We start from the raw sequence: 115,343 nt of genomic DNA, 5'->3' as shown, positions 1-115,343 counted from the left end.
AGCTTTTCGCGCACTTTCTAAAGTTGAAGGAATAATCCCAGCTTTGGAAAGCTCACATGCAATAGCACAAGCTATGAAGATGGTTCCAAAGATGAGTAAAGATGACATTGTTTTAGTAACAGTTTCCGGCCGTGGAGATAAGGATGTGAATCAAGTAGCACGCTATCTTGGAATCGAATTATAAATAATTAATTTAGCAACAAATAAAACACAGCAAATAAAACAAGGCGAATAATTCTCAAAATAAAGTGAGAATAAAAAGTAAGAGAAGAAGAACATGGCACTTCTGTAGCTAACTTAGCATACAGAAGTGCCTATTTTTAAGCAGAATATCCCACTTATTTTTTATGCAAATCAAAGCATGCTGAACTAATTATTTTGCACAATCCTTCCATAATCGTGTCAACCGAAGAAGCCAATCTCCAATTCAAATACAACGATCTATAAGGTTTAGGATTCTTAAACTCACGCAAGATCAAACCAGCTGGCTGCACAATTGGAGATACGGTTACAAAACGTGACATATCTGCCTTAATACGTTTAGCGTAATGAACCACTTCTCTCCCAGCAGGAGTTAAGATCTGTTTTGCGGATTGCGAATAATGTAGTCAAATGCGGACAATGCAGCATTTGCGCCAGATCCGTACGCTGTAACAATCTGCTTATACGGCTCATCCGAGCAATCTCCTGCAGCAAAAATACCTGTAGCTTCTGTGCATCCTGCTCTATCCGTAATAATTTCTCCTCTATTATTTAGAGGAATCTGATTTGCAAGCCAGCTAGTGTTTGGAGCTAAACCAATTTGCACAAATACGCCGTCCGCTTCAATAACATGCTCTTTAGATTCGGAATTATTCGCGCTGTTTCGATCTAAGTAATGCACTGCCGTAACTTTATTGCCATTGCCTTCAACGCTACTTACAGCAGCACTAGTAATAACTTCAGTATTTGGCAAATTATGCAAAGTATCTAGTAATACTTGATCCGCTTTAAGGGTATCCATAAATTCTACTACAGTAACGTGCTTTGCAATACCAGCTAAATCAATCGCTGCTTCAACACCAGAATTTCCGCCACCAACAACGACAACATTCTTATCTTTGAAAAGTGGACCGTCGCAATGAGGGCAGAACGATACGCCTCTATTCCTATACTCATCTTCTCCAGGAACGCCTAATGTACGCCAAGTTGCGCCAGTTGCAATAATCACTGCACGCGCTTTCAAAGCACCGCCTGAACGCGCATGAATTGTATGCAAACCGTATGCTTCTTTAGCTAAATCAAGCGAATCTGCCCAATCAGGAGTAAATACGTCAATATTGTATTGCGAAATATGTTTAGTTAGATCTGCTGCTAGTTGAGCGCCAGTAGTATGCGTTTGCGAAATATGATTTTCAATACTCTCAGTTTCTACAACTTGCCCGCCGCGATGATCCATAATCATAGCCGTACGCAAGCCTTTGCGAGCAGTGTAAATTGCAGCAGCAGAAGCAGCAGGACCGCCGCCCACAAGAACAATATCGTACGGGTCTTGCGCATTCATTTTTTCTGCGAGCGCAGCGTTTTCCGCAGAAATGCTATTATCATTATCGCCATTCTCATTCTGATCAACAGATTTTTCGTTAGACGCAAGTATTGCAACCAGTTCGTCAATTCCCGCTCGTCCGGAAGAAATAAGCTTGCCATTTTCAAATACTGCTGGCACGCTCATTACGCCAAGTTTGTCCACTTCTTCGCGGAAAGCGCTACCTTCTACTGAAGTATGCTGAATTTTAGGGTTGATAATAGAAATGGTATTAAGTGATTGCACAACTTCTGGGCAATTTAAGCAAGTTACCGACATGTAAGTTGTTACATTGTGTGCACCGAGTTTAAGTATTGCTTCGCGCTGCTCATCACTAATTTTTGGTGCATAGCCGCTTACTTGTAGAAGCGCTAATATTAAAGAACTAAATTCATGTCCTAAAGGCAATCCTGCAAAACTAACCGATACAGTAGATTCTCCATTTACTGGATTATCTAATTTTCTGCGCAATTCAAAGCTTGGCTTACGCTTTGAATTGTCTATTTCATTATTATTTACTTCAACAATGCTTATTTTGTTACTTTGTTGAGATACTTCTTCTAACAATGCTCTAACTTTTTGAGATGTTTCAGAATTGTCAACGTAAGAAACGATTTCTATTTTAGATACCATCTTTTTTAGTAATTCTGAAAGCTGAGCAGTTAATGACGCATTCAACAAAGACATAATCTACTTCCTTCGGTAATTTTAGACACAATCAAAAAATAAGCTAAATGCGTAGGAAGCTAAGAACGTAGCCCCCTACGCATTGCGAAAATTCTTTAAAAAGATTATTTAATTATTTAATTGCAAAAATCAGATTTTGCCGACTAAATCGATGGAAGGCTCCAAGGTTTCTTCACCCTGCTCCCATTTTGCTGGGCAAACTTCGCCTGGATGCGCTGCAATATACTGTGCTGCTTTAACTTTACGAAGCAGCTCGTCAGCATTGCGGCCAATTCCATCAGCAGTCATTTCAAAGAACTGAATTATTCCTTGAGGATCCACAAGGAACGTAGCGCGGTGAGCTAAACCTGATTCTTGATTCCAAGCATCAAAGTTGCGAGAAAGCACTCCGGAAGGATCTCCCAACATAGTGTACTTTACTTTTGCAATTGCTTCAGAATCGTCATGCCATGCTTTGTGTACAAAATGTGTATCCGTAGAAACTGAGTAAACTTCAACACCCAGCTTTTGCAATTCTTCATAATGGTTTGCAAGATCTTCCAACTCAGTTGGGCAAACAAATGAGAAATCTGCCGGGTAGAAGAAGAAAATAGCCCACTTGCCGAGTACGTCAGCATCGCTTACTTCAACAAATTCACCATTCTTATAGCCATTTACTTTAAATGGAAGAATATGCGTGTTCATTAAACTCATATTATGCTCCTCAATATGTTTAATTGTGCTTTCTAAGCGAAACTATCAATACTGATTATAGGCAATAAATAGTGTTGCTTCCATAGTTAAAATGTATTCTATATCACTAATTATGGTATTTAACAGCCTTGTTTAACAGAATATATAGTATAAAATCTTGTTTTTAGTCGTATAAGACTATAGGCACTCATGTTGATTTATTAAGCAAGATACGCGTATACCGTATAATGTACTTGGAATGACGCACTAAAACAGATAAAGGATTAGCGCAAATATGAAAAGCAACGCTAGCATTTTCAAAACCATAAGCGGCATAATAGTGGCTTTCGGCTTACTTTCTACAAGTTTTATTGGTTTACCATTAGCTACAACTACAGCTGCATTAGCAACTGAAAATAGCACTACTGCTAGCGAACCAGCGCACACTCCTTTGACTGCACAAACCGCTCACGACATTTCTACCGGTCGAATTCGTTTGGAAAATAATCAGATTGACTCATTGCTATATCACAAGCCCGAGCTAGATCCAAACGCAGATAGCGACGGCGACGATCTTAAGAACAGCGAAGAGCTTTACACTTACGTAAAAAACGGGCGCACATATTACGGATATAATTCACATCCGCTTATTAAGGACACCGACGGCGATGGCTTAGATGACAAAGCAGATACAAATCCTCGCAGGTGGGATATTAGCCCTCGCGACATGGCGCTTTTTATGGAGCTTGCGTATAGAAAAGATGATTACGTAAATAAAGTACTTGACGACAAGCATGAGCTTACAGAGGTTTACGAAAATCGCAACGAATATAAGCTTATGCATAACGAGCTTGCGCCATATTGGAAAGTCAAAGAAACATATCACGAGTCCGATGGCTTTGATGCTGTTCTTTTTGAAAATGTGAATCCTGCGTACCCATTTATTGAGCAAAACGGCGTGCAAGTTCTTGGAATCCGCGGAACTCAAGGAGCAAAAGATGCAAGCCTGGACTTAAAGCTATTCTTTGGCGGAGAAATTAGCCAAGCAACCACTACAGAAAAACTTATGGATAAATTAAATAGTGAACATTTAGTAAGTAATCTGTACGTTACTGGCCATTCTTTAGGCGGATATTTAACAGAACGTGCGCTTGTTTATGCTAAGCGGCAAAATTATGGTTGGTTTACTAAAGCTTATACATTTAATGCTCCAAAAATTAAGGGAAGCGTTATTAGGCCAGCAATGAAGAAACGAGCCGAAGAACTAAACGAACTTACCCAAAAAGGTTACGCTGAACATTATGCAACAAAGAAAGATACGCTAATAAGCCTTATTGGCCATGTTGACGGTGCAAAAATTATAGACACTGGAAACAATGGGCACAGTTCACGCAACTTCCTTGATAAAAAAATGGACAATCAGCCAGGATTTACCGTTGGAAACAGAAAACAGATTGACGGCACTGGAACAGTAAACCCAGGCGTTACAAAAGTTAAGAAAACTCCAAAGCCTGCAGAAGTAAAACCTTACGAAGAAACTTACAAGCCAGAAGCTAAAGAGATTCTTCTTGCAAATAACGAGCCTTTACCAAACGATTTTAAGGATGCTTTAGTAAACGCTAAGGATCTTCCTCAAGGAGCAACTTTTGAAGATGTTACAAATCGCAATTTAATTAACATCTCGAAAATCGGAGATTATACAGGCAAGCTGAAAATAACAATAAATAACACTAAAACGATTGAAAAAGAATTTACTATACGCGTATTAGATACGCCAAAAGTCATCGCTAAAAGCGATGCAAACCTTCGTTTTGAGCTAAATTCTACATTCCCTAACGATTTTGACGCTAAGAGATATCTTGATGGCGTACCTAATGACGCTAAAATTTCTTTGCTAAATAAACCAAACATGAGCACTAAGGGCGTACAAGATGTTAGCGTAAAAGTAAGCTTTAATAATGGCACTAAGCGAACTGTAAAGATTCCCGTAAAAATATATGAAGCAAAACCTTGGGCAAATTTGACTCCTGCAAAAGAGAGCATTCCTTGGACCGAGCTAACGCCAGCAAAGAAAACAACACCATGGACAGAGTTAACGCCAGCAACTCCAGTTACACCAACGCCTGCGCCTGCGCCTGCGCCAACGCCAGTACCGCCTGCACCACCAGTGCCGCCAACACCAACTCCGGTACCGCCTGCTCCAACACCTGTACCTCCAGCGCCTCCTGCTCCATCGCCTGTACAGCCAACCCCTCAGCCACAGCCACAGCCACAGCCGCAGCCACAACCGCAACCACAGCCTGAGAATCCGCAACCACAGCCTGAGCACCCTGCAAACCCAACTCCAAACCCACAGCATAATGAAAACAATCATCCTGCTGAACCTGAAAATCCTACAAATCACAACAAGACCAATCAGAGTGCGGGAACTACAACAATACCGTCAGCTCCAGCAAGTGTTAATAAACTTAAAACCGAGCTTGAAAACACTCTAAAAGCCGGCGAACACAACATTGTTTACGCAGGTAAAAACAATAAGATTTCTGTGCAATTGAACGCTACAAATGAATTTATGCAGCGATTGATGCGTGAGAAAACTGTAAAAGCCTACGCGTACATTTATTCAAATCCTCGTCTTCTAAATGGGCAAGATGGGACCGAATACGTAACGGTTCATTTCAGCGCAGATGGAAAACCATCTTTCGACGCTGTTATTCCACAAGAATATAGCGGCAATCACACTATTGTGCTGATTGATGAGCAAGGAAATCAAGTTGCTTGGACGAACGTTTTAGTAAAGAGGGATGACACTTCACAGAATCCGTCCACAGGTGAAACTGGTATTCCACAAACACAAAACACACAAAATGTGCAAAATGTGCAAAATACTAGCGAAAACGAATTAACTTCAACCGCAAGCACGGAAGCAACTGTTAGCGCAAACAAGAACGTAATCGCACAGCCAGAAGCGAGCAAGCCAACTACAAGCAGCCATCCTCTTGCGAATACTGGAATCCAAACAATTCCAGCACTTATTAGCATCGCTGTAATGCTGTTTGTTTGCACAATCATTACAGCTGCAAGAAAATCACATCTAACTAAATAGCTAATGCAAAAAACTAGATACTAAATACTAGATAGCCCACCAGCTTGCAAACAACCAAGATGGTGGGCTATAGGCTAAAAGTGTGTAAAAATCACGCCTCCAACATTTTCTTTCTTTTTTGCAATGCAGGTAAAATAGTAAAAAATACAAGAGAAAAGACAAATAGAGCTAGAAATATTAAAGTTAATATCCATGGGTTTTGTAATCCAAATCCCACCATAATAGACCCTGAACTTGTTTCATGCGCATCAAAGAACACACTACCAAAAAGGCCTAGATGACGACCCATCTCCCTACCTTTTGTAAACATAAGTATGATTACTGTTGCAGCTGTTAGAACTGCAGTCAAAATGAACGATAGAGTTATTGCACTAATAATTCGCTTAAACATATTCATAATACTTCTTCTCCTTTGCGCTGAATTTATACCATTATTGAATAAAATGCACACCGCGTCAATAGATATCCATAATAAAACTGTTGATGTTCTTAGAATACGCCCTCATATTCCACTTATACATCACAGTGGAGCGGATGACGGGAGTCGAACCCGCCTCTGAAGCTTGGGAAGCTTCCATTCTACCGATGAACTACATCCGCATGTTGCAAACAAAATTATTGTATGCAACTTTTTAAGACTAGCATGTGCTATTGAGTATGCAAATACTTATGCTTACTTAAGCTTACTTAAGCCAATAATTACATAAATAGGTCGCTAACTGATTGACGGCAGCAATCAGCTAGCGCAAACAACAACCGCAGATTAACAATCTAAGGCAATAGCTATAAGATCCGCGGATGATACTACTTTCTTTCGAGCGCGTTGCTCTTTAGCACCAGCTTCACGCTCATACTCATCTACTCGTTTCCAGCCGGCGTAATCAATGGCTTTCACGCCTCGAGATTTAAGCAGCTCATCTATGGACTTTTCGTTACGATCTTCCGCAATCAGCCCGGATTTTGCTAAATCTTCGAGCATTCGATCAACAATAAGAAGCGCGTCAGATTTAGTAGAACCAATTAAACCAACAGGCCCTCTTTTAGCCCAGCCTGTAGCGTACAAGCGTTCGCGCACCTCACCATTTTCCGCAGAAGTTACGATTCTACCATCATTATTCGCGAGCAACGTGCGCTTTTCGTCGTAAGCAATGCCTGCAACCTCAGCAGGATGGTAGCCAATAGCATGATACACGGCTTGCACAGCGTAATCTTCAAATTCACCTGTGCGAGACATTGTGCCATCCGCGCTTGTTACAGTTCGCTCAACTCGTATTGCTTTCACACGCCCATCTTCGCCAAGAATTTCTACAGGAGCCGAGTTGAAATGAATAACGTAACGTCGGTTAGCAGGATTTCCTTCAAAATCAACGTTTCCGCCATCTTCCATGTCTTCTGCCATGTCTCGAATCGCAAAAAGTTCCTCAACCATTTGGCGCGTGAGCTTATCGTTACCAGCAACTTCTATCGTTTCATCGTCTAGCTCAAAATCGTCCTCGTTAATAACAATTTGCACTCCGGCTAACTTTTCCATTTCGCGCAATTCTTGCACGGAGAATTTCGCTTGAGCTACGCCTCGGCGAATAAATAAATGCAAGGTTTGAGTTTGATTTTTCTGCAATCCTTCGTACACATCATCTGGAATATCCGTATGCGCGCGCAAATAATCAGGATCTCGCAAAAGCTCACGAGCAACATCCATTGCCACATTTCCGCCGCCAATAACAGCTACTTCCTTGGCTTCAAGCGGCCACGTGCGCTTGCTAGTTGGGTATCCGTCGTACCATTCTACGAATTTTGCAGCTCCGTACACTCCGTCTAAATCAGCACCTGGAACCCGCAATGGCCTATCTTCCACAGCTCCTGTAGCAAACAGCACTGCATCGTAGCGCGCCAGCAAATCTTCTAAAGTAATATCTTTACCAAATTCAACATTCGCATAAAGATGAATATTTGGATTATCAAGAGTTTTTTCAAGCGCATCGGCAATAAATTTAATACTTGGATGATCCGGAGCCACTCCGTAACGCACTAAGCCGAAAGGCACAGGCAATTTTTCAAAAAGATCAATGCGAGCGCTTGTGCCGAGTCCTAATTCTTCGCCACGCTTAGCAAGTTGTCGCAAGAAAATATCGGAAGAATACACTCCAGCAGGTCCTGCACCAATTACTGCAATTCTAACTTCAGGAGCATGCACTTTAGAAATCTCAGAGGCCTGAGATGTTTCTGGTGCAACATTTTCTATTAAATTATTTTTTTTCATTATTATCCCCATATTGAACTATACAATACGGCACTTTTGCCGTTTTTGCGCGCATTATGCGCGGACTTCAAGCACAGATTTCCTTCAAGTGCTTTCCTAATTAGACTAGCGCATTGCTAAGTCTTACAAAATGCTTACGTTAAAAAGCTTAGATTAAAACGCTTTATTTAATCTTTTCACGCGAGCGCAAAGCAGTTAACGCCCAAGTAATTGAAATAACGTCAATAATTTCCTGCATCATTGCTCCAATAACCGCTGGAATGAAACCAAAAGCAGCTAAAATCATGCTTACAATAGCCAAACCTATTCCAAGCAAAACTGACTGTATCATAACTCGTTTTGTATGCTTCGCAACGCTTACAGCATTAGCAACTGACGCAATATTGTTGTTCATAATAACTACTTGCGCGCACTCCGATGCTGCAGTATCCGTACCATCCGTTACAGCCACACCAATGTCTGCAGCTGCAAGCACAGGGGCATCATTTACTCCGTCACCAACCATCATGGTTACGGTTGAATCTTTCTTATTTTTGGCTGCATTGTAATTGTGCTTTTTTACATACGCTAATTTATCTTGCGGAAGCAAATCTGCATGCACAGAATCAATACCAACGCTTTTGCCAATGGTTGTTGCAGCTTGTAAACCGTCACCAGTAAGCATTGCTATTGTTCTAACACCCAAAGCGCGCAACAAAGCAATAGTTGATTTCGCATTATCGCGCGGCACGTCTTTTAATACGATTCTTCCTACCAGCACGCCGTCAAAAGACACGTAGGTTGCCATTTCGTCTGCTGCAAGAGATTTACCTATAGTTTGATTTGTGTTTTGCTCTGTAACATACTTGTGTCTGCCTACACGCACTAAAATGCCATCCACAACGCCCTGAATACCCTGGCCTGCAGCTTCTTTAACACTGTGTACTACAGGGTATTCTCTAACGCTAGGAAGTTGCGGAACCGACGATGGGTGAGCATTTTCCCACAGCTTTGCTCCCGCTTTAGCAATACCGCCTGCAAGTATGTGCTGAGAATAAGTTTCTAGAACGCCCGCAAGCATAACTATGCGATCAGCCTTCTGCATAGAATCAACTACGTCAACTCTTGCAACTTGCGGCTGTTTAACCGTCAACGTGCCAGTTTTGTCAAAAAATACGTCTGTTACACGACTTAATTGCTCAAGCACATCCTGACTTTTAACAACAATTCCAAGTTTTGCTAAACGCCCAGTACCAGCCATGCAAGCAACTGGAACTGCAATAAGCAGAGGACATGGGGTTGCTAAAACCAATACTTGCGCAAATCGCAATGCGTCGCCAGAAAAGCTCCAAGCAAAGCCAGCAATCGCAAAAGATAATACTGTAAACGGCACAGATAGCATGTCTGCAAATCTAACTACTGCAGCTTTAGAAGACCTAGCAGACTCAACAAGCTGCATGATTTTCTGATACTGCGAGTTTTTAGACAGCTTGGTTACGCGCATAATAAGCACAACGCCGCCGTTTACGCAGCCAGAAAGCACCGAAGCTCCCGCATAGACTTCTCTAGGAACAGATTCTCCGTTAATAGCACTTGTGTCTAAAATTGCAGAACCGCTTAGCAGCTCACCATCGACCGGCACAGTTTCGCCAGGAAGCACAATAATTACGTTTCCAATCTTTAATTCATCAACTGCAACTGTAGCGTAACGCTGCAAATTTGAGGAGATTTCGCCGTCTGCAGACGCTTGCAAAAATGGGCAATTATTTCGTTTACAGTTGAAATTTTGCAAGTTATTATTTTCGCAATTGCTTTCGCAATTTTGCTCGCTACTATTAGATTGCTTAGAATTAGTGGCATCTACTTTTCTAAATTCAGCATGCTGGCACAAAACACACGAGATAGGCTTGCACTGATTTTCACTCAAACATGGCGGTTCGTATGATTCATCATTTGCTTGATTATTATTCATTCCATGCTCAATACCTGGCAAAGTCATAAGATGAGCAGTTTTTGGAGCTGCACTTACTAAAAGAGATAGATTGCGCTGAGCTTTCATATGCGCAAAATCTTCAATTGCCTCTCCCGTCCAAACCATTACAACAATCAAATAACTTGCCCAGAACTCACCAATAAAAAGCGTTGCAAGCAATGCAACAAAAGCTAGCAAATCAATACCTAAAGTTCCGCGCAATAAATTTTTAATCATGTTATGCAAAGAAATAAGGCTGGTATATAAAACGAGAATAGCAATAATAGTTTTTCCGATACTAAGGCTTATGGAAATACTGCAATTAATTTTTAAGAAATCAAAGATTTGCTGCGAAAAATTAGAAATTTGCTCACAGAAAGTAGTTAATATAGGCAAATTATACGAGTACAAAGCCGCAATAAACGGAAAAGCAAGAATTACGACTGTTAATTGTGGTGCACGACGGCAATATGCTAAAAGTTTACGCATACACTTTCCTTACGCTGATCAGGTTAACCGCTTAAGACGTTTAACACACGATTTCACGCCTTGTTAACCCACTGAGCGCAACTTAAATAGCGCACTCAATACACGGCGTAAAGATACTTATGTTTATTTATATGTAATTATTGTACCAATAAGCATTGATGAGAAACATTCTCATAAACGCAAGCTTAAACAATAAAAACTAAAGCAAACTCAAAAAATAAATTAATAAACAAAAGGTTCTGATTGAAAAATCAACCAGAACCTTGCTCGTGGAGCTAAGGAGACTCGAACTCCTGACCCTCTGCTTGCAAAGCAGATGCGCTACCAGCTGCGCCATAGCCCCATTTGAAAGAATGTAACCATTCTATCGTGGGCCCGGGAGGACTTGAACCTCCGACCTCATCCTTATCAGGGATGCGCTCTAACCACCTGAGCTACGGGCCCAACTTGTATGCCTAAAACATACAAGTAGTTACATTAGCACAGACACAGAAAATGTCAAACCGCAACACGCCATAAAAAGAAAACGGCACGTTGCGGCTTGAATCAAAAAAATCAAACAGAGGTTAATTAATCAAGATGGCTACGCATAAACCACTGGAACTTTTCCAGCTGCTGCACGTGATCCTGAATAATGTTAGAGCTCACAATGTCAAGATTGTCAAGCTCCGCAATAGCTTTGCGATCGTCTGCAATCATATCGTTGTAATACTCAATAAGAGCCTGCAAATATTCTTTAGTTGACTTGCGACCAGTTAAAGCAAAACGCTTCCATGTGCGAGCTGCAACAACATCGTCTGCGCGTCCAAGTGGAGAACCACCCAAAGTTGCAATTCGCTCAGCAGTTTCATCCGCCTGCGCCAAAACTTCAGCAACCTGCGGATCAAGCATTTCGTGCACAGCAATAAAATCTGGGCCAGTAACATTCCAATGAGCATGTTTAAGCACCAAAGCAGCCTCCTGCTCATGGCTTAAACGATTCTGCAAAACAGCAACAGCCTTTTCACTGGCCGCCTCGTCGAGACCTGGCAAAATATGCAATAAGGCCATATTTATCCTTCCTTAGATTTTTTATTACTATTACATTCTACTGCTACGGCTTAAATTATGCGCGGCGACGCACTTCAAGAGTAGCAATACGTCGACCATCAACCGCAGTTACAGTCATATCGTAGCCGTCTGCATCGTGCAAAACAGCTCCAACGCTTCCCATAGAACCAGTATGCGCCAAAAAGTATCCTGCAACCGTTTCATAAGGGCCATCTTCAAGCTCAATGCCGGTAATATCAGCAAAATCTTCAATAGTCATACCGCCATCAATTTTTGCAACACCATTTACAAAAGCAGTTGTTTTATTCGTATTACTTTGTTCAGATTCTTCAGGCAGATCGTACTCGTCGCGAATATCTCCAACCAACTCTTCTGTCATGTCTTCAAGAGTTACAATTCCGTCAGTTCCGCCGTATTCGTCAATAACAATAGCCAAGTGGATTCCGCGCTTTCGAAGCAGCTCTAGGCTTGGCAAAAGCTTTGAAGTTCCAGGAAGACTAATTCCTTCGCGAGTTACATCTGCAACAGTTTTTGCGTTAGGATCTCTAACATCCAACAAATCGCGCACATGTACAAAACCAATAACGTCGTCAAAATCCTTGCCAATAACAGGGTATCTGGAATACGGAAGCTCACGAATTTTTGCAGCTGCTTCTTCAAGACTTAACGAACCGTCCAAAAATTCCACGTCAGCACGCGGGCGCATCACTTCAGCAACAATTGTTTCCGAAGCATCAAACACGTCATCCAAAATATTGCGCTCATCCTGACTTAAACGCTTATTGCTGTTAACAAGCACGCGCAATTCTTCGTCAGAAACTTCGCTTTCTTTTTCATTAGGATCAAATCCAAGCAAGCGCACAAAACCGTTAGTATTCTTACCAATAAGCCAAATTAAAGGCTTGCAAATTTTCGAGAAAATATCTACCGCCGGCACAACAGCTCGCGCAATCTGCTCAGAACGCTGCATTGCAATACGCTTCGGCACTAATTCAGAAATTACAATAGAACAATACGAAATAATAAGAGTTAAGAAAATAGTGGTAAGCGGGCCTGCAACATGCTTAGGCACTCCCCATGAGCACACAATAGGCACAACGTAAGGAGCTAGCGCAGATTCACCGAAGGATGCGGAAAGAAAACCAGAAAGCGTTACGCCAATTTGCAGGGCAGACAGAAAAGTATTAGGGTCGCGCGCAATTTTCGCAACTCTGGCTCCACGAGCATCCTGAAGCTCCATGCGATCAATTTGCGAACTTCTTAAGCTCACTAAAGCCAACTCGGTTGCCGCAAACACGGATCCGAATAGCAGGAAAATCATGATGAGCAGAATATTAAAACCAATCGCCATAATTGTTATCTTAGTTTACTTCTATGCGATATCAACAATTCTTTAGTAGAAAATTATTACGGACGGTAAAAATATCCAGTTGGCGCTTTAGCAGATTTTAACGATATAACTTTTAGTACAACACCGAAACGTTGGTATCCTTTAACTCCTATGCTCCCCCTAGAAACGCGGGCGCGAAGCATAACCCACTCATGTTCGTGAAGTTTGTTGGCATTTTTATAGTTTGCAACTAAACCAAAAGGAGACATATCTAGAATGCAGCAAGACATGAGTTGACGAGATAAACGAAACTGATTTGCTCCTAAAGTAGTATCACGACTTACAAACCCTGTAATCATAACCGTATAGCCTTCATATTTTGAAATATTATGGTCGATTTCGTCATACCATAAGCCGAAATCATCGTTTTTTACTTTTATTTCACGAGATTTTTCACTCAACCCAAAAAGTTTCGAATTGTGGCTTCGAATAGCAATAGCCCTGCCTCCTGCATAACGGTCAAAACCGCCAGCGCTAAATCTTTGCGACGACTGCAGCGGAATAATAATTAGCAGAGCAGGAAGTGCTAAAGAAACTAGCATTTTCCAAGAATCTCGTGCAGAAACATCAAACCATCCCAACGCGGCACAAAATGCTAAAACTAAAAGCAGGACGGCTGCAATTATCAAATATATGAACGCTCGAGGAGTGGTAAAAAGCGTGTACTGTCCACTTAAAGTTACTGTGGCAATAACTGCTGCTAAACATAGAAGCACAAAAGATTCTAATATTTTTGCAAAAGTAATACGATTACGCTTTTTATTTTCTTTACTAACAGAACTTGTATTTTTCATAGCATGAACCCCCAAGCCCAGTTAGAAAATAGTGAAGCTAGAAGGCAAACTCCTGCAATTGATAGCGTTAAGCGCAATACGAATTTGCCGCGGCAATCAGAAATAAGCATAAGAGTATTTTTTAAATCTAGCATTGGTCCGAATAGCAAAAATACTAAAACGGAAGACATTGGTAAAGAAGCAGCTAAACTTCTAGCAATTACAGCATCCGAACTTGAGCACAACGAGCTGAAATATGCAATAGCCATCATTGCAGGTATTGCAATCCAAATATTGTTAGCTTGTATTCTGGAAGCAGGATCCGCCCCTAACCAAGCTCGTATAACAGAAGCAACAATAGTTCCGCACACAATAATTGGTAAAAGTTTCAAAAAATCTTCATGAATATGCTTTATGTATAGCTTTATTTGCGCGCAAATACTTGATTTTGTGCGATTTTGCGTCTTTAACTGTTCTGAAGAATTTTGATTTTCTTCATGATTGCAGCCACAATTTAGTTCACAAGAACATTTTGATTTAAGATTATTTTTTAATAAATTTTCGTTACGCAAAACAGATGATTTTGGCGGAAATATTGCAAAACTTAATCCAACTAATAACGCAATACCAACTCCTAAAGCAACGCGCATAACGGCTACAGCCGGCGCATCAGCAAAAGCGTACCAAGTCGCTAAAACAGACACAGGATTTACAACAGGAACAGCACAAAGGAAAGTTATTGCGCAAGGAAGCGGCAATTTTCTTGCAACCAGTCTAGAAAATGTTGGCACAACCACACAGTCGCACACAGGCACACATACTCCAGCAATTATGGCAGCTAAAAAACCGTTTGCAATAGATTTTGGAGCATGTTTTTCAATAAAATCAGCCGTTACCCAAGTTTCCACAGCAGCAGAAACAAGAACACCAATAAGAGTGAAGGGGATTGCTTGCAAAAGTAAGCCAGCAACACCTCGAACAGTGGTGTCAATAAGAAGCCAAGGGTAGCGCAATTGTAAAGCAGGGGCCATGGCAATAATAAGAGCCGCAAAAGGCACTCCTGCGATCAAAAAAAGATAATTTGCAGAATTTGCTGGTTTTGCCTGCTTTACTACCTTCACTGCTTTTTCTGCTTTTCCTGGTTTTAGCATGACAACACTTCCACCAAGCCATCACTCATTCGATACCTTGCTCCAACAAGCATTAAAGCGTCTTTGAAAACAGCTTCGCGAATTATTTGTGATTTTTCGCAAATTTCAGCCAAGATATTAGACACGTGAATACGCTCAATATCATTCGTATCTAAATCTTCTTCAACACCTGCGAGCGCAGCAGGTCCTAAAGAACGCAGCAATATTGACTCGCTAGACTCAATTATTTCGCTTGTTTCATCTTCGCCGTATTTAGAAACCAGCTTTTGCACATTCGGCAAAACGGCTTGTACTGCACCGCAATGCTCATGGCCAAGCACAAGCAACACTTTTACTCCCAAATCGCTTACAGCGTATTCTAAAGATGCAATCACAGCATCATCCAACACTTCTCCAGCTGTGCGCACAGAAAAAATATCTCCTAAACCAGCGTCGAATATAAATTCTGGAGCAACTCTAGAATCTGCGCACGAAAGCACAACAGCTCCAGGATGTTGGCCATCAATAAGTTTCATGCGCACTTGTGAATTTACGCCTGCATGCGCCGAATCGCCTTCTGCAAATTTGCGATTCCCAGCAAGCATTGCGCTTAATACCGATGTAGCTAAAACTGAATCTTCATTAGCAAAATCTTCGCTGATTGCGTCTTGCATTATTACCTCCTACATTGGCATTGGCAATATTTTTTAGTTGCTTAAAGTTTAAAATTTTTTGACTTAGAATATATTGTATCTTTCGTAGTAAATAAGAATTTTTGTTTAAGAATATTTAAGATTACTATCAAAGCTTAAGTATCAAAGCTTAAGTATCAAAAAAGCTCCCGTATTGCAATTCGCAAATACGAGAGCCTTCTTGATTTAGTATTTATTAAATATCATCCAGTATTCTGCAAGCCGGCAGCAACACCGGAAACAGTGCAAAGAATAAGGTAGATGAACTCTGCCTGCTGGCTTTCGCTAAGCTCTTCTTTGTCTACCTTGTTACGAAGCTTGTGCAATGCAAGAGATTGGATTACAGAAAGCGCGTCCACGTAAGGCGAGCGCACGCGAATAGCCTGGCCGAGCACGTGACGATGCTGCAAAGGCCACTTGTCGTCGACTATTTGCAAAACCCACTTGCGAGTAAGCTGCATTTCCGAAAGTACTTTATCGCTTAAATCTTCGCGATCTCCAAGGCTTAAGTACATGCGAGCAATACGCTCATCCGTCTTAGCCAAAGACATCTCAATATTGTCAATAAACGTACTAAACAGTGGCCACTCTTCGTAAGCTCTGCGCAAAGTTTCCAAGTCGCCAAACTTTTCGCAAGCTGTACCCAAACCGTACCATGCTGCCAAATTGATTCGAGCCTGAGCCCAGGAGAACACCCACGGAATTGTTCTCAAATCGTCCAAAGACTTAGCACCCAAACCGCGCTTAGCTGGGCGAGAGCCGATTGGTAGCAAACCGATTTCACTAAGCGGCGTAACTGTAGAGAACCATGGAGTAAAGTCATCCGTTTGCAGCAAATCAAGGAAGCGCTCGTGAGCTGCAATATCAAGCTTTGCAGCCATATCCGCGTACTTCTTCGTCATATCAGTGTTAGTTTTTTCAACACTTGGCGAAGATTGCAGCAAAGTTGCGGAAGCAACGGATTCGACGTGGCGAATAGCCAAAACTGGATTTCCGTAACGCGCAAAAATAACCTCACCTTGTTCAGTAAGCTTAAATCGGCAGTTGACGGACCCAACAGGCTGAGCAAGCACTGCACGGTTTGCAGGACCGCCACCTCGACCAACAGCGCCACCGCGGCCATGGAATAGTGTCAAATCAATATCATGCTTCTTAGCCCACTGAGCAATACGCTCCTGAGCAGAGTGCAAAGCAAGCGTTGCGGAAGTAGGGCCAGCGTCCTTGGATGAATCCGAGTAGCCGAGCATAACTTCCATCTTGCGGCCAGTAGCCTTAAGACGAGCCTGCACTTCAGGAATTTTAATAATCTCCTCAAGCACGTTTACAGAATTTTGCAAATCTTCCAACTGCTCAAACAGTGGAATAACGTCGATTGTTGGCGCATCCTGTGGGTGAGCGAAAGCAAGACGATTTAGCTCAAATACGTCACGCACATGCTGAGCAGATTTTGCGAAGGAAATAATGTAGCGTCGAGCAGCACGCATGCCGTTGCGCTTTTGGATTGCTCCCAAAGCGCGGAAGGTGTCGAGCACTTCTCGAGTCATTGGCTGAAGCGGTCCGCGCTCTCCGTGCAATCCGTGTTCGCGAATATCTTCCAAAGCGCGAGAATGCACGAGAGAATGCTGACGGAATTCCATCTCAACCATGTGGAATCCAAAGGTTTGAGCCTGCCAAATCAAATCCTGCAAAGGACCATAAGCTGCTCGAGGATCTCCACCTTCTGCCAAAGAGCGCTGCACAATTTGCAAATCTTCAATAAAATCTTCGCAAGAATGATACATCAAATCCGTATCGCGGCTAATAGTGCGGTGCAAACGGTCAGCCATTACGAGCATTACAGCACGATGCGGCTCACTATTAGAAACATCTGAAGCGCTTTCTGTAAGCTGTTCGCTCATTTCGCGCTGACGATTCCACAACTCAAGTAGCTCCACGCTTGGAGGAGTTGTGCGCGTTTCCATAGTTAAGCATTTGCCAACTTCGCGCGTGCGATTTTCCAAAGCTGCAAGCACGTGATCGCTAAACTTTCGAGCGACTTGGCGGCTCACTTTAGCTGTCACATTAGGGTTGCCATCTCGATCAGATCCAATCCAGCTTCCTGGGTGGAAGAATGCAGGGCAGCGAGGCGGCACCAAACCAGCCTTCTTACCGAGCAGCCAATCGTCAAATCGACGATACACGACTGGAATAGTGTCAAATAATGTAGCGTCGAAAATGTCAAGAATAGTGTCAGCTTCTTCAACTGGAGTTGGCTTCTTCAAAGCAATTGGCGAAGTTCTAAGAAGAGCGTCAATTTCGTTATACAGACGACGATAATTTTCACGCTTGTCAGATCCACCTAAACGATGATGTTCGCTTAATAATTGCGAAATTCTACGAATCTTTCCAGCTACAGCCTTACGACGAGCTTCAGTTGGGTGCGCAGTAAATACAGGATGGAACTCAAGTTTTGCAAGCAATTCTTTCGCTTCGGCAGGGCTCATTTCAGTAAGTAACTTGTGATACGCGCAAGTTAATTCGTTAACTGGATCAACCGGTAACGAATCCTCAACTTCACATTCACGCTGATGAAGTACAGAAACTCGATAATTCTCTTCGCACAAGTTTGCTAAATGGAAGTATGTTGCAAAAGCGCGCGCCAGAAGCTGAGTATCATGCAAATTCATTCCGTTGATCTTGCTAACAGCCTTACTCAAGCCATCGTCAGCTGTTACTTTTGCATCTACCATTTGTGCAAAATGCGCGGCACTAGCTTCAACAGCATTCAAACGCACGTCGTCGAATACTGCTAGTAATTTTTCATCGAATTCACCAAGAACATCGCGAAGAATATGCAAGCACAAATCCATGTCTTGCTTGAGCGATGCTGGAAGGTCACGCTCCTCTGGGCCTTTTCGCCCCAAGCCAGACGTAACAATAGTTGCGTCCGCTGGAGTAACCTGCTGATTTTCTTCTGTCATCAGACCTCCTTGCGCCAGTAAATAAGGTTGCTCGGTCATCTGACTTCCGCGGCTCCTCCGCGGTTATTTAGGTCAAAAGTTGCAAGCCCACAGCCTTGTTTACAGCGAAATACCAAGTTAATTTTGAAACTACCACCGGACGTAGCATAAATAGTATTTCGTTAACAAAAATTTACTAGGTAACAGGGGGCGTATACTGAAAAATTGTGAGCACAGTAGATAGCAACGAAGACAATAATACTTGCAATAATGCAAACGTCCATAATTGCAATAGTTGTGATAATTGCAATGCTAATTACAGCAACAGTTGCAATAACAATCCGGAAATTCTTCCAACAGGACACGTAGTAGGAAAACCTTCTGGACGTTTTCATACTCATGCTATTCCGCTCGACATGGACGATGTTGAGCGCGATTGGGATAAGCCTGTTACCGAAGCCTGCATAGCTGCAAAATCAAGCATTATTATTCGCGTCGGCGCGCTCGGATTAGGAGCAGGAACCGGAAGCTACCGTGTTCGCGAACTTATGCATAGAATCGGCGAACCGATGGGCGTTCACGTTCGAGCAGACGTAAATCTCACGGATATTGAAGCAACTTGCACAGATAAGCATGAGCGCATTACTGAAGTTGTAGATCTTCCAACCACTGGCGTAAACACTGAGCGCATTTGGCTTTTGGAGCATTTTGCTGACTGGTTTAACGTTAAACTTGGCAACGATTCTTTGTATCACTCTAAAGCAGCTGTTTCTAAAGAATTAGTTGATACTCTTCAAGAAAGCGACGTTGAGCGCGATATTGTACAAACAGCTAAACAGTCGGAAGAAAATGCTGCAAAAAAAGCAGAAAAACAAGCTTTACAAGAAGCAATCAAAAAAGAAAAGCCGCGAGGAATTTTCGCTCTACAGCCAGAAAACGCTTACGCTGAACATTTTTCGCATGTTCAAAAAATTACAGAAAACAGCAATAAGGAAGATGAAAATAATCATCCTCTTACTGTTCGCGAAGTGCACGACCGCCTCGATTTGATTAAAAATCGCAAGCCACTTTATAAACCTTGGTTTGCAGGTCTTGCTTCCGCAATAGCTTGCGCATCCTTTGCTTTCTTGCTTGGCGGTGGCCTTTACGACATGATCGGCGCTTTTATTGGTGCAGGAATTGGCCATTATATTCGTCGCCGCATGTTCATGCATCATCTTAACCAATTTGTAGTCACATTCGTTGCGGTTGCAATCGGCGCACTTTCGTGCATAGGTTCTCTGCAACTTATTGGCTACTTCGACCCAAGCGCATTAAATCACACAACCGCATATATTGGCTCAGTATTATTTGTTATTCCAGGCTTCCCACTTATTACAGGCGGCCTAGATATTGCAAAAATAGATTTCCCTTCCGGAATTCAACGTCTGTGTTATACGCTTGCGATTATTTTGATGGGAACACTTGCAGGCTGGACTGTTGCAAGCATTGTGCAGCTTAATCCTCAAGGTTTCCCTCCTCTTGGATTAAACCCTTGGCTTAACGCAGTTCTTCGACTTATTACGGCCTTTGCTGGCGTGTGGGGCTTCTCTGTGCTGTTTAATTCTCCACAGCGCATGTGCATAGTTGCAGGAGTTATTGGAGCTATTACGGATACTCTGCGCTTAACTATGACAGACTTCGGTATTGCTGCCGAAATTGCGGCTTTCACTGGAGCTTTGCTTGCTGGCTTGCTGGCTTCTACTTGGCGCGCTATTGTTCGTCACGGCTTTGCGCCTCAATACTTGGGTTATCCGCGAATAGGTCTTACGGTTCCTTCAATTGTGATTATGGTTCCGGGACTTTATATGTATCGCGCAATGTTTTATCTTGGCCAATTCCACACGCTTCCTGCATTAGACTGGACTTTCCGCGCTTTTATGGTGATTATTTGCTTGCCTATTGGTCTTGCTGTAGCCCGCGTTATTACGGATAAAAGTTGGCGTTACGACGTGTGATTTAGCGAATTTTAGTTTAGCTTGGTATTGTTAAACACAGAAAAGCTAAATTTAATCAGATTCTCCACGCAATTCTTTTATTTGATTTAAGTAATACGTCCATTCTCCAACGTGATCGAATACAGATTTTCGCCATGTCATTGTTTCTTTAGTTAGAAAATTAACATTAAACTTTCCTGATTTTAAATCTGCGCAGAAGAATGCACTGCACCATTTTTTATCCATTTTTTTCCACAATTCTTTCGACTTATGAAATATACTTAAGTTTTTTACAGGCCAGCCTTCCTTTTTATCATTCGCATTTGCGAATCCCGCTGCAGACACTGCACCTTCTTCTATATCAATCAAAAGACCACAATCTTGAACATTGTCGTATTGAGAAGTACAGTCATCAATTATTTTTGTAGACAATTCCATCATCAATTCGTCTTTTTCAGTCCACTCTTCTTGCGTTGTATTTGAATTATCCATAATTGTTTACCTTTTCTTTGTAATTTTATAAAGATTTTAAAATTCCCCATTTTCAATATAAGTCACATCCGTCAATGGCCTACCATCTTTTTCAGACTCATAACCATATATGAATGCGTCAGGTCTAGTGCTATCCCCTTTGTATTCCAAATCTATGGTGATTTTAACCGGATGCCCTTCATCCAATAAACGCTGTACTGCCTTTTCTCTTTCTAAATACGCTGCACGATTTACGTGGTAGTCCTGCGGAACAAGATTTATTTCCCCATTTGAGCCAGCGAACATCGCAGCAAAAATATGCCCGCCATCATCATCATATTCTCCGCGCGTACGGTTTCCTACTTCTCTAGTTAATCTAGATTCTGCTGAAGTTCTTCCTTCATCTGATTTCTTCCTTATAGTTGCTTCGGCTTTATACGCTTGCCCATTCTTATTCATATACCAGCGGAGTTCATTACCCGTTTTTGGATCTACTCGTGTAATAACAGTATCGCCATTTTCTTGAACTTCGCTCAAAACTCCGTGCACGCCGGCCGTATCCGTACTGCTGCCTCCTGAACCAGATTCTTCGCCTGAAGCGAGATTATCCGCAAAGCTTTTAGCATTCTTTTGAAAGTAGGCAATATTGTTCATAATTGGATCTATGCCGCTTCTAGTAGCTTCAACGCTATTTGCAAGACCACTTTCACGCGTCATTGCTATCAATTCCGCAGCATGCGTAAGCTTTAACGTCGCATCCTGCACACTTCGCATAAAATTAGGCGCTTTGGCAGCTAATATGCGCGTATTGTTGGCAACTTGTTGAATCCTAGACATAGACTACCTGCGCTCTTTTTGACGCCGTGCTTTCTCTTCTTCGCGTTCTCGTTCCAAAGCTCGTTGTATAGCCATATCGGTTTCTTTAATATTGCTTTGGATTGAATTGCAAACTGTTCTTTGCGCGTTAGCAACCTCTTCGATATTCCCTATTATTTCGCGGTACTTTCCAGATTGGTTAGTGCCACTTATTACCGAATCTATTTGGCTGCGCAATCGAGAAAACTGGGAAAGAGTATTCATAGCCGATAACGAAGCCGAAAGCTTCGATTTAGCTTCTTGCAATTTAGCAGAATCTTTTTGAGCCGACATTGTAGTAAAAGCTAGTATTGAAACTTTAACAGCAACAGGAATTACAGTGAAGAGCCGTAACTCTTAGCTGTTCGAGCAGCAGTTTGCAAAGCTTGCGCCGCACGCGTTACTGCAGAAGACGCACTTTGAAGATCGCTAATAATCTTCTGATCTTTGCCTTGCGCAGAACCTCCCATAGTGGACTGCACGCTTTGTATTTGGCTTCTAAAGTTTGATGAAAAACTTTCCAAACCGCTACCAGCTTTTTGAGCCGCATTGCCAATTGCTTCAATCTGCTGCTTAAGCTGACTTAACTGAGACATAACTGCTCCTTTTTCCTAAAATTGTTGAAATTAAAATTTTTTCCAATTTTATAAACCAATTTACATAATAACTCTGCGACCAGTAGAAACAGTTTGCTGCTGAATATCCTGTCGTTTTTCACCAGCCGGCACTGCACGATTATTGCCCCAGTCGCGAATAGCAGCAACTTCTTCAGGATTGGACTTAGAAAATGGAACAACGTTCTTAAACACGTCAATTATGTAGCCTTCGTCAGGAAGCATAACGGAATGATTTGCAAACATGTCAGAAGCAATATCGTGCACAACAGCATCAATATCCGAACCTGCAAAACCATCCGAAAGCTCCACCAATTCGTTAATCAAAGAAGGATCTGGGCATACTTTTGCATATTTCGTAAAGCAAAGGCGAAGAATCTCCGCACGCTCATCTTCCGTCGGCAAATCAACGAAGAATATTTCATCGAATCTACCTTTACGAAGTAATTCAGGAGGCAAAGACGAAACGTCATTAGCTGTAGCAACAAGGAATACTTTAGACGTAGACTCTTGCAGCCAGAATAGGAACTGGCCAACTAATCGCTTAGCCACTCCGCCACCACTGTCACCATTTGAACCGGAAAGACCTTTTTCAATCTCGTCAATCCACAATACGCATGGCGCAACTCGATCTGCAGCAGCCAAAGCTTCGCGAAGATTAGACTCTGATTCTCCAACATACATGCCTAGCACAGAACCCATATCAAGCCTGTACAATGGCAACTCCCACTCATGTGCTATTGCCTTAGCAGAAAGTGATTTACCGCAGCCAGGAACACCACAAAGCAGTACACCTTTAGGCGGGTGCAGCGGAGAATTAGTCAAATCTGATTTAATAAGCGCTTCGCGTTTTTTAAGCCAAGACTTAAGGTTGGAAAGGCCGCCAACTTGATAATCATCTTGCAACTTAATGCGCTCAATACCTGTCATATTGCCAAAAATACGATCCTTGAATTTAGACAATTCAGGAATGTCTTCGTTGGTAATAAACCCTTTAGCAATAAGCGTTGCAAGCACATTAACCGCTTCTGCTTCGGTAACACCGAGCAAAATTTCTGCAGCTCTACGAATTTCATCATGCTGCCAGTCAATGCGCACGTTCATACGATTAGTCTCAATAGTTTCCGACAGCACATCGTACAATTCATCAATATCTGGCAAATCTAGTGAAGTTGTCATGCCAAGTCGCGACAATCCGCTCCAAACAGGCTTGTCAACAATCAAAATCATCGAACCTTGGTGAGGCTCTGCAAGACGAACCATTTGCGCAAAATGACGAGCTGTTGTTGTATCACTTTCAATACCATCAAGATCGCTGAAAATATAATTCACATTCTGGCGAGTCTTAAATGTTTGCTTTGCAGTATCTAAAGCTCCTACCAGCGAATAATCGTCAGACATTTGCTTTCTAGACAACAATTCGACCAAACCTTCAGTTGCAGAAAACTCAAAGAATGGCAGCGAGCGCAACTCACTAGCAATATCGCTAAGCAACTCAGCAACGCGACTTGGTTCTACTGAGTTAATAACAATTAGAGGGACGCGAGCTTTCAAAAATTGCTCAACAATTTTCCTCGTTCCAGCATAATTTGGCATATAACCTACCTTGAACTACCAAACAACCAGCCAAAGAAACCTTTCAAACCGCCATTGTTTGCGTTATTATCTTCTTCAGAAGAATCTGGTTGTTGAGAATAATTCTCCGCTTGATTGATTACTTGCATAATAGCATCATTATTTTGATAATTTTCGTTAAGCACTGCAGTAAGAGGAGAAGTTCTCACTATTTCCAAAAGTTGATCGCTCGAATTTACACCCCAAGAATCCGTACTTTTGCTAACATTTTTCTCCAAGTCTTTTTGCAGATTATTAATATCAGCAGTTGCGTTTTTCATGAGATTAGAACGTAAAACTTCCGGCAAACTAGGATGATTATCTAGAGCTATTCTTCGCGCCAACAATTTGCGAGAATGCAATATTGCGTTGGAAAGCTCATGCGCGTCAGAAGCATTCTGTATACCTCTGGATAATTCTGTATCCCAGCGCTCCATAACTTTATTTTCTGCTCTATTAATATGCTTCATCAAACGCTCAAATGTTGATGATGGGAAAGTATCAACCGTAATCTCCGGCAATCCGACTAACGAAGTATTTGGATCATCAGCAAAAGCACTTAACCTATTCACCCAAGCAGAATAAACATCTTCAGACATTATTTACCTCTATTTTCATCGAGTAATTAGGATTTCGCTAGGTGGCAACGGATCCCAATCAGGCAAGTTGCCAGCTATTTTTCGTTCACGAGTTATCTGGTGTTTTGCACTAGAGGCGGTTGCGGTAAGAAGATTCCTGCGTTCAACAAATGATGCGTCTTCTTCACGTTTTGGTTTAGGAACAAAACGTGGACGCCTACGAGCACCTGGACGCTGAACCATATTGTTCATTCCTGGCATACCACCCTGCGCTCCCTGCATACCACCGTTCATAGGAGCACCCGGCATTGTATTGCTCATTCCCTGCATTCCGCCATTCACAGGAGAATTAACAGAAGAAGCATATTGAGTACCGTATTGCTCATAAGTAGTAGTGCTAGAAGTCATGTTATTCGAAGCTGCTAAATCAGGACTAACTGCTGTATTTGACACGGCGTACGAAGACTGGCTTGCTACAGGAGTACTTGCGTCAAACACACTCGTTGCAGATTCACTTGCAACAGTATTATCTTCCGCACTCTTAGGTTCTTCTGACTTAGATTCTGCATGCTTCGGACCTGAAGACTTATCCGCAACATTTTCTTGAACTGGCGCGTTATCCCGATTAGGAGCACCAGTTTCTACACCGGCAGGATTCTGAGAAGAAGCACCCTGTTGATCAGAAGCGCTCATCTGATTAGGAGCATCATACGTAGAATACGAACCGTAATTGGAAGCAGAACCGTAAGTAGACTGCGAATTATTTACATAATAATTAGAATTAGTAGATCCGTACGAAGATTCATTTGAGGAACCATACGTAGAACCATACCCAGAATTATCAGTACTATATTGCGAATATCCAGCTTGCGAATTATCATACTGCGCTCCGTAAGACTGTTGCGAAGGATAGCCTTGATTATCCTGCACATTACCATATTGATTAGTAGCTGAATAATTATACGAATAATCATACGCGCCATTAGAGTAAGTAGACTGATTAGGATACGGCGATTGAGACTGCGTTGATTGAGAATAATAATTAGCATTATCCGCTACAGATTGCGCATTATTTGCATCATATCCTTGATTATTATTCACTTGTTGAGCACCGCTATTTGGCTGAACATTATTACCCTGCTGTGCGCTGTTATCTTGCTGCCCACCTTGTTCTTGAGATGGTTGGCCGTGCTGGTAATTGTTAAGATTAGTGTTGTCCATCGTTATTTCTCTTCCTCTTGAGATTCGTTTGATGAAGGTTCTGCAGTAGGCCAAGTTTCAATCAAATTCCTTAATCCTTCTTCATCTTTATTAAGTTCCTGATATTCGAATTGAATGTCAACGAAAGCGGCACGAGCAGCTGCTAAATGAAGCCTTGAAATTTTAAAAGCTTCTTCTTTACTCTTCAAGGCTTCCGCAACAGCCTCATCTGCCTTCTTCTTTTTGTTACTAGCCCAAATAGCTATACCGGCTACACATGCAAAAGCAACGAAAAATGCAAAAGCTGCAAGGTGCAAGATGAAAAGAATAACGACACCAATAACAGAAAATATAATAGGCTTAATAAGTTCATCATTATTGAACTGCAACTTTTTTATATATTCGTCAAAAGTTTCATCCCAGGCGTGATGAAGATTGTTAAAAGCAACATTTTCATTTTCTCTAGTTTCACCAGTATAACCAACAAAATTATATTGTTCAGCTAATTTTGAATGTTTCTTATCAAGAACAATTCGCACCGAAGTAACCGTTTTAGAACGATAATTCTTTGTATACTCATTCAAAGCTGCTAAGAAATCTTTTTGACCTGCGCCAGTAGAAACCTTCTGAGTTTGTACAGAAACACCCATCAAATCAGGAGAGATTGCAGTTCGAGTTTGCAAAGTAACAGCATCAACCGTTTCTTCCAAAGCTCGCTTGTACTGATCTGCCTTCTTTTCAGCCTTTTCCATATCGCCATCAGTTTCAACAATAGCCTCGTTATAAGCTACTTCTCGTCTTAACGGCAACTCTTCGTCATCGTATTCTGTAACCAACTGCTCAAGTAAATCATCAAGCATATCTGCAGATGCTTGAAGAGTAGTAGTGGTGTCATCTTTTATAGCTTTATACTTATCCCTCGTGTTGCCAAGAGAAGTTGCAGCCTCAAGCATATCCACCAACTTATGGAAATCTGGGCAACAATCACGCAGTTCCTTATACTCGTTAGGAGCCAACATTGAGCGATTGTTTTCGAGCTCCTGCACCCATTCCTGCACCTGCAATTTTACAATATCGTCGTCTAAGCGCAGTTCGTCATTCCATTTTTTAATTTGCGCAGAAAGCATTTGCGCGCCATTTTTACCAAACGCACCCTGTGCTGCAGCTTCAAGAATTACTGCAAACTCACGAGTAAGCGCCTTAGAATCACAGCTTTGCAAATAGTGCCTAAGCCAACGCAACGCAGATTCGTTTCTTCCCATACGACGCAAAACTAGCGCGAAGAACAACGATGTCTTTGCAGAGTTTCTATTAAATGCTTCTTCAACTGACTTTTCTACAATCTCTTTATCATTACGACTCCAAGCAGCGACTGCAACAAGCGCAGGAGCAAGCCAATATCGAGGACTTTGAATCATCAATTCTTCTGAAACGTGAGAAACAACCGCGTCACTTACGTTAGCAACATCAAAGGCTTGCAAAACACCAATCGAAGTACGACGAACTTTATCGTAATGACCGTACTGTCGATCAAGCTCACTTTTAAGATTACCCAACTTAGTTTCTGCACGTTGAGCATTGGCAGCTCGTTTAGCTGCATCAACATATTCGTAGAAGGCTTGGCTTAGCTTTTTTAACTCAGAATGTGTTTCATTAAGATCTTTACCAACTCGACTTACTTCTCCGCTAACAAGATTAACTTTGCTGTCAACTTGGTAAATAGATGAAGTTATATTATCCAAATACTTTTGTAGCGCACGAGGATCTACAGTTTCCTCCATGTCGTCTCCCTCTCTTAAAAGGCAATTCACTGCCGCGAAATAGCAACAATGTTATAAATTATAGCAAGTTCTACCTCATTCGATTAACTATTTTTTATGAAATTCATTATCTTTCCGTGCCGTCTTCAGCAATAGGAACCACTTCTCCATCCGAATAAATTTCAATATAAGCGTATTGCGGAGAAGCCGCTAAACTGCGAGCCGGTTGGAATAGTGGAGGCACAGTATCACTGTCTTTGTAATGCTCAACAATAGCACCATCAATTGAAACGTAATGGTCAACGTAGGGGTAGCCAATGTAGCACTTTGCAAATAACGCAACAAGATGCCCACCAAAACGCTGCTTATATAATTCATCAATGTGGTCAATAATCTGCTGTTTATACGTTTCGTTAGTGGTTGTATCAAGACTGCGAACCGCTTCCAAAATTTGCTGAGAACGAACAGCATGTCTATTCTCAAGTTCCCATGCAGAAGTTTTTACCTCAGTGTCAGCATCTTTAAACTGATCATCTTTTTGCTGCGGAGTTCGCAAAGAAAATCTATCAGCAAAATTTTGCGTTTGCATATTGTCAGTGTTTACAATTCTTACTTGACGTACCATACAGTATCCTTACTTCTAATCATTTAAAACATTATTACCGCGATTACCACAATTACAGCAACTATTGCTATGCCTGCAATAATCATCATTTTTGTATTAGGTTTATTCTGTGTAGTATTATCCGATTGCGTCGAACTACTGCTAGTTACTGGCATTGTTCTAATTGGGGCCGCAGGACGAACATAGTTTACGGCAGTAATTTTGCGATTTAGCTCATTAATCCATGATTGAGAAGAATTCAATGATTCCACGCGCTGAAGCATACTACGAAAATCTACAATCAAATCTTTAGAAGAATTGTGCTGAACAATAGGAGGACGCTCTTGAAGGAATACTCCAGTTACTTGAGAAAGTCTTCCAACTTTGTCGTTTAGCTCCCTCTGCAAACGGTCAATTTCTTTCCAAGATTGCTGCAAATCGCGTTCATATGATTCTGCAGAATGCAATTCATCAGCACCAATTCTGGAAGCATTACTAAGTTCTTTTTGCTGACGCTGAGGAAAAGCTAAAAGTTGGTTCAGCGAATTCAAATAAGTACTATATTGCTGATTCATATCCGTAGTGTTTGTTCTACTTATAGCATTACGCATCATATCTATCATCTTTTATTCTCCCAAAAATCATCAGGTAAAGTAGAAAATGGCACAAGCGTTACAGCTCCTTCTTCAGAGCCTTTATCAATCACAGTTACTCGCGGATGATCCTCTGTTAACTTCATTAACGGTCCAGCAATTTCTCGTGCATCATCTATGCCCGTTTTAAGCAATAAATATTTGCCAATTCCGGATCGCGAATAGCCAAGTGTGTCACTAACACCTTGAAGACTAGACCACCATCCAATACAAAATATTTTCTGCAAACCACCCTCATGACAAATCTTCTCAATCACAGAGTTTCCCGTATTTAGCGGCTCATCCTCAGAAAAATCAAGACTAAAATCCTCAATATCCGGATCCGACTCAGATTTAACAATAGTTTTACTCATTCCAGGTATTCGTTGAATTCCCAATCCCAAAACCAAAGTTGGGTGTTCTTCACCATCGGAAAATACTTGTGAGAATGTAGAAACTAAATATTCAGGTACTTCTTTGCGCGGAACAAAAGTAACGTCAATACCATTGTTACGTACGTCATTGAAGAATTGCGAAATCTCCTCAGGAATTTTATTAAGACCACAAAGAACAACTAAGTGCGCATTGTTACCAATCGTTTTTAATACGGTTGCGCTTGCTGAAATAATTACCGATGCCGCTTCTTGATCTCCCGTACCTACCATTGCAATACCTTGATTAGTGTCGGTATCTAATTCAACAACATACGGCTTTTTAGTAATTGCAATAGGTCTACCAATCCAGGCTTCAACCATATCGTCCGTGCGTGGTTTAATCTGCTTAACTTGCGCACTATCCCAAGAAGCATAATCGCTGCCAATAAATACCATTGGAGGCTCGTCGTGGCGCAAAGACCACAAATTGTGCTGAATTTTTTCAAACTTATTAGAATCTACCCAAGCTGCAACAGCCTTAATATTTGAGCCTTCTGGATCTTGACCGAAATTCTTGTTGAAAATAACTTCGCCACGGTACGTCAGTTCAGCAGCAGCAGTGTTGTGTTGCGAAAGAACAGCTTGCGATTCTTGCACAGTATTTTTTAGCGACATTCTAAGCGGGAACTGCGCAAAAATTGATTCACCTTTTACTCTCAAGCCAGAAATTCCAGAAGTTGTTTGAGACGCCAGCAAAATATGTACACCGTACGCACGTCCTTGTTTTGCAATCAACTCAAGCAAACGCACTGCTTCTTCAACGTTCTCGTCGTCTCCATCAAACAGCACATGGAATTCGTCGATAATAAGTAACATTCGCGAAAGTTTGTTACCTTGTTGACGATAGTCAATAATTGAGTGAGCACCAGCATTTTTGAACATTCGTGAGCGCCGTTCAAGTTCTTTCTCAACGTACCGAAGAACTGCAACACCAAATTGCTGGTTAGATTCCAAAGAAAGCACTTTAACATGAGGCATCCAGCCTTCATTATTTTCATCTTTATCGAAACGTTTAAATTCCAAACCGCGCTTAAAATCAAGCAAAAGCAGTTCAAGCTCATCTGGAGAATATTGACTAGTAAGCGCAAAAATAATATCGAGAAGAAGATTAGATTTACCTTGACCTACAGCTCCGCCAACAAGCATATTTGGCGTAGGAGGATTTTCTGATCTAAACGAAACCAGTAAATTCTGCTGACCATTTTTTCCAATAAGCGCGTCAAGACTGTCAGTAGAATCACCTTGCCAAGGTTTTTCAATAATAGGCTTAATTAAATCGTACAAAGGATACGTAGGACCTTGCACTTTTGAAGCTTGCTCAGCAATCGCGTCAATCAATTTTGACAATACCGTTGAATTTATTATTGACTCATGCGCAATAGTAACGTTTTTACTGAAGAATTCTTCGCAATACCAGCACGATTTGCTACATTTCATGCGAAGTAATGAAGATTTATTAGTAAATTCATCGCCTTCAAAAGGTGAATTTGAAGTGTTTTGTACAATAATTGACAACCCAGATGCAGGACCTACTTCTGCAGCTCTGCACAATATTTTTTTTAATCTATCTTGAATACCATACGGATAATCAAGCAGAACAGCAATTACTAATTCTCCTTCTGGAACGCTAGATGATGCCCATAAATCTAATAAAGTTTTTTTGCCTTGAATAGACATGCGTTCCGCGTTACGAGCAGCAGATTGCATAGCATGTTCCAACGCTTCAGCAAACGAATCTTCGTCACTAAAAGCTTGTGGGAAAGTAGTTCCATTAATAGCTCTTAAAGGAGCTAATGCTCCTAATCCGGCAGAAATTCGAGGGTCAAAAACTAAAATTCGAAGATGCTTTAGTGGCACGATTGAAGCAATACGAATAAGCGAATTAAAAATTAGCTCTTGTGAAATATTTTTATCACCACTAATTAACCAGTTGCGCATACACGCAAATGGCGCTAGTGCGGCAACTGTCTGTCCTTGAACGTTAATGTCGCCAAACTTCATAAAAGGCGTTAAAGTCTGTTTTCCGCCATTATCATTAAGTTTTTCGACTATATCGTTAATAGGTGAGGTTATTACAGATGGTGAAATATTTAGAGAAGATTGTTTAAAACTACTGACTGCGTTGTCTGTTTCACTACTAAAACGTTCGTTTACTTGATTAATAGTCTGTTTTCTTAACTGCTCCACTCGTATTCTTGTTTGTTCAACCCTTTGCGCAGCTTGTGATAATTCTAAATTTTTGAGCTGCTCTGCGTATGCAATACTTCCTTGTAGTTGCATCAGCAGTTCGTACAATTGACTGCGAACTGACTCGCTCATTTGAGCAATCTGCTCCGGAGAAGGTAAATTCTGCTGATTTTGTTGCACATACTGCTGCTGATACTCGGGAACAGTCTGATTACCGTAGTCTATTCCCGAATACGCAGGTTGATACAAGTTGTTCTGTGACACAGGAGGAACTTGCTGCGAATTCGATAAACCTGGAGAAACATGAACCCGCCTTACGTTATGATGAGGACCACGAGAACTAGTCATATCTTCTACTCTCTCTGTATGCTATTTTTTATTCTCTTAACAATTTTACTCTGCATTCATCTTTGTTAACCATATAAAATATTGAAAATATTTAAATATTTTCGTTAGTACTTCATTCCCATAGCATCTCGCACTTGAGAAAGAGTTTCTTCCGCAATGGCATTTGCACGCTTATTGCCGTCGTGCAAAATATCTCGAACAACATCCATGTCTTTTGCAAGTTCTGCACGACGCTCACGATGAGGCGCCAAGAAATTATTTACGTTTTCAATTACGTAAGCTTTCAGCGCGCCAGCACCAGCGTTGCCAATTTCTGCAGCAATATCTTTAGGATCCCTGCCTGTAACTAAACCTGCGGTAGTAAGAAGTGCAGAAACTTGCGGACGAGCTACTGGATCAAAAGTAATCATTCTTTCGGAATCAGTTGGGCTCTTCTTAATTAGTTTGGCAGTTTCTTCGGCAGTAGCTCCAAGCATAATTGAATTACCGTAAGATTTGCTCATCTTACGACCGTCCAAACCTGGAATTTCTGGAGCATCAGACAAAATCGCTGCCGGCTCTGGGAAAACTGGATTCTTTTTTGCGTATCTTTCGTTAAAACGACGCGCAATTGTGCGAGTGATTTCAACGTGAGGCAAATTATCTTTACCAATTGGCACAACATTAGCTTTGCAGAACAGAATATCGCAAGCTTGATGCACTGGGTAAGTAAGCAGCAATCCGGTTAAAGCGTGTCCAGATGATTCCATTTCTGACTTTACAGTAGGATTTCTGTGCAATTCTGCTTCCGTAACTAAAGACAAGAATGGTAACATAAGCTGATTTGCTGCAGGCACAGCAGAGTGCGTAAATATCATTGTTTTTTCAGGATCAATTCCTGCAGCCATATAATCAAGCACTAAATTCAAAACATTATCTTCAATATGCTCGGTTGTGTCACGGTCAGTAATTACCTGATAATCAGCAATAATAATATTGGTTTTTACACCACGCTTCTGCATTGCGACACGCTCACGAATAGAACCAAAATAGTGGCCTAAGTGCAGGCGTCCTGTTGGACGGTCTCCTGTAAGCATGGTAAATGAAGAAGGATTACTTTCTAGTTTTTCAAGCGTTGCATCCGAACGTTTACGCGCTGCAAGAAAGCTTGCACTCATCTCATTTCCTGCGGCTGTTACCTGTGCTTCTTCCTGCATTTTTGGCTCCTTACATACACGCATTTTTACGCTTAAAATATGGCTTTCATGGTAAAAGTTTACACAGACAATATACTCGGTTGCGGTTAAGTGGTACGCTCTTGTGTGATGAACTGATTGTTACGGTAATTTTTTAAGAGGGGGTCAGATGGGCCGCGGACGACAGAAGGCAAAGCAACAGAAAATTGCCCGTAAGCTCAAATACCTGACGACCGATACGGATTATGACGAGCTTGCTAAGGAGCTTAACTCCAGCGAACCCGGACAAGGATCCTTCGATCCATTTGCGTCGAGCGAAACTTACGAGGAAAACTCGTATCTTCCAAACCAGGAAGTAACTGTTCAAGAAGATGATTCTAATGAGTCTTCCAACGATGACGATTTAGACGAATATGCAAAGTGGGCGGCAGAAGCTGCAGCTAAGGCTGTAAATAATGAAAATTCTTCTACAAATTCTGGCGCGCATACTCCTGTGCATCATCACATTCCTATGCCAGTGCCGAGTTTCATGCATAAGCACGATAAATAAATCTTAAAATTACTAATAATTTAGGTTACTAATAATTATTTTTTATCTAAATATCCTGGGTCTAAAAAATGAAGGCCCAGGATATTTGTAAATAAGCATTATAAATAGGCGTCATAAATTTATGTCAAGTGGCAAAATATCGCTTAAATCATCACGCTCACCGATTGCACTTATGTGACCGCACTGTTTTTCTTGCTGCCAACTTGTAATACCACAAGAAATTCTTAACCAAACCTGTGGATCAAGCTCAATAACATCCGGCGGAGTAAGATTATGCGGATCAGAAGCTGGTCCTTCCAAAATTTTTACTGCACCAAAAGGCGCAACTCTTACCTCTACTGCACACCCAGGAACTTTGTTTTCAAGAAGATATAAAGAATATCTAACTGCTAAAGCTTCGTCAATTGGAGAAATATTTAAAATATCGCTAGTTATTTGAATAGCTTCTTCGCCATTATTAAACGCTTTATTAGCAGACTCACACCATGCTTTCCAAGCACATTGTCCTCTTTTTATATCTCGCTCAAGTATTACTACCATATTTTTATTATCTTCTAAACAACATACTTTCATAAATACATTTGTATTAAGAAGTTATATATTAATATTTGAAGGGGTTAGGTTGTGGTACTATCAGGAACATCGTGTGCATTAACGTACCTTTTGTAGTTATCTACAACAGTTATCTACAACGTGGTATCGGTTTAACTGCCTAAACATAAAGTTTCAGGCTGCACACTTTTTAGTAAATATAACAAACGGCACAAGGAGTCAAATATGACTAAACACGTCGCGCCGAAAGCCAAAACTACTGCGACGGCATTTGCCAAAGAACTTCAAGAGCACCTCAAGTACACCCAGGGTGTAACGCCAGAGCAGGCCACTACGGCAGATGTGTATGTTGCCGCTGCTACCGCAGTTCGTCGTCACTTGATGGACTCTTGGATGCAGACCCAGCATGACATGGTTAACGGCAACACTAAGGCTGTGGGCTATTTGAGCGCAGAGTTCTTGATGGGCAAGCAGCTTGAGAATGCTTTGTTGAACGCTGGTCTTACTGACCAATTCAATAAGGCTGTTACTAAGCTTGGCTTCGATCCAAAGGCTGTTATCGACGCTGAGTATGAGCCAGGTTTAGGTAACGGCGGTTTGGGTCGTCTCGCAGCCTGCTTTATTGATTCGCTCGCCTCTATTGGCGTTCCAGCATTCGGCTACGGCATCCAGTATCGTTACGGCATCTTCAAGCAGCGCTTTGATGAAGAAGGTAAGCAGGTTGAAACACCTGATTACTGGCTTAGCAATGAAGAGCCATGGGGTCACATTGACTATGGTCGTGACCAGCGCGTCAACTTCGGTGGTGAAGTTGTAGAAGAAGATGGCAAGCGCGTATGGAAGCCAGCTTGGTCTGTTCGTGCAGTACCAGTTGATTACATGGTTCCAGGTTATAATTCTGGTCGCGTAAACACTCTTCGCTTGTGGACTGCTAAGTCTTACGACGAGTTTGATTTGCTCACCTTCAACAAGTCAGAATACTTGGACGCTGTAAAGCCACAGGTTGCAGCAGAAAACATTTCTAAGATTCTTTATCCAGAAGATTCCACTCCAGAAGGCAAGGCTTTGCGTCTTGAGCAGCAGTACTTCTTCGTAGCTGCTTCTATTCATGATGCTATCCGCGTGTTCTATCCAGGTCAGGATAAGCCGGATCTCACCACCTTCCCAAGCAAGATTAACTTCCAGTTGAACGATACTCACCCAGTTATCGGCATTCCAGAGCTTATGCGAGTTCTTATGGACGAGTACGGCTACGACTGGAACACCGCTTGGGGTATTACTACCAAGACATTCAACTACACTTGCCACACTTTGCTTCCAGAAGCTTTGGAAGTTTGGCCAGCCAAGCTTATTGGCGAACTTCTGCCACGCCACCTTGAGATTATCCAGGGCATTAGCGAGCAGTTCCGCAACGAGCTCCGCGGTAAGGGCGTTGCTGAGGATCAGGTTGAGCGCATGCGTATCGCTACCGACGCTGACGAAAATGGCGAAGGTGCTGTAGTTCGCATGGCTTACTTGGCTACCTACGGCGGCTCTTACGTTAACGGTGTTGCTGAGCTTCACTCTGAGTTGTTGAAGGATGTCACTTTGAAGGACTTCTCCAGCGTTTACCCAGATAAGTTCAAGAACGTTACTAACGGCGTAACTCCTCGTCGCTTCGTGCGCTTGAGCAACCCACGTATGTCTGCTCTTATTACTGAAGGCTTGGGCACTGACGCATGGCAGGGTGATTTGGAGCTTCTTGAAGGTTTGAAGCCATTGGCTGACGACAAGGCATTCGTTAAGAAGTTTGCTGAAGTTAAGAAGCAGAACAAGCTTGCCTTCGTTGATTTCGCAAAGCAGAAGTATGGCTTTGAAATCAACCCAGACACAATGTTCAACACCATTGTTAAGCGTTTGCACGAGTACAAGCGCCAGTCCATGAAGATCCTCCAGGTTATCTCCACATACGCTGGAATCAAGAATGGCACAATCGATGTTGACAAGATGCTTCCACGCACCGTGTTCTTCGGCGCTAAGTCCGCTCCAGGCTACGCTATGGCAAAGCTCACCATTCAGCTCATTAACAATGTTGCTCGCGTGGTGAACAACGATCCTGCATGCAAGGGCAAGCTCGCCGTGTTCTTCCCACCAAACTACAACATCGAGTTGGCAATGAACTTGATTCCTGCCACCGATTTGGATGAGCAGATTTCTCAGGCCGGTAAGGAAGCTTCCGGCACTGGTAACATGAAGTTCGCTTTGAACGGTGCTTTGACTGTTGGTACTCTCGATGGCGCAAACGTTGAGATTCGCGAGCGCGTTGGCGCTGAGAACTTCTTCCTCTTCGGCATGACCGTTGACGAAGTTGATAAGCTCTACGCTGAAGGCTACGATCACGGCGGATCCCGTAAGTACTACGAGTCTGATCCTCGCTTGAAGGCTGCTGTGGATATGGTTGCTGACGGCACCTTCTCCAACGGTGACAAGAGCGTGTATGAGCCACTCGTCAACGATTGGCTTACCCACGATTACTTCATGGCAATGGCTGACTTCAGCTCTTACATGGATATTCAGGCTCAGATTGAGGAAACTTACCGCGATCCAATGAAGTGGGCTCGCATGGCAGTTTTGAACGTAGCCAACTCTGGTTACTTCTCCTCTGACCGCTCTATCGAAGATTACCTCGATCGCATTTGGCACACTGGTGCTCTTCCAGTTGCCGAGTGAGCATAAAAATAGCGTCTTAATCGCTTAATAATAAAAAGGCGGAGGCTGTTAATCAGCTTCCGCTTTTTCTTTCTAGTAATTAATTAAATCGAGATTAATCATAAGTAAGCAAATAAATAAAAAGGCGGCTGCACATACACACAGTCGCCTTTATTTGAAGTATTTTAACGCAATACTGCTGTTTTATTCTTCAACAGCAGGAGCGTCTTTACCTTCTGTCTCTTCTTTTTCTAGCCCCAAGTCAATTGGTGAAGAGCTGTTCTCCCACGGCTCCTCCCAAGGGTCATAATCAGGATTGTGCTGCTTATAAACATACAATGCAGCAATTCCTGCGAGCAGTGCTCCGAAGAGCAGTGCAAAGAACTTCCAACCGCCAGAGGATCTGTTCTCCATGATGGCTCCTTTCGGGTTAAGCTGACCTGCTCGTCCAAGTCAACGATTTACATAGCGTTTTGTCGCTTACTCACTATCATAGTTGCTTTTCTTCAGAGTTGCATCTTTTTACACAATCTTATTGATTAAATTTGTGAAGTAAAGCCTATATCATAAAGATATGCATAATTTTGATATAAAAAATTTATGGAATAGACTACGTTTTCGCAGCAATACTGTTACTGCAATTCTCATATACGCTTGCATTGCTACTTGGCTAATAGAAATATTTTTATACTTCGTAACTAAAGAAACCTACATTACTTTTATAGAATATACTGCCTTCGTGCCTGTTACTGCGTTGAATACCCCATGGACTTGGTTCACATCAATGTTTGTTCACGCACCAAATTTAACACATATTTTCTTCAACATGCTGTGCCTTTGGTCACTAGGCGCAGAACTTGAGCGTTATTTTGGCAGATGGAAATTCTTTGGACTTTATTTAATATCGGGTCTTGGAGGATGCATTGCAGATATTATTTGGTGCAGAATAATTAATAATTGGCAGTCCGCCTCTTATGGTGCTTCAGGCGCAATTATGGGTCTTATTGGCGCACTTTTAGTAGCTCAGTGGCGACTTGGTGAAAACATGCGAGGAACAATTATTTGGATTGCGATTACTCTCGCTATGCCAATTATTATTCCAAATATAGCTTGGCAGGCGCATGTTGGAGGTTTAATTATTGGCACAGCACTTGCAGCATTGCTAGGAGTACAAAATCCTCTGCTTAGAAAAGCTTCGTTTAATACGCGTTTCTTAACGTATTTTATTTCTATTTTTATTATTCTTGTTGCGTGCGCAGTATTCTGCTTACAAGGATTAGCTTAGTTAAATTACACGCATGTAGTTTTCCACCATTGTGCACAGAACTGTGGATAACTTGGGTATAAGTTGGGCATAAGATGCTAACAACTACTCAAGTTATCCACATAATTATTCACAAATGCTAATAACTCGCCATTTTTGCGCTTGTGCAAAAGTGTATAAAAGTTATCCACAATTACGACTCTATGTTAATTAACTTTCGAAAAGCGCAGAAACGTAATTAGAAAAACAATCTACTCTACTGTTTTTCTGGCAGTTTATTCCAATTAAAAGGCTGTTCAACCTTTTAGCGTGCAAGCACATCCATATGTTAAGTAAGAATAAGATTATGCTTTCTGAGTTACATGCACCTTATGAAATTCCTTGCGCAACGGCTCAAACACTTGCGTTTATTAAAGAAAATGCGAAATCAAATCCAAATAATGCAGCTCTTAAAGCACCACGTAATGCGGGAATTGATGTTCCTTTTGCAGTAAATCAAATCGCAGGCAAACAAATAGCACAACAAAAACTTCCAAAATGGGCATCCTGCGAAGAGATTATATATCCGGCACATATATCTATGGAACAATGCTCTTCGCAAGCCACAGCGCAATATAAGGCTAATATTGCACAAAAATTACTTAGTGAGATGAATGAAGAAAACACTTCGCACACTCTTGTTGATCTTACAGGTGGATTTGGTGTTGATTGCGCAATAATGGCTGAGGTTTTTGACTCTGCAATATGCATTGAGCAGCAAAGTGATCTTTCCGCTATTTCACAACACAATATGCGAGCTCTCGGTCTTTCTAAAGTTACGTGTTACAACAATAATAGTCTTGAGGCACTTAATCAGATTTCTAGCGCAACAATGATATACATTGACCCTGCGCGTAGGAATAATCAAGGTTCTAGAACTTACGCTATTGAAGACTGCACGCCAAACGTGCTATCTATTAAAGACCAACTTCTTAAAAAAGCACAAATTGTTATTATTAAACTTTCTCCAATGCTTGACTGGCATAAAGCGGTAAACGATTTTGGCGGTAATGTTGCGCAAGTGCACATTGTTGCTCATCATAATGAATGCAAAGAGCTACTAATAGTACTCAACAAATCTCAAAACACAAAACTACCAATATATTGCGTAAACGACAATCAGTTAACTGTTATAGAAGCCGTTTACGATACTTCAAAAAATCAGGTTTCAATACTTTCTGAATTAGACGGTAGAAATAAGGAAAACAAAACTTTAAACCTACAAAAATGGCAAGAATGGGCTCGGTACGTTTATGAGCCAAATGCTGCAATTATGAAAGCGGGGTGTTTAAAGTTTTTAGAAGAAAAATATGACATTAAACAAATAGAACCAAATAGTCATATTGGTGTTGCAGAAAAATATTATGCTAATTTTCCGGGGAAAATATGGAAAATTGAGAATATTTGCAGCTTGAATAAGAAGGAAATAAAGAAATCGCTTGCAGATATTACACATGCGAATATTGTTACTAGAAACTTCCCAATGTCTGCAGAAACTTTGAAAAAGCGCCTTAAAATTCAAGACGGCGGAAATATTAGGCTTATTGCAACAACTGACAGCAATAAAAATCACGTAATTATTCGCGCAATTGCAGAATAAAAATAATTAAAGTAGCCACACAAAACGCGCAGCTACTTTAATAGAATCGTTTTTTAAATTAGTCGTAATTGTATTAACGCCACCACATGGTCATTAAGAAACCAACTACAACAAATCCGAAAGCAATAAGTAGATTCCATGCTCCAATTCCTGGGATTGGCAGCATAGGATTCAAGTAATACACAACAGCCCACACTAAGCCAATAACCATCAACGCGCAGAACAGTGGCACGAACCATGCTGCATTAGCCTTAGCACCTTTAATACTTTCTTCAACTCGACGCCTATTTTCTGCTTGACGCTGCATCATCTTCTGAATTTGTGGAGAAAGCGATGCTTTATCTGCAGTAGCATTCAACACTGCTTCGACTTCATCCATAGGAACGCCATAAGTATTCTCATTTGACGTATCGCTCTTCTTTGCAGCGTCGTCAGCTGCAGTCGTGTGCAATTTCTCATCAGCCATAACTGTAACTCTCCAATCAATCGGCTACACGCTATAATAGTGGTTACACTCGAACGTAGGAAGAATGAGAGCAAATTATGGTAAAAAGAACAGGAAAACATAGAGCTCAACGCTCGTTGTTAAGTAGTGTTGCTGTTGCCGTTGCTATCTTTCTTACAGGATATTTATTTGTTACTAATCTACGAGTCAACCGCACAGCTTTCGTTACTTCCAACACAAGTCAAATGGTTGAAAGAAACTCGCAGCGCACAAAATCTTTGCGAGAAGATATTAAAGATTTAGATTCCAGAATTAGTTTGCTCAACAAAACTCTCGTAAGCAGTAATGAGAATAAAGATTCTTCAGATACCGGTAGCAGCACTGTTCTTCCTAAGCTTGAAGGACCTGGAATCGTAGTAACTCTCAACGATTCTTCTCTGTGGAAAGGCGCAGTAAACGGTTCTGGAACTTCTGTAAATATTAACGATTATGTTATTCACCAGCAAGATATTGAATCCGTTGTAAATGCGCTTTGGCAAGGCGGCGCAGAAGCTATGACCATACAAGATCAGCGCGTTTTGTTTAATTCTGCAGTAATTTGCATTGGAAACGTGCTTATGCTTCAAGGCCATCAGTACTCGCCACCGTATAAAATATCTGCTATTGGCCCAGTAGACGATATGGTTGATGCGCTTAATAATTCACCAGCCATACACACCTACAAGGAATACGTAAGTTCATTTGGATTAGGATGGAAAGTAGAAAAGAAGGAGAATTTGAAATTCCCAGAAGCATCTGCTTTGTTACAACCATTAAGGTACGCATCCGTGCTTAAAGAACTAAATAAATGATTTGTGTCGCAAGACCTTCACATCATAAAGGAGTAACGTATTATGCAGGCTGCTTACACGCAGGAAAATGATACGAAGAGCAAAGGCTCCAACTTCTGCTGGCAACTTGCCGGAGTTATTGGCGAAGTTTTAATCGCTTTTGCAATTATGTGTGCGCTATATATTGCATGGCAAATGTGGTGGACTGGAGCTCAAGCAGAGCACAATCAGGTAGAAGCACGTAAAGAAACATCTTGGAAGAATCCTAAAACAGGTGACAAAACAAAGATTGCTTTACCTCAAAATGGCGAGCCGCCAAAAGTTAGCAAGCCAAAAGGGGACGTTTTAATAGCTCGCCTGTATGTTCCTCGCTTCGGAAACCAGTGGGAGCGTAATATTATCGAAGGAACAACACCAGATATTTTGAGCAAACGTGGCTTAGGGCACTATCCAGAAACTCAAATGCCTGGAGAAATCGGCAATTTCGCAGTAGCTGGACACCGCAATGGTTACGGACAGCCTTTGGGCGATGTTGACTTGCTTAAACCTGGCGATGCTATTGTTGTTAGGACTAAAGATTACTGGTTCGTATATAAGTACACTTCTTATAAGATTGTTACACCAGATCACGGTGAAGTAATCGCTCCAAACCCTGAACATCCTAACGAAAAGCCAACAAAACGTATTCTTACTCTAACTACATGCGAGCCTAAGTATACTACTGCAACACATCGCTGGATTAGCTACGCTAAGTTAGCTTATTGGGCAAACATTAGCGATGGTATTCCAAAAGAGCTTTCCACAATTGATGAGCAAGGAAAGGTAAAGTTTATTAACAATGAGCAGCAGTCTCTTGTTTCTCAGCTTTCTTCACTTGTTCCAGTAATGCTTGTTATTGCAGTGCTTTATATTGTTATTTTTGCGGCTGGCGCTATTGCTTGGCAGTGGCCTGCACTTCGCGAAATTCGCGTAGGAAGAAGGAAAAAGCCGGATGCAAGCATTTTTGGCGGAATCCTTTTAATACAACCAGGCATTACAGCAATTCGTTGGATTCTTGCAATCCTAATTCATTTGTTCATCATATTAGCTCTATTCCAATGGGTATTTCCTTGGGCAGCTGCAACGATTCCATTCCTGCAGCAGATGTCTAATTACACAACAACTGTATGAAATAAATCTAGTTGAAAGATCTAATTGAAAGGTCTAATTAGATTTAGAACATACTCGAATAGATTCTAATAAAAATAAATACACAAATAAGGGCGATACTTAAAAGTTATCGCCCTTATTTTTATTCGATTCTCATAATATTTTCTAGTATCTAATATCACTTACTTTGAGTATCACTATCTGAAGAAGAACTAAGTCCTGGTCTCGTAACCAACGTGATTGCAGAACCTTTATCTACCTTAGTTCCAGCATCTTCAGACATGCCGATTACTACGTCATCATCTTTATTAGAAGTAGAATCAGAAACTACTCTTAAGCCCTTTGCTTCAAGTATTTTCTTAGCCTGCTTAAACGTAATAGTACCAAGATCAATATGCGGCACTTCTACCTTCGGCGAGCCTTGTGACACATAGACTGTAATCGAGCTATGAGGCTTAACCGAAGATCCGGAATTAGGGTTTAATCGGGTTACAGAATCTTCAGGCACACTATCTGAATCTTCCTTTACAACATCCGCAGTAAAACCAAGATTTTGCAGCTGACTAATCACAATATCCTTGCTCTGGCCCACAAGACCATCAGGAATCTTAGTTAAACCAGAAGCAATATAAAGCGTAATCAAAGTACCTTTATCTGCGAAGGAATCAGCATCCGGATCAGTGCGAGTCACATGATCTTTCTTCACATCAGCACTATCTTCTACTCGAACATTAGCAATCTTAAAACCAGCATGTTCTAGTATCTTACGAGCTGCTTCCTGCGATTTACCGCTCACATCCGGAACACGTGTTGATTGAGGTCCTACAGAGAACCAAACCGTAACTTTAGTACCAGACGCAACATGCTCGCCACCACGCGGAGACTGTTTTGTAAACGTGCCTTCAGGCTGAGAAGAATGATCGTCTTCACGAATATCCGGAACTAATCCTAATGCTCTAAGTTTTTCCCTAGCCGCATCCTGAGTGGTTGTTTCCATAAATGTTGGAACAACAATATTACCAGACATTCGATTATGACCCATCATAAACAAAACGCCCGCTAACACAACGATTGCAACAAAAGCACCAATAATAGAACCTATTACAACACGCTTACGACGCTTAGCTTGTGATTGGGCACGTTGAGCTGCACGAGTGCTTGGAGCAAATGCAATTGATGACTCAACCTGACCTGTAATAGGGTTAAACGATTGCGTTGCAGCACCATCAGTAGCATTAATAGCCATTGTTGCAGCTGTTTGCTCAGCTTGTTTGCGAGCTTTCATATTCGCTAAATCAGTAAGCGGATTAAAAGCTGCTGCAACAGGAACTCCGCCGTTCATAAACGCTAAAATATCATTCTTAAATTCTGAAGCTGTAGCATAACGATTCTGACGGTCTTTTGCCATTGCCTTAGCACAAATTTTATCCCACATCGAAGGCATTCCAGGCACAAGAGTGCTCAAAGGAGTTGCAACTTCAGAAACATGCTGGTATGCAATAGCTACAGCAGAATCACCAATAAATGGCGGGCGGCCAGTAAGCATTTCATAAAGTACGCATCCTGCAGAATACAAGTCAGAGCGCATGTCTACTTGCTCTCCGCGAGCCTGCTCTGGAGACAAATATTGTGCAGTTCCAACAACACCTTGAGACTGCGTCATAGTTGTTGCAGAATCGTCAAGAGCACGAGCAATGCCGAAGTCCATCACCTTCACAATGCCCTGCTCGGAAATCATAATATTTCCAGGCTTAATATCACGGTGAATAATTCCCATTCTGTGCGAATATTCCAAAGCATTAAGCACACCAAGCATAACTTGTTCAGCGTCACGCTGGCTTAAGGCACCATTCATCTTAAGAATATCGCGCAGTGTTTTTCCTTTAATATACTCCATTACTAGATAAGGAAGGCGCTCTTCCAAGCCGTTATCGGTAGTAACAGATTCTTCACCAGAATCATAAATATTAACAATATTAGGGTTGTTCATTTGCGCAATTGCGTGAGCTTCCCTGCGGAATCTAGACAGGAAGATTTCATCGTTCGCTAAATCAGAACGCATGATTTTCACAGCAACAGTACGACCTAGACGCTTATCTACCGCAACACGCACTTCCGCCATGCCGCCGCGGCCAATAAGTTCTCCTAATTCATATCGACCATTCGCTAATGAGGTGGGCATTGTGGTATTCATTGCTGCTCCTTGCGATTATTGGTATTCAAAATGTTAATAATATTTACTTGATTCTGCGGCATACTCTTAATACATCGCGTCTGTCGAGAATCTGTAGAAATAAATCCTGTTGTATTGTTAAAAGCTGTTTCTTGATCAAGCAGCCTACGTTCAATACGAGATAAAACTTTTGCCACAACAAGCGCATCTTTTGGTCGATCTTTTGGATCTTTTGCAAGCATCGACATAATAAACTGTCTTAATTGCAAATCAACATTTTCCGGCAATGGCGGAACAGAATCATTAACATGAGCTGCAGCAATATCTACCGGAGTAGCTCCTGTAAACGGCCTATGCCCGCATAACCCTTCGTACGCAACAACTCCTAATGAGTAAATATCAGATTGTGCTGTTGCTTGTTCACCTTGTGCTTGTTCAGGAGAAATGTATTGTGCTGTGCCAACTACCATACCGTCCTGAGTAATCTGCTCCTGATTACTTGAATAAGAAACACCAAAATCGGTAATTTTTACGTTTCCTGTTTCAGAAACCATAATATTTGCAGGTTTTACATCACGGTGAATAACACCATGCGAGTGAGCTACAAAAAGCCCTCGTGCTGTTTGAATAAGAATAGGCAACAGTCTGGTTGGATCAATAGCTTTTTCTTTATGATACAAATCTGCTAACGACTTGCTTGGCACGTACTCCATAATTAAGAAGCCAATGCCATCATGCTCATAATAGTCAAATAGTGCTGCAATATTCGGGTGCGCAAGATTTGCCGAATTATGAGCTTCCGCACGAAGCCTACGCAACTTTGCTTCTACATTCGCAGTATCCGTACGCAGCGCTTTAATAGCAACAATTCGCCCAAGTTGAATATCAAAGCCTTTCCAGACTTCTCCCATACCGCCTTGAGCAAGGCGGCGATCCAGTCGATAACGATGATGAACTAACTGTCCTTCAACAAGTTTCATTGTGTAAGCGCCTCCTTCATCACTTGTCGCATAATTGGTCCTGCTGCATAACTGCCCAGAACATTAGTATTGTGAACAATTACAGCTATAGCTATTTTAGGATCTTCTGCCGGAGCAAATCCAATAACCCACCCATTTGCAGACTGATTATTCACTCCAATCTGTGCAGTACCTGTTTTTGCAGCAACATGCATATTCGGTAATGCGAGATTTGGATTTTCTTTTATTACTACAGCTTGCATCATAGCGGATAGTTTTGCAGCACTATCGCTGCTCATGGCTTGATTCATAATTGTTGGCTTCGTTTGCGACAACACAGACAAGTCACTTGAACGCACACAATCTACAAGCGTAGGTTTCATAAGCGTACCGTTATTTGCTATAGCTGCTGCAATCATAGCATTTTGTAAAGGCGTAACTTTTGCGTCACCTTGTCCAATAGATTCCAAAGCTAATCTGTCTGGAGTTGGTTTAAGAGAAAATGTTGAACTTACGGATCTCATTGGGAAACCTGTAGAATCAGATCCATCTATAGAAAGAGAATCAAAGAAGCCGAATTTTTTTGACTGTTTTACAATCGCATCAGAACCCAAAGAATTGCCCAACTGAGCGAATGCAGTATTTGAAGAATAAGCTAACGCGTCTTCAAACGAAATTTTTCCATCAGTACCATTTGCTTGAGAAACAACATTAGTTAAAGCAACACTTGTTCCAGGAAGAACGTATTTCTCACCAGCAGGTATTAGCGTATCTGGCTGATATTTTCCAGTTTCTAGTGCCGTGGCAGCAACAATAGTTTTAAATGTAGAACCAGGTGCGTAAAGCTCAGAAATCGTACGATTTAACATTGGATTCCAAACATCTGATGTTATTTGTTCGTAAGACTTATTTACATCACCAATATTGTGCATGGCAAGAATATTAGGATCATAACTTGGTGTACTAACCATTGCGCGAATCCTGCCAGTTTTTGGCTCAATTGCAACAAGAGCACCATCTTTGTCTTTTAGAAGATTATAGGCGAGATTCTGCAATTTTGAATCAATTGATGTTTCAATAGAAGCTCCGCGGTTTGTAACTCCAGTAAACAAAGATCTGAATCGTTGCCAGAATAATGCGTCAGATTCTCCGCTTAATAAACTATTCCTAGAAGCTTCAATACCTCTATCTGCACGCTGACTAATAGAAAAGTAGCCTGTAATTGGAGAATATACAGGACCGTTAGAATATTTGCGCTGATACACGAATGCGTCTTTAGAGGAATCTGATTTAGCAATAACAATTCCATCCGAAGTAAGAATTGCCCCTCTAGGAGATCCAAACTCATGATATAAGGCTCTACGATTTCTAGGATCAGCATTTAAAGCATTAGCATTAATAGAGGTAATGATAGTACTTGAAACACCAAGTATAACGAACAATACTAGTACAGCAATGAATAATTCTTTTAAGCTTTTATTCATTTGTCTCACCTCGTTCCTGCGAAGAAACAAGGGTTGAGTTATTCATATTATTCGCTTCTTCCTGACTATTAATTAAACTACTTTCACCAAGATCATTATTTTCAGATTTACTACGACTTCTCTCCTGTAATTCTCGCTCACGCAATGCTGCCAAAGCCTCATACTGAAATGCGTCGGAAACTGGAGCTGATTCAGGTTTATTCGCAGAGTTAGAAATAACAATAAGTAATGCTGCAAGCAAATAATTTGCTACTAATGAAGACCCGCCAGCAGCCATATATGGCAAGGTCAAACCTGTTAAAGGTATAACCAAAGTAATACCACCAACAACAGTAAATACTTGGAATGCCATAGTAAAAACAAGACCGGATGCTAATAATTTACCGAAGCCATCTTTAATTTTCATTGCGGTAATCATTCCGGAAGTAATAATAATTAAATACAAAACTAATACTGCAAGAAGTCCAGTAAGACCAAGTTCTTCACCAATAGAAGCATAAATAAAATCAGAATTAGCTAGCGGCGTTAAAGAAGGATGCCCCTGACCTAAACCTGTTCCCGTAGTTCCTCCGGCTGCAAGACCAAATAATCCAGATACAATCTGAGCCGAACCTCCAGGGAACCTGTTATACACAGCATTATCAAACGGGTGAAGCCAAGCATCCACACGATACTGCACATGTGCGAATAACTTTACTGCAGCTAAGCAGCCTAATATGAATGCAATAACTCCAACAACCAACCAACCTTTGCGACCTGTGGCAACATAAAGCATTGACACAAACATAGCAAAGAACATAAGAGAAGTGCCAAGATCATGCTGCACAACTAATACGCCCATTGATACAGCCCAAACTAACGCAATAGGACCCATATCTTGCAATCTTGGCAAATGCACTCCAAAAACTTTCTTCCCTCCTACAGCAAGCCTGTCGCGATGATTAAACAAATACGCTGCAAAGAAGAAAGCTAGGAAAAGCTTAGCAAATTCTCCAGGTTGCACAGTGTGATTCCCAAAACCAATCCAAATTCTCGCACCGCCAATTTCTTTTCCTAATCCTGGAATCATAGGAGAAAGAAGCAAAACTAAGCCGATTACCATATTTACATAAGAAAAACGCCTTAATATGCGATAATCTTGCAGCACAATAACAAAAATAATAGATAATATAAGCGCTACACACACCCACACTAACTGTTTAATAGCAATATCAGTATTATTTTGCTTATCAATTCTTGCAATAAGAACTGTTCCTATTGCTGTAAGAAGCATAATACATGGCAAAATTGCTTGACTAGCATAAGGTTGCTTAACAAGAAGCACACCCCAAAATACTAAGAATAGCAGCATAACAATTGTTAGCATTGCAACATAATTAGCTGATATGCAACTGTCTATACGAAAGAACATTTGCAAAAATGCAATTGCTGAAACAAGAATCGCAAAAAGCAATAATGCTATCTGCCTAATACGCGTAGCAATCAAATTCATGAGGATTTACCCCCTTGCTGCGCATTATTGTCTTTATTATCCTTATTTTCCTTACTATCTACGCTGTCTTTACTGCTTTTACCATCTTTGCTGCTTTTACTATCATTTGAAGAAACTATTTTTTTCTGACGCTTAGCATTTAATTTTTCTTTCGCACGCTGGAACATTTCTCGACGAATTAAAGAAGCATGACCGCGAGCTTCAGCTAAACTTCCAAAACTAATACCTTCACGCAATTGATCCTGCCATGATTTATCAAGATTTTTTACAGGAATATCGGTTGATTCAACTTCGTGAGATAATGCAATTCCGAAAATATTTGTTGGAACACCTTGATAAATAACAACGCGATCATTGTTCTGGCTAATGTAATACTGCGTTTGAGTCCACGAATAAACTCCATAACCAGCACCAGAAATAATCAACAATCCAAGCAAAATTCCTAGAACAATACCTATGCGAGTCCATCTACGACGCAACGAATAAGCTTTATGAGCTTCATCTTTCTCATATTTAACCGCGCGCGCAACATCCGGATCGTGCGGATCGGTAGATATTTTGCCGTTTTTCTTAGTTACAATAGGAATTTCATTCGTATCAGGAGTGTGTAAATCTTCTGATTCTTCGCGAATATGCGAAGGCTGAACAATTCTAGTCATTAATACGGAAGGATTAACAGCATCTGATTCATCCGCATTGTTTTGAACTAAGGCTGCAGCACGTTGCGCTGGAGAATTTTTATCTTCTCTCAGTGCCGGCGACGACGATACTGCTTTATTAACAATATCTGCAATAGATTCAAGATCTTGACTTGCAGCTCCACCAATCAATGGAGTTTGATGAGGCAAATCAAACGCATCAGCGTCAAGAGCAAGAGTTGCATCCGCAACAACAGCAGTAACATTATCCGTGCTTCCTGCTCGAAGAGCCATAGCGACAAGTTTTTGAGCGCATTCTTCTTGATTAGAAATAGTGCTCATAACATCTTGAATAGTGGAATCTTCTAAAACTCCGCACAATCCGTCTGAACAAAGTAACCATCTGTCTGAAGGATGAGCTTTTCGTAAAGCAATATCAGGGCGCGGATCTATATCAAAATCTCCCAATACGCGCATAACAACATTTCTTTGAGGATGATTCCTAGCTTCTTCGGGAGTAATATGACCCGTATCAATAAGATGCTGAACGTAGCTGTGATCTGTAGTCATTCTCATAAGATGATTGTCACGAAGCAAGTATGCTCTTGAATCACCTAAATGCGCCAAAACCCAATAACCGCATACGAGAGTTACTGCAGTAACAGTTGTTCCCATTCCAGCAAGACGTCGCTCACGCTTAGCTTTTCCAACGATTGCGTCATGAGCTGCCATAATCGAAGTTTCCATCATTGAAGACACAGCTTTTACATCGTGTGGCCTGGAATCTTGCTCAATATGTGCAAGCGAACGAATAGCAATAGTAGAGGCTGTATCTCCTCCAGCATGACCACCCATACCATCGCAAATAGCTGCTAAATGTTCTCCAGCAAACGCAGAATCCTGATTATTACTTCTAACTGTGCCAACATCACTAACGGCCGTAGAATACATAAATAATATTTTTTCAACTGATTCTACATACGCTGCTTTATTAGCATTCTGATTATTATCGTCTGCCAATTTTTCAATTTGGCCAGTTTTTTCTGTATTGGATTCTTCCTCATTATTTGAATTGATTTGCGTCATATTATCACCTCAATTCAAACATGGTTGCGCCTATTCTAACCGAAGTGCGCGGAGCTAATATAACTGGTTCACTAACGCGAGAATGACCAATCATAGTCCCATTAGTACTACCTAAATCTTCAAGCACCCATGCGTGAACTTTTTGATTAAAATACACGCGAGCATGATGTGAAGAAACAAATTCATCATTCAAAACTACCGTATTAGATGCAGCTCTACCAAGAGTTACTCCAGCAGCATTTAATGGGAAAGATGATCCTGCCAAAGGCCCGTCAATAACAACTAGCAAAGTAGGATTAACATCAGAATTTTTTGAAGACGAGTTAACCATTACAGGTGATGCTTGTCGTTGTACAGGCTTAGAAGAATTTACGTCATGAGATGCGCGTCGAGATTTTTTATTCCAAAAATGCGATTTTTTAGGACTAAAAACTTCAATATCCCTACGAAGCGAACGAATAGCGCATAACACAAAAACCCAAAGTAAGACTAAAAAGCCATACTTGAATATTGCAAACGTTAATTCAGTGAATATCATACGCGTTATCGTCTCCTCATTCGGAAAATACTTTTTCTCCTACTCTTGAGACGATGCCCAGTAGAGAATACGCGTACGCCCAATAGTAATAGTGTTTCCATCTACTAATGTTGCAGCTGGAACTTGGTGACCTTCTACATAAGTACCGTTCGTTGAACCAAGATCTCTAGCAATAACACCATCAGGAGTGACGTCGATACTAAGATGATGTCGAGAAATACCAGGATCGTCGATTACAATATCGCAACCGGAACCTCGTCCTAAAATTGTACAATCTTTAGTAAGCAAATACTGATTGCCATTAATCTCAAGCATTGGATGATTCTGCTGCTGGTCGTCGGTAGTAACAGGAACAGCATTTCCTTGAACTGATTCAGAAGTCAAATGGAAATTACCTTTAGTTAATTCCAAGTCTTCTTCAAAAATAACAACTACTGGTCCTACAAAAGCATAATGTTGACTTTTAGCATATTGTGTAAGATTGTCAGCAAGCTCATTAGCTAAAGCTTCACTACCCCACTGCTCAATATGATCAAAATCAGGTGTACTTAGTTTAAAACGATATTCATTTGGAGCAACAGTATGATCTCGTCCAATAGGCATAGCTTCAGCATCAATTTCACGTTCCAAAGCACTAGAAAAATCAACTGGCTGTAAATCTTTGGAGCCGAATTTTGCGAAGACGCCGTTCACTGCACCTTCCACGCTCTTCTCAAATCGGTCAAAAACGCTCATGGTAAACCCTTTCTATCTGTTCACCATAGTACTCGTCACCAGGTACGGTACTCAAATTTCACACACTTTTTTCTAATATTTTATTATTTTTAATGCTACTTGACTATTTTCAACGTGCATTTACATCATAGTAAGTGTACTCTTAGCAATTATGACAAAAAATAATAACAATCACAGCAGATTGTCGGTAATTACTCGCAATTTCGCTACTATTTTTACTTTAATACTCGCAATTATTGTACCTTGCTTAGGTAAAGCACTACTTATTAGTAGTAAAGAACGAAACTATGAATCGACTATTGTAGCTTATTTTCACAATAGTGTTCCTTCTTCAGTACTGAGCTTTTCAAAAATAATTGCGATTGTTTTTTCCACTAAAGGCTGCTTGGTAATACTATTATTGCTTGCAATAATTTCCCTGTTTATTAGTAAAAGCTTAAAACTTACAATTACTCAGCTTCTTATTTCTCTGCTTCCTATGATTTACATTTTTGCAGTTAAATTTGCTGTGCACAGGCCAAGACCATATATTGGTCTGAATATTAAACTACCTTCTGATCCAAGTTTTCCTAGTGGGCACACTTCTGCAGCAGTCGCAGTATGTGCAATGATAATGCTAATTATTTATGTAACTAAGCCTTCTCTTATTAAAGTTGGATTACTTTTTAGCACAATACTAGTTGTTATCGTCGCTATTTCGCGACTTATTGTTGCAGCTCACTTCCCTACAGACGTATTAACTGCAGCAATTATGTATCCGCTTCTTTCTGTTACAGTATTGCGCTCATTCCAGAGACACAAACTGTATGTAGATAATAGAAAAAAACAATAAAAATAACAAAAATTATTCTGCTAAAAAATTAGTTGAAGAATTTGCTTCAGAAAGCGAAAACTCTAATGCTTAAAGGTTTTAAGAAGTTTATTTTACGCGGCAGCGTTATTGATATGGCTGTCGGTGTTGTTATGGGTAGTGCAGTAACTGCAGTAGTAACAACAATAGTAAATCATATTATTAATCCTCTTATTGCAATGATTTGCGGAAAGCCAGAACTTAATGGCGTTCTAACTATTACTATGAACGGTGCAACAATTTCTTTTGGCGCAGTAATTGGAGCATTATTAAATTTCCTTATTGTTGCTACAGCAGTTTATTTCTGCATTGTTTTACCTATTAATAAATTGCGTGAAATTGGTGCAGATTTATTGCAAATAGAACATGAAAAAACTGAAGAAGAAAAACGTAAAGAGCGCGAAGAAAAAACTATTCAACTCTTGCAAGATATTCGCGATGAATTAGCTAGAAAATAATATTCTTGCTAATTAAAAAAGTATTTAGAAAATATTAAAATTCCCGCTAGTTAGAAACAATTAGCGGGAATTTCTATTAAGAATACAACTTGTTAGTAGACTGTTACCTATAAGTTTTTACTTATCAGTCGTCACCTAAAGTAACGTGTATTCCACCAACCAATGAGCCAACTACGTTATAAAGTAGCGCAATTATTGCGGATAGTATTGTAATAATAACAATTTCAACAATAGAGAATATAGTAACTGCACTCAATACTGTTGGAAGAGAAAACACATCAGCAAGATTAAAACCATTACTGTCCAAACCTGTTGATGAAACAATCTGCGTTACCTGATCAAAAACACCAATCATGTTCAAGAACAACCAAACTAAACCTGCTGCAATAACTTGAATAATACCGCCTGCAACGCTTAGAAGAAATGTAACTTTTGCAACTGACCATGCGTCAACACGAACCAAAGAAAGGCTCATACGACGAGCTCTAGGAGTATGACCTGCTTTAGAAGAATGTAATTGACTTGCTGAAGATGTTGATGATGCCATACCACCAATAGTTCTACGAGAAGAAGATGAACTACTAGATCCACCCAACGTAAACTGTGATTTTCTAACAGCCCTTCCTAAAGAAGAATCACCAAATTCTTCATTAGAATTATTGTCTTCTCTAATTGTGTAAGAAGATTCTTCATTAATATTCGTTGGATTTTTCGATGGCTCAAAATCTTCGCTCATCTTAAGTTTTCCTTCTCTTATTACGTTTCTTATAATTAGACTAATTATACTAATGAGAGTACCAATAAAAACGGACTATATCCGCTTAGTTGGCACTCTCATAAGTTATTAATAATTAAGTTTTAGCAAAGAAATTTTATTATTTACTACTTTTCGTAAATAAGATTTTAAGCTTCCTCGTTCGACGAAGTTTTTTCAACTTCTTCTACTTGATTTTCCTCATCATCTGTTTCTTCATTACGAGCAATAGAAATAATTTCATCACCCTTGTCTGGCTTAGCTAAAGTCACACCTTGTGTAGTTCTTCCTGTACGCTTAACCTCGTTAACGTCGGAACGAATTACCTTACCGGACTTCATAATTGCCATTACTTGATCAGTTTCTTCAACAATCAAGGCACCAACCAAAGAACCGCGTCCCTCTGCAAGCTGTACTGCCTTAACGCCGTAACCATTTCTTCCTTGCAAACGATACTCTTCAATAGCTGTACGCTTTGCAAAACCTTCGTTTGTAACAACAAGAAGATCTTTACTTGTTTCAGCGGCAACAACATCCATATCCAAAAGTTCATCACCTTCGCGGAATCTCATGCCCTGAACACCTGCAGTTTGACGTCCCATTGGTCGAAGTTGTTCATCATCTGCTCTGAACTTCAAACTCATACCAAGTTTAGAAACAAGAATAATGTCGTCTTCTGAATTGCACAAAGCTGCACCAATCAGCTCATCAACAGGTTCACCAGTTTCTTCATTTGCCATTAGTCGAACAGCAATCAAACCACCTTGACGTGGAGAATCGTATTCTTGCAAAGCAGTTTTCTTAACTTTTCCAGAACGAGTTGCCAAAACCAAGTACTTTGCCACATCGTAGTTTTGAATTGACAAAACTGTTTGAATTGTTTCTCCAGGAGTAAACTGAAGCAAGTTAGCAACATGCTGACCTTTAGAATCGCGAGATCCTTCTGGAAGTTCGTAAGCTTTAATACGATAAACTCGACCACGATTAGTAAAGAAGAGCAACCAGTTGTGTGTAGATGTTAAGAAGAAGTGATCTACTACATCATCTTCACGAAGCTTTGCACCCTTAATACCTTTACCACCGCGATGTTGAGCACGATACTCATCTGCTTTAGTTCGCTTAATATAACCTGCGCGAGTTACTGTTACAACAACGTTTTCTTCGGCAATAAGATCTTCAACATTCATTTCACCAGAGAAAGGAAGAATCTTAGTTCTGCGATCATCACCATATTTTGCAACAATTTCATCAAGTTCGTCGCCAACAATTTTGCGCTGGCGTTCTGGACTTGCCAAAATATCGTTGTAATCAGCAATCTTCAGCATCAAATCTTCATGCTCATCAAGAATCTTCTGACGTTCCAAGGCTGCTAGTCTACGAAGTTGCATTGCAAGAATTGCATCCGCTTGAACTTCATCAACATCAAGCAAATTCATCAAACCAGTGCGAGCTGTTTCAACATCTTTAGATGAACGAATTAATGCCACAACTTCGTCAATCATATCCAAAGCTTTTAAGTAGCCTTGCAAAATATGATCACGCTCTTCAGCTTCACGCTTTAAGTAACGTGTACGCCTATCAATAACTTCAAGCTGATGACTTACCCAATGACGAATGAAAGCATCCAAACTCAAAGTGCGAGGAACACCATCAACCAGAGCAAGCATGTTTGCGCCGAAAGTCTGCTGCAATTGTGAATGCTTATAAAGATTGTTAAGAACAACTTTTGGAACAGCGTCACGCTTAAGAACAAGAACCAAACGCTGACCTGTACGACCAGACGTTTCATCGCGCATATCTGCAATGCCTTGAATCTTGCCGTCGCGCACAGCCTCCCTAATTGAAGCAGCTAAGCGATCAGGATTAACTTGGTATGGAAGCTCAGTAACAACCAAGCACATACGTCCCTTAATTTCCTCAGTATTAACTACTGCGCGCATTGTGATTAAGCCGCGGCCCGTACGGTACGCTTGCTCAATTCCTTTATGACCTAAAATGGTTGCACCAGTAGGGAAATCAGGTCCTTTAATTCGCTGAATTAAAGCTTCAAGAAGTTCTTCTTTACTTGCATCAGGATGATCCAAAGCCCAGTGCACACCATCAGCCACTTCACGCATGTTATGAGGTGGAATATTGGTTGCCATACCAACAGCAATACCAGCAGAACCATTAACTAAAAGATTTGGGAAACGAGCTGGCAAAACAGTAGGCTCTTGAGTTTTACCATCATAATTTGGCAGGAAATCAACGGTATCTTTATCGATATCTCGTACCATTTCCATAGCCAAAGGTGCCATACGGCATTCCGTATAACGCATTGCTGCTGCAGGATCGTCACCCGGAGAACCAAAGTTACCTTGTCCATCAACAAGCATGTAGCGCATTGACCAAGATTGAGCCATACGCACCAAAGTGTCATAGATAGCAGAATCACCGTGAGGATGATACTTACCCATAACATCGCCAACAACACGAGAGCACTTGTTATATCCGCGATCAGGCCTATATCCACCGTCATACATTGCATAAATAACTCGACGGTGAACAGGCTTTAAGCCATCTCGAACATCTGGCAAAGCTCGCTCGATAATAACGGATAATGCATAAGCAAGATATGATTCGCGCATTTCCTGCTGCAAATCCATATGCTTAACTCGTGCACCCTTCAGTAATCCATAATCAGTATTATCAGCTTCCTGAGGGCTTTGTGGCTCCATTGAACCATCTGGCAGTTGATCTGGCTCTTCGCTATTATTAGCGGCGTTTATTTCGTCTACCACTGCAATTCCTTTGTATTCTTATAGGTTACTAACGTTTTTATTTTTCTATCTTTGTAGATATACCAATAACTTTTAAGCATCAATAAACCTTGCATCATGAGCATTTCGTTGAATGAAGAGTCTACGTGGCTCTACTTCATCACCCATAAGCATTGAGAAGGTTTCATCAGCTCGAGCAGCATCTTCAATATGAATCTGTTTCAAAATACGATGCTCAGGATCCATAGTGGTTTCCCACAATTCCTGATAGCTCATCTCACCCAAGCCCTTGTATCGCTGAATGCCTTCACCTTTAGGAAGTTGACGACCAGCAGCTTTACCTTCTGCTAAAACTCTGTCTCGCTCAGCATCCGTATAAACGAAATCATGTGCTCCCTTACTCCACTTCAATCGGTACAAAGGTGGCATAGCAACATAAACGTATCCTGCTGTAATCATAGGACGCATGTAGCGGAAGAATAGAGTCAAATTCAAGGTTGCAATATGAGCACCGTCGACATCAGCATCAGCCATAATAATGACTTTGTGATATCGAACCTTGCTTAAATCGAAGTCTTCACCATATCCACCGCCAACAGCAGTAATTAAGGATTCAATTGTTTCAGACTTCATCATTCTGTCAATTGATGCGCGCTCAGTATTCAAAATCTTACCGCGCAAAGGCAAAATTGCTTGCGTAATAGGATCTCTACCTTGAATTGCTGAGCCACCTGCAGAATCACCCTCGACTATGAATAATTCGCACTCTTCAGGATTACTAGATTGGCAATCCTTTAGCTTATCTGGCATACCAGCTGTTTCAAAAATAGATTTACGTCTAGTATTTTCACGAGCTTTTTTAGCAGCCAAACGTGCGCGAGAAGCTTCAACAGCTTTTTGAATAATATTCTTAGCTTCGCTTGGATGAGCATCAAGCCAGTCACCAAGCTTTTCTGTCATAACTCGCTGCACAAAAGTTTTAGCTTCAGAATTGCCAAGCTTTGTTTTAGTCTGACCTTCAAACTGTGGAGTTGTAAGTTTTACAGAAACAACCGCAGTTAAACCTTCTCGAACGTCATCACCAGAAAGATTAGTATCTTTTTCTTTTAAGATATTCTTTTCACGCGCATAACGATTAATTAATGTCGTTAAAGCAGCGCGGAATCCTTCTTCGTGAGTACCACCTTCAGTAGTGGAAATCGTATTTGCAAAAGTATGAACAGCTTCAGAATAAGCAACAGTCCATTGCATAGCAATTTCTGCAGAAATACCAATTTCAAGATCTTCAGCCTCAAAATCAATAACATCTGGTTCAACTGGAACAGCTTTACGAGACTTAACTAAATAATCAACGTAATCCTTAATACCATGTTCATACTTATAACTTACGCTTTGATGCTTATTTTCATCAGTAGATTCACCATCTCCTGCAACCTCATCACCTGCCTCATCAGGCTTACGTAAATCAGTTAAGGAAATCTTTAAACCTTTATTAAGAAATGCCATCTGCTGGAATCGAGATCGCAAAGTTTCAAAATCATAAGTAGTGGTTTCAAAAATTGTTCCATCTGGCCAAAATGTTACAGAAGTACCAGTAGATTCGCCATCTTCCATTGGCTTACCCTTTGCCAAAGGAGCAGTAGGATGCTGATCTACATAAGTTTGAGTCCAGTGGAATCCTTGACGGCGAACCTCAATTTCTACACGAGTAGAAAGAGCATTTACTACAGAAATACCAACACCGTGAAGACCACCAGAAACAGCGTAACCGCCGCCACCGAACTTACCACCAGCATGAAGCTTTGTCATAACTGTTTCAACACCAGAAACACCTTCACCTGGTACTTCATCAACTGGAATACCACGACCATCATCAACAACACGAATAGCATTATCTGGCAAAATAGTCACTTCAATGTGAGAAGCATAACCTGCCAACGCCTCATCAACGGAATTATCAACAATCTCATAAACCAGATGATGTAAACCACGAGGTCCAGTAGAACCAATGTACATACCTGGCCTAATTCTAACTGCCTCTAATCCTTCAAGAACTCGAAGATCACTTGCATCATAATGTTCAGGAGCAAGTGAATCATCAAGTTGAGCATCGTCAAGCTTATGCTCTTCGACAGCATTATCTATCGAATTATCTTCCGTGTTTGTCACTTTTTGTCCCTTCACAATTTGCCTCATATTACAAGGCTTTTACAGAGCCAACATATGCCAGAAAGCACATAAAAGGGGATTCTAGCGCTTCAACTATATTACACGACATTCTATACATATAATATTGCCTCTCGTTAATGAGAGGCCTTTTTACTATTTTTTTGAAATTATAATATTTATAAGTTAAAAAATTACCTTCTCCAAGAACCTAATCCGGTTGTAGTTGGGCCTATAACTTTAATTTCTCTAATTTTAATATCCGAAAGATTATTATTAATTTTTTCTTTTAATTGAGGAAGCAAATAAGAAAGTTGAGTAGCCCATACAGCAGATTGTGCTCTAATAATAAGCACTTCATTTATAACTTGACTTATTTCGCAATGATTTGCAATATTTTCACCAACTACCTCATTCCAAGAATTGCGTAATTTTGCTATATTAAGTTGCTTATTCCAATTATTATTAGACGCAAAAGATTGCAAAATACCGCAAAAAGCTCTAGGTTCTCTACCTGGTTTGCCGAAATTTTCCCAAGCTTTATCTGCTCTTATAGAACGATTATTTTCTCTTTCAGCTTTTATATTAATTGGTTCAAAAATAATAGCAGGTAGTTTTCTTGTGTCTAACTTAAGTATTTTATAAACAGGAATCATAAAATAATCCTCTAAATTTAAGCATTTCTTTGTTCTAATATACTTTTCAAAATACTGTTATGTTCTTCATAAGTATTATTAGCACTATTTTGTTGACTTAATAAATCTTCGATATTTATTAAATTATTTTTTTGAACAATACTGTTTTTTGGTATGTCATTAAGAGAAGATGTTGTAATAAAAACCTGATTTTGATTTTCTACAAAATTCAAGATTTGTTTACGCCTATTTTCATCTAGTTGAGCAAAAACATCATCCAAAATAATAATAGGTTTTTCATTATTTTTTTCTTCTAAAGCATTGCATAATGCCATTTTTGCAGCTATTGCAAGCGTCCAAGATTCTCCATTAGAAGCAAAATCTTTTGCTAACATTTTATCAAGCATAAAATCAATATCATCTCTATGAGGTCCTATAAGATTACATCCCCTAGCTAGTTCACCCTCATAAATACTTTGAAAATGTTGACTTATTAGATTAAAAACGTTATTTTCTTCTTCTGCTTCTTCTTCAACTACCTCTTGAAAAGAAGGATTATATTTTAGTTCAGCATACTCTTCACTATTAGTAAGATATTTAATAATTTTATTAAAATATTTATCAAGAATATTTACTACTTTTTGTCTAGCTTGTGTAAGAATAATTCCAGATTCAATAAATTTACCAGTCCAAATTTCTAAACCAGATAATGAAATTGGTTGATTATTATTTGAAAATTCTCTAATACTTTTTAATAATGCAGCACGCTGTTTAGAAATATGCTTAAAATTTTGCAAAATTTGAGAATAGTTTGGTAATAGTAATAATCCTGCTTGATCTATAAAAGTACGTCTAACAGTTGGATCTCCAGAAATAAGTAATTGATCACTAGGCGTAAAAGAAACTACTGGTAAATGGCCTAAAATATCTCTCATATAAAGGGATTTTCCGTTATTAATACGAGCCCTATTTGTTCCTTTTAAAAAAATATTAACTTCATAAGTTGTTTCTTCATCATTTTTACGCGTATTTAGTCTTATAGTGGATTTTTCATATCCTTTTCTTATAAGAGGCAATGTTGAAGAAGTACGATGACTTATTCCAGTACCAACAAATTCGAGAGATTCAACAATATTTGTTTTGCCAAGACCATTGTTGCCGTAAATAATATTAATTCCTGGTTTGCAATCAAAAATTATATGATTCCAAGAACGAAAAGTATCAAGGGCAATTCTCGAAATATACATTTCTTTATTACCCTTTCTTTTAAAAATAAAACATAAAAAATTGTGATATTACATTCTACAGTAAAAAGATGCTGCAACAAAATGTAATATCACAACTAATGTTAAAAACTAATTATTAAAACGCATAGGAACAAGCAAATAACGGTAATTCATAGATTCGTCACCGTCTGATTCTTGTTGACCATTAAATTCAACAGGTTTTACTGCAGTTGCCATTTTCATATGAACGAATGGTTCAGTAATTGCACTTAAACCTTCAATCAAATATAAAGGATTAAAAGCAACTGTAATTTCTTCACCATCCATGTCAATGTCAAGAACTTCTTTTGCTTGAGATTCGTCAGCAGCACCAGCACTTAAAGTTAATTCTTGATTTGCAAAAGTCATTCTAATAGGAGCATTCTTTTCTGCTACCAAAGAAACTCTTTTAATAGAATTAATTAAATCTTGTCTATTAATAACAGCGTGAATTGGATAGTCATCAACAAAAAGCCTATCTACAGAAGGAAATTCGCCATCAATAAGTTGTGAAGTACTATTTCTACCAGAATTTTCAAAACCTAGTAATGTTGGATCTTTTTCGTCAAAATCAATAATAACGTTCTGATGATCATCAAAAGAGCGAGCAATATCTCGTAATAAAGTACCACGAACAAGAGTTACAGAATTAGTATTTTCATTTTCTGGAGTCCACTTAAAAGTAGAACGAGATAAACGGAATCTATCAGTTGAAGTCATAGTAACAGTGTCATCTTCAAACTGCATTCGAATGCCTGTTAAAACTGGTCTATTTTCTTCTCTAGAAATAGAAACAGAAGCCTGATTAACTGCTTGAATAAATGTTGGGGCATCAACTTGACCCAACTTATTAGGAAGAGCAGGTAAATCAGGATATTCTCCTAAAGGCATAAGTTGAAGAGTAAATGTTGATTTTCCAGAAGTAATAGTTAATAAATTGTTTTCTGAACTTAAATAAGTATTTTCTGCAGGAAGGGACTTTGTAATATCGGCCATTAATTTGCCTAGTACAAGTACACTACCTTCTTCATCAATGCCAGCTTCAATATGGTTTAGGCTAGAAATTTGATAGTTGAAGGCAGAAAGTTGCAGTGTTCCATTTGTTGCTTCAATTTTTAGACCTGCAAGAATAGGGTTTGCAGGCCTAGAATCTATAACGCGTGTAGTCCAAGCTACAGCATCAGCAAATGATGCAGAGTTGACTTCTACTTTCATGCTTCCTCTTTTCGTTTAAAGTCTGCAATCATTCTACAGTATTAGTGCACATATCTGTAGTCTTTAAAATTTATAAGCTAACAAAGATTTATAAATTTTATTAATAAATAAGTAAATAAAGTAGTAGTCATAATAAAAGCTGTGTATATGTGGAAAACTCTTACTTAGGCGCGTAATATATAGGTTATTAACATTTTAAAGCTGTTAATAAGTGTCTAACAATAATGTGTACAAGTTGTCGAGTTATCCACAGTAAAAGCTATTTTTTAATGTATTAACATTTTCAAAGCTCTTATACACGACTTATTAACATTTAAAAACGGCGTTTTCCACGAGTTATACTCAGCTTTTACCCACATTTGTTATTAAGTATGTGGATAACTTTAAAAAAATTTATAAACAAATCTTCATAAAACAGTGGAAAAGTTATTTTTAATTCCTATGATCTACAGGATTTTGTTTTAACCTAACCGTTAATTCCATAACATAATTGTAAATTTCCTGCTTTTCCTGCATCTCTCCACTTACACGAGTATAAGCGTGCATTACAGTTGTATGATCTCTACCACCAAAAACTTCGCCAATATCAACCAAGCTCATACTTGTCATCTCTCGAGCAAGATACATAGCAATTTGACGCGCAAGAGCAACATTTTTTGTACGCTGACGACCAACAAGTTCATCAAATGTCATATGGAAGTATTGAGCAACTTGACTAATAATATCAGTTGGACGAACTTCAATATCTGTAGCAAAAAAGTCTTGTAAAGCTTGTTCTGCTAAAGCTTTACTTACAGGCTGATTACTTAAAGATGCTACAGCTGTAACGCGAGTTAAAGCACCTTCAAGTTCTCGAATATTTTCAGTAAATCTTTCTGCAATTAAATCAAGCACATCACTTGGAACATTACAGTGATTCATTGAAGCCATCATTCTTAAAATTGCAATACGCGTTTCCAAGTCTGGCGGCTTAATGTCTACGGTAAGACCAGATTCAAACCTGGAAATTAAACGAGCTTCAAATCCTTTAAGATTTTTTGGAGCAACATCTGAAGCAATAACTATTCGCTTATTTGCCTGGTATAAGGAATTAAAAGTGTGGAAGAATTGTTCAAGAGTTGCTTCTTTTCCGCCCAAGAATTGGATGTCATCAATAAGAAGAACATCAACTTCTCGATAACGCCTATTAAATTCAGCTATTTGACCTTGACTTTGATTAGGTGTTTGAAGAGCTTCAATAAATTCGTTAGTAAATTCCTCGCTAGTAACGTAACGAACCTTAAGCGAAGTGTCTTTTACTAAAGCATAATTGCCAATTGCATTAAGCAAGTGAGTTTTACCAAGACCGGATCCACCATAAATACATAAAGGATTAAAATCTCGTCCGGATCCTTCGGCAACAGCAAGCGCTACCGTTCTAGCAAAACGATTTGAATCTCCCGGAACAAATGTGTCAAAAGTTGCGCAAGTATTTAAATGCGTAATCGCATCTCTCTGCACAGAAACAGTTTGTTGTGGAGATTGTGCAGAAGATGAAGAGATTTGTGTTTGTTTAAGAGTTGATAATCCAGTAGCATTATCAAAATCTGGTTGCAAAGTAGAATTTGATGAAATTTTTTTATTATTAACCATTTCACTAACAAATTCAGACGAAGCAAGGTTAGAAGATCTTGATAATAAATTTTCAGAATCTTGACTTGGAATAGTAACAACAGGAGGAACAGCTGCAGCTGAAATATTATTATTTAAATTAGCTGCACGATTGTTTTGCTGAGATAATTCAGATGCTCCATTTGTTACAGAATTATTCTGAAAATTAGAGTTAGGAACAATTTTAAAAGCAGGAAACATGTCTTTGCCTGTACAAATTTTTAGAGCTGTTAAAAGTGGAGAATTAAGCTCGTTTTGCAAAGCCTGCTGTGCTTCCGCATTCGACACGCACAAAACAATAGTCGTTCCAAAGATTGCTTCCGGTGTTACACCTTCAAACCAACCCTTATCCCTAGCGGTTAAAAGGGCATTATGCTGCAAGACAGTAAGCGTATTAGACCAAATTGATTCAGCTTCCGATTTATGTTCGCCTAATGTATCAGCCATTTCACCCCCAACCTGTGATTAGTGCGTAGCAATTGCCATTCGCGCGCACATGTTTTCAAAGTGTCAGTAAATCATGTTTACTCTGACCCTACGAAGTTATCCACCGTCTAGCGTGTTGAAATTGCTCAATTGTGAATAACATGTGTGTAATTTGTGGATAAGTTAGTACTGAGATTTTGGCTATTTTTCAACGTTTTTAATAAATAATAAAATGTAATAAAAGTGTGAACAAAATGTTTTTTAGTGTATCTAAACAAGTTAAATAAAATGCTCAAAAAATATGGAGTTTTGACTATTGGTGAGGGGTAAGAGTATTTTAGTAGAGCTTGACTCATACGGGGCCATGCTTTTGCATGGTTGAATACAGGAGCATATTTATGAAGAGGACATTCCAGCCAAATAACCGTCGTCGTCACATGAAGCACGGCTTCCGCGTTCGTATGCGTACGCGTGCTGGCCGCGCCGTAATCAATCGTCGTCGTGCCAAGGGTCGCAAGACACTGTCTGCCTGAGTTAAGGTAGCGTCGTAAAACATGGAAAGGCTGAAAAGCCACCGCGATTTTGTTGCGGTTCTAAAGAAGCGACGCAAAGTGAGTTCGCGAGATATCGTCGCGCATTATGTGATGCGTGACGATACGTCCCTTAAGAACACACCTAACGAAGATAGAAGTGTGAGTTTAGATTGTATTGCCACGGGTTTTGGAAATAGTATTCCCGCGGCATTTTCTGATACCTTAACGCCTTCTCAAAATAGTGAGGATGCCAAGAGGTTAGGTCTTGCTGTATCTAAATCGGTAGGTAAAGCTGTAATTCGCAATAAAGTGAAGCGCAGACTTAGGGTTATTGCTAAAGATTGTGAATCATTACTACCTTACGGATGTGATGTTGTGTTACGTGCAAAACCGACTGCAGCAGAATCATCATTTGATTCGTTGCATAGGCAGATAGAAAAACTTTTTGCTAAAATTAGTGAATTATTAAAAACTGTGCATGAGCATGACCTTCACGAAGCAGTTAAAAATAACTGACAGAAATAACTGATTTTTAATAAAGGCATGGTGACCATTATGATGCGTAGCAAGAAAAGCTATATTGCTCGCGGAATAATTCGCGCCATACGCTGGTATCAGAAGAAAATTTCTGCAAATAGACCAGCTTGCTGCAGATACTACCCCACATGTTCTAGATATGCTATAGAAGCTGTTTCTCGCTATGGTGCATTAAGAGGTGGTATTCTTGCAGTATTAAGGCTACTTCGCTGCAGACCATGGACCAGTTGCAGTATTGATGATGTGCCACGTAAATATTCAATCTTTTACCGTTGCGCTTGGTCTAAAGCGCATGAAGAGCCACGGCTAACTCCCTTGGCTGAAGAAGACAAGGAAAACTAATGTTTAATCAGGATCACTTCTTACTTGATAATGGATTATTAGGATGGTTCTATAAGATTCTTACTCCAATTGAATGGCTTATGACTCAGGTAATGACCTTGTGCCATAAGTTCCTAGTTCTTATTGGTATGAACGAAATTGGATTTTCTTGGGTCTTCTCAATAGTTTTCCTTGTGCTTGTTGTGCACGCATGCATATTCCCAGCTTTTATAAAAAGCATTAAAGGCATGCGTAACATGCAGGCTATTGCGCCTAAAATGAAGAAAATTCAGCAAAAGTATAAGGGTAAAAATGATGCTGCAAGCAAGGAAGCAATGCAGCGAGAAATGATGAAGCTGTATCAGGATAATAATGCTAATCCTGCAGGAAGCTGCTTGCCTATGATGATTCAAGGTCCTGCGTTCATGAGCATTTGGTACACGCTTTCGGTTATCCCTTTTATTGCTCGAGGAAAGCATGCCGCTCTTGGCGCTTTTGATGCTGCAACAGCTCAGCAGTTTATAAAAACTCACGTATTTGGAGTAGGCGTTGCAGACACATTTATGACTGTTCAACTAACAGGCAAAATCGTAATAGTAATATTTGTTGTACTTATGTGTGCAGCAATGTGGTACATGCAATTTAACAATATTCGTAAGAATCTTCCTCCAGAGTCTAAGCAAGGTAGTCAATACACCATGCAAAAACTCATGATGTGGGGATTCCCGCTGATTTATGTTTTCTCCGCATTTGCTCTTCCGTTTGCAATGCTTGTTTATTGGTTGGTTAACAACATTATGAATATGCTTCGCTCTATTTGGCAGGTATATGCTTTCCCAACTCCTGGCTCTCCTGCAGCTGAAGAGAAAGAGAAGAGAGATTACAAAAAAGAAACAGAGCGCAGAAAGCGTGAAGGTTTACCTTCTATTGAAGAAGAAAATCTTCAGAAAGCGCGCGAAGAGGCTGAACGCAGGGAAACTGAAGGATTCCAGCGTAAGCAGCCACAACGCAAGCGTAAAGTATCAAAAAAGTAGTAATTAAATATGTTAAGCGCTTAATAAAGGTGATTAAATAACTCTTTAAAAATTATTTATTTGGCTTTATTATCCGCTAAACTAGACTTCAGAATTTTGCAACGTGAATTTTTAAGTCACGATAAGGAGTAAGTAATGGTACAAGACGATAAGAAGACGGTTGACCAGCTCAACGAAGAAGCTGATATTGCTGCCGATTATTTAGAAGGTTTGCTTGATATTGCTGATTATGAAGGCGATATTGAGATGGGCATTCGCAATAATCGTCCAATGATTCAGATTGTTGCAGACGATGACACTGATATTAAGCATTTAATCGGTCGCGAAGGCGAAGTTGTTGATGCTTTGCAGCAGTTAAGCAGGCTTGCGGTTCAGCAAAAAACTGGTGATCGTTCTCATCTTATTGTCGATGTTGATGGTTTTTTGAAGCGTAAGCGCCAACATTTGCGCGATATTGCTTTGGATGCGGTTGATGAAGTTCGCGAAACTGGTGAATCCGTAGATTTAAAGCCAATGAATTCCTTTGAGCGCAAGGTTATTCATGACACTGTTCGAGATGAGGGTTTGCGTTCTCGTTCGCACGGTGAAGAACCACATCGTTATGTGACTGTTTATTTGCCTGCTAGGTCTGAAGAAGATGTGGTTGATGAAATCAACGATACGATTTCTTCTGATGACGAATATGTAGAGGAATAATTTTAAAGGCTTCATTTAAAATATTCTATTGCTTTCTAAATGTAATTTTTGGAAAAGCATTTAGAAGAAAGTGTTTATAATACAGCGTAAAGTAACATTTTTTAACAAAAAATGTTTAATTATGTTACTTTATATTTTAATAGATTTAGATATTTAGAAAATACCAAGATACGAATAAGTGTGGGGAAAATGGTCGATAATCAATCTACTCAGATGGCAGAAAACACTCAGCCTGTGATTGATGAATTAGAAAATTCTCCATTGCTAAATGATGTTCTTGGTAGTGCACTCCCTCAATGTTCCGTGTTTCACGTGAAACTGCAAAAAGAAGGTTTGATACGAGGACTTGTCGGTCCCCGAGATATGGGAATTTTATGGGAACGACACATATTAAATTCTGCAGCAGTTGTGCCTTTTGTTCGCAAAGTCGCGGAAAAAAGTAAGCAAAAAAGAGTTGCTGACGTTGGAAGCGGCGGAGGATTTCCTGGTTTAGTTTTAGCTGCTTGCTTGCCTGACTATGACATTACATTAATTGAACCAATGGAGCGTCGCGTGGATTGGTTGCGCGAGTGTATTGCCCTTATGGGGTTAAAAAACGTTACTATATTTCACGGCAGATCAGACGAAGTTATTGAAAAAATTAAATCACATGAGATTCCTGCGTTTGATGTAGTAACGTGCAGAGCTGTAGCTCCTATGACAAAATTGGCTGGATGGACTATTCCTTTATTAAAAGCGCATGGAAGTTTAGTTGCCTTAAAAGGTAAGTCTGCTAAAGCAGAAGTAGAAAAAGCTGCAAAAATGATTCGCAAAGCTGGTGGTGCAAATCCTCGCATTCTTGAAGCACCTGTTGCTCCTGGCTTGCAGCCGACTACAGTCGTAGTAGTTGATAAAGCTTGATTTTTAATTAAATTTGTGTTTGCGCAAATACTTGCTTTATGTGGCGCGAGTTTATTTTCGATGTTCTTGGCTTTCGCCTATGAGTTTTGTAACTGATTTAGTTTTTTGTTTTTGACGAGGCTGGAAAATTTGTGTTTGCGTGCGTCCCGTCCTTCGGGCGCTCTGGCTGCTAAAAGCGCTTATTGTGTTCGCCTATATTTAAAGAATGTAGCTTCTCAGTCCTCTTTTAGCACTGAACACAATTTTTCCAGCCTCTCAACACATTAAACACCAACACAAAACTCATAGACTCGCTAAGTTTGTTACGCAACTGCGTGGTTTACTAAGTGCAACTAGAGTAGCGAAATTAAGCTGCGGGTGGGTGCGTTGTTTGTGTGCTTGGTGTGGAGTGTGCAGCAGCACGGATGTTAGTGTTCTATGATTAGAAAAATGTGTAGTTAGTTATGGAATAAGGTGTTGATGTTTCATGTGAAACATTACGTGATTTTAGTTTTTTATGTCCATAGAAACAAGGAAACTTAATAGACGTATCGTATTTTTAGGCATTTTCATTACTATGCGGGGGTGATTGTCGTGGAATCAGCTGAAGAAACGATTCAACGTATTTTTGGAGATTCAAAATCTTCCTTAGGTATTGAATTGGCAAATTTAACATCGCGCTTTCATGCCCTCGAAAAAGTGAAGTATCCTAAGCCGGAAAAAACTCGTTTTATTGCAGTTGCAAATCAAAAAGGCGGTGTTGGTAAAACAAGTTCAGCTGTTAATCTTGCTGCAGCTATGGCAGTTGGCGGATCTCGCGTGTTACTAATTGATATGGATCCGCAAGGCAATGCGTCTACTGCATTAAATACTCCACATTCTTCTGGAGATTTGTCAGTTTATGATGTAATTGAAGGTCGTAAAACTATTGCTGAAGTAAAAAAAGCTTGTCCGGACGTAGAAGGTCTTGATGTAGTTCCAGCATCTATTGATTTAAGCGGTGCTGAATTAGAGCTTGCTGAGATGGATAATCGCAACAATCTTTTGAAGAATGCTCTTTCTGATTATCTTAATAATTGTGAAGAGCCTTATGATTATGTGTTTATCGATTGCCCTCCTTCACTAGGTTTGTTGGTTATTAACGCTATGTGTGCAGCACAGGAAATGCTTATTCCTATTCAAGCAGAATATTATGCTTTGGAAGGTTTAGGTCAACTTATTAGAACAATTGGATTGGTGCAACAGCATTATAATCCTATTTTAACTGTTTCGACTATGCTGGTAACAATGTTTGATAAGCGCACATTATTAGGGCGTGAAGTTTTTCAAGAAGTTAAAAAACATTATCCGAATATTGTTCTTGAAACGACTATTCCTCGCACTGTAAAAATACCTGAGGCTCCTAGCTTTAATCAAAGCGTAATAACTTATGATCCTCATGGAGCTGGCGCAATATCGTATCGTGAAGCAGCATTAGAAATTGCTAAGCGATCCAAGACTGTATTATCTGTTATTGCGGAAAAACAAGATAATAATAAGTAAGAACAACAAGAGGAGATAATAATGAGTGTAAGTAAGTCTCGTTTAGGCAAAGGCTTAGGTGCATTATTCCCAGCTTTACCTGGCGAAGATGCTCTTGTTGATTCATCTATAAAACTGCAAGACAGTGTTTCACATGAAACATCTTCCGAAAATGATTTGCAAAAAAAGAATTCTTTAGAAAAGCAAAATAAAAACACAGAACATGTTTCACGTGAAACTGTAAAAAAAGACAGCAATAGCGAAAAAAGTGTTTCACATGAAACAAAAGTCCCTAGCATGAGAAATTCTATTTCGCCACACGCGAATGTAGATAACAATAAAATAAAGAATGTTTCACGTGAAACTGCGCAGTTGTTGCAGGGTAGTGAACAAGGTGAAAAGCATGTTGGAAAGCATGCTCATAAACGTTCTGCAATGCCATCTCTTGGAGATGTAACTCGCCCAATTGACTTCTTCTTTTCTGACTCAACTTCACCTAATTTCAAGCTGGATAAGCAAAAAAATGCTGAGTCTAATAACCTTGAAAAAGGCGCAGAAAATCAACAATTAAAGCCAATTAAAGGCGGTTATTTAGATTATTTGAAGCCTCTTGATATTGTTCCTAATGCGCATCAGCCTAGAACTATTTTTGACGAAGATGAATTGCGCGAGCTTGCATCTTCAATTAAAGAAGTCGGTGTGCTTCAACCTATAGTTGTTAGACCAATTAAAGACGCTGATAAGAATAATAAAGAAATTGCACATTACGAACTTATTATGGGCGAGCGTCGTTGGAGAGCTTCTCAAATTGCGCAACTTGACACAGTGCCAGCAATCGTTAGAACTACGTCTGATGAAAATATGTTGCGCGATGCGCTTCTTGAAAATCTTCACCGCGTAGCTTTGAATCCTTTGGAAGAGGCTGCCGCTTATTCTCAAATGATTGACGATTTTGGATTGACACAAATTCAGCTTTCTAAATCTGTTTCAAAGTCTCGTCCGCAAATTGCCAATACTTTAAGGCTTCTTAATTTGCCTGCTAGTGTTCAAAAGCATGTTGCTTCCGGAGTTCTTTCTGCAGGCCATGCTCGCGCATTGCTTGGATTAGAAAAGCCGGAAGATATGGAGGAGCTTGCTAATCGTATTATTTCTGAAGGATTGTCGGTTAGAAGTACTGAGGAAATTGTTTCATTAAAAACAGAGCATCCTGCTAACGGTGTGACTCGTACGCGCGCTAGAAGAAATAACTACTGGTCTTCTTCGCCTATTCGTCAGCAGCTTGAGGAGCGTTTTGCTACGAAAGTTGCTATTAAAGGCACGCAGAACCACGGCAGAATTGAAATAGTATTCTCATCTCCGGAAGAAATGAAGCGTATTATTAATCTTCTTTCTCATTAAGATACGCCTGCGCGTCAAGAGCTGCTCTGCACCCCATGCCGGCTGCAGAAATAGCCTGTCGGTACACGCTATCTACAACATCGCCCGCAGCAAAAACTCCGTCTACAGAGGTTCTAGTTGAAGCGCCGTCAACCGCAATGGTTCCGTCTTCATTTAGTCTTAATGCGCCATTAAGGAACTTTGTTGCGGGAGTATGCCCTATTGCAACGAATAATCCTGAAGACTCAATCTCTTGCGTTTCTCCCGTAGCAACATTTCTAATAGTTAAAGATGTTGCTTCTTTGCTGTCGCCGTGCACTTCTTCTACAACACTGTTAAGTATGAAACTAATTTTTTCGTTCTCTTTTGCGCGATCAACCATAATTTTAGAAGCTCTAAACTCGTTGCGTCTATGAATTAAAGTCACAGAAGATCCAAATCGAGAAAGGAATTGTGCTTCTTCGAAGGCTGAATCTCCGCCGCCAACTACCGTAATTGGTTTACCACGGAAGAAGAATCCATCGCAGGTTGCACAATATGAAACTCCTCGCCCAGAGTATTCCTGCTCTCCAGGCACGCCCAATTTGCGTACTGTAGAGCCCGTAGAAACAATAACAGCCTCTGCCTCATAAGTTATACCATCTTCGGTTGTAACGCGCTTTACAGGGCTATTAAAGTCTACAGAAGTAACGTCGCTTAAAATAACTTCAGCACCAAATTTTTCGGCCTGCTTTTGCATTGCGTCCATTAAATCTGGTCCCAAAATTCCTTCTGGGAATCCTGGATAATTTTCTACCTCTGTAGTATTAACTAATTGGCCGCCAGGGGTTAAGGCTCCAGCTATAACAAGTGGATTGTATCCAGCGCGACCCAAATATATTGCAGCAGTATATCCAGCAGGTCCGGATCCAATAATAATAACTTTGTGAATTTTATTTTCCATTCGTTATTTATCCTTACTTGTTATTCACAGGGGTTTATTTGGTTAATTATTTATATTTATTTGACTATTGCAAAATTAGTAAAGCTTTACAGAATTAATATAAAGACTGTTCTTAGGCATAGTATCCTTTGGAACCCAAAGCATAAAGTCTTGCGATTTTACAATCTTTTTAAGCTTCACATCAGTTGTTCCGCTTTCGTCAAAAGTAAATTCTGCAAGCTGCGTGCCTTCTCTAGGATCATCTTTTGTATTTGCAAGCAAGAAGGCGTGTCCGCCTGAGGTTCGTATTGAAATAACAAAACGATACACAGTTTGAGGCTCTGTTAAGTGAATGTAGTAGCCGTATCCAGGTTGTTGTGCAGGGAAGCTAAGGAACTGATAGCGATCTGCCTTATAGGCAACAGTGTTCGTAGGAATTTTAGGTTTTGGAACAGCCTTTACCTGTTTTCTTCCTATGTGCTTCTTTGCCTGCTGCTTTTCTTGTGGCAGCACTCCTTGGCTTCCAAAAGGCACATTTTCAACGGTTGTGCTATCCCAAGAACCATTATTGCTAAGACTGTCTTGGCTTTCATGTGTTCCAAATAAACCATGTATTGCTAAAGCTAATCCAATAATAAGAAGCAAGCATACGGCGCCAATTGCAATAACTTTTGTTGAAAGACCAAACCATATTTTTGCATTAGCAATGGCATCTGTACCATTTGGATTATTCTTATTTTTATTGTGTAAATCAGCAGATTTCTCGCGAGGCTGGAAGCTAGGTGGCAATGAAGGGGAGCTTGTTTTAAGAGCATCTTCGGCTTGATTATTATTAATTTCATTCTGCAGTGCTCGCGCAGATTCTTCGCCAGGAGCAATAAACCTACCTCGGGTATCGACTACTGGTACGCGACCAGTAGATTCAGCTTCTGAAGTTAAGCTTTGCGGTCTTGACATAAGCTCTGTATGCTGAGCATTCTCTGCAAGTAAATGTTCAAAATCAAAGCTAGCAGCAACACCAGTTTCGGTTAAATCATCTCTTTGACTTTGATTGCGAGAATTATTAGCACGATTAAGAACATTTCGAGAAGTAGCAGATTCAGGAAAATGCTTATATGATGCAGATAAAGTTGGGAAAATAGCGTCATCAGTATCTAAATCCGTAGGAGCAAGAATACTTGCCATTTCTGCAGCTGCAATATCGTGAAAGTCAATGTCAGTATTGGTGTTTGTATCTTCGTCAAAATCATCATCAACTTTTTTGTTGGAAGAATTAGCATTATTTCGCTTAAGAAGTGAGCCAAGTGTTCTGCCAGCATTCTTAAAACTGCTACTAATCTTTGCAGCTCCACTATTTTCGGCAGATTCAGAATTGTTGGACGAGTCTTGCAAATTAAGAGAATTAGCATTTTGCTCATTTGCTTGCTGCATAAACTGAGCGTCAAACTGTTCTTCGCTTTGTGTTAAACCTTCTGGCAAAGGAAGAATTACATCATCTTTTGCGCTAAGTAAACGAGCATTGCTAATAGATGCAGCACTTGTTTTATTACTAAACTCAATATCTTTATTAGAAAGCTTAGAAATAGGCGTGTATGAACCCAAAAGCGCCATCAACTCAGCAATAGAAGCCATAGGAACTATATGATTATTCTCGTTAGCGTCTAAACTTCGTGTGCAAATCATCCTAAATTCTGAAGGAGTATCATTGGCAAGCATAGAAGCGTCAAAATGCGCTTGTATGCGCGAAGAAGTTCTAGTAAGAAGAGCATAAAGTAAAGAAGCAAGTTGACGAGTAGCAGCGTGCTCTATGCCTTCGCTTGCTGTAGTTTCTTCGCTATTTTGCGATTTAGTTATGTCTTCTAAAAGTGGGCTTACAGCAGTATCTGCAAGTTCAATGCCGTTAGGAGTAATACGAACAGTGTCGCTTGAAACAGCGTGATGAGTTATGTTATTTGAAAGAAGTTTGCTTAATGCTTGAGCTGTTTCGGCAACAATTGTTCTTATAGCTTCGTAGCTTAATGGGGTTTCTTTTTTAGCTAAATAATCGCTAACTGTAATACCGCGATCGAGAGCTGTAACAATAAGAGCAATCGAATCATGATGTTGAAGCTGCAAAACCTGAGTGAATTTAGTGCTGCGAGATAACGCCAAAGTAGAAGCAATCGTATTAACTTCTGGCAAAAAACGAGAATCGCGCACAATAAATAGTTGGCAATCTTGAGTAAGTATGCGGTCGTTCGCCTGCCATACTTGTAGTCCAGCCTCATTGCGCAAAAGCGATACTAAAACGTATCGGTTTAGTACAATATCTCCGAGCCGAGGTTCCATTTGCTACTCATCTTCCTACGCGTGCGCAATAAACAATGACAACATTTTTTAACTACAATCTAATTGTACTTATGAAATGACAACTTATGTACAGTAATTTTGTTGATATTGTAATAATTTCTAAAACAACTACAGAATTACATAATAAAGTCTGATTGTAAATAGAAATATTACAAATTATGCTTGTCTGTTTACTTATTTGGCATCTTACCGGATCGAACTACTCGTGCAGTACGATTAGCTTGCTTTTGCTCAGATTGTTTGCGAGCAGCGTCTTCAAAAATTTTTGCAAGAGGAATAAGCGCAGGAATTTTCTTAGAAAGTTTGCTAATTATTGGTGAAGATAAATCAATAAGTTCGCTAGTTTTCAAAAGAAGAAGAACAGCAAGATAAATAATCGCAATAATAATTGTTGTAATTGCGCAAACAAGTAAAGCGTTGAACCACCTCAACACTCCGTGCAAATGTGGGGAATTAATAGTAAAAACTTGTAAAAGAGGTTCTCGTACAACAAGACCTATAAAAACAGAAATTAGTGCAGACACAACAATTTTTACATGCGTGGTTATAAGTCTTTTTTCGTCTAAATCCTTGTTAAAACGATTTCGCAACATGTGAACAAGAGAAGGGAAAGTCAGGAAATAACTTATTGAAACACAAGCTCCTAAAGCTGTTACCCAGCATGTAGGAGGAAGCAAATTAACACAAGATACAAACGCAATAATCTCAGTAAAAAGCTGAGCAAAAGCAAAAATAAACGGGCTTTTGCCATCTTCAAACGCAAAGAACGTGCGTTGAATAATCAAATAACTACTTGTAAGTGGTAATCCGAACGCAAGCATTGTAAGAGGAGCAGCCATAAGATTAGCCTCTTGCAAACTTATAGACGGGATCAAAGCTAACGAAATAGGAGTTGGGATAACAATAAAAACAACCGTAAAGAAGCACATTATTAAACTTACGTGCCTAAGTGCTTCGCTTAAATCTTTGCGTGCGTCATTTAAATCATGATTTGCAATAGCCAGCGAAATTTTAGGGAAAATAGCTGTTGCTACAGACACTGCAACTAATGAATAAGGAAGCAAAAACATTGTGTAAGCATTTTGGTATGTGGCATTACCAGCCACCTCAAACTGGTCTAATCCTAAACGCTGTTCTGCAACAAATGGGACGCTTGTTGTTATATGCGTAGTAATCATAACAACTATTTGCGTAACAACAACAATGCCCATGCTCCACGCTGCAACAGGGCCCATGGAGCGCAAGCCAATATCTCGTATACCAAAACTTGGCCGGTAGTGTATTCCGCTTTTCATTAGCGGCCAGAATAGAACTAAAGCTTGAGCAGCAACACCAAGAGTCCAAAAACCTGCCGTAAGAAGAAGAGTATTTCCGTTCCAGAAACTCAGAGGCTCTCTATTAGCTTTTCCAAAAATAAAAATGAATACGCCAAAACCTAAGCAGCTAATAATATTCGCAGCTACAGAACTCCACGCATACATTGCAAAACGGCCTTTAGCGGCAAGAACTTGCCCTAACACGGTGTATAAGCCGTAGAAGAAGATTTGTGGCATGCACCATAGCGTAAAAGCGCAAGTAAGCGTTTGCATTTCTTGGCTTCCGCCCGCGTAAAGCATTGTGAGTACAGGCGTTGCTGCAGCCATAAGAATTGTAACTGCAAGAAGTAAACCAATAGCAAAAGTAATAAGCTTATTTAAGCGCTCTTCTGCATTCTTCTTTTCCAGCGTGCGTACAATTTGCGGAACAAGCACAGCGTTAAAAATTCCACCTGAAACAAGAGTGTAAATAAGCTGAGGAATCATAGATCCAGCTTGATACGCGTTTGCAGCAAGTCCCGTGGTTCCAAGTGCTGCAGCTAGCAGAATAGTACGTATTTGCCCTGTAATTCTAGATGCGGCTGTTCCGCTAGCCATAATAACGGAATTTCTACCTACTGAACTCATTCGTCTGAATCCTTCTTACGGTTAAATTGTCTCCAAAGTCCAAGAAGACCAAGCATGAAAGCGAATATTATAATAATCGTACCGCTTTTATCACTAATTTGCAGAGTACTAGTAATAAGCGTGTGCTGAGCGCCGGAAAATGCTTGATGCTGATTATCTTCCAAAACGAAAGTAGCTTTAGTGTGAAGAGAAGTCGTAATTCGCAAAGGTAAAGTAACTTGCACTTCGCTATTTGCTGGAACTTTTACTAAAGTCTTTCTACGAGTAACAATTTCCATAACGTGCGTATCTGCAGATAAATACACTTTTACTGGATAAGCGTAAGTATTGCTGATAGTAATCGGTATACTTGCCGTTTCACTAACTGCAGTAATATCTTTTGGAGGTATTATGCGAATCCCAGAAAGTAGCTTATTTACAAAGTATTTCGCTGTGCTATTTTCGTTATAAGCTGTTTGTTGTTGTTTATGATTTGCATATTTTTTTGTTTTAGTCGGAAGACTGCTTGTTTTATTTGTTAATTCTTGCAACGCAATATCGTCGTACAAGCGTAATAAATACAATCCCCAATCTTTAGCGCTAATCCTATTTTTTGCTTTAGCAGCTTGTTTAGCTAGAGCTTGAGCGTCGCCTTCCGTATTGCGTAATTTCGTATCCTGCTCGTAATTAAGAATATTTTTAACAAAACGCGAAACTTTTTGCCTGTAAAGAATTAAATTCTTTAATTCTAATCGTCTTTCTTTGGCTGAAACTGCGTTAATTGCACTACTGTGAGGCATTGAGTGCATAAGATCATTATTTTTCCAGGAAGGCAGCTTTTCTTGTTTAATTTGTGCCATTGTATTTAAATCGCTTAGTTGCAGCCAAGGCGATTGCTCCAATGCACTCATAACGCCATCAATATTTTTTACGTCTGTTTTGTTAGAAAAAGTAATAAGAATATTGCGGTCTACGTAAGGTTGTTCCATTTGGTAGAACGCGCTTTGTGCAACTAAACGGTTTATTCTACCGGCCTGAGTGTGCTCGCTAAGAGCTGTAGAACTTGTTGCTTTGCCGTTTGCTAGCATTGTTAGCACAGATTGAGCAGATAATACGCGTACGTTTCCTGCGGGAGTTTCAACATCGTATATGCCGTTGCTAATAGCGAATTGTGAAGCTGTAGTATCAAATTCATCTGTGGAAATAACAGTGTTATAACCGTTGCGTTTTGCAAGCTCAAGCGCTGAAAGTGTCCATTTTCCTCGAGTCTGCCAAGCGTATGTGTTTTGTGATCCGTTATCAATCTTCGCAATCTGTTTCGCTTCATGAGGATGAGCATAGGAATTAGAAGTTTCAGCTATCTGCGAAGATTGTGGAATTTTTGAAGTTTGTGGAATTCTTGAATTTTTAGCAGACCATGTGTCTTCATTAATGCCAGCAGAACGATACGTTTTAGAATTGTGATCATCTGCATAAGCGCTAATATCAAAACCTGATTTTTGCATAAAAGCGTTAGGAACAAATAATAATCGAGCTGCTTGAAGCGTATTTATATCGACAATAGTCTGTAATTTATTATGCTTGCTAGCTAAATCTGCCTGCTCAAGTACATAGTGCGTATCCTGCTTATTTGCTTGCAAATTTGTTACAGCTCGACTGCTTGTGTTTGTGAAATTATCTTTTAACGCATGTTGCTTATTTGTAAGAATTGGCATAACTGCCGTAAGTTTTATTGCTGGGGATTCAGGCACATTAAATCCTGCGTTCGATCTTGTTAAGAAAGAACGAATAGATTTATATCGTGAAGAATCCTTAGAAAAATACGTGATTTTTAGAGGTTTTGGACCCCAATGCCAAATAGATTTAAGTTCTTGAGAGTCTGAGGGTATATCAAAATGGAATGTTGAAGTTTTTCCTGCTGCAACTTCGCCAATTTTTATTGAGCCGAGTATTTGCGGAGTTGGTATAAGAGATTCTCCTTGAGCCCAATTTTGCAAATCTGTTCGTGAAACAAAAGTGTAGTTGGAATTAATAGAAAGTTGCAAAATGCCTTCAGGAAGTGCTTCTGTTGTAGCTTTAACTATTGCAGTAAGATGGTAGCCACTTTTATCCGTCACAACCGGCGTAGATTGAAGAATATTAAGATCAATTCCCTTTGTGTGAGGATTTTCGTAATCGTTTTCTTTTTTCTTAGTGTTTTTACCGGATTCATCTTCTAAAGTCGTATTAGACGTAACAGCGTTTGCCGTACGTAACAATCCCACATATTTTGCGCATTGAATATTAGTTATTGCAAGAATAATGGCAAGAGACGTAATCAAAATAATAGTAAAATGCAAAACTTTTAAGCACAAAGCTCGCGCGGATTGCAATAAATTACGCATGTAAAAACATGGCTTGTGGCATGTTGAATTGCGCGCTTCTTGCGTTATATGGTTCTTACGCGTGAGATTCGTCACTGTGAGACCGCCTGTTTGCTTTTTTTGCGTAAAGCCATGCAACTTTACGCTCATTTGGATAACTTAAAATCGCACTCAGCTCTTTGAAGTTCACCCATATTGCATCTTCTGCTTCATGATCTGGATCTCCCAATACAGAAAGATCGCCGCTTACGTAGCGTAACGCAAAATGATGAACTAGTTTATGAACTCGATGAGTTGTTCCTGTAAACCAATAGTCTATTGTGGCAATTGAATCAACCACTTCGCCTATAATTCCAGTCTCTTCATGAATTTCACGAACAGCAGTTTCTTGAGGTGTTTCACCCTTCTCAATATGGCCTTTTGGTAGACACCATTCAAGATGTCCGCTTCTGGAATGTCGAGCAATAATTGCGACACGCCCGAGTGCGTCGAATACGAGTCCGCCTGCGGAATATTCACGAATAATTGGCAAATCTTGAGCGTCTAAAGAGGCGAAAGTAGCAGGTGTATCTGCTAGTCTACGCTGTGGCATACTAGCCGGAGATGCGCCAGGGATTATTGAAGTTTTTTGAAGAAGATCCTCATTTTCAACCACTTCTTGAGACTCTTGCTCAAGCTCTGAAAAGATTGGAATATCAACGAAAATCTGAGATTTTTCTTCGTTTGATTCTAAAGATTTTTTACTATGAATTTTAGATAAATCAAGAGGCGTTATTTGAGGCGCAGACTGATTTTGGGCATGATTATCCGCAAGCTTGGCGAGCATACGTCGTAAATCTGCAGGAGTAACCATACACTCCACCTTACTCAATCCGCTGTGCATTGGGGTAACTGTATGCTGGAATATAGATTAATTTTTGCTGAAAGGGTGTCGGTAAGGGTGACTGAGAACTTCAAAGTTTGGCCTGAAGCTATAGAGTTGGGGCGACTTTTCGCTGAACACGATTATGAACTTGCATTAGTTGGTGGACCTGTGCGTGATATGTTGTTGCATCGCGTGTCGCATGATCTTGATTTCTGCACTTCTGCTCGTCCAGAAGAATTTGAACCTATTTTAAGACGTTGGGGGCATGACGGTTTTTGGGATATGGGTCGTAAATTTGGCACTTTGGGTGCTGTTCGTCGGCGTCCGGATGGAACGGAAGTAAAAGTTGAAATTACTACATACCGTTCAGACGCATACGATCCTGATTCTCGTAAACCCGAAGTGCAATATGGGGATACTCTTGAGGGTGATCTTTCTAGGAGAGATTTCACAGTTAATGCAATGGCTTTGCGTGTTCCAGATTTGGAATTTGTAGATCCGTTTGGTGGGGCTAGTGATTTAGCTAAAGGAGTGTTGAGAACGCCTGTTGATCCTCGTCAATCTTTTGACGATGATCCTTTGCGAATGATGAGAGCAGTTCGTTTCGTTGCGCAACTTGGGTTTACTATCGAAACTAATACTGCTGAAGCAATTGTAGATATGGTAGATCGCCTTGATATTGTTTCAGCTGAGCGTATTCGTGACGAAATTACCAAACTTCTTCTTTCGGACCGTCCGCGTAAAGGTTTGGAAGCTCTTGTTGAGTCTGGTATTGCAAAGCGAGTCTTGCCAGAAATTCCAGCTTTACAGCTTGAAATTGATGAGCATCATCGTCATAAAGACGTTTTTGAGCACACAATGATGGTTCTTGAGCGCGCTATAGCCTTAGAAACTGATGATGAAGGTCCTGTGCCATCTCCTGATTTAACTTTGAGATTAGCAGCCTTGTTGCACGATATAGGCAAGCCTCGTACTAGAAAGTTTGAAGATGGTGGCAAAGTTAGTTTTCACCATCATGATGTAGTTGGGGCAAAAATGACGCGTAAGCGTTTGAAAGAATTGCATTTTGACCATCATCTTATTGAAGATGTAAGCGAATTAGTAAATCTGCATCTGCGTTTTCACGGTTATGTTGATGAACCTTGGACTGATTCTGCAGTACGACGTTATGTTAAGGATTCTGGGCACTTATATGAGCGTTTGAATCGACTTACTAGAGCTGATGCAACTACGCAGAATCGTCGCAAATCTTTGATGTTTGAGCACGCAATGGACGAGATGGAACAGCGCGTTCGTGAATTGAAGAAGCAAGAAGATTTTAATGCTATTCGTCCAGATGTTGACGGAAATGAAATCATGAAACTGCTAGATTTACAGCCAGGACCAATCGTTGGTGAAGCTTATAAACATATGCTTGATTACCGTCTTGATAACGGGCCTGTAGATCACGATATAGCTGTTGCAGAATTACAGCGCTGGTACGAAGAAACGTATAAAAAGTAGATTATTTCACAGCTTTGTGTGAATCTGCTTTAGGAAGTTCCTTCATATCTTTTGCTTTAACACATCCAGGGACTTCTTGTATTGCGGCTCCTGCAGCTGGAACATCAACTTTCGGGCGAAGATTATTAAAAGTCGAGCCAAGAACAATATCTACGAGCTTATCTTGGCGATCGTCCATGCGCATAACAGCATCAGCAAAATTAGAATTTACTGTGTATGCTTCATTAATAGCGTTCTTACCGAAATAAATAGTTGTTCTTTTAACATTACTTGTTTTGTTATTATTTACTTCTGTAAGATTAAAGCCTCGAGAATTTAACGCTTCTCCTACGGCTCTTGCCAATCCGCGGAATTTCGTACCGTTTAATACTCGAATTGACACAGCACGATTATCAACATAAGGGGATTTAGAACCTTCTTTGCCTTTAGCTGCGCATGGTGCTGTTACGCCGAAATTAGGATTATCTTTTGGTGCAACTATTGAATTAATCCCGAAAACATGCAACTGTATTAACAGCGCAAATATAAACGTAACTGCCAAAGCTATGCTAACAGTAGTAATAACAGATCGCTTCTTTTGATACATGAAAGCCTTACGAGCAATACGTTCATCGTATTCTTGCGTCATGTTCACTTCCGATCTGTAAGTTTATTTTGTTTGCAGCAATTTTATTAATCTGCAAAGCGTAATATAAATCGCATTTTACTGACTATGTATGACTGATTTTGACGCGTATAAGCGTTTGTTAGCAAACTGTTCTTTGATGAAATTGTTATTTTAAATTTCGAATAAAAAACTATTTTTGCTGCAACTCTAAAGTTTTACAAGCGCGATACAACGCAATAAAGTCGTCGCATGTAAGCGTTTCTCCGCGTCTTGTAGAATCTATATTAGCTTTTTCGTATGCTTCGTCACTAACTAAATGTTTAAGAGCCGCGTGTAAAGTTTTTCGTCTTTGCTGAAAAGCTGCATCAATTAAAGTAAATACACCTTCTCGTTCGCTATTATCTCCTTTAGTTTTGCAATAGCGAGTGAAAGATACTAGTGCAGAATCAACATTTGGTGCTGGCCAAAAAACGTTACGTCCAATAAGCCCTGCGCGTTGAGATTGACCGTACCAAGCAAGTTTTACGCTAGGTGTTCCATACACTTTATTTCCTGGTTGAGCGCATAGTCGATCTGCTACTTCTTTTTGAACCATAACCAAAAAATGTTGTAAATTACTAAATTTTTCAAGTAAAGTAAGCACAATTGGTGTTGCAACATTATAAGGAAGATTTGCAACAAGTGTGAACTTATTTGCCCTTGAAAGTTGCGGAACGTCGTCTGCTGTTACGGTCAAAGCATCTTTTAAGATAACATTAAAACGTTTAGAAGCGTTTGGCATAAATTCTTCAACAGTGTTAGGAAGACGGCGTGCAAGAGGTGGGTCTATTTCCACAGCCGTAAGATTAGCTCCAGTCTGCAGTATTGCAAGAGTAAGAGAACCAAGCCCTGGGCCTACCTCCATAACGGTATCGCCAGATTTAACTTCAGCTGCCGCTACTATTTTTCGCACGGTACCAGGATCAATAACGAAATTTTGACCAAACTTTTTAGTAGGAGTAATGCCTTCTTCTGCAGCAATACGTCGAATATCTGCTGCCCCTAAAAGCTGGCCTTCAGTTTCAATGCTGATTTCTGTCAAATTTTTACCGTCCAAATTTCGTAACAATTAATCTGTTGAAAAAGTGTGTTAAAACACGCCGTTGTTTTTAATACCAACCAACTTCGTGCGAGTGCCTTACAGCACCACTAGGATCTTTGTATTTTCCCTTTATGTAGCTAATTCCCCAACTGATTTGTACGGCAGCATCTTCATGCCAATTAGCTCCTGCACTGCTCATTTTATTTGCAGGAAGAGCTTGAGGAATGCCATAAGCGTGTGAGCTAGGATTTTCTGCATTCCAGCGCCATCCAGATTCCCTATTCCAAAGCCAAACAAGGTCTTCCCACTGTTTTCCAGTCCAGCCCATTTGTGCAGCAGCTCCTTGTGCAAAAAGCTTTGCCTGCTCCGGTGTAGCGTGAACAAGGCTATTTGGGTTTGACTCAGGAGCAGGAGCGGGAGGATTTGATTCCGGAGCAGCAGGTTGCGTTTGTGATTGAGCTTGTTGATTCTCCTGTGATTGCTCCTGGCCTTGTTTTGAAGGCTGCGGGTTTTGTGAATTTGTATTCTTAGTTTTAGATGCTTGAGATTCAGATTTTGGTTCCTGCTTTGGCTCTGACTTTGGCGCAGGTTTTGCAGCAGGCTTTGGCTTGTTGGCAGGCTTCGGCTGAATTGGAGCTGCTTTTCCAACAGCAACAACCTGATTAATAGCAGGCTTTAATACATTTTGCGAAACGAGAGTAGAGCTTTCAGCTTTGCCGTCAACATAAGTTACGTTATATACGTCTTCTCGCTCGCCATTAACGCCAGCTTGTTGCACAACGCGAGAATTTGCTGGAAGCTTAGGGTCGATTACGGTTTGTGTGGCAAAAGGCAATGAAACTGTTCTAGTTTCTTTACCGTGCGTGACTCTGGAAATACGCAAAACAGTATTACCTTCGTCATCTTCAACGCTAACTCGATCCTCTTTTCCTAACACAATTCCTTGCGCGTCAAGAATAGCGCTCGCAGGTAAGCTTCCGTCCGGAGCAATTCGAGATTTCCCATCTGCAATAACAGTTATTGGGCCTTTTTTATTAATTGCTAACCCGCAGGTGAGTTTATCGTAAATGTTTTGCAAATTTACGGTAATTCGTTTAGCGTTTTTAGCGTTTGCTTTAAAGAATCCAATAAGCTGATCGACGCTGGTTGCAACTGTCCAAAATGGTATAGTAACGCCGTCTACAGTAATAGAAGTCTGATACGCGCTTCGCACAGTAACGGTAGCGTGATTTGAAAGAATATCTCCGGAAGAAGATATAACCTGATCATGCGTTTTTACAGGCACATGCTGTTCTTGTAGTAGACGAGCAGGAGTTGTGGCATAAGTGCTAACAATGTTTGCTTTGCCATTTACAACTAAAGCTACTGCCTTCTGAGATGTAAATGCAAAGATGCTTATTGCAGCAATAGATAGAGACAAGACGCATGCAATAATACGAGAGCGCCGCATTATAATCAGGCGTCGAGGCGTCCATCGACGTGCCATGTAATCACTCCATTCACTGTAAGACTAATTTTTATTATACCTTCTATTCTGCATTGGGTTTTAAAAATGCATAACAAATAAAATGGGGGCGGGAGAGAAGGGGATATTCCCGCCCCCTATGAGGTGGAGCTGGTTGGGGGACGCTCCACTCTCACCCCGGAAACCCTGAGTTGGGGGAAGGTTTCCGAGTTCTTACTCGCGAAAAGTTTTATTATACAGATGATTATGTGCGAAGACATAGATTTACTATTTTCATAATACGCCATAATTTGGCACTTTATATGAAAAGTAAATTTTTCTATTTTGAATAGTTAATCTAAATAGTTAAGTAGTTACTATCCCCTCTGCTTTAATCATTTCACGTTATTATATGCGATATTGAAGATAACAAACTGTAGTTTTGAAATATGATAATAAAAAATACCAAATACTCACGAAATGAGTGGAATAAAAATGGAGCCTCCTGCCGGGATCGAACCGGCGACCTGCCGCTTACAAGGCGGCCGCTCTGGCCATCTGAGCTAAGGAGGCGAATGTTTTGCCATGCAAACTATTAAGCAATGCTAAGCAGAACATTGATTAGTGTACCATATGCCACGTCATTACAAAATTACGGCGATGTTGAATATAGAAACGGCGTGTTTTTTATTGTTCATATTTGCGCATTTGGCAATATAAGGCATTAACATAATGCAGTATGGAAGATATGAGCATGTTCGATTTGCAACCAGGGAATAATGTAGGCGGATACACGCTTATTTCTAGGCTTGGTGGCGGCGCAATGGGCTCGGTTTGGCGCGTTAAAGACGATGGCGGAAACCAATATGCAATGAAAATATTGCGAGCTTGCATAAGTGCTAATCAAAGCGAAAAAGAATATGCTGAGCAGGAGCGAGAACGTTTACGTTTAAAGCGTGAAGCTTTAGCGTTGCAGAGGATTCATCATCCTGGAGTGTGTTCAATAGTAGATATGGAACTTGACGCTTCAGTAGCATTTATAGTTACGGAGTTGATTGAGGGCAAAAATCTTCGAGAAGACGTTGCAGAAAATGGCCCATATGTTGCTGACGATTTGGAAAGATTAACGCATAAGCTTATTGAAGCTGTTAGAGCGGTGCATGAAGCTGGGATTATACATCGCGATATTAAGCCGACGAATGTTATGATTTCCGCTCATGGACCTGTGCTTGTAGATTTTGGTATTGCTATGGGTGAAGGTGAAAGTCATGTTACGCGTACTGGGTTAGTTATGGGAACTCCGGGATTTATTGCTCCAGAAATTATTGAGGGCAAAGATTCCGATGAGTCTACTGACTGGTGGTCGCTTGTGGCAGTGTTGGCATTTGCTGCAACTGGTAAACCTGTTTTTGGCACAAAGCCTTTGATGGCTGTTTTGGAGCGTGCAGCTTCTGGCAATGCGGATTTAAGCGGTCTTCCTGCAAAAACTATGGAGGCTTTTAGGAAAGCCCTTGATCCTAATCGCGAAAAACGCTGCTCCCCTGCTGTTCTTGAGCGAGCAATTAGTGAAGATTCAATAAATCCTTTAGCGTGGCCAGATAACCACCCTTTTGATCGAGACGCTGCACGCGGAACTATGCGCGAAATGTGGCGTGAAACAACTTGTGAAACAATTAGCGAAACAATTAGCGAAACAGCTGGTGAAGAAGAAACTGTTGCGTCAACTATTCAAAGTGGCTCGACTACAGTTATGGAACAATCTTCTAACGAAATAAATAATAATAAAACTTATGAAGACTGTGACGAAGAGGATTATGTGGAGTCTGATGAATCTTCTGAGGAAGAAGCTGATTGTACTGCAGATAAGCCTTATGAAGATTTAGAAATCAGCAAGTATGATTATTTAACTCGCGGATCTTGGATTTTACTGCTATTTGTGTCTATTTGTGTCGTTATCTGCTGTTTGAATTTCTTATCTGCAGTTGTATTAAATATATTTATTATGTGGGCTAGCTCAACAGCTGGATACAATATTTCCGCGCGATTGCGTAGAAAAGAGCTTAATAATGGCGTTTCTCCTCGCGGGGATACTTTTATGAGAGTTGCAGCTCTTCCGTGGCATATTATTCGTGGGCTTGTGTATACATTGCCAAGAATTGTGATTATTTTGATTTGTGCTGTTATTGGGGCTTGTGTGTATCCGTTACTGTTTGGCAGCTCTGCAGAATTTATGGCTTTTAATATTTTTTCAATTCGTATGATTTTTCCAACTTATTTGCCAACTATTCTTTCGTATACTTCTGCCGGATATGCCACAGGTTTCGTTATTGCGTGGATTATTCTTGCCATTTTTAAGGGTACTGACATGTTTCGCATAGGTCTTGGCTCATTTTTACGTTTCCGTTGATGGCATCTATTAGACTATAGTGAAGTTGTTGTTTTATTGACAAACATGCGCTAGGACTAAGGCTTAGTTTGCAAAATAAAGGGTTTGAAGGATAGAAATGCCTAAAATTCAAATACAGGACAATCAGCAGGGGAATTCATCTTCTACTCGTCTGGAAAAAAACATTGAGAAGCGTGAGCGTGCATTGCGTGAAGCTCGTGAGCGTCGTCAGCAAACAATTATTGGAATTGTTGTAGTGCTGATTGTTATGGCTATGCTAGCTGCAGTTGGCGTTACAACTTACCAAGCTTTTTACCAGTCGCCGCAATCCAATACTGAAAGAACGCAAATTGAGCGTTCTAATAAAGCTAAAAATCAACTAAAGAAACTTGGTGCTAAATATAAGCCGGAAGTTGTCAATTCTAAGGGCGGAATTCTTATAAGCAAGCTTGGTTACAACAAGCCTGTTGCTAAAGCTCCAACGGTTGCAACTTATTTTGATCCTTTATGCCCTGGATGTGGAAACTTTAATCGCGAAGCAGATAGAGTGTTGGCTGCAATGGTTCGTGCAGGCCAAATTAATTTGGAAATACACCCAATGTCGTTCTTGGATAAGATTTCTACTGATAAATATTCAACTCGTGTATCTGGCGCTATTGCCTACATTGCTAATAATGACAGCAATCCAGAGCATTTGTTGCAATTTATTAATAACATCTTTGCAAAAGACTTCCAGCCAGAAGAGGGCGATGACTATAAGCCTGTAAGCAATGAAAAGTTGATTGAACAAGCTAAAAAAGCTGGGGTAGATGATTCTGTTGCTAGTAAGGCTTTTGATCTCCAATACTTAGAGTGGCAGAATTTGATTAACAAATATACCCCTGATTTTATGGAGCTGTTAAACGTTTCTGGCTCTAACAAAGGTTCGATGACAACACCAACCGTAACTATCAATGGAAAGTTGCTAGATATTAATGCTGCTAGTAGCAAGAATATGCACACTCTTGAGGCTTTGCTGCATTGTATTGGCTTGGATAAGAAGCAAGTTGGAGTTGCAGGTCAGATGCCTAAAGTCTCAAGCACTGACTCTCCTATTGACTTGTAGTTACATAAAATATTTAACTAAAACGGGCGCTAGGCTTATGCTTGACGTCCGTTTTCTTTTTTAACATTTCTTTTTAATATAAACAAACGATTACATAATTTCGTATTTTTTATTGTGAAAACTAACTATTGATTAGATGTTTAGTAATAACTTTCTACGCAGTCGACACGCCGAAGCTTTGGAAAATACTGATTTTTTACTGTTTTTCTAAGATAAACATGGTATATTAAGGCTTGGCTCAACGAAGAGAAACCTTCAATGGACCAGGTAAGTAAACTGTGGACGATTGATACCCGCCGATGTAGGAATTGGGGTCATGAGTGCACACCCTTCACTACGGATCGTTCGGCACGTACCTGCCGATGAAAGGACATATCATGGCAGAAGTTGTATTTGATCATGTGACTCGTATCTACCCGGGCAACGATAAGCCTTCGGTTGACGATTTGAACATGACTATTAGAGATGGCGAGTTCCTCGTACTGGTTGGTCCATCTGGTTGCGGTAAGTCTACTACTTTGCGTATGTTGGCAGGCCTTGAAGAGGTTAACAAAGGACGTATCCTCATTGGCGGTCAAGATGTTACTACAATGCAGCCAAAGGATCGCGATATTGCAATGGTCTTCCAGAACTACGCGTTGTATCCACATATGACAGTTGCAGACAACATGGGCTTTGCTTTGAAGATTGCTGGTGTTCCTAAGGAAGAAATCCGCAAGCGTGTTGAAAAAGCAGCTGAAGTTTTGGATTTGACAGAGTATTTGGATCGTAAGCCAAAGGCTTTGTCTGGTGGTCAGCGTCAGCGCGTTGCTATGGGCCGCGCAATTGTGCGTGAACCAAAAGTCTTCCTTATGGATGAGCCTCTTTCGAACCTCGATGCTAAGCTCCGCGTGCAGACTCGTACGCAGATTGCTGCTTTGCAGCGTCAGCTTGGTGTTACTACTCTGTACGTGACCCACGATCAGACTGAGGCTTTGACAATGGGTGATCGTATTGCTGTTATCAAGCTTGGTGTTCTGCAGCAGGTTGGTGCTCCAACTGAGCTTTACGACCGCCCAGCAAATGTGTTCGTTGCAGGCTTCATTGGTTCTCCATCTATGAACATTAACCAGCATCCAGTGGTTAATGGACGTGCTCAGATTGGTGAGGATTCTATTGTTCTTCCAAGCGAAGCTGTTGATAAGCTCACTGTAGAAGATTGCGGACAGATTATTGTTGGCTTCCGTCCAGAAGACGCAAGCTTGGCAACTTTCGATGATCCAAATGCGTTCTCCTTGAAGGTTATGAACGTAGAAGATCTCGGTTCTGATGGCTATATCTACGGCAATATCATAACTGATGGTTCTCCTGAAGAGGCATCTACTATGATGTCTGATCAGAACAAGCTTACGACTATTCGCGTGAATCCACGTGCTTTGCCGAAGATTGGTGATACAGTCAAGATTAAGATTGATCCATCTAAGATGCATCTGTTTGCACCTTCTACTGAGTTGCGTTTGAACTAAAAGCGTAGGTTTGCTTTATAAAAGTAAGATGAGCAAACTTTCGGTATAAGGGTATGGCGGGGTTCGCAATGAAAGCGAACCCCGTTTTTGCCAGCAAAATCGGTAAAAATCGGTAAAACTGCCAGAAAAATAAAAGCAAAAATATAATTTAAAATAAAATAAAAACAAGCGAAAGTTTGTACATTACTAAACATGCTTTATTATGTATAGTTGTTATCAATAATTAGCCAGTGGTTGATTTGCGATGAATATTTATTGCAGATTGTATTGTTGGCACGAGCTTGATTGGTAAATGGAAACTATGGAATGGAATGACGCTCCTCAATTGGACCCGCGTGCTGTGCAGGCAACTTCTGTATCTGCACAGGACGAGAGTGCGTTGTCTCAGGAGCCTACTGCGCTTAAGATTACTGCAGCTAGTTCAAATCCTAAAATGTTTACGTTGCCGTGGGAGCTGCCACTTTCTCAATGGCCGGCTGATTTGTTTGTAAACCTTCCTCGTGGTATTTCTCGACATATTGTGCGTTTTGTTCATGTTGGCGATGAAGTTTATGCCATGAAGGAAATCACTCGTCAAGTTGCAGAACGAGAATACGAACTTTTGCGTAGATTGCGCAAGCTTGAGTTGCCAACTGTAACGCCTATAGCAGTTGTTGCAGGACGCAGAGACGCTAATGGCGAAAAGCTTGAAGCAATACTTGTGACGAAGCATTTGAAATTCTCTTTGCCGTATCGTGCTTTATTTGCCCGCACATTGCGACCAGACACTGCTGAACGACTTATTGATGCTTTAGCTGTACTGATGGTGCGTCTGCATCTTTCTGGCTTCTATTGGGGCGATGTTTCACTTTCTAACGTACTATTTTTGCGAGATGCTGATGCGTTTTCCGCATTCCTGGTTGACGCAGAAACTGGTGATTTGCACGGAAGTTTAACAGAAGGCCAGAGAGAATACGATATTGATTTAGCTAGAACCAATATTATTGGCGAGCTTATGGATTTGAGCTCCGGTCAGCTTTTGCCTACGGAAGTAGATGAAATTAGCATAGGTAATCGTTTAGTAGATCGCTATCATTCACTTTGGAGCACGCTTACAGACGTCGATAAGTTCAGTCCTGATGAAATGTGGCGAATTGAGCGCCGCGTTAATCGTCTTAATGAATTGGGATTTGACGTTGACGAGTTAGAAATGAAAACTTCCGAGGATGGTCGCAGAGTGCTTGTTCGTCCTCGAGTTGTGGATGCTGGTTATGCCTCGCGCAAGTTGCTGCGTTTGACAGGCTTGGACGTGCAAGAAAATCAGGCTCGAAGGTTGTTAAATGATTTGGATGCATACCGCACTTCTACATGGCGTCAAGGTGAAGAGCTGGAAATCGTCGCGACTGATTGGATGCGTGAAATTTTCGAGCCGACAGTTCGTATGATTCCTTCTGAGTTCCGTTCGCAAATTGAACCAGCGCAGTTCTTCCATGAGGTTTTGGATCATCGTTGGTTTATGGCAGAAAAAGTTGGTCACGACGTTGCTATGCAAGATGCTGTGACAAGCTATATTAAAAATGTGCTTCCTCAGTACAAAATGGACAAACGTGTGCTTGCTGCAATCAACGCGGATGCTGATTCTGGCGTAGTAGATGATGAATCTACTTACTTGCAGTCAAATAATCATGGCGCTGATATTGACGAATATAATCAAGACGCAAGTGTTTGGGCAAGTTGATTTTTTAATATAATTACTGTTTTATTGAGTAGCGCATTAAAGCATAAGTCTAAATTTGGGTATAAAAAAGTGCCCCCTGTGGGACTCGAACCCACAACCCAAGACTTAAAAGGACTCTGCTCTGCCAATTGAGCTAAAGGGGCAACAAACGCCAAGTATACTACATTCAAGAGACGAAGTGAAATCAATATACTGTTGTGCGTGTTATAAACAAATTATTGCAGTATTCCTAATGTTTCCAGCTTTGACTTAATTTGTGTAGCGGATGGTTCAACCATAAAAGTATTGTCAGCAAAAGTAACTACCGGAATATGCTTTTGGCCACTAATCTCTACGGCTTTTTCTGCAGCTCCCTCTTCAGTTTCTATATCGTGCCAAATAAAATCTACGCCATACTTGTTAAGCGCAGCTTTTGCTCTTATGCAATCGCCGCACCAATTAGCACCGTATACTTCTATAGATTTATCTGCCATAAAATCTCCTTAAAACTACTAATTATTGCTAATCAGCACTAATTAACTATTAGAACATTTAGATTGCTTATTTTTGCGCAATATATTGATTTTAACAGTGTAATGGAATCTATTGTGTTGCGGTAGTTAGATTTTAAAGTGTGACAAAGATGAGAAAAAATAGTGAAATCTATTGCTAGTGTCCCTTGATTTTCATAGGCTTAATTTCATGAACATGGTTTTAGATATGAATATGGTGATTTGGTTTGTGGCGGCGACCATAGTTATTGCTGTGTTGCTAGTGGCTGTTGCAGTAATCTTGCGAATTTGCAGCCATAGTCGAGGCCCTGAAATTCCAGCAAGTGTCGATGATTCAGTTGAAGTAGGCAAGAACGAATCTAAGATTCCAGAATCAACAACTTCTCGTTTACAGCGCCTTCGAAAACGTTTATCTAATAGCGCAAATCCGTTCGGTCTCACACTTTTCAATATCATAAGCAAAGACCATCTGTCTAAGGAAGACTGGGAAGATGTAGAAGATACTTTATTAATGGCTGATGTTGGCGCAAAAGCTAGTGAGGAATTAGTTGATTCTTTACGCCAGGATGCTCGTATTTCTGGAACTTCTAGTGCAGAAGATGTGCGTGCTGCTTTGCGTGCAAAACTTTTGGAACTGGTTGGTGAAAATACTGATCGTCGTTTGAATGAAAATAAGCCTGATGCGCATCATCCAGGCGTTATTATGATGGTTGGCGTAAACGGAACTGGAAAAACAACAACTGCAGGCAAGCTAGCAAGACTATTTGTTGCTCAAAAGCAATCTGTAATGATGGCTGCTGCAGATACATTCAGAGCAGCAGCAGCGGATCAGCTTGAAACCTGGGCATCTGAAGTAAATGTGCCAGTTGTTCGCGCAGATAAAGATGGTGCTGATCCTGCGTCCGTAGCTTTTACAGCCGCACAAAAAGCTAAAGAAAATAAAACTGATGTTCTTATTATTGATACTGCTGGACGTTTGCAAAATAAAGCAAATTTAATGGATGAGCTTGGAAAAATTCGTAGGGTAGTAGAAAAAACTATGCCTGTAGATGAAGTACTTCTTGTGCTGGATGCTACTACTGGGCAAAATGGAATGGCTCAAGCAAAAATATTTGCTGAAGCGATTGGCATTACTGGAGTTGTGCTTACAAAGCTTGATGGTTCTGCTAAAGGTGGAATTGTTGTTGCAGTTCAAAAAGAACTTGGTGTTCCTGTAAAACTTGTCGGATTAGGAGAAGGGCCGGATGATTTAGTCCAATTTGATCCGCAAAGTTTTGTTGAAGGTTTGTTGGCATAAGATATATTTGAATTTCCGACTACAATAGGTAGAAAGTGATGTATCAGCTGCAATGGTTATTCCTTGCACTGTTTGAAATAATTGAGGTGAAAAATGACCACAATGGATCCGCAGTGGGCGTTGTTGGCCGGCGCATTGGTGTTTATTATCACGCCGGGTATTGCCCTATTTTATGGCGGCCGCGAACGCGCTACTTCTATGGTAAATATGATGATGTTATCCGCTGGCGCGATCGCTGTTACAACGCTTGTATGGACTTTGTGGGGATGGTCACTGGCTTTTGCTGGTAAAGATATGGCTGGCGGAGTTGTTGGCGACCCATTTAGCGGTTTACTATTCCGCGATTCTATGGTTGCAGACCATGGTGTATTTACATCTATGGATGCTAATTCCGGACTAGCTGGAGGCATTCCTGCCGCATTCCGCTTAGCTTGCGCAGTTGTTGCAGTTGCTTTAATTACAGGAGCATTGGCTGGGCGTGTGCGTTACGCTATTTGGCTTATTTTTGTGGCTGTTTGGGTTACTTTAGTATTTGCTCCGCTTGCTCATATGGTTTGTGGCGGCGGATTGCTGTCTGCCAATGGAGCTATCTCGCAAGCTTTGGGCATTCAAGTGCATGATTTTGCAGGCGGATCTTTACTACATATTGCTGCTGCAGTTTCAGCTTTTGCAATTGTTATGATTATTGGCGGCCACGCTCATTTCCCATTGAAGCGTTTGGTGTTGCATATTAAAAATGTTGCTCATGCTGGAACAGGAGCTGGCTCGGCATCTGCTAAAACTAATTCTCGTAATGCAAAGAGTCGTTTATCTCGTGCATTGTGGGCTGATGTTGCAAAGGCTCAGGATAATTCTTCTACCGAATCTGTTGTTTCTTCAGTAGCTACTGTGGCTGAAGTTGCTGAAACTTCTTCTCAGTCATCTGTTGAAAATGGTTCTGTTCGTCATCCGCATAATGTTCCATTTGTTATGCTTGGAATTTTCTTGATTTGGTTCGGATGGCTTGGCTTAATGATTGGCTCTTCCGCCGGTGTTCCAGGTGTTGCTGGTTATGCTTGGGTAAGTTCCACAATAACCGCATCTGCATCAATGTTGGCTTGGGGTGTGACCGAACGTTTGCGTTCTGGATGTTTCTCTGCATTAGGTGCTGCGTCCGGCGTTATGGCAGGTTTGTCTGCTAGCGCAGCTGCAGCAGACGTTATTGCGCCGCTGTGGGCCTTGGTTTTGGGTGTGCTTTCTGGAGTTATTACTTCACTTGTGACTCATTCTCGCACTTTCGCACGTTATGACGGAGCTTTGCATGTTGTAAGTGTAAATGGTGTTGCAGCTCTTATTGGTGTAATCTCCGTTGGACTTTTTGCAGATGGTTCTGGTTTGCTTTCTGTTGGAGATTGGCATCAGATTGTTGCGCAACTTTGTTTAATCGGAATTGTAGTGCTTTACTCGGGTGCTGTAACAGCTATTGTTGCTTTTGCTCTTGAAAAGCTTTTTGGCTGGCGTATTTCTGAAGCTAAGGAACGTAAGGGCGTCGATTTAGCCGATCAAGGCGAACGTGCTTATGATTTCTCTTCCATTGCTCAAAGCCATGAAGGTGCTGTTGTTGCAGTGTCTGACGATGCGTCAAGTAAAACTCAGATGGCTGTTCTTACTTCGGTTGATATTGCAGTTGATGACAATTCTATGGAGTCTGAATCAACTAGTGCAGATAAGCAAACAGTTTTGGAAGCTGGTAAGAAATCAGATTCTGAAACTAATGACGAATCTGAAAAGAGTCAGTCTGAAGTTAATTTAGACGAAAAAACATTAGAAGAAGAGCAAGAATCTAATAAAAACAATAAAAAATCTAGTAAATCTCGCGAAGATAACGGTAAGTAAAGCTGGAAAAATAGATTCCGTAAGACACGCACGAATTATTAAATGTGGATAAAAAGATAAGTTATCCACATTTAAGGCGTGTCTAAGTGGACATCTTGCAAAATTATCCACATGTTGGGGATAACAATGTGGATATATTGCGAATAACTTTGCAGAATCATATTTTTACTTGTATTTTACTCATATTTGTGTTAGCTCAATCGCGAATATTTTTATGTAGTATTTGCACAATATTGCATTTGCTGCGATTTGCTAGATAGCAGTGAAATGAAGCATTATGACGAATCAAGAGTTGGATAATCAGAATAAAAAAGAGGTACTTCGCAATATTTGGATACTTGCTGTACCAACTTTTGGACAGCTTATATCTGAACCTGCGTTCGTACTTATTGACACTGCTATTATTGGTCATATTGGCAAAAACGCGTTGGCTGGACTTTCTATTGGCTCAACAGTACTTCTTACCGTTGCAGGTCTTTGCTTATTTTTGGCATACAACACAACTTCTCAAGTTGCTCGTCTTCTAGGTGCGGGTAGACGTCGAGAAGGTTTTAGCGTTGGAATGGACGGCTTGTGGCTTGCATTATTTCTTGGTGTAATTCTTACAGCATTGCTTATTTTCGCCGCTGAGCCGCTATGTTACGCAATAGGCGCGCGTGGCTCTACGTTGCAGGATGCTATTGTGTACACTCAAATGGTTATGCCAGGCCTTCCAGCAATGCTTCTTGTGTATGCTGCAAACGGAATATTTCGAGGGCTTAGAAAAGTCCGTATAACCTTATTTGCTGCTGCTAGTGGCGCTGTGCTTAATACTATTCTCGATGTGATTGCAGTTTTTGGATTAAACATGGGAATTGCCGGCTCTGGAATTGCAACAATGATTGCCCAATGGTATATGGGACTTGTGCTCAGTATTCCAGCTGTTATTTGGGCTATGCAAAGTGGTGCTCGTCTTAAACCTCATTTTCAACATATTTTACATTCTGCAGGAACTGGCATGCCGCTATTTGTGCGAACACTTGCATTGCGCGTGTGCATGGTTGCTACGGTTGTTGCTGCAACTCGTCTTGGTACAAATACGCTTGCTGCGTATCAAGTTGCTAATTCTTGCTGGAATTTTGTTATGAATATTCTCGATGCTATTGGTATTGCGGCACAAACTATTGTTGCCTCAGTGCTGGGAGCGGGCCTACGTAAACGTGCTGGAATTATTACACGCATTTGTGCTCAAGTTGGTGCTGTAAGCAGCTTAGGAGTCGGTTTATTCATGATTTTAGTGGGGTGGAGCTGTTCGCCACTGTTTAGTCCGCACGCAGATATCCAGCTTTTAATTTCTGTAGGCATGACAATTCTTGGCTTGTTCTTGCCTCTTGCTGGATGGATGTGGGCGCTAGATGGAGTATTAATCGGAGCTGGCGATCATTCTTACTTAGCAAAATCATGCTCAGCTACGGCAGTTGTGTATTTAGGCGTACTTATTTGTACAAGCTGTTTTGACGTTGCTTTTAACGCGAACGATGTAATAAGAACAATCACATTGTGGATTGTGCTAAATTCAGTGTATATTGGCGGTCGCGCGCTGGGAAATAGTTTGCGCATTAGAAACGATTTGTGGATGAATGCTGCACTAAAACTATAAATATTTTGTAATATTACTTGTGCAAATATTTTGAAGTTTTTGTTCTTAAATACGTGCGCGCGTTTATACTCGTTTTTATGGCAGATAATGATATGTGGCAGTCCACTAATGGCAATGCTGGCGCGCCGATATATGGTTCTGGAGCTACTCGTAACGCTGAAAGAACAAGCGGTACCACACTGTTTGATCGTGTTCCTCCGCACGATGTTGACGCCGAAATGGCAGTGCTTGGCGGAATGCTTATGAGCAAAGATGCTATCGGTGAAGTATCGCAAGTGCTAGAAACAGCAGATTTTTATCAGCCTCAGCATCAAACTATTTACGATGCTATTCTTACGCTTTTTGCAGGCTCTCAGCCTGTTGATGTTGTGCTTATAGCTAATGAATTAATGAAGGATGGAAATCTCGATAAAGTTGGCGGAGCTGATTATTTACATAGCCTAGTAGCTTCCGTTCCAACAGCTGCAAACGCAATGTACTACGCAGATATTGTGCACCAAAATGCTATTCTTCGTAACGTTATTACTGCTGGAACAAAAATCGCACAAATGGGCTATTCTGCATCCGGAGCTCAGGCAGAAGATATTGTAAATCTTGCGCAATCAGAAGTGTATGAGATGAGTGCAGGCAAAGTGCGTCAAGATTATGTTGCCATTGGTCCAGTTTTGCAAAATACTCTTGATCAGCTCGATAAAATGCAAAATCACGAACTTGAGCAGGGTGTGCCAACTGGATTTAGAGATATTGACGAAGTTACGCAGGGTTTGCAGCCTGGTCAAATGATTGTTGTTGCAGGTCGTCCAGCCATGGGTAAGTCAACACTTGGCATTGATTTTGCTCGCTCGGCAGCACTACACCACAATATGACATCTATTGTGTTCTCTCTAGAAATGAGCAAAGTAGAATTAGCTCAGCGCATTATTGCTGCAGAAACTAATATTCCACTTGCTGCCATGCGAAGAGCAGAAGATATTACTCCAGATCGTTGGAATACTCTCAATAATTTCTGGACAAAAATGCAGGATGCTCCGCTTTTTATTGACGACAGCCCAAATATGAGTCTGATGGAAATTCGTGCAAAATGTCGCAGGCTCAAGCAGACGAATGATTTGAAACTTGTAGTTATTGATTACCTTCAGCTTATGAGTTCCGGCAAGCGCGTAGAAAGTCGTCAGCAGGAAGTTTCGGAATTTTCGCGTGCGCTAAAGCTTTTAGCAAAAGAACTTGAAGTGCCAGTTGTGGCTTTGAGCCAGCTTAATCGTGGACCGGAAATGCGAAACGACAAGAAACCGCAGCTTTCAGATTTGCGCGAATCTGGTTCTATTGAGCAGGATGCTGACGTTGTGTTCCTTGTACATAGACCTGATTTTTACAATAAGGAAGATCGCCCAGGCGAAGCTGATATTATTATGGCAAAGCATCGTAATGGTCCTACTGATACGTTTAATCTTGCCTTCTTGGGTGCAACTTCCAAGTTCATGGATATGCCGCAAGATTACCAGCAGGCGGGAGTGTGATTTAGTATGTCAAGCGGCGACCATGAATCGCGTAAAAAGTTTCGCAAAGATTTGCATAAGCATTGGTACAGCTTTGCCATGCCTGCTGTTGGGAAACTTGTTTGCGCGCTTTCTAGGCTGCTTCACCATGGTGGAAGCGCATTACCTGGTAAAGTCATTGAGAGCCTCGATCCAGGCTTTTTAGCACGTACTCTTTCCGCATTGCCATACGGAATAGTGCTCGTTTCTGGAACCAATGGCAAGACTACCACAACGCGTATGGTAACTTCTATGCTGCGCGAGTCAGGACTTAACGTATTTACCAATCCAACCGGTTCAAACTTTACTAGAGGAGTAGTTGCAGCTCTTGCAAAAACAATGCCGGCTTTTGGCACAAAGCTTGACGCAGATATTGCAGTTTTAGAGCTTGACGAAGCGTATGCAGTGCATTTCGTAAATCAAATCAAGCCTCGTTACTCTTTATTGCTAAACGTTATGCGAGATCAGCTCGACCGATTCGGCGAAATTGACACAACCGCAAAACTATTAAGCAACGTAGCTGCTGCAACCGAAGAAACGGTAGTGCTAAACCGTGAGGATCCACGTATTCGTGCGCTCGCAAGCTTTGTTCCTTCCGGAGCTCGCGTGCAATATTTTGGTTTAGATGATGCTGTAAAAAGCATGTTCCCAACTGATGATGATTTGCACAATAGCACTGAAAAAAGTGAAAATTGCGAAGACGGTGCAGTAGGGAAAGATAGCAATCTTCCTAAAGCAGACGTTGTGCTTTCAAAAGTTGGAGACCACGAGGCTGAGTTTATACTTGATGGCAAGCGTAAAACCACATCTGTAAAACTTGACGGCGCTTACAATATTTTCAACGCTGCCGCTGCAGCAACAGTAGTTCGAGCTATCTTAGCGGACGCTGCAAAACAGAATTCTGCGCTGCAAAAATTCGATGACGATGCGCTTATGGAAGCGATTTCGCACGTAACTCCTGCTTTTGGTAGAGGCGAAGTAATTGAAGTTAATGGCGCTCCTGTTGAGCTTGTTTTAGTGAAGAATCCTATTGGTTTTAGGCTTGCAATCGCTTCAGATCATCCGCAAAATCACGATATAATGATTGCAATTTGCGACGAATATGCAGACGGTAGAGATATGAGCTGGCTGTGGGACGTTGATTTTGCAAGCTTTAGAAGCGCGGGAGTTGCGTGCGTTTCTGGCACTCGCGCATGGGATATGGCTTTGCGTCTGCAATATGATAAGGTCTCGTCTCGCAATGTGAATACGGATTTGGAAGAAGACGTTAAATCTTTCGTGAACGGTGATTTTAGCGGCAACGTGAAAAATGCAAAACGCATATACTGCACGTATACTGCAATGCTTCGCGTGCGCGCTGCTTTAGCGCAACTTGCGGAAGTTAAAGACGTTGGAGTTGGAAAGTAGTTGTCATGAATGGTTCCAGTGATATTAGTAAAGCAAATGCTACTTTTGAAAACGAAAATCGCGAGCTAGATATTGTGTCGCTGTATCCGAAAGACATGAATATTTACGGCGACTACGGCAATGTGCTTACGATTATGCGCCGAGCGGAATTGTACGGTTACAAGCCCGTGCTTCACGAGTACAATGTTGGTGATTTATGGCCAGAGCGCGTGGATATGATTCTTGGCGGCGGTGGTCAAGATCATGGTCAAAGCAGAGTCACTAAAGATTTATTTGCGCGCGCGGATGCGATTCGAGGGCTTGCAAAAGCTGGCGTTCCAATGCTTATGATTTGCGGGCTATACCAGCTTTTTGGCGAGTATTTTGAAACCGTTGAAGGCCAAAAGCTTCAAGGAATTGGAATACTTGGCGAGCATACGGTTGGTCAAGACGTGCGCATGATTGGAAATTTAGTAGAGCATAGTGCCGATTTTGGCGATATTGTGGGCTACGAGAACCATTCTGGGCGCACAAGCTTGGAGAGTGGTACGCAGCCGCTTGGCTCTGTTGATGGTGAAAATTGCGGAAATAATGGCAAAGACCACACGGAAGGCGCTAGAAAATACAACGTTATCGGCACTTATATGCACGGCTCAGTTTTGCCAAAAAATCCGCGTTTGGCTGACTTTTTAATTCGTACTGCTGTACAAAATCGTTACGGTGAATTTGCTCCAAGGCAGACTGATTCTCAACGCGCGGAGCTTGCGAAACTAGACGAATTAGCAGACCGCGCTCGCAAAGTGGCCATAACTCGTCCGCGGTAAATACACATAGGCGTATACGTGATTTAGTAGAAATTTGATTAATTATTTTATTTTATGCGCATAGTGTGTATAATCTTTTTATGAGATACAAAGAGATTGAAAAACGTCTTAAGAAGGACGGCTGGATACTTTTTGCACAGCGTGGAAGTCATTGCCAATTCGTGCATAAAACTAAAACGGGTAAAGTCACAGTACCTAAACATCCAGGTGATATTAACACATCAGTTGTTAAGTCAATCTGGCGTCAGGCGGGAATTAATGAAACAAAGGTGAAATGATGAAATTAGCGTATCCTGTTATTCTTACTCCATACGAAGATAATAGCGGAGGTTTTGTTGCAGAAGTCCCTGATTTGCCAGGGTGTGTAACTGGAGGCAGTAACCTTGCGGATGCTTTGATTATGGCAGAAGATGCAGCAAGTGGATGGGTTCTTACAGAACTCGAAAGTGGTAAGACTGCGCCAAAAGCTAGTGATATTAGTGATATTGTTATAGAAAATCCTAATTCAAAGTTGTCTATGGTTGCGCTTGATATGGATTCCTATGCTGCAAAATACGGTTCTCATGCAGTTCGTAAAAATGTTACTGTTCCAGCTTGGCTTGACACTTGGGCACAAAAAGCTGGCATCAGCTACAGTGGTACTTTGCGCGATGCTTTAGAAGCTTTATATGCTAAAGGAGCTGTGAATAAAGCTTAGTTGTATTAGTAGTTATATTATCTGATTTGTGATGCAGCATCGCATTAATCAATTAATACAAACACAAAAGCCTGCTGAAAGTTGCAAAGTGTTGCAAATCAGCAGGCTATTTTGTAGTTTTTAGATTCTAGCTTTAGATTCTAGCTTTTGTTTGATTTAGTTAGTGACTATTACTAGTAACTATTAGTCAATCAAACCATACAAACGATCGCCAGCGTCGCCAAGACCTGGAACAATATAAGCTTTGTCGTTCAAATGCTCGTCAACAGCGCAAACAACAACCTTAAAGTCAATAGAAGGATCAATCTCCTTCTCCAGGCGTTCCAAGCCCTCTGGGGCCGCCAAAATGTTAATAGCAGTAACATCCTTAGCGCCGCGCTCAGCCAAGTAATGTGTAGCAGCAACTAAAGTGCCACCCGTGGCAAGCATTGGGTCAAGAAGGAAGCACTGACGACCAGTCAAATCTTCTGGCAAACGGTTGGCATAAGTGACAATATCGAGCGTCTGCTCGTCGCGCTTCATGCCAAGGAATCCAACCTCAGCAGTTGGAAGAAGGCGAGTCATGCCGTCGAGCATGCCGAGACCAGCGCGCAAAACCGGCACAACCATTGGACGTGGGCGGTTTAAATGCTTGCCAGTCATCTTGCAAATAGGAGTTTCAATCTCGCGATCGCTAACTTCCAAATTGCGGGTTGCTTCGTAAGCTTCGAGGGTTACCAATTCGGAAACCAACTCGCGGAAAATATTAGATGGTGTATTCTTATCTCGCAAAACGGTGAGCTTATGGTCCACCAGCGGATGATGTAAAACATGAAGATCCATACCTTCTAGATTAGTGCAAGCATTGCACGTTAAGCTAGCGGCGTGCCGTTATTTTTGCGCAAAATATAAACAAATGTTAGTAAAAATATATTTTATTTAAACTTATCTAGCAAAATCTAAAATCTAAAATTCAAAACAGAAACGATACTGACTTGCGAAAGCGCCTGTCGGCGCAAACGCCGCTCGCAGCGGCAAAAAATGGAGCCCGGGGCTTAAACACAAGCCAGCATCATTTTGAGTATACCTTGTTTTCTGTTTTCACGCGCCGCACAATTTTAATCGAAAATAATTTATTCTAACTTTCCTGCTCGCCACAATTTTGCTCCATGAGCAAAAGATAGTGAAAGCGCGTGCATATTTGCGGATATGTGCAAAACCTTTGCAATTTTTTGCGTGTGTATTGTATTTGCTTGCTCGTCTAACTTTTTTGCGTAAACTCGCATTCCGCGCGCAATAATCGAAGTAAAAGCTGAAGATCGGTAAAGTGCTACAGCAAAATCGCCTGTAAAAGCGCCGGAAAGAATAGAGTCTGCAAGTCGCGCAATATCTTCTCCGGTAGGAGTCTCATCAATTCCTGTAATAGCTGATGCACTTGTAGTTTCAGGCTCGCCAAGACTCCAGTACTCAGCGTAAGCTTCGCGCTGTTTTCGTAAAGACATGCGCAGTAAATACAGTCGCCACAACATTCCAGGAAGAGACTCAGCCTCCGCGTGACTCCACAAATCTGCAATAACTTCAATGCCTTCATTTTCAACCAAATTCAGCACGCGCTCAACAATTTCCGGCGATTGCGTTTTATGAACGCGGTTAAGCAGGACGGCGGAGGAAGTGTGGCTAATTTCGTTTACAACATGCGGATCCGTGCCTCCTTCAATCTGCGCGAGCATTGCAGGATCCATTTGTGCAGGTCGGCTTGGGCGGGCAGAGCCAGTGGGGCTTGGCATAAAAGCAGATCTGCTTGAATGAATGGAACTCGATTGCGAATTTAAACTAGTAGACACTTGGAGTAACCTTTTCAATATCAATAATACGAGCGCCTTTAGGAGTGTTAATAATGTGCAAAACTACGGCACTTCCAGTTGGCATGTAAGGTGATTTTTGGCTGAGTATGCGCTTGTGTGCTCTAGGTTTTGTTATTTCGCGCAAATAATCGAAGAAAGTGCCAATAATTGGGCGGTGCAAGCACATGACTGTTGCGTTGTTTGCTGCGATTGCGTTGCTAGCTGCGCTTGTATTTTGTGCGTTACTCTCAAGATTTTGTATTTCTTTTATAAGCACAGATAACGTAGATTTTGGCTGTTTCTCGTGATGATCTTCAGTAAGTTCCGCAACCTGTTCTATAGGAAGTGAAGAATCGCGCGAAAAAGCCGCAACCGTTTCTAAACAACGCTTCCAAGGTGACGATATGATTTTATTCGGCGCGTAACATGCAAGTTCGCGGCCTAGAGCGTATGAAGCGGCAGCGCCCAGAGGTGTGATTGGTCGAGTTGCTTCGCTTCCTTGCCAAGTTTTTCGAGACTCAGCTTTCCCGTGACGCACCAAAAGCAGCGTGCTATATTCTCCTTGGATTGCGTGGAGCTTTTCTAAGAAAGCGTCCAGTACTTCGCGGTCGCTATCGTGAGTAAGTTTTTTGCGCGCTTTAGAAGGAGTAAGCCATAAAACATTGCCTATTTCAGTGGGTTTCGCCGGCTTAATTGGTCCGAAAGCAGGAAGACGCTTTGCTGCAGCCGGCTTGTCAATTAATCGCATCATCCAGTAGTGGATTCGCTTTATTACTTCTGGCTGGGGATTGCAGCTTCGGTTGCTATTTGATGTGTTGCTCTTGGAAGATTTTTTGCCTTCGCGCTCAAGGGGATACTCTATTTTGGCAATGTGCGGACCAAGTGTGACTGAATACCCTGTTTCTTCTCCAACTTCGCGCACGGCTGTGTGACGATGTGATTCGTTCGGCTCATTCTTTCCTTTTGGCCAGCTCCAATCGTCATATTTAGGACGGTAAACAAGGCAAAGCTCAAAATCATCGTAGCTAGGCTTTATTGCATTGAGTGGCTTTCTTGGAATGCTGCCTAGTTTTGCCTCTTCGCCTGCGTTTGAACTGTTTGTACTATCGCGCAAGCGGTAGATAATTCCGCCAGCTGCTTCAACATATTGCGTCGTTACTGCACTCATATTCACTATTTTAGCGGTTTTCTTTCGCAAATTTTAGTTGTGCCGTAATCTTTTACTTTTGACGCATTCGTAACAGTGCCGAAAGTGCCGTTATTTTTTGCCACTCCATAAATTATCATAAAACTGGCAAATTGCAGCGTAAAAAACTTCCCAAAACTGGCAAATAATATTGTAGAAGATTTGGCTGCTGGAACGCTTGAGATTTAGCCAGATCATAAGGGTTAATAAACACAACAAGAGCCAGAAACATATTACTGAATCCGGCTCTTGCTTATCGTTTATTAGTTACTTGCGCTTAGTTCGCACCGCGAGGCTTGCGCGTGTGAGTGTGAATTAAGTAAGCCTGGCTGTCTACGAGCGGACGACCTTCCTTATCGCGAGAATGCAAGGTATACGTGCCGTCTCCATCCATCCACCACGAAACAGTAGAATCAGCCATCTGCAAATCAATGTATTGAAGCAACGCTTCAACCTGATCTGGTGCACTTATGCGAACCAGTGTTTCAACGCGGCGGTCAAGATTGCGGTGCATTAAATCAGCCGAGCCAATCCACACTTCTGGGCCGCTTGCAGGGCCGTCACCAATTTGCGGACCGCAAGAGTTAGCAAAAGCGTAAATGCGGCTGTGCTCAAGGAATCTGCCAAGAATAGAGCGAACGCGAATATTGTCGCTCAAACCTTCAATGCCAGGCTTCAGTGAGCAAATTCCACGCTCAACAATATCAATCTTTACTCCAGCTTGAGAAGCTCGATACAATGCGTCAATAGTCTGCTCATCAACCACAGAATTGACCTTAATCTTAATCCACGCTTCCTTGCCAGCAAGAGCTGCAGCCTCCTCACGGCGAATGCGAGCAATAATGCCAGTGCGAACTGTGCGAGGAGCTACAAGCAAACGGTGGAAACTCGACTTTGGCGCGTAACCAGAAAGCTGATTAAACAAGCGAGTCAAATCCTGACCAACTACAGGATCGCAAGTAAGCAATCCCAAATCCGTGTAAAGGCGAGCAGTCTTAGGATTGTAATTACCTGTGCCAACGTGGCAGTATCTGCGCAACCCTTCTGCTTCTTGACGAACCACGAGCGAAAGCTTGCAGTGAGTCTTTAAGCCAACAATGCCATACACAACGTGAACGCCTGCACGTTCGAGCTTGCGTGCCCAAGCAATATTTGCATCCTCGTCAAATCGCGCCTTAATCTCAACAAGAGCAAGCACCTGCTTTCCAGCATGAGCTGCGTCAACAAGAGCGTCAATAATTGGCGAATTGCTAGATGTACGATACAAAGTCTGCTTAATTGCAAGCACTTTTGGATCTGCAGCAGCCTGCGCGAGGAATGCTTGCACAGAAGTAGAGAACGAATCGTAAGGATGATGAAGCAAAATATCATGCTCGCGAATCGAGGCGAAAATATCTTGCGCGTGGCTAGTTTCAACTTCCGCAATCTGACGGTTCGTAGTAGGAATAAACGGACGATACTTCAAATCAGGGCGATCAAGCGCCTGCAACTCAAACAGTACAGTCATATCAAGCGGCGAAGGCAAGCGATATACTTCCTCGGGACTTACGCGAAGCTGATTTGCAAGCAACTGAGAAAGGAATGGGCTGGCTTCGTTAGAAATCTCCAAACGAATTGGCGGTCCAAAACGACGTCGAAGAAGTTCCTTCTCCATAGCGTTGAGCAGATTTTCTGCGTCGTCTTCTTCAACGTCAATGTCCTCGTTACGCGTAACGCGGAAGGAGCGGGCTTCTTTAATAATCATGCCTGGGAAAAGCGATTCCAAGTGTGCTGCAATCAGCTTTTCCATAGTAATGAAGCCGTAACGCTCTTCGCGACCTTCTTCGTCTGTTAAATCGTCAACTGGTACAAGGCGATTCAAATTATCTGGAATTTTTACGCGCGCAAAATGCGACTTTCCAGAATTTGGATTTTCGACGATAACAGCCAAGTTAATAGACTTGCCGGAAATGTACGGGAACGGGTGAGCAGGATCCACTGCAAGAGGCGTAAGAACAGGGAACACTTGCTTTTTGTAGTAATCAGACAAACGAGCTTTTTCTGATTCTGTAAGTTTATCCCAGCTGAGCAAAACAATGCGCTGCTTTGCAAGCTCAGGAAGAATATGCTCAATAACATAGTGAGCGTGCTCATCTTGGCGACGGTGAGTGACCTCACTAATAGCACGCAACTGCTGGCGAGGGCTTAAGCCGGATGCTGCAGTTACTGCTATGCCAGAATCGATTCGGCGCTTCAAGCCTGCAACTCGAACCATAAAGAATTCGTCGAGATTTGACGCAAAGATAGCAGCAAAATTAGCGCGTTCAAGTAGCGGCAAATCGGTATTTTGTGCCAACTCAAGCACGCGACGATTGAACTTCAACCAGCTTAACTCGCGGTCAAAGAAACGATCTTTTGGTAACGGTAGCTCGCCCTCACGAGCTTCACGCTTTTCTGCTTTTTCATCTTCGGCGATGTGTTCGGCAATTTGACCGCGCAGTATCGCCTTTGAGGGAGCGTCAAAAATCTGTACCATACTCTGTAATTGTATGCGCTGTAAGGGAAGTGCGCGAATGAGTGTCGAGTGATTCGACACGCCGGCATTTGTTCAATTCGAACGTAAACGCACATGATAACCTTTGCATATTCACAAAAGTGTGCAATAGCTACGATTTTTTCAGTGCAATTGAACAGTATTGACAATATGTTAACAAATGCTATTTTGAGCTTTACTATTAGGTGAAAAACGATGATAATAATAATTACAAAAACAAAAAAGAGATAGCGGTAACCCACAAAAGTGTATGGATATAGAATCCGTGTACGTTGGACGGGATATTTAAGACTTTAACCGTTGCAACGAGGATGTTGTGAAGATGAAACCGCAAATATTGTTTTTGTAAATGAGAGGCTCGCCAAAGTGGCGGGCCTCTTTTGATGTGGGGGGCGATTTTACTGCTTACTCAGACTGTCGCACGCATAAGGGAAACTATCAAAGAATAATTGTTGGAATTCATTTTCTTAGCTTCTTTGAAAATGAGTATATATTGTGTTCCATGCTATGCTAATCGCAATTGCGAGTTGTTGGACGATTGTTAAGCGACGAGTCGTTATTTATACGCGTGATTACGTGTGCGGAGTTTGAAACAGGTAAGAAGGATCGAAGGACCATGCAATATTCGTTTATGACGAAGTTGGCTGCAGAATTTATTGGCACTGCTATTCTTATGATTTTTGGAAACGGTGCTGTTGCAAATGTTGAATTAAAAAATACTAAAGGACACCATGCTGGTTGGTTAAATATTGCCATGGGCTACGGTTTTGGCGTGATGTTCCCAGTGCTAATGTTCGGAGGAATTTCCGAAGCGCATATCAATCCTGCTATGACGATTGCGCAAGCTGCAAATGGAATGTTTGAGTGGCAAAACGTTGCGCCTTATATTGTAGCTCAGCTTTTGGGTGCGTTGGTTGGACAGCTTATTGTGTACGTAACGTATTTGCCGCACTACAACGAGACTGAGGAGCCAGAAGCAATTCTTGGTACGTTCTGCACTACGGATGCCTATAATAACAAGCTTAACTACTTCCTCAATGAGTTCTTTGGCACACTCGTGCTTGTTTTGGCAGCTCTTTGCTGCCTTGAATCTCCATGGGGTAAGGCGAATTTGGCCGGTGCGTCAATCGTAGTCGGCTTCGTTGTTTGGGGTTTGGTGACTTCTATGGGCGGCCCAACTGGTCCTGCTTTGAATCCTGCGCGTGATCTTATGCCGCGTTTGCTTCACGCAATTTTGCCAATTCCACACAAGGGATCTTCTCGCTGGGGTGAAGCGTGGATTCCAGTTGTTGCTCCTACGGCTGGCGCAATTTTGGGTGTGCTTATGTATAAGTCGTTATTTGCATAAAACATTTGCTTTTAACTGTGATTGATTACGGTTGATTGCGGTTGATCGCGATTGTAAGAAGCGCGTAATGCTAGTATGAATGCGTTACGCGCTTTTTATTTTGCAAGTTTATGTTTTGCAAGTTTATGCTTATTAATTAATAAAGATATTAAGAAAGACGAAATAATGTTTTCAAAGTCAACTATTGCCATTGGTCGTTTTGCGCCAACTCCTTCTGGGCGTATGCATATTGGAAACATGGTAGCAATGTTGGCCGCTTGGCTTTCTGCGAAATCGCAGGGTGGTCAAATGCTTTTGCGTTTGGAAGATCTCGATATTGCTAGAATGCCGAAAGGCGCGAGTGAGCAAATTATTGAAGATCTAAAATGGGCTGGTTTTGATTGGGTTGGAGAACCTACTTATCAGCATGAGCGTATCGCAATCTACCAAGAAGCTCTTGAATCTCTAGAATCTTTGCAAGACGACGACGGAAATTCGTTAATTTACCCTTGTTTTTGCTCGCGTTCCGATATTCGCGCGATTGCAGCTCCGCAAGAAGGCGATGGTTTTATACGCTACCCGGGTACGTGCAGAAATCTTCGCAAAACTGCGGAAGGTTTGGTGCAAATCGAAAAGCGTTTGCAAAATAATCAGCAACATTCCTTAAGGCTTGCTGTTCCACCGGCTGATTTAAGCCAAGCAAATGTGAGTTTTATAGATGCGATTTTTGGCGCGCAATCTTTTAACATTGACCGCGATTTAGGTGACATGGTTATTCGTCGAGCGGATGGCGTTTTCTCTTACCAGCTTGCGGTTGTTGTTGACGATGTTTTGAGCGGAGTAAATGATATTGTGCGTGGCCGCGATTTGCTTCGTTCAGCAGCGCTTCAAATTTGGATTGGCGAGTTGCTTGAAAAGTCGGGATTTTTTGCGGCTCACGGCGTGCGTTATGCGCAGACAAAATTCGCACATTTGCCGCTAATTGATAACGCTCAAGGCGAGCGGCTCGCAAAAAGCAAGCATTCGCTAGACGTCGGTGCGCTTCGTGAATCTGGCTGGAGCGCTGAGAGTATGATTGGCTACTGCATGTATCTTTTGGGATACAAAAAGCCTGGGCAAAATCAGCCGGTAGATATGAGTGCTGCCGATGCGCTTGCGTTATTTGAAAGCGACGAAACGCCGTGGGATTCTGTTCGCGCAAACCTAGCCGACAAATCCGTGCCCTTCCTTGACTAATGTATTTCACTGCATATAATTGCATATATTATTTGCCAATATTTGACGGCAACATATATTGGCATGTAATGTTGTGTGCATGGATCAATATGAAGAGCCAATTATTTTGCCATCAGCTTTGAAGCATGGGGTTTCAGAAAACGACATACTTCATGCGTATCGAGAATCAAGAGGTCCTGTGGATGTAAATTATGATAGAAATCCACCAACAATAATGTATGTGGGACCAGGAGTTTCTGGCGCTGTTTGGTACGAGATTGGCACAGCAAGAAGACGTGGATTTCCGCAAGAACTTATAGTTCACGCGATGAAAGCAAGAAAAGGATATTTGGAAAAGGAAGGGTTGAAATGAAATTTAGTGAACTGAGTAAAGAAGAGCAAAAAGATCTTGCGGAATATGGCGAGATTATTTCAAAAGAAATGGAAGCAAAATCGGAACCAGATCTAGGAGATCCAACTTTGGATTCTCGCTGGGATCCATCTCGTGAATTGAGCAGATTGAATTATCGCCGTCACGCAATTGAAAAAGAGATAAACAACGCTGTGTACAAAAGTCGCAAAAATGGTCAGTCTTGGAATACAATAGGTCGGGCACTTGGAGTTACCGCAGAAGCTGCACGTCGTAAATATAGTGATAAAATTCCTCAATTAGTGTGACTGTTTTTATGAGATTAGATTGGGGCAATAAATGGCATATATGACGCAAAAAGATTTAGCGAATACTGAGGTCGATTGTGTTCGTGCGCGTCAAATTGCCGACGGCGTGCACAGCGTGCAAGACGCCATTGCTCAAGCCGAATCGCATTATGGTCGCAAAGCTGAGTCGGTTACACTGCTTGCCGCAACTAAAACGCGAGATGCTGGCGAAATCATGGCAGCGCTCAGAGCAGGAGTGCGAGTAATTGGGGAAAATCGCCCACAAGAAATCGTTGCAAAAGCCGAGATTTTACGCGCACAAGCTGCTAGAGAAGGTTTAAGCGTTGGTGTGAACGGCGAAATTCCGCTCTACTTAATCGGTCAACTGCAAAGCAATAAAATAAACAAAGTTTTACCACTTGCAAATGGTATTCAGTCGGTTGACGGCATTGAACTTGCGCAAAAAATATCTGCTCGAGCGCAAAATTTGGGACTTTGCGTAGACGTTATGCTGGAAGTGAACGTTTCTGGAGAAGCTACAAAATCGGGGTGTGCGCCAGAACGTGCGATTGACGAAGCGCTCGCTATATCTAGTCTGCCGTCGCTTAATTTGCGCGGATTTATGACGCTCGGAGCGCGCGTGAATGATGAAAAAATAGTAAGACGTGGTTTCGCAGCATTGCGAGAAATTAGAGATTGTGTAGGTGGGCAACTCGCGCAAGACTCTGAAAAATTAGAGCTTTCGATGGGAATGTCCGGCGATTTTGCGTGGGCGATTGCCGAAGGCTCTACTATGGTTCGAATCGGTTCGGCAATCTTTGGCCCGCGCGCATTTGTGTAGTTTTAAGTCAAATTGATGATTTTAGTTACGCATGCACAATCACATTGCGCAGCGAGCCAATACCATCTACGTGCACAATCGCTTCGTCACCAGCGCGTAAAGTTCCAGCTGGGTATGGAGTTCCTGTCAAAATCACATCTCCTGGAAGAAGCGTTGAGAAGCTTGAAATTGCAGCAATTTGCTCAGGAATACTGTGAATAAGTCGAGCTGTAGTGCCGTCGGCTTCTGGCACATTTTCACCATTAAGCGTAAATGAAATATGTGCATCGCGCCAATTTAGCTCGGTTGTAATCCAAGGTCCAAGTGGGCAAGAAGTGTCGAAACCTTTTGCGCGCGTCCACATTGGGTCGCTTCCTGCGCAATCTCGTAAAGTTACGTCATTTACGCAAGTAAAGCCAAAAACGTAGTTCATTGCGGTAGCTGCAGTCACATTTTTGGCGATTTTGCCCATAACAACTGCCACTTCTGGCTCAAAATTCATGTCGTTTGAGTAAGCAGGAATCACAATCGGATCGTCCGGACCAATTACAGAAGTGCTCGGCTTTGTAAAAATAACCATATCTGCGGCGGTATGCGAAGAAGCCGCAGGAGAAGTAGCGCGCTCGTCATCGGAACGCGTATCGTAATTTTTTGCCAATCCGTAAACTTTTGAAGGAATTACAGGCACAAGCAAGCGCACGCCATCCGCATCCAACGCGTAACGTTTACCAGTTGGCTTAACTCCTTGCGGGCTTAAAGGATGCCCTTCAAGCGCTACTAAATAATCTTTACCGTCGGTTTCGTCTTTTTGAACGAAAGCGTATTGCGGAACTTCATTATACGAAAAACGTGCAATTCTCATGCTTTTAAGATTACGACATATTTGCTACTTAATTAAGCATTGCTTGATACTTAACTAAACTTTGCTTGCTGCTTAATTAAATTATTTGCGTAAATTATTTGCGATTGAAAGTTCTTGAAAATAAAACTTGAGTCTAGTACACTCAAGTTTTAGGAATAAAGTTATAGGAAAATCTGTTATACGTATCAGATACATGAAAGTGAAAGCTCGTTAGAACTCGAAAGTATCGTCAAAAAGCTTGAAATTGCAGCGAGAGTTGCAATAAAAGTTGCAATAAAAGTTGCAGCGATTTGACTTAACTGAAGTGTGTTTTAGAGCTTTCGTGGAAATGAGGTAGATATGGAACAAAAGTTTACAACATTAGCGCAAGACGCATTAAGTGATGCTGTGCAAAGTGCAGCGGCTGCTGGCAATGCGCAAGTTGACACTTTGCATTTGGCGGATGCCTTACTTCGCCAAGAGCAGGGCGTCGTTCGCGCGCTTATTGCTCAGGCGGGGGCGGACGCGCAACAAATCGGTTCTGAAATTCGTAACGCATTAGTGGCATTGCCTTCATCTACTGGTTCAACTACAACTAAGCCAGATGCAAGTCGTCAGCTTTTGGCTGCGCTAAGCCAGGCAGAAAAAGAAATGCGCGCAATGGGAGACGAATACGTTTCTACGGAGCACATGCTTATCGGCATGGTTGCAAGCGAACCAAACTCTGTTGCGGATATTTTCAAAAAGCACAACGTTTCCGCAGACGTGTTGCGTAAGGTTGTGCCAACTGTGCGCGGTGGCGCAAAAGTTACGAGTCCGGATGCTGAAGGCAACTACAAAGCGCTCGAAAAGTATTCTGTTGATATGACTGCGCGCGCTCGCGAAGGAAAGCTCGACCCAGTAATTGGACGAGACCAGGAAATTCGCCGCGTGATTCAGATTCTTTCTCGCCGCACGAAGAACAATCCTGTGCTAATTGGAGAGCCGGGCGTTGGTAAAACGGCAGTTGTAGAAGGATTGGCTCAGCGAATCGTTGCAGGAGATGTGCCTACGACTTTGCAAAACAAGCGTCTTATCAGTCTCGATTTGGCTTCGATGGTTGCAGGTTCGAAGTATCGCGGCGAGTTTGAGGAACGCTTAAAGGCAGTGTTGAAGGAAATTCAGCAATCGGACGGTCAAATTATTACGTTTATTGATGAGATTCATACTGTTGTTGGAGCAGGATCTGCAGAAGGTTCAATGGATGCTGGCAATATGCTTAAGCCAATGCTTGCGCGCGGTGAGCTGCGCTTGGTTGGCGCAACTACGCTTAACGAGTATCGTGAGCATATTGAAAAGGATTCTGCGCTTGAACGCAGATTCCAGCAAGTGTTTGTTGGCGAGCCGTCTGTTGAAGATACTGTGACGATTTTGCGCGGACTTAAGCAACGTTACGAAGCACACCACAAGGTGACTATTAGTGACGATGCAATCGTAGCCGCAGCAACGCTTTCAAACCGCTATATTACTGGCAGACAGCTTCCAGATAAGGCGATTGATTTGGTGGATGAAGCGGCAGCTCACTTGCGTATGGAACTTGATTCACAGCCAGAAGAGATCGACGAATTGCAGCGCAAAGTTACGCGTCTTGAAATGGAAGAAATGCAATTAAAGAAGGCGGAAGATGCTGCTGCACGCGAACGCTTAGAAAAGTTGCAGGAAGAATTAGCAAACTCGCGCGAAAAGCTTACTGGATTGAAAGCGCGTTGGGATGCGGAAAAGGCTGGCCATAACAAGGTTGGTGATTTGCGAGCGCAACTCGACGCTAAGCGCGTAGAAGCCGACAAATTCACGCGCGAAGGCAACTTGGAACAAGCAAGCCGTATTTTGTATGGCGAAATCCCAAGCATTCAAAAAGCTTTGGAAGAAGCGGAGTCCGAGGCCTCTAACGCTAAGAGTGAAGCGAAAGAGCCAATGGTTCCGGATCAGGTTGATGCTGATTCTATTGCTGGAGTCGTTAGCGAATGGACGGGCATTCCTGTTGGTCGCTTGATGCAAGGCGAAAATGAGAAGCTGCTCAACATGGAAAAAGAGCTTTCTAAGCGCGTTGTTGGCCAAAGCGAAGCAATCCAGGCTATAGCGGATGCTGTGCGCAGAAGTCGTGCTGGAATTGCAGACCCTAATCGCCCAACTGGTTCCTTCTTGTTCTTGGGTCCTACTGGCGTTGGTAAGACGGAGCTTGCTAAGGCTCTTGCCGACTTTTTGTTTGACGACGAGCGTGCAATGGTTCGCATTGATATGAGCGAGTACATGGAAAAGGCTTCCGTTTCGCGTCTAATCGGTGCTGCTCCTGGTTACATTGGCTACGAGGAAGGCGGCCAGCTTACTGAAGCTGTGCGTAGACGTCCGTATTCTGTAGTGCTTTTTGACGAAGTTGAGAAGGCGCATCCAGAAGTATTCGACGTTTTGTTGCAGGTTTTGGATGATGGTCGTTTGACTGACGGTCAGGGTAGAACGGTTGATTTTACGAATACGATTTTGATTATGACATCAAACTTGGGTTCGCAATTCCTTGTGCAAGAGGGCTTGGATGATGCTGCTAAACGCAAGGCTGTTATGAACGCTGTTCACGCTGAGTTTAAGCCAGAGTTCATTAACCGTTTGGATGAGCTTGTTATGTTCCATCCGTTGAGCCGCGAAGAGCTTGGTGGAATTGTGGATATTCAAGTTCGTCAAGTGGCTGCACGCTTGAGCGACCGCCGCATTAGCTTGGATGTGAGTGATTCTGCTCGCGCTTGGCTTGCGGAGCATGGCTATGATCCAGTTTACGGTGCTCGTCCGTTGCGTAGATTGGTTCAAACGGAAATTGGCGATCAGCTTGCGCGATTGCTGCTTTCTGGCAAGGTGCATGATGGCGCTCACGTAGTTGCGGATTGCGCAGAGAGCGACGACCATGTAACTCTCAAGATTGCGTAATCTATGCATTATTTAATGTAGTCAAATAATGTAGTCAAATAAAACAAAGCGTGCTGTTTATTGGATTATTTTCCAGTAGACGGCACGCTATTTTTGTATCTGAATAAAAAATATTTGTAGAATGAACTTGAAATAAAAAGGTGGATTTCCCCCTTAATTTTTCTAGTTATTGCTGATAATTGGCATTATCGGATATGCGTATCTTTTAAAATTTTAATTGCTTTTTGTAAAAATCTATTTTTTTTTATATTGAATTATTATAAAATGCGTGTATGTATTCAAGGCTGAATACGTTATGAAGCAGATTGAAAATGGAGATACGAATATGTTCGCAAAGGAAGGATTTGCAGTAGTTGCGCTTTCTACTATTGTTTATGCTATGCCAATGTCAGCTTATGCTCAGATGAGTGGTTCTGTAGTTGGAATAGACAGAGAAAATATACGAAGTTGTAGGTAAGTAGTTTAGTTATTAAGTGGTGAGATATGCAAGAATCATATATGGGCTCAGATGTGCAACTTGTTAATGTGAATTTTTCGTATGGGAAAAAACAAATTTTGCATAATCTTTCTATAGATTTATCTTTTGGCATATGTGGTCTTTTGGGGCCAAATGGTGCTGGGAAAACTACTCTTCTTAACGTTATAGCGACTATTTATGCTCCCTCTAGTGGGAAACTTTTTGTGCATGGCCTTGACGTAACTTGTCGTGCGGAAAGGGCTAAAGCTCGGTCAAATATTGGTTATTTGCCACAATCATTTGAACTTATGAATGCATCGAGTGTGTTAAAAAATGTTCAATATGCCGCATGGGCGCGAGGTTTATCGTGGAGTGCCGCGTATCAAGCTGCTTGGAATGCTCTCAAACAGGTTGGCTTGGAAAAACAAGCGCATTGCATAGTTGCTAAAATATCAGGAGGTCAGCGTCAGCGTGCTGGTATTGCTTGTGTGATTGCTAGTCAGCCTGCAGTACTAATACTTGATGAGCCTACTGTTGGTTTAGATCCTGAGCAGCGTATTGATATTCGTAATTTTCTTAAGTCTTATTCGCAAAAGCATACTGTTATTGTCAGTACACATTTAGTAGAAGATTTAGCAGTAATGGCAGATCGGGTTATAGTTCTTAATGAAGGAATTATATTGCTTGATGGGAAAATGGATAATCTTCTTCAATATGCTAATCGTGAAGATCTTATGGTAACTCCATGGGAATCAGGGTATAGGCATTTGTTATCTAAATTTCATAAAAATTAGCAGTAGCAGTAACTAGATATGTATAGTTTCTTATTTCGTTAATGTGGTAGCAAGTAGGGATGTGATTAAATATGCGTCAATATTCTAACTTTTTAACTGAATTCAGATTTTTTACGAAAAGTCATAAGAAGTGCACAATTGTTTCACGTATTATGTCCCCATTATCTCTAATAAGCAGTTGTATTTTTAGCTTATTTTTGATTGCATATCCTATTTTTTTGGGTGTGGCAAATTTTTTAGCGCATAATAATAATTATGCGCTTTGGCTAAGAATTGATGTCACATGGATGCATTGTTTGTCTGATATTGTTGCTTGCATTTTTGGCGCATGGTGTTCATGTAAAGCTTGCTCGCCCAGATGTTTGGTTAATCCTGCGTGGTGTGCAGGAAAATCAGCCAGTCGTTACGCTATTCCTATACTAAAAGGCGCTATACTGTGCAGTTTGTTATATTGCGTAAGTATATTGCCAACAGTAATTCAGAGTGATGTAAATACTACAAATTTCCCGTATTTTCCACTATTATGTGGAGGCGTGACGCCAAGCGCATTTTTTGCAATTGGTTTTACTTTAGGAGTAATTATTGGCAATCGTTGGGCAATTGTATTCTCAGCTTTATTATCTTTTGCAATAATTTGGTGCTGTATTTATGGCGTCATTATAATGCGTAATGGCACCATACCTCAAGGAGATATTTTTCCTAGATATTGGGGTAGCAGTTTATACGCAATACTTCCAGTGTCGGACGCTGGTATTGGTGCCGAGCCTGGTTTG

Annotated in this window: 96 protein-coding genes and 5 tRNA genes (2 of these 101 running past the window's edge); 41 read left to right on the top strand and 60 right to left on the bottom strand. The window is 41.1% G+C overall.

Going from position 1 to position 115,343, the window contains the following annotated elements; all coding sequences use genetic code 11:
* Positions 1–184 carry the final stretch of a tryptophan synthase subunit beta gene (trpB, locus tag CGSMWGV1500E_RS05255; protein WP_004126673.1) on the top strand. The gene continues 1,010 nt to the left of window position 1, outside the view, so the window shows 184 of its 1,194 coding nt (coding positions 1,011–1,194); its start codon lies beyond the left edge, outside the window; it ends in the stop codon at positions 182–184.
* 154 nt (positions 185–338) lie between these two features.
* Here the strand turns inward: trpB and CGSMWGV1500E_RS05260 are convergent, their stop codons facing one another.
* The 3 genes from CGSMWGV1500E_RS05260 to ahpC all read right to left on the bottom strand — a co-directional run bounded on the left by CGSMWGV1500E_RS05260 (position 339) and on the right by ahpC (position 2,944).
* Complete coding sequence (locus tag CGSMWGV1500E_RS05260) at positions 339–524, bottom strand: hypothetical protein (protein ID WP_155114845.1); 186 nt, start codon at positions 522–524, stop codon at positions 339–341.
* Between the two features lie 50 nt (positions 525–574).
* Entirely contained in the window at positions 575–2,251 is a 1,677-nt protein-coding gene (gene ahpF, locus CGSMWGV1500E_RS05265; protein WP_004126670.1) for an alkyl hydroperoxide reductase subunit F, read from the bottom strand.
* Positions 2,252–2,380: 129 nt separating this feature from the next.
* Positions 2,381–2,944 (bottom strand): alkyl hydroperoxide reductase subunit C, encoded by a 564-nt coding sequence (gene ahpC, locus CGSMWGV1500E_RS05270; RefSeq protein WP_004126668.1) that lies wholly within the window; start codon positions 2,942–2,944, stop codon positions 2,381–2,383.
* Positions 2,945–3,218: 274 nt separating this feature from the next.
* Between ahpC and CGSMWGV1500E_RS06435 the strand changes: the two genes are divergently transcribed.
* A complete protein-coding gene (locus tag CGSMWGV1500E_RS06435; protein WP_004126667.1) occupies positions 3,219–6,029 on the top strand; it encodes a Rib/alpha-like domain-containing protein in 2,811 nt (936 codons plus the stop codon).
* A 91-nt stretch (positions 6,030–6,120) separates the two neighbouring features.
* Here CGSMWGV1500E_RS06435 and CGSMWGV1500E_RS05280 read toward each other — a convergent pair whose 3' ends face one another.
* The 12 genes from CGSMWGV1500E_RS05280 to CGSMWGV1500E_RS05335 form a co-directional block, all read right to left on the bottom strand.
* The gene (locus tag CGSMWGV1500E_RS05280; RefSeq protein WP_004126665.1) at positions 6,121–6,426 is read right to left on the bottom strand and encodes a hypothetical protein; all 306 of its coding nucleotides are present in this window, start codon (positions 6,424–6,426) and stop codon (positions 6,121–6,123) included.
* A gap of 129 nt (positions 6,427–6,555) precedes the next feature.
* Positions 6,556–6,629: transfer RNA gene (locus CGSMWGV1500E_RS05285), tRNA-Gly, on the bottom strand.
* A 163-nt stretch (positions 6,630–6,792) separates the two neighbouring features.
* Positions 6,793–8,289 (bottom strand): FAD-dependent oxidoreductase, encoded by a 1,497-nt coding sequence (locus tag CGSMWGV1500E_RS05290; RefSeq protein ID WP_004126661.1) that lies wholly within the window; start codon positions 8,287–8,289, stop codon positions 6,793–6,795.
* A gap of 163 nt (positions 8,290–8,452) precedes the next feature.
* Positions 8,453–10,729 carry a heavy metal translocating P-type ATPase gene (locus CGSMWGV1500E_RS05295; protein WP_004126658.1) on the bottom strand — a complete coding sequence of 759 codons (2,277 nt, stop codon included), beginning with the start codon at positions 10,727–10,729 and terminating at the stop codon, positions 8,453–8,455.
* Between the two features lie 270 nt (positions 10,730–10,999).
* A tRNA-Ala gene (locus tag CGSMWGV1500E_RS05300) sits at positions 11,000–11,072 on the bottom strand.
* A 27-nt stretch (positions 11,073–11,099) separates the two neighbouring features.
* Positions 11,100–11,173: transfer RNA gene (locus CGSMWGV1500E_RS05305), tRNA-Ile, on the bottom strand.
* Between the two features lie 126 nt (positions 11,174–11,299).
* The gene (locus CGSMWGV1500E_RS05310) at positions 11,300–11,779 is read right to left on the bottom strand and encodes a Dps family protein (protein WP_004126655.1); all 480 of its coding nucleotides are present in this window, start codon (positions 11,777–11,779) and stop codon (positions 11,300–11,302) included.
* Between the two features lie 55 nt (positions 11,780–11,834).
* Positions 11,835–13,130 carry a hemolysin family protein gene (locus CGSMWGV1500E_RS05315; protein ID WP_004126654.1) on the bottom strand — a complete coding sequence of 432 codons (1,296 nt, stop codon included), beginning with the start codon at positions 13,128–13,130 and terminating at the stop codon, positions 11,835–11,837.
* Between the two features lie 56 nt (positions 13,131–13,186).
* A complete protein-coding gene (locus CGSMWGV1500E_RS05320; RefSeq protein WP_004126653.1) occupies positions 13,187–13,963 on the bottom strand; it encodes a TIGR03943 family putative permease subunit in 777 nt (258 codons plus the stop codon).
* On the bottom strand, positions 13,960–15,093 hold the full coding sequence (locus CGSMWGV1500E_RS05325) for a permease (protein WP_004126652.1): 1,134 nt from the start codon (positions 15,091–15,093) through the stop codon (positions 13,960–13,962). Before CGSMWGV1500E_RS05325 ends, CGSMWGV1500E_RS05320 begins: the two co-directional genes overlap by 4 nt.
* Complete coding sequence (locus CGSMWGV1500E_RS05330) at positions 15,087–15,746, bottom strand: carbonic anhydrase (protein WP_004126651.1); 660 nt, start codon at positions 15,744–15,746, stop codon at positions 15,087–15,089. Before CGSMWGV1500E_RS05330 ends, CGSMWGV1500E_RS05325 begins: the two co-directional genes overlap by 7 nt.
* Before the next feature lie 221 nt (positions 15,747–15,967).
* A complete protein-coding gene (locus CGSMWGV1500E_RS05335) occupies positions 15,968–18,724 on the bottom strand; it encodes a phosphoenolpyruvate carboxylase (protein ID WP_004126642.1) in 2,757 nt (918 codons plus the stop codon).
* A 206-nt stretch (positions 18,725–18,930) separates the two neighbouring features.
* Here CGSMWGV1500E_RS05335 and CGSMWGV1500E_RS05340 point away from each other — a divergent pair, with 206 nt between their 5' ends.
* Positions 18,931–20,700, top strand: coding sequence for a threonine/serine ThrE exporter family protein (locus CGSMWGV1500E_RS05340; RefSeq protein WP_004126639.1), 1,770 nt, complete (start codon positions 18,931–18,933; stop codon positions 20,698–20,700).
* A gap of 51 nt (positions 20,701–20,751) precedes the next feature.
* On the opposite strand, the gene CGSMWGV1500E_RS05345 is transcribed toward CGSMWGV1500E_RS05340, so the two are convergent.
* The 12 genes from CGSMWGV1500E_RS05345 to trpS form a co-directional block, all read right to left on the bottom strand.
* Positions 20,752–21,171, bottom strand: coding sequence for a hypothetical protein (locus CGSMWGV1500E_RS05345; RefSeq protein WP_004126636.1), 420 nt, complete (start codon positions 21,169–21,171; stop codon positions 20,752–20,754).
* Between the two features lie 36 nt (positions 21,172–21,207).
* Entirely contained in the window at positions 21,208–21,987 is a 780-nt protein-coding gene (locus CGSMWGV1500E_RS05350; protein ID WP_004126634.1) for a DNA/RNA non-specific endonuclease, read from the bottom strand.
* Between the two features lie 3 nt (positions 21,988–21,990).
* Positions 21,991–22,299 carry a hypothetical protein gene (locus CGSMWGV1500E_RS05355; protein WP_004126631.1) on the bottom strand — a complete coding sequence of 103 codons (309 nt, stop codon included), beginning with the start codon at positions 22,297–22,299 and terminating at the stop codon, positions 21,991–21,993.
* A 41-nt stretch (positions 22,300–22,340) separates the two neighbouring features.
* Positions 22,341–22,601: a hypothetical protein gene (locus tag CGSMWGV1500E_RS05360; RefSeq protein ID WP_004126628.1), complete on the bottom strand. Its 261-nt coding sequence runs from the start codon at positions 22,599–22,601 to the stop codon at positions 22,341–22,343.
* Between the two features lie 60 nt (positions 22,602–22,661).
* Positions 22,662–24,215: an AAA family ATPase gene (locus CGSMWGV1500E_RS05365; protein WP_004126624.1), complete on the bottom strand. Its 1,554-nt coding sequence runs from the start codon at positions 24,213–24,215 to the stop codon at positions 22,662–22,664.
* Positions 24,216–24,220: 5 nt separating this feature from the next.
* Complete coding sequence (locus CGSMWGV1500E_RS05370; protein WP_004126621.1) at positions 24,221–24,832, bottom strand: hypothetical protein; 612 nt, start codon at positions 24,830–24,832, stop codon at positions 24,221–24,223.
* A 15-nt stretch (positions 24,833–24,847) separates the two neighbouring features.
* The gene (locus CGSMWGV1500E_RS06180; RefSeq protein WP_004126618.1) at positions 24,848–26,032 is read right to left on the bottom strand and encodes a hypothetical protein; all 1,185 of its coding nucleotides are present in this window, start codon (positions 26,030–26,032) and stop codon (positions 24,848–24,850) included.
* A gap of 2 nt (positions 26,033–26,034) precedes the next feature.
* A complete protein-coding gene (locus tag CGSMWGV1500E_RS0106015) occupies positions 26,035–27,792 on the bottom strand; it encodes a hypothetical protein (RefSeq protein ID WP_004126615.1) in 1,758 nt (585 codons plus the stop codon).
* 106 nt (positions 27,793–27,898) lie between these two features.
* Complete coding sequence (locus CGSMWGV1500E_RS0106010; RefSeq protein WP_004126612.1) at positions 27,899–28,396, bottom strand: hypothetical protein; 498 nt, start codon at positions 28,394–28,396, stop codon at positions 27,899–27,901.
* A 23-nt stretch (positions 28,397–28,419) separates the two neighbouring features.
* Positions 28,420–28,998, bottom strand: coding sequence for a hypothetical protein (locus CGSMWGV1500E_RS05375; RefSeq protein ID WP_004126609.1), 579 nt, complete (start codon positions 28,996–28,998; stop codon positions 28,420–28,422).
* Positions 28,995–31,976: an FtsK/SpoIIIE domain-containing protein gene (locus tag CGSMWGV1500E_RS05380; RefSeq protein WP_004126605.1), complete on the bottom strand. Its 2,982-nt coding sequence runs from the start codon at positions 31,974–31,976 to the stop codon at positions 28,995–28,997. Before CGSMWGV1500E_RS05380 ends, CGSMWGV1500E_RS05375 begins: the two co-directional genes overlap by 4 nt.
* A 104-nt stretch (positions 31,977–32,080) precedes the next feature.
* The gene (gene trpS / locus CGSMWGV1500E_RS05385) at positions 32,081–33,172 is read right to left on the bottom strand and encodes a tryptophan--tRNA ligase (RefSeq protein WP_004126600.1); all 1,092 of its coding nucleotides are present in this window, start codon (positions 33,170–33,172) and stop codon (positions 32,081–32,083) included.
* 148 nt (positions 33,173–33,320) lie between these two features.
* On the opposite strand from trpS, the gene CGSMWGV1500E_RS05390 reads away from it, so the two are divergent.
* Positions 33,321–33,701, top strand: a complete 381-nt coding sequence (locus CGSMWGV1500E_RS05390; protein WP_004126598.1) for a DUF3073 domain-containing protein — start codon at positions 33,321–33,323, stop codon at positions 33,699–33,701.
* Between the two features lie 111 nt (positions 33,702–33,812).
* Here the strand turns inward: CGSMWGV1500E_RS05390 and CGSMWGV1500E_RS05395 are convergent, their stop codons facing one another.
* The gene (locus CGSMWGV1500E_RS05395) at positions 33,813–34,241 is read right to left on the bottom strand and encodes a sterol carrier family protein (protein WP_004126595.1); all 429 of its coding nucleotides are present in this window, start codon (positions 34,239–34,241) and stop codon (positions 33,813–33,815) included.
* 237 nt (positions 34,242–34,478) lie between these two features.
* Between CGSMWGV1500E_RS05395 and CGSMWGV1500E_RS05400 the strand changes: the two genes are divergently transcribed.
* The gene (locus CGSMWGV1500E_RS05400) at positions 34,479–36,962 is read left to right on the top strand and encodes a glycogen/starch/alpha-glucan phosphorylase (protein WP_004126592.1); all 2,484 of its coding nucleotides are present in this window, start codon (positions 34,479–34,481) and stop codon (positions 36,960–36,962) included.
* Positions 36,963–37,145: 183 nt separating this feature from the next.
* Here the strand turns inward: CGSMWGV1500E_RS05400 and CGSMWGV1500E_RS05405 are convergent, their stop codons facing one another.
* Complete coding sequence (locus tag CGSMWGV1500E_RS05405; RefSeq protein ID WP_004126589.1) at positions 37,146–37,355, bottom strand: hypothetical protein; 210 nt, start codon at positions 37,353–37,355, stop codon at positions 37,146–37,148.
* 160 nt (positions 37,356–37,515) lie between these two features.
* Here CGSMWGV1500E_RS05405 and CGSMWGV1500E_RS05410 point away from each other — a divergent pair, with 160 nt between their 5' ends.
* Together CGSMWGV1500E_RS05410 and CGSMWGV1500E_RS05415 are read left to right on the top strand one after the other, a co-directional pair.
* Complete coding sequence (locus tag CGSMWGV1500E_RS05410; protein ID WP_004126587.1) at positions 37,516–38,226, top strand: rhomboid family intramembrane serine protease; 711 nt, start codon at positions 37,516–37,518, stop codon at positions 38,224–38,226.
* Between the two features lie 304 nt (positions 38,227–38,530).
* Positions 38,531–39,844 (top strand): THUMP-like domain-containing protein, encoded by a 1,314-nt coding sequence (locus CGSMWGV1500E_RS05415; protein WP_004126583.1) that lies wholly within the window; start codon positions 38,531–38,533, stop codon positions 39,842–39,844.
* A gap of 73 nt (positions 39,845–39,917) precedes the next feature.
* Here CGSMWGV1500E_RS05415 and crgA read toward each other — a convergent pair whose 3' ends face one another.
* Positions 39,918–40,310: a cell division protein CrgA gene (gene crgA / locus CGSMWGV1500E_RS05420; protein ID WP_004126581.1), complete on the bottom strand. Its 393-nt coding sequence runs from the start codon at positions 40,308–40,310 to the stop codon at positions 39,918–39,920.
* 77 nt (positions 40,311–40,387) lie between these two features.
* On the opposite strand from crgA, the gene CGSMWGV1500E_RS05425 reads away from it, so the two are divergent.
* Together CGSMWGV1500E_RS05425 and CGSMWGV1500E_RS05430 are read left to right on the top strand one after the other, a co-directional pair.
* Positions 40,388–41,140 carry a DUF881 domain-containing protein gene (locus CGSMWGV1500E_RS05425; RefSeq protein WP_004126577.1) on the top strand — a complete coding sequence of 251 codons (753 nt, stop codon included), beginning with the start codon at positions 40,388–40,390 and terminating at the stop codon, positions 41,138–41,140.
* Positions 41,141–41,182: 42 nt separating this feature from the next.
* Positions 41,183–42,289, top strand: a complete 1,107-nt coding sequence (locus CGSMWGV1500E_RS05430) for a class E sortase (protein ID WP_004126575.1) — start codon at positions 41,183–41,185, stop codon at positions 42,287–42,289.
* Between the two features lie 157 nt (positions 42,290–42,446).
* On the opposite strand, the gene pknB is transcribed toward CGSMWGV1500E_RS05430, so the two are convergent.
* From pknB to CGSMWGV1500E_RS05465, 7 genes are read right to left on the bottom strand one after another with little or no spacing between them, the layout of a single operon-like run.
* Positions 42,447–44,462: a Stk1 family PASTA domain-containing Ser/Thr kinase gene (gene pknB, locus CGSMWGV1500E_RS05435; RefSeq protein WP_004126571.1), complete on the bottom strand. Its 2,016-nt coding sequence runs from the start codon at positions 44,460–44,462 to the stop codon at positions 42,447–42,449.
* Positions 44,459–45,421, bottom strand: a complete 963-nt coding sequence (locus CGSMWGV1500E_RS05440; protein WP_004126568.1) for a serine/threonine-protein kinase — start codon at positions 45,419–45,421, stop codon at positions 44,459–44,461. The genes pknB and CGSMWGV1500E_RS05440 overlap by 4 nt, the downstream gene beginning before the upstream one ends.
* Positions 45,418–46,884, bottom strand: coding sequence for a peptidoglycan D,D-transpeptidase FtsI family protein (locus CGSMWGV1500E_RS05445; protein ID WP_004126559.1), 1,467 nt, complete (start codon positions 46,882–46,884; stop codon positions 45,418–45,420). Before CGSMWGV1500E_RS05445 ends, CGSMWGV1500E_RS05440 begins: the two co-directional genes overlap by 4 nt.
* A complete protein-coding gene (locus CGSMWGV1500E_RS05450; RefSeq protein WP_004126556.1) occupies positions 46,877–48,376 on the bottom strand; it encodes an FtsW/RodA/SpoVE family cell cycle protein in 1,500 nt (499 codons plus the stop codon). Before CGSMWGV1500E_RS05450 ends, CGSMWGV1500E_RS05445 begins: the two co-directional genes overlap by 8 nt.
* Positions 48,373–50,100, bottom strand: coding sequence for a PP2C family protein-serine/threonine phosphatase (locus CGSMWGV1500E_RS05455; RefSeq protein WP_004126553.1), 1,728 nt, complete (start codon positions 50,098–50,100; stop codon positions 48,373–48,375). Before CGSMWGV1500E_RS05455 ends, CGSMWGV1500E_RS05450 begins: the two co-directional genes overlap by 4 nt.
* Positions 50,101–50,104: 4 nt before the next feature.
* Positions 50,105–50,638 (bottom strand): FHA domain-containing protein FhaB/FipA, encoded by a 534-nt coding sequence (locus CGSMWGV1500E_RS05460; protein WP_004126550.1) that lies wholly within the window; start codon positions 50,636–50,638, stop codon positions 50,105–50,107.
* 39 nt (positions 50,639–50,677) lie between these two features.
* Entirely contained in the window at positions 50,678–51,373 is a 696-nt protein-coding gene (locus CGSMWGV1500E_RS05465; RefSeq protein WP_004126547.1) for an FhaA domain-containing protein, read from the bottom strand.
* Between the two features lie 151 nt (positions 51,374–51,524).
* Here CGSMWGV1500E_RS05465 and CGSMWGV1500E_RS0106005 point away from each other — a divergent pair, with 151 nt between their 5' ends.
* Together CGSMWGV1500E_RS0106005 and mscL are read left to right on the top strand one after the other, a co-directional pair.
* The gene (locus CGSMWGV1500E_RS0106005) at positions 51,525–52,205 is read left to right on the top strand and encodes a phosphatase PAP2 family protein (protein ID WP_004126544.1); all 681 of its coding nucleotides are present in this window, start codon (positions 51,525–51,527) and stop codon (positions 52,203–52,205) included.
* A 65-nt stretch (positions 52,206–52,270) separates the two neighbouring features.
* A complete protein-coding gene (gene mscL, locus CGSMWGV1500E_RS05470; RefSeq protein ID WP_004126541.1) occupies positions 52,271–52,681 on the top strand; it encodes a large conductance mechanosensitive channel protein MscL in 411 nt (136 codons plus the stop codon).
* A gap of 124 nt (positions 52,682–52,805) precedes the next feature.
* Here mscL and CGSMWGV1500E_RS05475 read toward each other — a convergent pair whose 3' ends face one another.
* The 7 genes from CGSMWGV1500E_RS05475 to dnaA all read right to left on the bottom strand — a co-directional run bounded on the left by CGSMWGV1500E_RS05475 (position 52,806) and on the right by dnaA (position 63,530).
* Positions 52,806–53,417, bottom strand: coding sequence for a DUF3566 domain-containing protein (locus CGSMWGV1500E_RS05475; protein ID WP_004126538.1), 612 nt, complete (start codon positions 53,415–53,417; stop codon positions 52,806–52,808).
* Between the two features lie 167 nt (positions 53,418–53,584).
* Positions 53,585–56,215: a DNA gyrase subunit A gene (gyrA, locus tag CGSMWGV1500E_RS05480; RefSeq protein ID WP_004126535.1), complete on the bottom strand. Its 2,631-nt coding sequence runs from the start codon at positions 56,213–56,215 to the stop codon at positions 53,585–53,587.
* 72 nt (positions 56,216–56,287) lie between these two features.
* Positions 56,288–58,363: a DNA topoisomerase (ATP-hydrolyzing) subunit B gene (gyrB, locus tag CGSMWGV1500E_RS05485; protein ID WP_004126532.1), complete on the bottom strand. Its 2,076-nt coding sequence runs from the start codon at positions 58,361–58,363 to the stop codon at positions 56,288–56,290.
* Between the two features lie 191 nt (positions 58,364–58,554).
* Positions 58,555–59,016 (bottom strand): DUF721 domain-containing protein, encoded by a 462-nt coding sequence (locus CGSMWGV1500E_RS05490; RefSeq protein ID WP_004126505.1) that lies wholly within the window; start codon positions 59,014–59,016, stop codon positions 58,555–58,557.
* Between the two features lie 17 nt (positions 59,017–59,033).
* On the bottom strand, positions 59,034–60,242 hold the full coding sequence (recF, locus tag CGSMWGV1500E_RS05495) for a DNA replication/repair protein RecF (protein WP_004126503.1): 1,209 nt from the start codon (positions 60,240–60,242) through the stop codon (positions 59,034–59,036).
* 108 nt (positions 60,243–60,350) lie between these two features.
* The gene (gene dnaN / locus CGSMWGV1500E_RS05500; protein WP_004126500.1) at positions 60,351–61,475 is read right to left on the bottom strand and encodes a DNA polymerase III subunit beta; all 1,125 of its coding nucleotides are present in this window, start codon (positions 61,473–61,475) and stop codon (positions 60,351–60,353) included.
* Between the two features lie 432 nt (positions 61,476–61,907).
* Positions 61,908–63,530 (bottom strand): chromosomal replication initiator protein DnaA, encoded by a 1,623-nt coding sequence (gene dnaA / locus CGSMWGV1500E_RS05505; protein WP_419185101.1) that lies wholly within the window; start codon positions 63,528–63,530, stop codon positions 61,908–61,910.
* A 419-nt stretch (positions 63,531–63,949) separates the two neighbouring features.
* Here dnaA and rpmH point away from each other — a divergent pair, with 419 nt between their 5' ends.
* The 8 genes from rpmH to CGSMWGV1500E_RS05540 all read left to right on the top strand — a co-directional run bounded on the left by rpmH (position 63,950) and on the right by CGSMWGV1500E_RS05540 (position 70,470).
* Entirely contained in the window at positions 63,950–64,084 is a 135-nt protein-coding gene (gene rpmH / locus CGSMWGV1500E_RS05510; RefSeq protein ID WP_004114029.1) for a 50S ribosomal protein L34, read from the top strand.
* Between the two features lie 21 nt (positions 64,085–64,105).
* Positions 64,106–64,600, top strand: a complete 495-nt coding sequence (gene rnpA, locus CGSMWGV1500E_RS05515) for a ribonuclease P protein component (RefSeq protein ID WP_004126492.1) — start codon at positions 64,106–64,108, stop codon at positions 64,598–64,600.
* A 42-nt stretch (positions 64,601–64,642) separates the two neighbouring features.
* Positions 64,643–64,963, top strand: a complete 321-nt coding sequence (gene yidD / locus CGSMWGV1500E_RS06210) for a membrane protein insertion efficiency factor YidD (protein ID WP_004126489.1) — start codon at positions 64,643–64,645, stop codon at positions 64,961–64,963.
* Positions 64,963–65,976 (top strand): membrane protein insertase YidC, encoded by a 1,014-nt coding sequence (yidC, locus tag CGSMWGV1500E_RS05520; RefSeq protein ID WP_004126486.1) that lies wholly within the window; start codon positions 64,963–64,965, stop codon positions 65,974–65,976. Before yidD ends, yidC begins: the two co-directional genes overlap by 1 nt.
* Before the next feature lie 135 nt (positions 65,977–66,111).
* Positions 66,112–66,672: a protein jag gene (locus CGSMWGV1500E_RS05525; protein ID WP_004126483.1), complete on the top strand. Its 561-nt coding sequence runs from the start codon at positions 66,112–66,114 to the stop codon at positions 66,670–66,672.
* Between the two features lie 189 nt (positions 66,673–66,861).
* Positions 66,862–67,572 carry a 16S rRNA (guanine(527)-N(7))-methyltransferase RsmG gene (gene rsmG / locus CGSMWGV1500E_RS05530; RefSeq protein ID WP_004126480.1) on the top strand — a complete coding sequence of 237 codons (711 nt, stop codon included), beginning with the start codon at positions 66,862–66,864 and terminating at the stop codon, positions 67,570–67,572.
* Positions 67,573–68,145: 573 nt separating this feature from the next.
* Positions 68,146–69,093: a ParA family protein gene (locus tag CGSMWGV1500E_RS05535; RefSeq protein WP_004126477.1), complete on the top strand. Its 948-nt coding sequence runs from the start codon at positions 68,146–68,148 to the stop codon at positions 69,091–69,093.
* 21 nt (positions 69,094–69,114) lie between these two features.
* Positions 69,115–70,470, top strand: coding sequence for a ParB/RepB/Spo0J family partition protein (locus tag CGSMWGV1500E_RS05540; protein WP_004126474.1), 1,356 nt, complete (start codon positions 69,115–69,117; stop codon positions 70,468–70,470).
* On the opposite strand, the gene trxB is transcribed toward CGSMWGV1500E_RS05540, so the two are convergent.
* The 5 genes from trxB to CGSMWGV1500E_RS05555 all read right to left on the bottom strand — a co-directional run bounded on the left by trxB (position 70,451) and on the right by CGSMWGV1500E_RS05555 (position 78,858).
* The gene (gene trxB / locus CGSMWGV1500E_RS05545) at positions 70,451–71,392 is read right to left on the bottom strand and encodes a thioredoxin-disulfide reductase (RefSeq protein ID WP_004126470.1); all 942 of its coding nucleotides are present in this window, start codon (positions 71,390–71,392) and stop codon (positions 70,451–70,453) included. The genes CGSMWGV1500E_RS05540 and trxB overlap by 20 nt on opposite strands.
* 75 nt (positions 71,393–71,467) lie before the next feature.
* The gene (locus CGSMWGV1500E_RS0106000; protein ID WP_032843363.1) at positions 71,468–73,699 is read right to left on the bottom strand and encodes a kinase; all 2,232 of its coding nucleotides are present in this window, start codon (positions 73,697–73,699) and stop codon (positions 71,468–71,470) included.
* A 191-nt stretch (positions 73,700–73,890) separates the two neighbouring features.
* Positions 73,891–75,663, bottom strand: a complete 1,773-nt coding sequence (gene murJ / locus CGSMWGV1500E_RS0105995; RefSeq protein WP_032843360.1) for a murein biosynthesis integral membrane protein MurJ — start codon at positions 75,661–75,663, stop codon at positions 73,891–73,893.
* A complete protein-coding gene (locus CGSMWGV1500E_RS05550; RefSeq protein WP_004126467.1) occupies positions 75,660–78,026 on the bottom strand; it encodes a DUF6049 family protein in 2,367 nt (788 codons plus the stop codon). Before CGSMWGV1500E_RS05550 ends, murJ begins: the two co-directional genes overlap by 4 nt.
* A gap of 55 nt (positions 78,027–78,081) precedes the next feature.
* Positions 78,082–78,858, bottom strand: a complete 777-nt coding sequence (locus CGSMWGV1500E_RS05555; protein WP_004126462.1) for an NUDIX hydrolase — start codon at positions 78,856–78,858, stop codon at positions 78,082–78,084.
* 42 nt (positions 78,859–78,900) lie between these two features.
* Between CGSMWGV1500E_RS05555 and CGSMWGV1500E_RS05560 the strand changes: the two genes are divergently transcribed.
* Positions 78,901–80,373 (top strand): CCA tRNA nucleotidyltransferase, encoded by a 1,473-nt coding sequence (locus CGSMWGV1500E_RS05560; RefSeq protein WP_050543250.1) that lies wholly within the window; start codon positions 78,901–78,903, stop codon positions 80,371–80,373.
* A gap of 1 nt (position 80,374) precedes the next feature.
* Here CGSMWGV1500E_RS05560 and CGSMWGV1500E_RS05565 read toward each other — a convergent pair whose 3' ends face one another.
* From CGSMWGV1500E_RS05565 to CGSMWGV1500E_RS05580, 4 genes are all read right to left on the bottom strand, one after another.
* Positions 80,375–81,001, bottom strand: a complete 627-nt coding sequence (locus CGSMWGV1500E_RS05565; RefSeq protein WP_004126456.1) for a LytR C-terminal domain-containing protein — start codon at positions 80,999–81,001, stop codon at positions 80,375–80,377.
* A 169-nt stretch (positions 81,002–81,170) separates the two neighbouring features.
* The gene (rsmA, locus tag CGSMWGV1500E_RS05570) at positions 81,171–82,076 is read right to left on the bottom strand and encodes a 16S rRNA (adenine(1518)-N(6)/adenine(1519)-N(6))-dimethyltransferase RsmA (RefSeq protein ID WP_004126453.1); all 906 of its coding nucleotides are present in this window, start codon (positions 82,074–82,076) and stop codon (positions 81,171–81,173) included.
* Between the two features lie 52 nt (positions 82,077–82,128).
* Positions 82,129–83,547: a G5 domain-containing protein gene (locus tag CGSMWGV1500E_RS05575; RefSeq protein ID WP_004126450.1), complete on the bottom strand. Its 1,419-nt coding sequence runs from the start codon at positions 83,545–83,547 to the stop codon at positions 82,129–82,131.
* A 454-nt stretch (positions 83,548–84,001) separates the two neighbouring features.
* A tRNA-Thr gene (locus tag CGSMWGV1500E_RS05580) sits at positions 84,002–84,078 on the bottom strand.
* A gap of 166 nt (positions 84,079–84,244) precedes the next feature.
* On the opposite strand from CGSMWGV1500E_RS05580, the gene CGSMWGV1500E_RS05585 reads away from it, so the two are divergent.
* The 4 genes from CGSMWGV1500E_RS05585 (at position 84,245) to CGSMWGV1500E_RS05600 (ending at position 90,218) form a co-directional block, all read left to right on the top strand.
* On the top strand, positions 84,245–85,912 hold the full coding sequence (locus CGSMWGV1500E_RS05585; protein WP_004126447.1) for a serine/threonine-protein kinase: 1,668 nt from the start codon (positions 84,245–84,247) through the stop codon (positions 85,910–85,912).
* A 97-nt stretch (positions 85,913–86,009) separates the two neighbouring features.
* Entirely contained in the window at positions 86,010–86,996 is a 987-nt protein-coding gene (locus tag CGSMWGV1500E_RS05590; protein WP_004126440.1) for a DsbA family protein, read from the top strand.
* A gap of 377 nt (positions 86,997–87,373) precedes the next feature.
* On the top strand, positions 87,374–88,501 hold the full coding sequence (locus tag CGSMWGV1500E_RS05595; RefSeq protein ID WP_004126438.1) for an ABC transporter ATP-binding protein: 1,128 nt from the start codon (positions 87,374–87,376) through the stop codon (positions 88,499–88,501).
* Positions 88,502–88,802: 301 nt separating this feature from the next.
* Positions 88,803–90,218 (top strand): DUF4032 domain-containing protein, encoded by a 1,416-nt coding sequence (locus tag CGSMWGV1500E_RS05600; protein WP_004126435.1) that lies wholly within the window; start codon positions 88,803–88,805, stop codon positions 90,216–90,218.
* A gap of 70 nt (positions 90,219–90,288) precedes the next feature.
* On the opposite strand, the gene CGSMWGV1500E_RS05605 is transcribed toward CGSMWGV1500E_RS05600, so the two are convergent.
* Both CGSMWGV1500E_RS05605 and CGSMWGV1500E_RS05610 read right to left on the bottom strand, forming a co-directional pair.
* Positions 90,289–90,361: transfer RNA gene (locus CGSMWGV1500E_RS05605), tRNA-Lys, on the bottom strand.
* Between the two features lie 72 nt (positions 90,362–90,433).
* Positions 90,434–90,691 carry a glutaredoxin domain-containing protein gene (locus CGSMWGV1500E_RS05610; RefSeq protein ID WP_004126433.1) on the bottom strand — a complete coding sequence of 86 codons (258 nt, stop codon included), beginning with the start codon at positions 90,689–90,691 and terminating at the stop codon, positions 90,434–90,436.
* Between the two features lie 208 nt (positions 90,692–90,899).
* Here CGSMWGV1500E_RS05610 and ftsY point away from each other — a divergent pair, with 208 nt between their 5' ends.
* The 8 genes from ftsY (at position 90,900) to CGSMWGV1500E_RS05650 (ending at position 99,962) form a co-directional block, all read left to right on the top strand.
* Complete coding sequence (gene ftsY / locus CGSMWGV1500E_RS05615) at positions 90,900–92,006, top strand: signal recognition particle-docking protein FtsY (protein WP_004126431.1); 1,107 nt, start codon at positions 90,900–90,902, stop codon at positions 92,004–92,006.
* 93 nt (positions 92,007–92,099) lie between these two features.
* Positions 92,100–93,881, top strand: a complete 1,782-nt coding sequence (locus CGSMWGV1500E_RS05620; RefSeq protein ID WP_032843358.1) for an ammonium transporter — start codon at positions 92,100–92,102, stop codon at positions 93,879–93,881.
* Positions 93,882–94,158: 277 nt separating this feature from the next.
* Entirely contained in the window at positions 94,159–95,520 is a 1,362-nt protein-coding gene (locus CGSMWGV1500E_RS05625) for an MATE family efflux transporter (RefSeq protein ID WP_004126427.1), read from the top strand.
* 77 nt (positions 95,521–95,597) lie between these two features.
* Complete coding sequence (gene dnaB / locus CGSMWGV1500E_RS05630; RefSeq protein ID WP_032843371.1) at positions 95,598–97,037, top strand: replicative DNA helicase; 1,440 nt, start codon at positions 95,598–95,600, stop codon at positions 97,035–97,037.
* 6 nt (positions 97,038–97,043) lie between these two features.
* Positions 97,044–98,462: a Mur ligase family protein gene (locus CGSMWGV1500E_RS05635; RefSeq protein ID WP_004126422.1), complete on the top strand. Its 1,419-nt coding sequence runs from the start codon at positions 97,044–97,046 to the stop codon at positions 98,460–98,462.
* 5 nt (positions 98,463–98,467) lie between these two features.
* The gene (locus CGSMWGV1500E_RS05640; protein ID WP_004126419.1) at positions 98,468–99,265 is read left to right on the top strand and encodes a type 1 glutamine amidotransferase; all 798 of its coding nucleotides are present in this window, start codon (positions 98,468–98,470) and stop codon (positions 99,263–99,265) included.
* Between the two features lie 80 nt (positions 99,266–99,345).
* Entirely contained in the window at positions 99,346–99,543 is a 198-nt protein-coding gene (locus CGSMWGV1500E_RS05645) for a type II toxin-antitoxin system HicA family toxin (RefSeq protein ID WP_004126415.1), read from the top strand.
* Positions 99,543–99,962 (top strand): type II toxin-antitoxin system HicB family antitoxin, encoded by a 420-nt coding sequence (locus CGSMWGV1500E_RS05650; RefSeq protein ID WP_004126412.1) that lies wholly within the window; start codon positions 99,543–99,545, stop codon positions 99,960–99,962. The genes CGSMWGV1500E_RS05645 and CGSMWGV1500E_RS05650 overlap by 1 nt, the downstream gene beginning before the upstream one ends.
* Before the next feature lie 183 nt (positions 99,963–100,145).
* Here CGSMWGV1500E_RS05650 and upp read toward each other — a convergent pair whose 3' ends face one another.
* The 4 genes from upp to CGSMWGV1500E_RS05670 form a co-directional block, all read right to left on the bottom strand.
* Positions 100,146–100,784, bottom strand: coding sequence for a uracil phosphoribosyltransferase (gene upp, locus CGSMWGV1500E_RS05655; protein ID WP_004126409.1), 639 nt, complete (start codon positions 100,782–100,784; stop codon positions 100,146–100,148).
* A gap of 290 nt (positions 100,785–101,074) precedes the next feature.
* The gene (locus CGSMWGV1500E_RS05660; protein ID WP_004126406.1) at positions 101,075–101,728 is read right to left on the bottom strand and encodes a hypothetical protein; all 654 of its coding nucleotides are present in this window, start codon (positions 101,726–101,728) and stop codon (positions 101,075–101,077) included.
* A 46-nt stretch (positions 101,729–101,774) separates the two neighbouring features.
* Positions 101,775–102,953, bottom strand: a complete 1,179-nt coding sequence (locus tag CGSMWGV1500E_RS05665; protein WP_004126403.1) for an NUDIX hydrolase — start codon at positions 102,951–102,953, stop codon at positions 101,775–101,777.
* Between the two features lie 295 nt (positions 102,954–103,248).
* A complete protein-coding gene (locus CGSMWGV1500E_RS05670) occupies positions 103,249–105,486 on the bottom strand; it encodes an RNA degradosome polyphosphate kinase (RefSeq protein WP_004126387.1) in 2,238 nt (745 codons plus the stop codon).
* 634 nt (positions 105,487–106,120) lie between these two features.
* Between CGSMWGV1500E_RS05670 and CGSMWGV1500E_RS05675 the strand changes: the two genes are divergently transcribed.
* The 5 genes from CGSMWGV1500E_RS05675 to CGSMWGV1500E_RS05695 all read left to right on the top strand — a co-directional run bounded on the left by CGSMWGV1500E_RS05675 (position 106,121) and on the right by CGSMWGV1500E_RS05695 (position 109,544).
* Entirely contained in the window at positions 106,121–106,852 is a 732-nt protein-coding gene (locus CGSMWGV1500E_RS05675; RefSeq protein WP_004126384.1) for an MIP/aquaporin family protein, read from the top strand.
* Positions 106,853–107,017: 165 nt separating this feature from the next.
* Positions 107,018–108,067 (top strand): glutamyl-Q tRNA(Asp) synthetase, encoded by a 1,050-nt coding sequence (locus tag CGSMWGV1500E_RS05680; protein ID WP_032843368.1) that lies wholly within the window; start codon positions 107,018–107,020, stop codon positions 108,065–108,067.
* A 58-nt stretch (positions 108,068–108,125) separates the two neighbouring features.
* Positions 108,126–108,419: a hypothetical protein gene (locus CGSMWGV1500E_RS05685; protein ID WP_230455179.1), complete on the top strand. Its 294-nt coding sequence runs from the start codon at positions 108,126–108,128 to the stop codon at positions 108,417–108,419.
* Positions 108,416–108,724: a hypothetical protein gene (locus tag CGSMWGV1500E_RS05690; protein ID WP_004126374.1), complete on the top strand. Its 309-nt coding sequence runs from the start codon at positions 108,416–108,418 to the stop codon at positions 108,722–108,724. Before CGSMWGV1500E_RS05685 ends, CGSMWGV1500E_RS05690 begins: the two co-directional genes overlap by 4 nt.
* A 31-nt stretch (positions 108,725–108,755) precedes the next feature.
* On the top strand, positions 108,756–109,544 hold the full coding sequence (locus tag CGSMWGV1500E_RS05695) for a YggS family pyridoxal phosphate-dependent enzyme (protein ID WP_004126370.1): 789 nt from the start codon (positions 108,756–108,758) through the stop codon (positions 109,542–109,544).
* Between the two features lie 25 nt (positions 109,545–109,569).
* Here CGSMWGV1500E_RS05695 and CGSMWGV1500E_RS05700 read toward each other — a convergent pair whose 3' ends face one another.
* Positions 109,570–110,385 carry a fumarylacetoacetate hydrolase family protein gene (locus tag CGSMWGV1500E_RS05700; protein WP_004126366.1) on the bottom strand — a complete coding sequence of 272 codons (816 nt, stop codon included), beginning with the start codon at positions 110,383–110,385 and terminating at the stop codon, positions 109,570–109,572.
* 339 nt (positions 110,386–110,724) lie between these two features.
* Between CGSMWGV1500E_RS05700 and clpB the strand changes: the two genes are divergently transcribed.
* The 4 genes from clpB to CGSMWGV1500E_RS05715 all read left to right on the top strand — a co-directional run.
* Positions 110,725–113,319 (top strand): ATP-dependent chaperone ClpB, encoded by a 2,595-nt coding sequence (clpB, locus tag CGSMWGV1500E_RS05705; protein WP_004126363.1) that lies wholly within the window; start codon positions 110,725–110,727, stop codon positions 113,317–113,319.
* 295 nt (positions 113,320–113,614) lie between these two features.
* Entirely contained in the window at positions 113,615–113,776 is a 162-nt protein-coding gene (locus CGSMWGV1500E_RS06370) for a hypothetical protein (protein ID WP_004126360.1), read from the top strand.
* Positions 113,777–113,802: 26 nt separating this feature from the next.
* On the top strand, positions 113,803–114,570 hold the full coding sequence (locus tag CGSMWGV1500E_RS05710) for an ABC transporter ATP-binding protein (protein WP_004126342.1): 768 nt from the start codon (positions 113,803–113,805) through the stop codon (positions 114,568–114,570).
* A gap of 71 nt (positions 114,571–114,641) precedes the next feature.
* Positions 114,642–115,343: the 5' portion of a hypothetical protein gene (locus CGSMWGV1500E_RS05715; protein ID WP_230455178.1), read on the top strand. The gene runs 855 nt beyond the window's last position; 702 of the gene's 1,557 nt are visible here — the first part of the coding sequence; the start codon lies at positions 114,642–114,644; its stop codon lies off the right edge, out of view.

The organism is Gardnerella vaginalis 1500E, assembly GCF_000263595.1.
Classification (GTDB): domain Bacteria; phylum Actinomycetota; class Actinomycetes; order Actinomycetales; family Bifidobacteriaceae; genus Bifidobacterium; species Bifidobacterium vaginale_E.
This window is presented reverse-complemented; position numbering and strand designations above follow the sequence as displayed.

Coding starts and splice junctions, on each gene's coding strand:
- mscL (WP_004126541.1), top strand. CDS start 52,271: ATGCTTAAAGGTTTTAAGAAGTTTATTTTACGCGGCAGCGTTATTGAT.
- CGSMWGV1500E_RS05390 (WP_004126598.1), top strand. CDS start 33,321: ATGGGCCGCGGACGACAGAAGGCAAAGCAACAGAAAATTGCCCGTAAG.
- CGSMWGV1500E_RS06435 (WP_004126667.1), top strand. CDS start 3,219: ATGAAAAGCAACGCTAGCATTTTCAAAACCATAAGCGGCATAATAGTG.
- CGSMWGV1500E_RS05565 (WP_004126456.1), bottom strand. CDS start 81,001: ATGACGCAAGAATACGATGAACGTATTGCTCGTAAGGCTTTCATGTAT.
- CGSMWGV1500E_RS05290 (WP_004126661.1), bottom strand. CDS start 8,289: ATGAAAAAAAATAATTTAATAGAAAATGTTGCACCAGAAACATCTCAG.
- CGSMWGV1500E_RS05670 (WP_004126387.1), bottom strand. CDS start 105,486: ATGGTACAGATTTTTGACGCTCCCTCAAAGGCGATACTGCGCGGTCAA.
- CGSMWGV1500E_RS05665 (WP_004126403.1), bottom strand. CDS start 102,953: ATGAGTGCAGTAACGACGCAATATGTTGAAGCAGCTGGCGGAATTATC.
- CGSMWGV1500E_RS05320 (WP_004126653.1), bottom strand. CDS start 13,963: ATGAAAAATACAAGTTCTGTTAGTAAAGAAAATAAAAAGCGTAATCGT.
- CGSMWGV1500E_RS05395 (WP_004126595.1), bottom strand. CDS start 34,241: ATGGTAGTAATACTTGAGCGAGATATAAAAAGAGGACAATGTGCTTGG.
- CGSMWGV1500E_RS05595 (WP_004126438.1), top strand. CDS start 87,374: ATGGCAGAAGTTGTATTTGATCATGTGACTCGTATCTACCCGGGCAAC.
- CGSMWGV1500E_RS05365 (WP_004126624.1), bottom strand. CDS start 24,215: ATGCCAAATTATGCTGGAACGAGGAAAATTGTTGAGCAATTTTTGAAA.
- CGSMWGV1500E_RS05700 (WP_004126366.1), bottom strand. CDS start 110,385: ATGAGAATTGCACGTTTTTCGTATAATGAAGTTCCGCAATACGCTTTC.
- CGSMWGV1500E_RS05350 (WP_004126634.1), bottom strand. CDS start 21,987: ATGTCTAGGATTCAACAAGTTGCCAACAATACGCGCATATTAGCTGCC.
- CGSMWGV1500E_RS05400 (WP_004126592.1), top strand. CDS start 34,479: ATGACTAAACACGTCGCGCCGAAAGCCAAAACTACTGCGACGGCATTT.
- CGSMWGV1500E_RS05590 (WP_004126440.1), top strand. CDS start 86,010: ATGCCTAAAATTCAAATACAGGACAATCAGCAGGGGAATTCATCTTCT.
- CGSMWGV1500E_RS05675 (WP_004126384.1), top strand. CDS start 106,121: ATGCAATATTCGTTTATGACGAAGTTGGCTGCAGAATTTATTGGCACT.
- CGSMWGV1500E_RS05380 (WP_004126605.1), bottom strand. CDS start 31,976: ATGACTAGTTCTCGTGGTCCTCATCATAACGTAAGGCGGGTTCATGTT.
- pknB (WP_004126571.1), bottom strand. CDS start 44,462: ATGAATACCACAATGCCCACCTCATTAGCGAATGGTCGATATGAATTA.
- CGSMWGV1500E_RS05425 (WP_004126577.1), top strand. CDS start 40,388: ATGGTAAAAAGAACAGGAAAACATAGAGCTCAACGCTCGTTGTTAAGT.
- CGSMWGV1500E_RS05490 (WP_004126505.1), bottom strand. CDS start 59,016: ATGATTCCTGTTTATAAAATACTTAAGTTAGACACAAGAAAACTACCT.
- clpB (WP_004126363.1), top strand. CDS start 110,725: ATGGAACAAAAGTTTACAACATTAGCGCAAGACGCATTAAGTGATGCT.
- CGSMWGV1500E_RS05695 (WP_004126370.1), top strand. CDS start 108,756: ATGGCATATATGACGCAAAAAGATTTAGCGAATACTGAGGTCGATTGT.
- CGSMWGV1500E_RS05465 (WP_004126547.1), bottom strand. CDS start 51,373: ATGAGCGTTTTTGACCGATTTGAGAAGAGCGTGGAAGGTGCAGTGAAC.
- recF (WP_004126503.1), bottom strand. CDS start 60,242: ATGTATATTTCGAGAATTGCCCTTGATACTTTTCGTTCTTGGAATCAT.
- CGSMWGV1500E_RS05540 (WP_004126474.1), top strand. CDS start 69,115: ATGAGTGTAAGTAAGTCTCGTTTAGGCAAAGGCTTAGGTGCATTATTC.
- murJ (WP_032843360.1), bottom strand. CDS start 75,663: ATGAGTTCAGTAGGTAGAAATTCCGTTATTATGGCTAGCGGAACAGCC.
- trpS (WP_004126600.1), bottom strand. CDS start 33,172: ATGCAGGAAGAAGCACAGGTAACAGCCGCAGGAAATGAGATGAGTGCA.
- rnpA (WP_004126492.1), top strand. CDS start 64,106: ATGGAAAGGCTGAAAAGCCACCGCGATTTTGTTGCGGTTCTAAAGAAG.
- CGSMWGV1500E_RS05260 (WP_155114845.1), bottom strand. CDS start 524: ATGTCACGTTTTGTAACCGTATCTCCAATTGTGCAGCCAGCTGGTTTG.
- rsmG (WP_004126480.1), top strand. CDS start 66,862: ATGGTCGATAATCAATCTACTCAGATGGCAGAAAACACTCAGCCTGTG.
- CGSMWGV1500E_RS05450 (WP_004126556.1), bottom strand. CDS start 48,376: ATGAATTTGATTGCTACGCGTATTAGGCAGATAGCATTATTGCTTTTT.
- trxB (WP_004126470.1), bottom strand. CDS start 71,392: ATGGAAAATAAAATTCACAAAGTTATTATTATTGGATCCGGACCTGCT.
- crgA (WP_004126581.1), bottom strand. CDS start 40,310: ATGGCTGATGAGAAATTGCACACGACTGCAGCTGACGACGCTGCAAAG.
- CGSMWGV1500E_RS05415 (WP_004126583.1), top strand. CDS start 38,531: ATGTTAAGTAAGAATAAGATTATGCTTTCTGAGTTACATGCACCTTAT.
- CGSMWGV1500E_RS05640 (WP_004126419.1), top strand. CDS start 98,468: ATGAATGGTTCCAGTGATATTAGTAAAGCAAATGCTACTTTTGAAAAC.
- CGSMWGV1500E_RS05610 (WP_004126433.1), bottom strand. CDS start 90,691: ATGGCAGATAAATCTATAGAAGTATACGGTGCTAATTGGTGCGGCGAT.
- CGSMWGV1500E_RS05620 (WP_032843358.1), top strand. CDS start 92,100: ATGACCACAATGGATCCGCAGTGGGCGTTGTTGGCCGGCGCATTGGTG.
- CGSMWGV1500E_RS05710 (WP_004126342.1), top strand. CDS start 113,803: ATGCAAGAATCATATATGGGCTCAGATGTGCAACTTGTTAATGTGAAT.
- CGSMWGV1500E_RS05310 (WP_004126655.1), bottom strand. CDS start 11,779: ATGGCCTTATTGCATATTTTGCCAGGTCTCGACGAGGCGGCCAGTGAA.
- ahpC (WP_004126668.1), bottom strand. CDS start 2,944: ATGAGTTTAATGAACACGCATATTCTTCCATTTAAAGTAAATGGCTAT.
- CGSMWGV1500E_RS0106015 (WP_004126615.1), bottom strand. CDS start 27,792: ATGGAGGAAACTGTAGATCCTCGTGCGCTACAAAAGTATTTGGATAAT.
- CGSMWGV1500E_RS0106005 (WP_004126544.1), top strand. CDS start 51,525: ATGACAAAAAATAATAACAATCACAGCAGATTGTCGGTAATTACTCGC.
- CGSMWGV1500E_RS05660 (WP_004126406.1), bottom strand. CDS start 101,728: ATGCCAAGCCCCACTGGCTCTGCCCGCCCAAGCCGACCTGCACAAATG.
- CGSMWGV1500E_RS05335 (WP_004126642.1), bottom strand. CDS start 18,724: ATGACAGAAGAAAATCAGCAGGTTACTCCAGCGGACGCAACTATTGTT.
- CGSMWGV1500E_RS05460 (WP_004126550.1), bottom strand. CDS start 50,638: ATGATATTCACTGAATTAACGTTTGCAATATTCAAGTATGGCTTTTTA.
- CGSMWGV1500E_RS06370 (WP_004126360.1), top strand. CDS start 113,615: ATGAAGCAGATTGAAAATGGAGATACGAATATGTTCGCAAAGGAAGGA.
- CGSMWGV1500E_RS05475 (WP_004126538.1), bottom strand. CDS start 53,417: ATGAGCGAAGATTTTGAGCCATCGAAAAATCCAACGAATATTAATGAA.
- CGSMWGV1500E_RS05550 (WP_004126467.1), bottom strand. CDS start 78,026: ATGCGTAATTTATTGCAATCCGCGCGAGCTTTGTGCTTAAAAGTTTTG.
- CGSMWGV1500E_RS05360 (WP_004126628.1), bottom strand. CDS start 22,601: ATGTCTCAGTTAAGTCAGCTTAAGCAGCAGATTGAAGCAATTGGCAAT.
- ftsY (WP_004126431.1), top strand. CDS start 90,900: ATGAACATGGTTTTAGATATGAATATGGTGATTTGGTTTGTGGCGGCG.
- CGSMWGV1500E_RS05645 (WP_004126415.1), top strand. CDS start 99,346: ATGAGATACAAAGAGATTGAAAAACGTCTTAAGAAGGACGGCTGGATA.
- CGSMWGV1500E_RS05440 (WP_004126568.1), bottom strand. CDS start 45,421: ATGAAACTTGTTGAAGGACAGTTAGTTCATCATCGTTATCGACTGGAT.
- CGSMWGV1500E_RS05295 (WP_004126658.1), bottom strand. CDS start 10,729: ATGCGTAAACTTTTAGCATATTGCCGTCGTGCACCACAATTAACAGTC.
- CGSMWGV1500E_RS05525 (WP_004126483.1), top strand. CDS start 66,112: ATGGTACAAGACGATAAGAAGACGGTTGACCAGCTCAACGAAGAAGCT.
- yidC (WP_004126486.1), top strand. CDS start 64,963: ATGTTTAATCAGGATCACTTCTTACTTGATAATGGATTATTAGGATGG.
- ahpF (WP_004126670.1), bottom strand. CDS start 2,251: ATGTCTTTGTTGAATGCGTCATTAACTGCTCAGCTTTCAGAATTACTA.
- upp (WP_004126409.1), bottom strand. CDS start 100,784: ATGGATCTTCATGTTTTACATCATCCGCTGGTGGACCATAAGCTCACC.
- CGSMWGV1500E_RS05345 (WP_004126636.1), bottom strand. CDS start 21,171: ATGGATAATTCAAATACAACGCAAGAAGAGTGGACTGAAAAAGACGAA.
- CGSMWGV1500E_RS05600 (WP_004126435.1), top strand. CDS start 88,803: ATGGAATGGAATGACGCTCCTCAATTGGACCCGCGTGCTGTGCAGGCA.
- CGSMWGV1500E_RS05375 (WP_004126609.1), bottom strand. CDS start 28,998: ATGATAGATATGATGCGTAATGCTATAAGTAGAACAAACACTACGGAT.
- CGSMWGV1500E_RS0106000 (WP_032843363.1), bottom strand. CDS start 73,699: ATGGAACCTCGGCTCGGAGATATTGTACTAAACCGATACGTTTTAGTA.
- CGSMWGV1500E_RS05315 (WP_004126654.1), bottom strand. CDS start 13,130: ATGGCGATTGGTTTTAATATTCTGCTCATCATGATTTTCCTGCTATTC.
- CGSMWGV1500E_RS06180 (WP_004126618.1), bottom strand. CDS start 26,032: ATGGACAACACTAATCTTAACAATTACCAGCACGGCCAACCATCTCAA.
- CGSMWGV1500E_RS05690 (WP_004126374.1), top strand. CDS start 108,416: ATGAAATTTAGTGAACTGAGTAAAGAAGAGCAAAAAGATCTTGCGGAA.
- dnaB (WP_032843371.1), top strand. CDS start 95,598: ATGGCAGATAATGATATGTGGCAGTCCACTAATGGCAATGCTGGCGCG.
- CGSMWGV1500E_RS05370 (WP_004126621.1), bottom strand. CDS start 24,832: ATGTCTGAAGATGTTTATTCTGCTTGGGTGAATAGGTTAAGTGCTTTT.
- CGSMWGV1500E_RS05445 (WP_004126559.1), bottom strand. CDS start 46,884: ATGAATAAAAGCTTAAAAGAATTATTCATTGCTGTACTAGTATTGTTC.
- CGSMWGV1500E_RS05625 (WP_004126427.1), top strand. CDS start 94,159: ATGACGAATCAAGAGTTGGATAATCAGAATAAAAAAGAGGTACTTCGC.
- CGSMWGV1500E_RS05325 (WP_004126652.1), bottom strand. CDS start 15,093: ATGCTAAAACCAGGAAAAGCAGAAAAAGCAGTGAAGGTAGTAAAGCAG.
- CGSMWGV1500E_RS05280 (WP_004126665.1), bottom strand. CDS start 6,426: ATGAATATGTTTAAGCGAATTATTAGTGCAATAACTCTATCGTTCATT.
- CGSMWGV1500E_RS05680 (WP_032843368.1), top strand. CDS start 107,018: ATGTTTTCAAAGTCAACTATTGCCATTGGTCGTTTTGCGCCAACTCCT.
- yidD (WP_004126489.1), top strand. CDS start 64,643: ATGCGTAGCAAGAAAAGCTATATTGCTCGCGGAATAATTCGCGCCATA.
- CGSMWGV1500E_RS05575 (WP_004126450.1), bottom strand. CDS start 83,547: ATGGCACGTCGATGGACGCCTCGACGCCTGATTATAATGCGGCGCTCT.
- CGSMWGV1500E_RS05355 (WP_004126631.1), bottom strand. CDS start 22,299: ATGTCGGCTCAAAAAGATTCTGCTAAATTGCAAGAAGCTAAATCGAAG.
- CGSMWGV1500E_RS05560 (WP_050543250.1), top strand. CDS start 78,901: ATGCTGGAATATAGATTAATTTTTGCTGAAAGGGTGTCGGTAAGGGTG.
- CGSMWGV1500E_RS05330 (WP_004126651.1), bottom strand. CDS start 15,746: ATGCAAGACGCAATCAGCGAAGATTTTGCTAATGAAGATTCAGTTTTA.
- rpmH (WP_004114029.1), top strand. CDS start 63,950: ATGAAGAGGACATTCCAGCCAAATAACCGTCGTCGTCACATGAAGCAC.
- CGSMWGV1500E_RS05410 (WP_004126587.1), top strand. CDS start 37,516: ATGCATAATTTTGATATAAAAAATTTATGGAATAGACTACGTTTTCGC.
- CGSMWGV1500E_RS05585 (WP_004126447.1), top strand. CDS start 84,245: ATGGAAGATATGAGCATGTTCGATTTGCAACCAGGGAATAATGTAGGC.
- CGSMWGV1500E_RS05555 (WP_004126462.1), bottom strand. CDS start 78,858: ATGGTTACTCCTGCAGATTTACGACGTATGCTCGCCAAGCTTGCGGAT.
- CGSMWGV1500E_RS05405 (WP_004126589.1), bottom strand. CDS start 37,355: ATGGAGAACAGATCCTCTGGCGGTTGGAAGTTCTTTGCACTGCTCTTC.
- dnaN (WP_004126500.1), bottom strand. CDS start 61,475: ATGAAAGTAGAAGTCAACTCTGCATCATTTGCTGATGCTGTAGCTTGG.
- CGSMWGV1500E_RS05635 (WP_004126422.1), top strand. CDS start 97,044: ATGTCAAGCGGCGACCATGAATCGCGTAAAAAGTTTCGCAAAGATTTG.
- CGSMWGV1500E_RS05430 (WP_004126575.1), top strand. CDS start 41,183: ATGCAGGCTGCTTACACGCAGGAAAATGATACGAAGAGCAAAGGCTCC.
- CGSMWGV1500E_RS05455 (WP_004126553.1), bottom strand. CDS start 50,100: ATGACGCAAATCAATTCAAATAATGAGGAAGAATCCAATACAGAAAAA.
- CGSMWGV1500E_RS05650 (WP_004126412.1), top strand. CDS start 99,543: ATGAAATTAGCGTATCCTGTTATTCTTACTCCATACGAAGATAATAGC.
- CGSMWGV1500E_RS0106010 (WP_004126612.1), bottom strand. CDS start 28,396: ATGGTACGTCAAGTAAGAATTGTAAACACTGACAATATGCAAACGCAA.